Annotated in this window: 115 protein-coding genes, 2 tRNA genes and 2 pseudogenes; 59 read left to right on the top strand and 60 right to left on the bottom strand. The window is 68.6% G+C overall.

The window, feature by feature from the left end; genetic code table 11:
• Positions 1–201 precede the first annotated feature (201 nt).
• Positions 202–1,192 (bottom strand): annotated as a pseudogene (locus tag ASD47_RS06315) (IS110 family transposase).
• A 135-nt stretch (positions 1,193–1,327) separates the two neighbouring features.
• Here ASD47_RS06315 and ASD47_RS06310 point away from each other — a divergent pair.
• Together ASD47_RS06310 and ASD47_RS06305 are read left to right on the top strand one after the other, a co-directional pair.
• On the top strand, positions 1,328–1,732 hold the full coding sequence (locus ASD47_RS06310) for a hypothetical protein (RefSeq protein WP_082564492.1): 405 nt from the start codon (positions 1,328–1,330) through the stop codon (positions 1,730–1,732).
• A gap of 104 nt (positions 1,733–1,836) precedes the next feature.
• On the top strand, positions 1,837–2,508 hold the full coding sequence (locus ASD47_RS06305; protein ID WP_156402133.1) for a hypothetical protein: 672 nt from the start codon (positions 1,837–1,839) through the stop codon (positions 2,506–2,508).
• On the opposite strand, the gene ASD47_RS06300 is transcribed toward ASD47_RS06305, so the two are convergent.
• Both ASD47_RS06300 and ASD47_RS06295 read right to left on the bottom strand, forming a co-directional pair.
• Entirely contained in the window at positions 2,462–3,352 is an 891-nt protein-coding gene (locus ASD47_RS06300; protein ID WP_056753160.1) for a pirin family protein, read from the bottom strand. The two genes, ASD47_RS06305 and ASD47_RS06300, sit on opposite strands and share 47 nt — an antisense overlap.
• Positions 3,353–3,470: 118 nt before the next feature.
• Positions 3,471–3,968 carry an Lrp/AsnC family transcriptional regulator gene (locus tag ASD47_RS06295; RefSeq protein WP_029589380.1) on the bottom strand — a complete coding sequence of 166 codons (498 nt, stop codon included), beginning with the start codon at positions 3,966–3,968 and terminating at the stop codon, positions 3,471–3,473.
• A 142-nt stretch (positions 3,969–4,110) separates the two neighbouring features.
• Here ASD47_RS06295 and ASD47_RS06290 point away from each other — a divergent pair, with 142 nt between their 5' ends.
• Entirely contained in the window at positions 4,111–7,539 is a 3,429-nt protein-coding gene (locus ASD47_RS06290; RefSeq protein ID WP_056753158.1) for an indolepyruvate ferredoxin oxidoreductase family protein, read from the top strand.
• Between the two features lie 93 nt (positions 7,540–7,632).
• Here the strand turns inward: ASD47_RS06290 and ASD47_RS06285 are convergent, their stop codons facing one another.
• Positions 7,633–8,751: a hypothetical protein gene (locus ASD47_RS06285; protein WP_056753156.1), complete on the bottom strand. Its 1,119-nt coding sequence runs from the start codon at positions 8,749–8,751 to the stop codon at positions 7,633–7,635.
• Between the two features lie 143 nt (positions 8,752–8,894).
• On the opposite strand from ASD47_RS06285, the gene ASD47_RS06280 reads away from it, so the two are divergent.
• Genes ASD47_RS06280 through ASD47_RS06270 form a run of 3 tightly spaced genes read left to right on the top strand, consistent with a single transcriptional unit; the run spans position 8,895 to position 10,765 of the window.
• Positions 8,895–9,197 (top strand): hypothetical protein, encoded by a 303-nt coding sequence (locus ASD47_RS06280; RefSeq protein WP_056753153.1) that lies wholly within the window; start codon positions 8,895–8,897, stop codon positions 9,195–9,197.
• Positions 9,198–9,219: 22 nt separating this feature from the next.
• A complete protein-coding gene (locus tag ASD47_RS06275; protein ID WP_056753150.1) occupies positions 9,220–10,335 on the top strand; it encodes an NAD(P)/FAD-dependent oxidoreductase in 1,116 nt (371 codons plus the stop codon).
• Positions 10,336–10,393: 58 nt separating this feature from the next.
• A complete protein-coding gene (locus ASD47_RS06270; protein WP_056753146.1) occupies positions 10,394–10,765 on the top strand; it encodes a hypothetical protein in 372 nt (123 codons plus the stop codon).
• A 140-nt stretch (positions 10,766–10,905) separates the two neighbouring features.
• Here the strand turns inward: ASD47_RS06270 and ASD47_RS06265 are convergent, their stop codons facing one another.
• Positions 10,906–12,126, bottom strand: coding sequence for a PQQ-dependent sugar dehydrogenase (locus ASD47_RS06265; protein ID WP_056753144.1), 1,221 nt, complete (start codon positions 12,124–12,126; stop codon positions 10,906–10,908).
• Between the two features lie 142 nt (positions 12,127–12,268).
• Between ASD47_RS06265 and ASD47_RS06260 the strand changes: the two genes are divergently transcribed.
• Positions 12,269–13,336: a glycosyltransferase gene (locus ASD47_RS06260; protein WP_056753140.1), complete on the top strand. Its 1,068-nt coding sequence runs from the start codon at positions 12,269–12,271 to the stop codon at positions 13,334–13,336.
• A gap of 44 nt (positions 13,337–13,380) precedes the next feature.
• A tRNA-Met gene (locus ASD47_RS06255) sits at positions 13,381–13,457 on the top strand.
• Positions 13,458–13,500: 43 nt separating this feature from the next.
• Here the strand turns inward: ASD47_RS06255 and ASD47_RS06250 are convergent.
• Positions 13,501–14,295 (bottom strand): hypothetical protein, encoded by a 795-nt coding sequence (locus ASD47_RS06250; RefSeq protein WP_056753137.1) that lies wholly within the window; start codon positions 14,293–14,295, stop codon positions 13,501–13,503.
• A 423-nt stretch (positions 14,296–14,718) separates the two neighbouring features.
• Between ASD47_RS06250 and ASD47_RS06245 the strand changes: the two genes are divergently transcribed.
• The 4 genes from ASD47_RS06245 (at position 14,719) to ASD47_RS06230 (ending at position 17,370) form a co-directional block, all read left to right on the top strand.
• A complete protein-coding gene (locus tag ASD47_RS06245) occupies positions 14,719–15,141 on the top strand; it encodes a YciI family protein (protein WP_056753135.1) in 423 nt (140 codons plus the stop codon).
• Positions 15,138–16,403, top strand: coding sequence for an RNA polymerase sigma factor (locus ASD47_RS06240; protein ID WP_056753134.1), 1,266 nt, complete (start codon positions 15,138–15,140; stop codon positions 16,401–16,403). Before ASD47_RS06245 ends, ASD47_RS06240 begins: the two co-directional genes overlap by 4 nt.
• An 83-nt stretch (positions 16,404–16,486) precedes the next feature.
• Entirely contained in the window at positions 16,487–16,921 is a 435-nt protein-coding gene (locus ASD47_RS06235; RefSeq protein WP_056753132.1) for a nuclear transport factor 2 family protein, read from the top strand.
• 26 nt (positions 16,922–16,947) lie between these two features.
• Positions 16,948–17,370, top strand: a complete 423-nt coding sequence (locus ASD47_RS06230) for a glyoxalase/bleomycin resistance/extradiol dioxygenase family protein (RefSeq protein WP_056753129.1) — start codon at positions 16,948–16,950, stop codon at positions 17,368–17,370.
• A gap of 60 nt (positions 17,371–17,430) precedes the next feature.
• On the opposite strand, the gene ASD47_RS06225 is transcribed toward ASD47_RS06230, so the two are convergent.
• Entirely contained in the window at positions 17,431–18,327 is an 897-nt protein-coding gene (locus tag ASD47_RS06225; RefSeq protein WP_056753126.1) for a type II toxin-antitoxin system prevent-host-death family antitoxin, read from the bottom strand.
• A gap of 244 nt (positions 18,328–18,571) precedes the next feature.
• Between ASD47_RS06225 and ASD47_RS06220 the strand changes: the two genes are divergently transcribed.
• The 3 genes from ASD47_RS06220 to ASD47_RS06210 are packed head-to-tail and all read left to right on the top strand — an operon-like array spanning position 18,572 to position 21,004.
• Entirely contained in the window at positions 18,572–19,006 is a 435-nt protein-coding gene (locus tag ASD47_RS06220; protein ID WP_056753122.1) for a TadE/TadG family type IV pilus assembly protein, read from the top strand.
• Between the two features lie 5 nt (positions 19,007–19,011).
• Positions 19,012–20,682 carry a pilus assembly protein TadG-related protein gene (locus tag ASD47_RS06215; RefSeq protein ID WP_255355501.1) on the top strand — a complete coding sequence of 557 codons (1,671 nt, stop codon included), beginning with the start codon at positions 19,012–19,014 and terminating at the stop codon, positions 20,680–20,682.
• Positions 20,683–20,713: 31 nt separating this feature from the next.
• Positions 20,714–21,004, top strand: coding sequence for a hypothetical protein (locus ASD47_RS06210; protein WP_056753116.1), 291 nt, complete (start codon positions 20,714–20,716; stop codon positions 21,002–21,004).
• A gap of 3 nt (positions 21,005–21,007) precedes the next feature.
• Here ASD47_RS06210 and ASD47_RS06205 read toward each other — a convergent pair whose 3' ends face one another.
• A complete protein-coding gene (locus ASD47_RS06205; RefSeq protein ID WP_056753114.1) occupies positions 21,008–22,000 on the bottom strand; it encodes a glucokinase in 993 nt (330 codons plus the stop codon).
• A 308-nt stretch (positions 22,001–22,308) separates the two neighbouring features.
• Here ASD47_RS06205 and ASD47_RS06200 point away from each other — a divergent pair, with 308 nt between their 5' ends.
• Positions 22,309–22,554: a PilZ domain-containing protein gene (locus ASD47_RS06200; protein WP_235525783.1), complete on the top strand. Its 246-nt coding sequence runs from the start codon at positions 22,309–22,311 to the stop codon at positions 22,552–22,554.
• A gap of 135 nt (positions 22,555–22,689) precedes the next feature.
• Here ASD47_RS06200 and ASD47_RS06195 read toward each other — a convergent pair whose 3' ends face one another.
• Positions 22,690–23,130, bottom strand: coding sequence for a helix-turn-helix domain-containing protein (locus ASD47_RS06195; protein ID WP_056753111.1), 441 nt, complete (start codon positions 23,128–23,130; stop codon positions 22,690–22,692).
• A 344-nt stretch (positions 23,131–23,474) separates the two neighbouring features.
• Here ASD47_RS06195 and ASD47_RS06190 point away from each other — a divergent pair, with 344 nt between their 5' ends.
• From ASD47_RS06190 to ASD47_RS06180, 3 genes are all read left to right on the top strand, one after another.
• Entirely contained in the window at positions 23,475–23,807 is a 333-nt protein-coding gene (locus ASD47_RS06190) for an Mpo1-like protein (RefSeq protein ID WP_056753110.1), read from the top strand.
• 94 nt (positions 23,808–23,901) lie between these two features.
• Complete coding sequence (locus ASD47_RS06185) at positions 23,902–25,890, top strand: protein meaA (protein WP_056753107.1); 1,989 nt, start codon at positions 23,902–23,904, stop codon at positions 25,888–25,890.
• Positions 25,891–25,921: 31 nt separating this feature from the next.
• Positions 25,922–26,737, top strand: a complete 816-nt coding sequence (locus ASD47_RS06180; RefSeq protein ID WP_056753104.1) for a hypothetical protein — start codon at positions 25,922–25,924, stop codon at positions 26,735–26,737.
• A 14-nt stretch (positions 26,738–26,751) separates the two neighbouring features.
• Here ASD47_RS06180 and ASD47_RS06175 read toward each other — a convergent pair whose 3' ends face one another.
• On the bottom strand, positions 26,752–28,128 hold the full coding sequence (locus ASD47_RS06175) for an MFS transporter (protein ID WP_056753102.1): 1,377 nt from the start codon (positions 28,126–28,128) through the stop codon (positions 26,752–26,754).
• A gap of 92 nt (positions 28,129–28,220) precedes the next feature.
• Here ASD47_RS06175 and ASD47_RS06170 point away from each other — a divergent pair, with 92 nt between their 5' ends.
• Positions 28,221–28,946, top strand: coding sequence for an extensin family protein (locus ASD47_RS06170; protein WP_235525781.1), 726 nt, complete (start codon positions 28,221–28,223; stop codon positions 28,944–28,946).
• A 44-nt stretch (positions 28,947–28,990) separates the two neighbouring features.
• Here the strand turns inward: ASD47_RS06170 and ASD47_RS06165 are convergent, their stop codons facing one another.
• Both ASD47_RS06165 and ASD47_RS06160 read right to left on the bottom strand, forming a co-directional pair.
• Positions 28,991–29,467, bottom strand: a complete 477-nt coding sequence (locus ASD47_RS06165) for an SRPBCC family protein (RefSeq protein WP_056753099.1) — start codon at positions 29,465–29,467, stop codon at positions 28,991–28,993.
• A gap of 123 nt (positions 29,468–29,590) precedes the next feature.
• The gene (locus ASD47_RS06160; RefSeq protein ID WP_056753097.1) at positions 29,591–30,268 is read right to left on the bottom strand and encodes a GGDEF domain-containing protein; all 678 of its coding nucleotides are present in this window, start codon (positions 30,266–30,268) and stop codon (positions 29,591–29,593) included.
• Positions 30,269–30,590: 322 nt separating this feature from the next.
• Here ASD47_RS06160 and ASD47_RS06155 point away from each other — a divergent pair, with 322 nt between their 5' ends.
• Positions 30,591–31,358, top strand: a complete 768-nt coding sequence (locus ASD47_RS06155; protein ID WP_056753094.1) for an SDR family oxidoreductase — start codon at positions 30,591–30,593, stop codon at positions 31,356–31,358.
• A gap of 151 nt (positions 31,359–31,509) precedes the next feature.
• Positions 31,510–34,083, top strand: a complete 2,574-nt coding sequence (locus tag ASD47_RS06150; RefSeq protein ID WP_056753090.1) for a response regulator — start codon at positions 31,510–31,512, stop codon at positions 34,081–34,083.
• On the opposite strand, the gene ASD47_RS06145 is transcribed toward ASD47_RS06150, so the two are convergent.
• Positions 34,080–34,529, bottom strand: a complete 450-nt coding sequence (locus ASD47_RS06145) for an Rrf2 family transcriptional regulator (protein WP_056753087.1) — start codon at positions 34,527–34,529, stop codon at positions 34,080–34,082. The genes ASD47_RS06150 and ASD47_RS06145 overlap by 4 nt on opposite strands.
• A 111-nt stretch (positions 34,530–34,640) precedes the next feature.
• On the opposite strand from ASD47_RS06145, the gene ASD47_RS06140 reads away from it, so the two are divergent.
• On the top strand, positions 34,641–35,048 hold the full coding sequence (locus ASD47_RS06140; protein ID WP_056753085.1) for a group III truncated hemoglobin: 408 nt from the start codon (positions 34,641–34,643) through the stop codon (positions 35,046–35,048).
• Between the two features lie 56 nt (positions 35,049–35,104).
• Complete coding sequence (gene hmpA / locus ASD47_RS06135; protein ID WP_056753082.1) at positions 35,105–36,313, top strand: NO-inducible flavohemoprotein; 1,209 nt, start codon at positions 35,105–35,107, stop codon at positions 36,311–36,313.
• Between the two features lie 59 nt (positions 36,314–36,372).
• On the opposite strand, the gene ASD47_RS06130 is transcribed toward hmpA, so the two are convergent.
• A complete protein-coding gene (locus ASD47_RS06130; protein WP_056753078.1) occupies positions 36,373–37,524 on the bottom strand; it encodes an aminotransferase in 1,152 nt (383 codons plus the stop codon).
• A 203-nt stretch (positions 37,525–37,727) separates the two neighbouring features.
• Between ASD47_RS06130 and ASD47_RS06125 the strand changes: the two genes are divergently transcribed.
• The 3 genes from ASD47_RS06125 to ASD47_RS06115 are packed head-to-tail and all read left to right on the top strand — an operon-like array spanning position 37,728 to position 40,728.
• Positions 37,728–39,338: a transporter gene (locus tag ASD47_RS06125; protein ID WP_082564490.1), complete on the top strand. Its 1,611-nt coding sequence runs from the start codon at positions 37,728–37,730 to the stop codon at positions 39,336–39,338.
• Positions 39,338–40,411, top strand: coding sequence for an HlyD family secretion protein (locus tag ASD47_RS06120; protein WP_056753073.1), 1,074 nt, complete (start codon positions 39,338–39,340; stop codon positions 40,409–40,411). Before ASD47_RS06125 ends, ASD47_RS06120 begins: the two co-directional genes overlap by 1 nt.
• A 59-nt stretch (positions 40,412–40,470) precedes the next feature.
• Positions 40,471–40,728 (top strand): GlsB/YeaQ/YmgE family stress response membrane protein, encoded by a 258-nt coding sequence (locus ASD47_RS06115; RefSeq protein ID WP_056753071.1) that lies wholly within the window; start codon positions 40,471–40,473, stop codon positions 40,726–40,728.
• A gap of 156 nt (positions 40,729–40,884) precedes the next feature.
• Here ASD47_RS06115 and ASD47_RS06110 read toward each other — a convergent pair whose 3' ends face one another.
• The 3 genes from ASD47_RS06110 to ASD47_RS06100 form a co-directional block, all read right to left on the bottom strand.
• The gene (locus ASD47_RS06110; protein WP_235525780.1) at positions 40,885–43,278 is read right to left on the bottom strand and encodes a bifunctional diguanylate cyclase/phosphodiesterase; all 2,394 of its coding nucleotides are present in this window, start codon (positions 43,276–43,278) and stop codon (positions 40,885–40,887) included.
• A gap of 163 nt (positions 43,279–43,441) precedes the next feature.
• Positions 43,442–45,277: a translational GTPase TypA gene (gene typA / locus ASD47_RS06105; RefSeq protein ID WP_056753068.1), complete on the bottom strand. Its 1,836-nt coding sequence runs from the start codon at positions 45,275–45,277 to the stop codon at positions 43,442–43,444.
• Between the two features lie 517 nt (positions 45,278–45,794).
• The gene (locus tag ASD47_RS06100; RefSeq protein WP_056753065.1) at positions 45,795–46,715 is read right to left on the bottom strand and encodes an N-formylglutamate amidohydrolase; all 921 of its coding nucleotides are present in this window, start codon (positions 46,713–46,715) and stop codon (positions 45,795–45,797) included.
• 177 nt (positions 46,716–46,892) lie between these two features.
• On the opposite strand from ASD47_RS06100, the gene cpdR reads away from it, so the two are divergent.
• From cpdR to ASD47_RS06075, 5 genes are all read left to right on the top strand, one after another.
• Positions 46,893–47,249 carry a cell cycle two-component system response regulator CpdR gene (gene cpdR, locus ASD47_RS06095; RefSeq protein ID WP_012284930.1) on the top strand — a complete coding sequence of 119 codons (357 nt, stop codon included), beginning with the start codon at positions 46,893–46,895 and terminating at the stop codon, positions 47,247–47,249.
• A gap of 109 nt (positions 47,250–47,358) precedes the next feature.
• Positions 47,359–47,433 (top strand) — tRNA-Val (locus ASD47_RS06090).
• A 197-nt stretch (positions 47,434–47,630) separates the two neighbouring features.
• The gene (locus ASD47_RS06085) at positions 47,631–47,930 is read left to right on the top strand and encodes a hypothetical protein (protein ID WP_056753062.1); all 300 of its coding nucleotides are present in this window, start codon (positions 47,631–47,633) and stop codon (positions 47,928–47,930) included.
• A complete protein-coding gene (locus tag ASD47_RS06080; protein WP_056753059.1) occupies positions 47,917–48,312 on the top strand; it encodes a hypothetical protein in 396 nt (131 codons plus the stop codon). The genes ASD47_RS06085 and ASD47_RS06080 overlap by 14 nt, the downstream gene beginning before the upstream one ends.
• A gap of 12 nt (positions 48,313–48,324) precedes the next feature.
• Positions 48,325–48,522, top strand: a complete 198-nt coding sequence (locus ASD47_RS06075; RefSeq protein ID WP_156402132.1) for a hypothetical protein — start codon at positions 48,325–48,327, stop codon at positions 48,520–48,522.
• On the opposite strand, the gene ASD47_RS06070 is transcribed toward ASD47_RS06075, so the two are convergent.
• Positions 48,519–48,791: a hypothetical protein gene (locus ASD47_RS06070; RefSeq protein WP_056753054.1), complete on the bottom strand. Its 273-nt coding sequence runs from the start codon at positions 48,789–48,791 to the stop codon at positions 48,519–48,521. The two genes, ASD47_RS06075 and ASD47_RS06070, sit on opposite strands and share 4 nt — an antisense overlap.
• A gap of 54 nt (positions 48,792–48,845) precedes the next feature.
• On the opposite strand from ASD47_RS06070, the gene ASD47_RS06065 reads away from it, so the two are divergent.
• From ASD47_RS06065 to ASD47_RS06060, 3 genes are read left to right on the top strand one after another with little or no spacing between them, the layout of a single operon-like run.
• A complete protein-coding gene (locus ASD47_RS06065; protein WP_056753051.1) occupies positions 48,846–49,046 on the top strand; it encodes a hypothetical protein in 201 nt (66 codons plus the stop codon).
• A gap of 9 nt (positions 49,047–49,055) precedes the next feature.
• Positions 49,056–49,247 carry a hypothetical protein gene (locus ASD47_RS26515; protein ID WP_156402131.1) on the top strand — a complete coding sequence of 64 codons (192 nt, stop codon included), beginning with the start codon at positions 49,056–49,058 and terminating at the stop codon, positions 49,245–49,247.
• Positions 49,247–49,837, top strand: coding sequence for an SOS response-associated peptidase family protein (locus tag ASD47_RS06060; protein WP_056753049.1), 591 nt, complete (start codon positions 49,247–49,249; stop codon positions 49,835–49,837). The genes ASD47_RS26515 and ASD47_RS06060 overlap by 1 nt, the downstream gene beginning before the upstream one ends.
• Positions 49,838–49,846: 9 nt before the next feature.
• Here the strand turns inward: ASD47_RS06060 and ASD47_RS06055 are convergent, their stop codons facing one another.
• From ASD47_RS06055 to ASD47_RS06035, 7 genes are all read right to left on the bottom strand, one after another.
• Complete coding sequence (locus ASD47_RS06055) at positions 49,847–50,179, bottom strand: hypothetical protein (RefSeq protein WP_056753046.1); 333 nt, start codon at positions 50,177–50,179, stop codon at positions 49,847–49,849.
• 110 nt (positions 50,180–50,289) lie between these two features.
• Positions 50,290–50,478, bottom strand: a complete 189-nt coding sequence (locus tag ASD47_RS26510) for a hypothetical protein (RefSeq protein ID WP_156402130.1) — start codon at positions 50,476–50,478, stop codon at positions 50,290–50,292.
• Positions 50,479–50,509: 31 nt separating this feature from the next.
• Positions 50,510–50,908 (bottom strand): hypothetical protein, encoded by a 399-nt coding sequence (locus ASD47_RS06050; RefSeq protein WP_056753043.1) that lies wholly within the window; start codon positions 50,906–50,908, stop codon positions 50,510–50,512.
• Entirely contained in the window at positions 50,905–51,222 is a 318-nt protein-coding gene (locus tag ASD47_RS26010) for a DUF6527 family protein (RefSeq protein WP_082564488.1), read from the bottom strand. Before ASD47_RS26010 ends, ASD47_RS06050 begins: the two co-directional genes overlap by 4 nt.
• A complete protein-coding gene (locus tag ASD47_RS06045; protein WP_056753041.1) occupies positions 51,219–51,581 on the bottom strand; it encodes a tlde1 domain-containing protein in 363 nt (120 codons plus the stop codon). The genes ASD47_RS26010 and ASD47_RS06045 overlap by 4 nt, the downstream gene beginning before the upstream one ends.
• 47 nt (positions 51,582–51,628) lie before the next feature.
• A complete protein-coding gene (locus tag ASD47_RS06040; protein WP_056753038.1) occupies positions 51,629–51,952 on the bottom strand; it encodes a hypothetical protein in 324 nt (107 codons plus the stop codon).
• On the bottom strand, positions 51,949–52,419 hold the full coding sequence (locus tag ASD47_RS06035; protein WP_056753035.1) for a hypothetical protein: 471 nt from the start codon (positions 52,417–52,419) through the stop codon (positions 51,949–51,951). Before ASD47_RS06035 ends, ASD47_RS06040 begins: the two co-directional genes overlap by 4 nt.
• A gap of 128 nt (positions 52,420–52,547) precedes the next feature.
• Between ASD47_RS06035 and ASD47_RS26505 the strand changes: the two genes are divergently transcribed.
• Entirely contained in the window at positions 52,548–53,477 is a 930-nt protein-coding gene (locus ASD47_RS26505) for a hypothetical protein (protein WP_156402129.1), read from the top strand.
• A gap of 48 nt (positions 53,478–53,525) precedes the next feature.
• Here the strand turns inward: ASD47_RS26505 and ASD47_RS06030 are convergent, their stop codons facing one another.
• The 29 genes from ASD47_RS06030 to ASD47_RS05895 all read right to left on the bottom strand — a co-directional run bounded on the left by ASD47_RS06030 (position 53,526) and on the right by ASD47_RS05895 (position 82,606).
• Positions 53,526–54,884, bottom strand: coding sequence for a hypothetical protein (locus ASD47_RS06030; protein WP_056753033.1), 1,359 nt, complete (start codon positions 54,882–54,884; stop codon positions 53,526–53,528).
• A gap of 9 nt (positions 54,885–54,893) precedes the next feature.
• Positions 54,894–55,376, bottom strand: coding sequence for a hypothetical protein (locus tag ASD47_RS06025; RefSeq protein WP_056753030.1), 483 nt, complete (start codon positions 55,374–55,376; stop codon positions 54,894–54,896).
• Positions 55,377–55,431: 55 nt separating this feature from the next.
• Positions 55,432–58,254, bottom strand: coding sequence for a hypothetical protein (locus ASD47_RS06020; protein ID WP_056753028.1), 2,823 nt, complete (start codon positions 58,252–58,254; stop codon positions 55,432–55,434).
• A gap of 1 nt (position 58,255) precedes the next feature.
• Positions 58,256–58,672 carry a hypothetical protein gene (locus tag ASD47_RS06015; protein WP_056753025.1) on the bottom strand — a complete coding sequence of 139 codons (417 nt, stop codon included), beginning with the start codon at positions 58,670–58,672 and terminating at the stop codon, positions 58,256–58,258.
• Complete coding sequence (locus tag ASD47_RS06010; RefSeq protein WP_056753022.1) at positions 58,669–61,494, bottom strand: hypothetical protein; 2,826 nt, start codon at positions 61,492–61,494, stop codon at positions 58,669–58,671. Before ASD47_RS06010 ends, ASD47_RS06015 begins: the two co-directional genes overlap by 4 nt.
• Complete coding sequence (locus ASD47_RS26980) at positions 61,494–61,901, bottom strand: hypothetical protein (RefSeq protein WP_056753021.1); 408 nt, start codon at positions 61,899–61,901, stop codon at positions 61,494–61,496. Before ASD47_RS26980 ends, ASD47_RS06010 begins: the two co-directional genes overlap by 1 nt.
• Positions 61,891–62,535, bottom strand: a complete 645-nt coding sequence (locus tag ASD47_RS06000) for a hypothetical protein (protein ID WP_056753018.1) — start codon at positions 62,533–62,535, stop codon at positions 61,891–61,893. The genes ASD47_RS26980 and ASD47_RS06000 overlap by 11 nt, the downstream gene beginning before the upstream one ends.
• Positions 62,536–62,545: 10 nt before the next feature.
• Entirely contained in the window at positions 62,546–63,217 is a 672-nt protein-coding gene (locus ASD47_RS05995) for a hypothetical protein (RefSeq protein WP_056753016.1), read from the bottom strand.
• 2 nt (positions 63,218–63,219) lie between these two features.
• On the bottom strand, positions 63,220–65,760 hold the full coding sequence (locus tag ASD47_RS05990; RefSeq protein WP_056753011.1) for a phage tail length tape measure family protein: 2,541 nt from the start codon (positions 65,758–65,760) through the stop codon (positions 63,220–63,222).
• A complete protein-coding gene (locus ASD47_RS26500) occupies positions 65,757–65,930 on the bottom strand; it encodes a hypothetical protein (protein WP_156402128.1) in 174 nt (57 codons plus the stop codon). The genes ASD47_RS05990 and ASD47_RS26500 overlap by 4 nt, the downstream gene beginning before the upstream one ends.
• A gap of 38 nt (positions 65,931–65,968) precedes the next feature.
• Positions 65,969–66,445 carry a hypothetical protein gene (locus ASD47_RS05985; RefSeq protein ID WP_056753008.1) on the bottom strand — a complete coding sequence of 159 codons (477 nt, stop codon included), beginning with the start codon at positions 66,443–66,445 and terminating at the stop codon, positions 65,969–65,971.
• 51 nt (positions 66,446–66,496) lie between these two features.
• Positions 66,497–67,783, bottom strand: a complete 1,287-nt coding sequence (locus ASD47_RS05980; protein WP_056753006.1) for a phage tail tube protein — start codon at positions 67,781–67,783, stop codon at positions 66,497–66,499.
• Between the two features lie 40 nt (positions 67,784–67,823).
• Complete coding sequence (locus tag ASD47_RS05975; protein ID WP_056753003.1) at positions 67,824–68,243, bottom strand: hypothetical protein; 420 nt, start codon at positions 68,241–68,243, stop codon at positions 67,824–67,826.
• Positions 68,244–68,245: 2 nt separating this feature from the next.
• A complete protein-coding gene (locus ASD47_RS05970) occupies positions 68,246–68,878 on the bottom strand; it encodes a DUF6441 family protein (RefSeq protein ID WP_056753001.1) in 633 nt (210 codons plus the stop codon).
• The gene (locus ASD47_RS05965; RefSeq protein WP_056752998.1) at positions 68,878–69,198 is read right to left on the bottom strand and encodes a hypothetical protein; all 321 of its coding nucleotides are present in this window, start codon (positions 69,196–69,198) and stop codon (positions 68,878–68,880) included. The genes ASD47_RS05970 and ASD47_RS05965 overlap by 1 nt, the downstream gene beginning before the upstream one ends.
• A gap of 6 nt (positions 69,199–69,204) precedes the next feature.
• Positions 69,205–69,660 (bottom strand): hypothetical protein, encoded by a 456-nt coding sequence (locus tag ASD47_RS05960; protein WP_056752995.1) that lies wholly within the window; start codon positions 69,658–69,660, stop codon positions 69,205–69,207.
• A 39-nt stretch (positions 69,661–69,699) separates the two neighbouring features.
• Complete coding sequence (locus tag ASD47_RS05955) at positions 69,700–70,041, bottom strand: DUF2190 family protein (RefSeq protein WP_056752993.1); 342 nt, start codon at positions 70,039–70,041, stop codon at positions 69,700–69,702.
• A 164-nt stretch (positions 70,042–70,205) separates the two neighbouring features.
• The gene (locus ASD47_RS05950) at positions 70,206–72,242 is read right to left on the bottom strand and encodes a prohead protease/major capsid protein fusion protein (protein WP_082564486.1); all 2,037 of its coding nucleotides are present in this window, start codon (positions 72,240–72,242) and stop codon (positions 70,206–70,208) included.
• Positions 72,243–72,251: 9 nt separating this feature from the next.
• On the bottom strand, positions 72,252–73,754 hold the full coding sequence (locus ASD47_RS05945) for a phage portal protein (protein WP_056752990.1): 1,503 nt from the start codon (positions 73,752–73,754) through the stop codon (positions 72,252–72,254).
• A 3-nt stretch (positions 73,755–73,757) separates the two neighbouring features.
• Positions 73,758–73,982 carry a phage head-tail joining protein gene (locus ASD47_RS05940; RefSeq protein ID WP_056752987.1) on the bottom strand — a complete coding sequence of 75 codons (225 nt, stop codon included), beginning with the start codon at positions 73,980–73,982 and terminating at the stop codon, positions 73,758–73,760.
• The gene (locus ASD47_RS05935) at positions 73,982–76,135 is read right to left on the bottom strand and encodes a phage terminase large subunit family protein (protein ID WP_056752985.1); all 2,154 of its coding nucleotides are present in this window, start codon (positions 76,133–76,135) and stop codon (positions 73,982–73,984) included. Before ASD47_RS05935 ends, ASD47_RS05940 begins: the two co-directional genes overlap by 1 nt.
• Entirely contained in the window at positions 76,135–76,776 is a 642-nt protein-coding gene (locus ASD47_RS05930) for a hypothetical protein (protein ID WP_156402127.1), read from the bottom strand. The genes ASD47_RS05935 and ASD47_RS05930 overlap by 1 nt, the downstream gene beginning before the upstream one ends.
• A gap of 228 nt (positions 76,777–77,004) precedes the next feature.
• Positions 77,005–77,733, bottom strand: a complete 729-nt coding sequence (locus ASD47_RS05925) for a hypothetical protein (RefSeq protein ID WP_056752980.1) — start codon at positions 77,731–77,733, stop codon at positions 77,005–77,007.
• A 163-nt stretch (positions 77,734–77,896) separates the two neighbouring features.
• Positions 77,897–79,792 carry a hypothetical protein gene (locus ASD47_RS05920; RefSeq protein WP_056752977.1) on the bottom strand — a complete coding sequence of 632 codons (1,896 nt, stop codon included), beginning with the start codon at positions 79,790–79,792 and terminating at the stop codon, positions 77,897–77,899.
• Positions 79,789–80,979 carry a hypothetical protein gene (locus tag ASD47_RS05915; protein ID WP_056752974.1) on the bottom strand — a complete coding sequence of 397 codons (1,191 nt, stop codon included), beginning with the start codon at positions 80,977–80,979 and terminating at the stop codon, positions 79,789–79,791. The genes ASD47_RS05920 and ASD47_RS05915 overlap by 4 nt, the downstream gene beginning before the upstream one ends.
• Positions 80,976–81,248, bottom strand: coding sequence for a hypothetical protein (locus tag ASD47_RS05910; RefSeq protein ID WP_056752972.1), 273 nt, complete (start codon positions 81,246–81,248; stop codon positions 80,976–80,978). The genes ASD47_RS05915 and ASD47_RS05910 overlap by 4 nt, the downstream gene beginning before the upstream one ends.
• Positions 81,245–81,988, bottom strand: a complete 744-nt coding sequence (locus tag ASD47_RS05905; RefSeq protein ID WP_235525777.1) for a hypothetical protein — start codon at positions 81,986–81,988, stop codon at positions 81,245–81,247. The genes ASD47_RS05910 and ASD47_RS05905 overlap by 4 nt, the downstream gene beginning before the upstream one ends.
• Position 81,989: 1 nt before the next feature.
• The gene (locus ASD47_RS05900; protein WP_056752966.1) at positions 81,990–82,343 is read right to left on the bottom strand and encodes a hypothetical protein; all 354 of its coding nucleotides are present in this window, start codon (positions 82,341–82,343) and stop codon (positions 81,990–81,992) included.
• Complete coding sequence (locus ASD47_RS05895) at positions 82,340–82,606, bottom strand: hypothetical protein (protein WP_156402126.1); 267 nt, start codon at positions 82,604–82,606, stop codon at positions 82,340–82,342. Before ASD47_RS05895 ends, ASD47_RS05900 begins: the two co-directional genes overlap by 4 nt.
• Before the next feature lie 84 nt (positions 82,607–82,690).
• On the opposite strand from ASD47_RS05895, the gene ASD47_RS05890 reads away from it, so the two are divergent.
• Positions 82,691–83,506 (top strand): LexA family transcriptional regulator, encoded by an 816-nt coding sequence (locus tag ASD47_RS05890; protein ID WP_082564485.1) that lies wholly within the window; start codon positions 82,691–82,693, stop codon positions 83,504–83,506.
• Here ASD47_RS05890 and ASD47_RS05885 read toward each other — a convergent pair.
• Entirely contained in the window at positions 83,503–83,793 is a 291-nt protein-coding gene (locus ASD47_RS05885) for a hypothetical protein (RefSeq protein WP_156402125.1), read from the bottom strand. The two genes, ASD47_RS05890 and ASD47_RS05885, sit on opposite strands and share 4 nt — an antisense overlap.
• Positions 83,794–84,143: 350 nt before the next feature.
• Between ASD47_RS05885 and ASD47_RS27450 the strand changes: the two are divergent.
• From ASD47_RS27450 to ASD47_RS05820, 13 genes and pseudogenes are all read left to right on the top strand, one after another.
• A pseudogene (locus ASD47_RS27450) lies at positions 84,144–84,332 on the top strand (helix-turn-helix domain-containing protein); the annotation flags it as partial.
• A gap of 296 nt (positions 84,333–84,628) precedes the next feature.
• Positions 84,629–84,967, top strand: a complete 339-nt coding sequence (locus ASD47_RS05875) for a hypothetical protein (RefSeq protein ID WP_056752956.1) — start codon at positions 84,629–84,631, stop codon at positions 84,965–84,967.
• A gap of 76 nt (positions 84,968–85,043) precedes the next feature.
• Positions 85,044–85,547, top strand: coding sequence for a hypothetical protein (locus tag ASD47_RS05870; protein ID WP_056752954.1), 504 nt, complete (start codon positions 85,044–85,046; stop codon positions 85,545–85,547).
• Complete coding sequence (locus ASD47_RS05865; protein WP_056752951.1) at positions 85,544–87,856, top strand: ParB N-terminal domain-containing protein; 2,313 nt, start codon at positions 85,544–85,546, stop codon at positions 87,854–87,856. Before ASD47_RS05870 ends, ASD47_RS05865 begins: the two co-directional genes overlap by 4 nt.
• 104 nt (positions 87,857–87,960) lie before the next feature.
• Positions 87,961–88,287, top strand: coding sequence for a hypothetical protein (locus ASD47_RS05860; RefSeq protein ID WP_235525773.1), 327 nt, complete (start codon positions 87,961–87,963; stop codon positions 88,285–88,287).
• Positions 88,287–88,652 (top strand): hypothetical protein, encoded by a 366-nt coding sequence (locus tag ASD47_RS05855; RefSeq protein ID WP_162251623.1) that lies wholly within the window; start codon positions 88,287–88,289, stop codon positions 88,650–88,652. Before ASD47_RS05860 ends, ASD47_RS05855 begins: the two co-directional genes overlap by 1 nt.
• Positions 88,649–89,260 carry a hypothetical protein gene (locus ASD47_RS05850; protein ID WP_056752945.1) on the top strand — a complete coding sequence of 204 codons (612 nt, stop codon included), beginning with the start codon at positions 88,649–88,651 and terminating at the stop codon, positions 89,258–89,260. The genes ASD47_RS05855 and ASD47_RS05850 overlap by 4 nt, the downstream gene beginning before the upstream one ends.
• A 325-nt stretch (positions 89,261–89,585) precedes the next feature.
• Positions 89,586–89,843, top strand: a complete 258-nt coding sequence (locus ASD47_RS05845; protein WP_056752943.1) for a hypothetical protein — start codon at positions 89,586–89,588, stop codon at positions 89,841–89,843.
• Between the two features lie 2 nt (positions 89,844–89,845).
• Positions 89,846–90,076 carry a hypothetical protein gene (locus tag ASD47_RS05840; RefSeq protein WP_056752941.1) on the top strand — a complete coding sequence of 77 codons (231 nt, stop codon included), beginning with the start codon at positions 89,846–89,848 and terminating at the stop codon, positions 90,074–90,076.
• Positions 90,076–90,690 (top strand): hypothetical protein, encoded by a 615-nt coding sequence (locus ASD47_RS27225; protein WP_200945230.1) that lies wholly within the window; start codon positions 90,076–90,078, stop codon positions 90,688–90,690. The genes ASD47_RS05840 and ASD47_RS27225 overlap by 1 nt, the downstream gene beginning before the upstream one ends.
• Positions 90,687–90,968 carry a hypothetical protein gene (locus ASD47_RS05830; RefSeq protein WP_200945229.1) on the top strand — a complete coding sequence of 94 codons (282 nt, stop codon included), beginning with the start codon at positions 90,687–90,689 and terminating at the stop codon, positions 90,966–90,968. Before ASD47_RS27225 ends, ASD47_RS05830 begins: the two co-directional genes overlap by 4 nt.
• Positions 90,961–91,458 carry a hypothetical protein gene (locus ASD47_RS05825; protein ID WP_056752938.1) on the top strand — a complete coding sequence of 166 codons (498 nt, stop codon included), beginning with the start codon at positions 90,961–90,963 and terminating at the stop codon, positions 91,456–91,458. Before ASD47_RS05830 ends, ASD47_RS05825 begins: the two co-directional genes overlap by 8 nt.
• 244 nt (positions 91,459–91,702) lie before the next feature.
• Positions 91,703–92,959 carry a tyrosine-type recombinase/integrase gene (locus ASD47_RS05820; protein ID WP_056752936.1) on the top strand — a complete coding sequence of 419 codons (1,257 nt, stop codon included), beginning with the start codon at positions 91,703–91,705 and terminating at the stop codon, positions 92,957–92,959.
• A gap of 324 nt (positions 92,960–93,283) precedes the next feature.
• Here ASD47_RS05820 and ASD47_RS05815 read toward each other — a convergent pair whose 3' ends face one another.
• Positions 93,284–93,907, bottom strand: coding sequence for a class I SAM-dependent methyltransferase (locus ASD47_RS05815; RefSeq protein ID WP_235525771.1), 624 nt, complete (start codon positions 93,905–93,907; stop codon positions 93,284–93,286).
• A 468-nt stretch (positions 93,908–94,375) separates the two neighbouring features.
• Here ASD47_RS05815 and ASD47_RS28020 point away from each other — a divergent pair, with 468 nt between their 5' ends.
• Complete coding sequence (locus tag ASD47_RS28020) at positions 94,376–95,590, top strand: OmpA family protein (RefSeq protein WP_056752932.1); 1,215 nt, start codon at positions 94,376–94,378, stop codon at positions 95,588–95,590.
• Between the two features lie 268 nt (positions 95,591–95,858).
• Here the strand turns inward: ASD47_RS28020 and mnmD are convergent, their stop codons facing one another.
• From mnmD to motA, 3 genes are all read right to left on the bottom strand, one after another.
• Complete coding sequence (mnmD, locus tag ASD47_RS05800) at positions 95,859–97,643, bottom strand: tRNA (5-methylaminomethyl-2-thiouridine)(34)-methyltransferase MnmD (RefSeq protein WP_056752925.1); 1,785 nt, start codon at positions 97,641–97,643, stop codon at positions 95,859–95,861.
• 86 nt (positions 97,644–97,729) lie between these two features.
• Positions 97,730–98,050, bottom strand: a complete 321-nt coding sequence (locus ASD47_RS05795; protein WP_056752922.1) for a hypothetical protein — start codon at positions 98,048–98,050, stop codon at positions 97,730–97,732.
• Positions 98,051–98,185: 135 nt separating this feature from the next.
• Positions 98,186–99,055: a flagellar motor stator protein MotA gene (motA, locus tag ASD47_RS05790; protein ID WP_056752920.1), complete on the bottom strand. Its 870-nt coding sequence runs from the start codon at positions 99,053–99,055 to the stop codon at positions 98,186–98,188.
• A gap of 163 nt (positions 99,056–99,218) precedes the next feature.
• Between motA and ASD47_RS05785 the strand changes: the two genes are divergently transcribed.
• Together ASD47_RS05785 and ASD47_RS05780 are read left to right on the top strand one after the other, a co-directional pair.
• Positions 99,219–100,547 (top strand): MFS transporter, encoded by a 1,329-nt coding sequence (locus ASD47_RS05785; protein WP_056752917.1) that lies wholly within the window; start codon positions 99,219–99,221, stop codon positions 100,545–100,547.
• A gap of 85 nt (positions 100,548–100,632) precedes the next feature.
• Complete coding sequence (locus ASD47_RS05780; RefSeq protein ID WP_056752914.1) at positions 100,633–101,070, top strand: hypothetical protein; 438 nt, start codon at positions 100,633–100,635, stop codon at positions 101,068–101,070.
• Here ASD47_RS05780 and ASD47_RS05775 read toward each other — a convergent pair.
• Positions 101,067–102,356, bottom strand: coding sequence for a lytic murein transglycosylase (locus ASD47_RS05775; protein ID WP_056752911.1), 1,290 nt, complete (start codon positions 102,354–102,356; stop codon positions 101,067–101,069). The two genes, ASD47_RS05780 and ASD47_RS05775, sit on opposite strands and share 4 nt — an antisense overlap.
• A gap of 151 nt (positions 102,357–102,507) precedes the next feature.
• Here ASD47_RS05775 and ASD47_RS05770 point away from each other — a divergent pair, with 151 nt between their 5' ends.
• From ASD47_RS05770 to ASD47_RS05745, 6 genes are all read left to right on the top strand, one after another.
• Complete coding sequence (locus ASD47_RS05770) at positions 102,508–102,903, top strand: hypothetical protein (RefSeq protein ID WP_056752907.1); 396 nt, start codon at positions 102,508–102,510, stop codon at positions 102,901–102,903.
• 162 nt (positions 102,904–103,065) lie between these two features.
• Positions 103,066–103,191 carry a type B 50S ribosomal protein L36 gene (gene ykgO / locus ASD47_RS05765; RefSeq protein WP_018061125.1) on the top strand — a complete coding sequence of 42 codons (126 nt, stop codon included), beginning with the start codon at positions 103,066–103,068 and terminating at the stop codon, positions 103,189–103,191.
• Positions 103,191–103,808 (top strand): HAD-IA family hydrolase, encoded by a 618-nt coding sequence (locus tag ASD47_RS05760; RefSeq protein ID WP_056752905.1) that lies wholly within the window; start codon positions 103,191–103,193, stop codon positions 103,806–103,808. The genes ykgO and ASD47_RS05760 overlap by 1 nt, the downstream gene beginning before the upstream one ends.
• 141 nt (positions 103,809–103,949) lie before the next feature.
• On the top strand, positions 103,950–104,819 hold the full coding sequence (locus ASD47_RS05755) for an NAD(P)-dependent oxidoreductase (protein WP_056752903.1): 870 nt from the start codon (positions 103,950–103,952) through the stop codon (positions 104,817–104,819).
• Positions 104,820–104,913: 94 nt separating this feature from the next.
• Positions 104,914–105,183 carry a DUF2312 domain-containing protein gene (locus tag ASD47_RS05750; protein ID WP_018112952.1) on the top strand — a complete coding sequence of 90 codons (270 nt, stop codon included), beginning with the start codon at positions 104,914–104,916 and terminating at the stop codon, positions 105,181–105,183.
• Positions 105,184–105,280: 97 nt separating this feature from the next.
• Positions 105,281–105,619: a hypothetical protein gene (locus tag ASD47_RS05745; RefSeq protein ID WP_056752900.1), complete on the top strand. Its 339-nt coding sequence runs from the start codon at positions 105,281–105,283 to the stop codon at positions 105,617–105,619.
• The last annotated feature ends 142 nt before the right edge of the window (positions 105,620–105,761 follow it).

The following is a 105,761-nucleotide window of genomic DNA, read 5'->3' as shown; positions in this document are numbered from 1 at the left end:
CAGGTGCTTCCGTGTGTCCGGCCTGTTGATGCGGCTGTTCACACGCCGCTGGCCTGTATGGAGATCGCGGATCGGGTCCAGACCGCTCAGGCGCGCTCGAGGCGCTCGGACATTTCACTGGTTTTCCCGACCCCGTCTTCTGACCGTTGCGCCATACCTCTCGTCTGACCTTCGCCTCCCCGACGCCTCAGGCCCTGGCGGTTAGGCCGCCATGGCCGGAGCTCTGTAGGTTCCTCCGTGCGCCATCAGCGCCCAGACGATCCTCGCCATCTTGTTGGCCAACGCGATGGTGACCAGCATCCGTGGCTTTCGGGCCAGCATGCTCTCCAGCCATGGATTGGCAGGTGCGCGATCGCGGCCCGATACCCTGGCCGCGGAGCTGGCGCCCAGGATCAGCAGCCGTCGCAGACTGCGCTCGCCCATCTTGCTGGTTCGTCCCAGTCGCTCCTTGCCGCCGCTGGAATGCTGCCGTGGCGTGAGGCCGACCCAGGCGGCGAAGTCACGCCCGCGCTTGAAAGTGCTGGCGGCCGGCGCCAGCGCCACCAGCGCGGTGGCGACGACCGGCCCAACGCCAGGGATGGTCATCAGCCGTTTGGCGACCGGATCGCGCTTGGCCCGCGCGGCGATCTCAGCATCCAGCTGAGCGATCTGGCCCTGCAGGGCTTGCAGGCTCTCGGTGATGATGGCCAGCACCGGCCGCGCCTCGGCGGGGCCTGGCAGCGTGCGCCGCGCCTTGCCGGACCACGAAGCCGAACTCGGCCAGATGCCCCCGCAGCGCATTGATCAGCTGGGTGCGCTGCCTGACCAGCAGATCGCGGGTGCGAAACACCACGGCCGAGCCTTGGGCCTGCGCGCTCTTGGGCGTGACGAACCGCATCGTCGGTCGCTGCGCCGCCTCGCAGATGGCTTCTGCGTCGGCCATGTCGTTCTTCTGCCGCTTCACGAACGGCTTCACATAGGCCGGTGGGATCAGGCGGATCTCATGGCCCAAAGCGCCGATCTCACGGGCCCAGTAATGGGCGCTGGCGCAGGCCTCCATCGCCACCAGGCAGCGTGGCTGGCCGGCGAAGAACGCAAGAAGCTGGTCTCGTCGCAACTTCTTGCGGAAAACCACGCCGCCSGCCCGATCAGCGCCATGCGCCTGAAAGACCGACTTGGCCAAGTCGAGCCCGATTGTGATAACTTCTTCCACGGACGCCTCCTTTGCAGTGGTGTTCTCAACACCTCCACTTTGGCACATCGATGCCGTCGGGGGGCGTCCACCCCATCGCGTGATAACTTCTTCCACGGACGCCTCCTTTGCAGTGGTGTTCTCAACACCTCCACTTTGGCACATCGATGCCGTCGGGGGGCGTCCACCCCATCGCTCGCATCGATTGAAGAGCTTGGCCCGGACATCGGCTTCGCGGAGGCCGAGGCCGCCGCCCTGTACGGCCGCGACTATCGCAAGGCGCTGGCCAGCGACGACGGCTTCCAGCGGCTGGACGCGGTGGAGCGGCTGGCCCGCGCCCGCGCGGCGCTGTCGGTCCAGGAGGTTGCGGCGATGGACATGGCCGCCGGCCGGGGCCACGCCCTGGCCGAGATCGTCCGACTAACCGGTCGCGAGACGGCTTTCGTCGAGGCCCTGGTCCTGGCCGCCTGCGCCAAGCTGGCGGCGCACTACGAGGCCGTGGGCGACGCCGACGACGAGGTCGGGCCAGGGCCGCTGAGGCTGCCGGGGCCGTTCCTCTAGCAGGCGAAGACTTCGGCCTTAGGTCGCGCCGCTGCAAGCTTGAGCTTAGGCGCCGCGCAATTTTGGCTAAGGTTCGGTCGTTTCGAGGGGGATGAGAGATGATCATGAAACGTGGTGTCGAGGTGGCGCTGACGATTGGCCTGTTCGGGGTAAGCGCTTGTTCGGGGCGTACGGAGGACAGGCTTCCTGCTCCAGTCAGGGCGGTGGTCGAGCTCACCAAGACCACGAGGGCGGACTACGTCGTCTACAACTGGAATCGGATCGAGCAGACAGGCGGGCCGGTCGAGGAATGGTCTGCGGAGTTCCATTCCGGAACCCTGCACCGGGTCGAGACGCCGCGCGACCGTTGGATCGCCGATTGCGCAACCGGCTCCGGAACAGGCTTGTCACTCGCCACGGGCGAGAAGGTCGTCGGTTCCAAGGTGGCGTTGGCGGCCTGCGGGGTGAACACCAACAAATCCTTTGTCGCGAGCGAATGGCGGGGCGTCGTGAGCACCGCGTTTGGCCCAGCACAACGAATACGCCTGATCGATGCGCACAACGTCAGGACCTACGACGTCATGCAGGACGGCGCGATCGTTCGCACCACTTATGAATTGGTCAACGGTTCACCGTGGTCCCTGACCTATGCCGTCGCGGTCGAGCATGAAAAGCCCGACCCGGCCATGTTCGACGCCGCGTCGCTGGCGCGCAGCTACGTTCCGGACCGCTTCAAAATGGCCCCTGCCCCTAAGACATCGGCTGGGCCGGCGGCGGAGGCTCGGGCAGGGGGGTGAATTCCTGGTCGTCCAGGTCGGGCAGCTTCATGCGCTGGGCCCGCCAGTCGGCCTTGGCCTGCTCGATGCGCGCCTTGGACGAATGGACGAAATTCCACTCGATGAAGCGCGGCCCCACCGGTTCGCCGCCCAGCAGCATGACGGTGGAGGGCTCCAGGGCCTCGAAGGTGATCGTCTCACCCGGCTTGAACACCGCCATCTGGCCGGCGTGCAGCACCTGGCCGGCGGCCTCGACCTTGCCGACCGCGACATAGGCGGCGCGCTCGGGATACTCCGCCGGCAGGCCCGCCTTGGCCCCGGCCGCCAGTTCCCAGTGCACGTAGAACAGCGGCGAGAACACCGGCACCTTGGCCGACGCGCCGAACGCCTTGCCGGCCACCAGGGCGGCCTTCAGCCCGCCGTCCCCATAGACCGGCATCTCGTCGCGCGGATGGTGGGAGAAGCTGGGGGCGATCTCCTCCTGGCCGTCGGGCAGGGCCACCCAGGCCTGGATGCCGTGCATGGCGCCGCCGTGCTCGCGCAGGTGCTCGAAGCGTTCGGAATGGGTGATGCCGCTGCCGGCGGTCATCCAGTTGACCTCGCCGGGCCGGATCTCGACCTGCGAGCCGACGCTGTCGCGGTGGGTGATCTCGCCCTCGAACAGGTAGGTCAGGGTCGACAGGCCGATGTGCGGATGCGGGCGCACGTCGACGTTGCGCGGGAAACCGGGCTCGAACGCGACGGGGCCCATATGGTCGAAGAAGGTGAAGGGCCCCACCATCCGCCGGCTGTGGAACGGCAGCACGCGGCCGACCTCGAAACCGCCGAGGTCCTTGCGGCGCTGGTCGATGACGAGGTCGATCATGGGGGCGGGCTCCAAAGCGGTGGAGCCAGCATTGTGGCGGGACGCAAGCGCCGATTCTAGAAGGAAACGACGGCGCGCGGGACGGGGACAGGCGCATGCGCCTGTCCCCGGCCGCGATCTACCCCAGCGGGCTCACATACGGGCTGACCAGGCCCAGCGGCACGGCCGTGGAGTTCTTGACGCCGCGGATGACGATCCGGCTCTCGATATTGCTGACCAGGCCCAGCGACAGCAGCTTGTCGCGCAGGAACTCGTCGAAGGCGCGCATATCGCGGGTGACGATTCGCAGCTCGTAGTCGGCCGCGCCGGTCACGGTGGCGCACTGCACCACCTCGGCCCACTTGGCCACCGCCTGCTCGAAGACCTCGAGGTTTTCCTTGGTCGGCAGCGACAGCTTGGCGGTGCAATAGACCTCGAAGCCCAGGCCCAGCTTCTCGCGGTCCAGGATCGTGACGCGGCGCTGGATGACGCCCGCGTCCTCCAGCCGCTTGATCCGGCGCCAGCACGGGCTGGACGACAGGCCGACTCGCTCGGCGATCTCGGCGACGGACAGTCCGGCGTCGTGTTGGATGAGATCCAGGATCTTGGCATCCACGGCGTCGAGTTGTTCGGACAAGAATTCCTCCCCCCAGAGGGTGATTGGCGCGCTGATCGTGCGCAAAGCGGCCTTGGGACGGGCACACCTTGGGCAAACAATTTCCCCGTTTCTATAAGATATTGCTGAGCGGGCGAGAAGACCCGGGAGGAATTTTTTTGCTATGCGGCACTCGGAAGTCACGCTCGACGACAAATATCTGCTCGAAGATGGTCGTGCGTTCATCACCGGCGTGCAGGCGCTGATCCGCGTTCTCCTCGACCGAAAGCGCCTGGACACCCGGGCCGGGCTCAACACGGCGGGCTTCCTTTCCGGCTATCGCGGCTCGCCCCTGGGGGGGCTGGACCAGCAGGCCGCCCGCCTGTCCAAGCTGCTCACGGCCCATGACGTCGTCTTCAAGGAAGGCCTGAACGAGGACCTGGCCGCGACGGCGGTCTGGGGCAGCCAGCAGGCCAACCTGTTCCCGGGCGCGACCCACGACGGCGTCTTCGGCATGTGGTATGGCAAGGCGCCGGGCGTGGATCGCACTGGCGATGTCTTCAAGCACGCCAATTTCGCCGGCAGCTTCCCGACCGGCGGCGTGCTGGCCGTGGCCGGCGACGACCACGCCTGCAAGAGCTCGACCCTGCCGTCGCAGTCGGAGTTCGCCTTCCAGGACTTCGAGATGCCCGTGCTGTCGCCGGCCGATGTGCAGGAGGTGCTCGACTACGGCCTGCTGGGCATTTCCATGTCGCGGTTCAGCGGCCTGTGGACCGGCATGATCGCCCTGGCCGACACCATGGACTCGGGCGTGACCATCGACGTCTCCCTGAACCGCCACCGGCTGGTGATCCCCGACTTCCCGATGCCGCCCGGCGGCCTGGGCATCCGGCTGAAGGACCAGCCGATGGAGAAGGAGCGCCGACTTCGCCTGCACAAGATCCCCGCCGCCCTGGCCTTCGCCCGGGCCAACGGGATCGACCGCGTGGTGCTGGGCGCCTCGCACGTGCGGGTCGGCAAGGCGCGTCTGGGCATCGTCTGCCAGGGCCAGGCCTACAAGGATGTGCTGGAAGCCTTCACCGCGATGGGGATGACCCTGCAGGAGGCCGCCGACCTGGGCGTGTCGATCTACAAGGTCGGCATGCCCTGGCCGTTGGAGCCCTTGGGCGTGCGCGCCTTCGCCGCCGGCCTCGAGACCTTGATGGTGATCGAGCACAAGCGCGGCCTGATCGAGCCCCAGGCCCGGGCCGCCCTCTATGACCTGCCGGCCCACGCCCGCCCCCGGATCATCGGCAAGCTGGACGAGCACGGCCATCCGCTGCTGTCGGAACTGGGCTCGCTGTCGGTGGCCGAAATCGCCCTGGCCATCTACGACCGCCTGCCGCCCGGCCCGCACATGGAACGGGCCCAGGCCTATCTGAACCGCGTCTCGGCCGCCGGCGTCGCCGCCGTCAGCCTGGCCGCCGACCAGGCCCGCAAGCCATTCTTCTGCTCGGGCTGCCCGCACAACACCTCGACCAAGCTGCCGGAGGGCAGCCGCGCCCTGGCCGGCATCGGCTGCCACTACATGGCCGGCTTCAACGATCCGATGACCGACCTGAACACCCACATGGGCGGCGAGGGCCTGACCTGGGTGGGGGCCGCGCCGTTCACCACCGAGAAGCACGTCTTCCAGAACCTGGGCGACGGCACCTACAACCACTCCGGTTCGCTCGCGATTCGGGCCGCCGTCGCGGCCGGGGCCAACATCACCTACAAGCTGCTGTTCAACGACGCCGTGGCCATGACCGGTGGTCAGCGGGCCGAGAGCGGCTTCACCCCGGCCCAGATCACCCGCCAGCTGGCCAGCGAGGGCGTAGCCCGGACCGTGATCGTGGTCGACGAGCTGGAACGCTACCAGGGCGTCACCGACCTGGCGCCCGGCGTCGACGTCTTCCCGCGCTCGGAACTGATGAGCGTGCAGAAGATGCTGCGCGACACCCCCGGCACGACGGTGCTGCTTTACGACCAGACCTGCGCCACCGAAAAGCGCCGCCGCCGCAAGCGCGGGACCATGGCCAAGGCCACCAAGCGGGTGTTCATCAACCCGCTGGTCTGCGAGGGCTGCGGCGATTGCTCGATCAAGTCCAACTGCGTGTCGGTGGAGCCGCTGAACACCGAGTTCGGCCGCAAGCGCAAGATCAACCAGTCCAGCTGCAACCAGGATTACAGCTGCGTCGACGGCTTCTGCCCGTCGTTCATCACCCTGGAAGGGGCCGAGAGCGCCAAGGCCAAGAAGGCCCCGGCCCTGACGGTCGACTCCACGCCCCTGCCGGTGTTCGACGACTTCCACGGCGTGCGCCGGATCATCTTCACCGGCGTGGGCGGCACGGGGGTGACCACCGTGGCCTCGATCCTGGCCATGGCCGCCCACGTCGACGGCCGGGCCGGCAGCGTGGTCGACATGACGGGCCTGGCCCAGAAGGGCGGCTCGGTGTTCAGCCACGTCAAGATCGGCGAGACCGAGGAGACGGTGGTCGGTGGCCGGGTGCCCGCCGCCAGCGCCGACGTGTTGATCGCCTGCGACATGCTGGTGGCCGCCTCGCCGGAAGGTCTGTCGCTGTACGCCAAGGACCGCACGGCCGCCTTCGGCAACAGCGACTTCGCTCCCACGGCCGACTTCGTCACTAGCCGCGACGTCCGCTTCGACAGCGGGGCCATGGCCCGGCGGATCAAGGGCGCCACCAAGAGCTTCGACGCCTGCCCGGCCCAGCACCTAGCCGAGACCCAGTTCGGCGACGCCATCTTCGCCAACATGATCATGGTCGGCTTCGCCTGGCAGCGCGGGGTGATCCCGCTGTCCAGCCGCGCGGTCTACCGGGCCATCAAGCTGAACGGCGTCGACTATGAGTCCAACCTGGCCGCCTTCGAGCTGGGCCGCCGCGTGGCGCACGATCCAGCTTCGATGGGGCCGCGCGACGCGGACGTGCCGACGCCGGAAACCATGCCGCTGGCCGAGCTGATCGCCAAGCGCACCGCCGACCTTGTCGCCTACCAGAACGAGGCCTACGCCAAGCGCTACGCGGCCAAGATCGAGAAGGTCGCCCTGGCCGAGGCGGCGAACGGCGGCGGGGAGATCCTGACCCGCGCGGCGGCGGTGAACCTCTACAAGCTGATGGCCTACAAGGACGAGTACGAGGTGGCCCGGCTCTATACCGATGGACGCTTCGCGGCCGAACTGGCCGGGACCTTCAAGGGCGGCAAGGCCAAGGTCTGGCTGGCCCCGCCGATCCTCGCCCCCAAGGACAAGGAAGGCCGGCCGCGCAAGATGGCGTTCGGCGGCTGGATGCTTGACCTCGCCTTCCCGGTCATGGCGAAGCTGAAAGGTCTGCGCGGCGGACCGCTGGATGTGTTCGGCAAGACCGAGGAGCGGCGCATGGAGCGCGGCCTGATCACCGACTACGAGACCACGCTGGACCGCCTGGCCGGCGGCCTGACGCCCGAGCGCCTGCCGTTGGCGGCCCGCATCGCCGCGATCCCGCAAGAGATCCGCGGCTACGGCCACGTCAAGGACGCCTCGGTGGTCAAGGCCAAGGCCCAGGCCGCGACCCTCTGGAGCCAGTGGGAAGGGTAGGAGCCGGGGACACGCCCTTGCGGCGCGTCCCCAAAAGTCTACGCCGCGCCTGAGGAGGGGACACGCCGCAAGGGCGTGTCCCCGTCCGTGAGTTTACCGCTGCACCGTCCCGTCCGCGCGGTCAGGCTTGATCCCCGTGGCGCGGATGTTGGTCACCGACTGCAGGATGCCGAACCAGAACGGCGAGCCGAGCGAGACGGCCAGGCCGGTGATCGCCAGGCCCAGCAGGGTCAGCAAGATCTTCGCCGTCGCGCTCCAGCCGTTGCGATAGGGCGTCTTGCAGGCGGAGGCCGGCCGTTTGCTGGGCGGTAGGGACGACAACGGCTCGTGGACCAGGGCGCAGAGGCCTTCCTGGCTCCAGCCGATCGGCAGCGGCAGGTCCTGGGCCAGGTCGGCGGCGCTCTGGCCTCCGTCGCAGGCGCATTCGGGCGCGGTGGCTTCGTCGCCCTCGGCCGAGGCTGCTGGCGTCGGCGCCGGCGTCGGCGCGGGCGCGGCCAGATTGGCCTCGACGTCGCGCGCCTCGGTGGCGCCCTGGACCGATTGCGAGGCCTGGGCCACCAGGCCGGCCCGCGCCACCGGATCGCGCCACAGGTTGTCGATCAGCTGCAGCGAATTGACGTTGAAGGCCACCGCCACGGCGAAGCCGGCCCAGAAGGTCAGCCGGTGGATCCAGCGCTTGTAGGTGCCGCTGGTGCGGTCCATCGCCCGGTCGAACCAGGTGGCGACGTTCTGCTGGAACACGTCCAGCTTGCCCTCGGCGTCGTCGAGCATCGGCAGCAGGGCGGCCTTCAGGGGCTCGTTGTTCTCGATGCCGGCGACAGCGGTCTTCAGCTGGGCGAAGCTGAGATGGGCTGTTTCGGAAGGCTTCAGCGTCTCGGTCAGGGCCACGGCGAAGGTCTTGCCCGGGATGTACGAGGGGGCGTTCTTCAGCAGCGCCCCGCGCTTGGTGCCGTGGTCCTCGGCCAGGTTGTGCGACTTCAGGGCGTTGATCAGCGGGTGGTTCCACACCGCGCACATCTGGGGCGACCAGTCGCCGGACCGGGTTTCCGACCCGTCGCCGCCCAGCAGGCTCTGCACCCGCTGGAGCAGGAATTCGCTGCGCTTGTTGAGGAAGCTGGAGATGTATTCGTTCAGCGCCGTGACGAACAGGCTGACCAGTAGGTAGACGAAGATCAGCCCGATCGCGACATCGAGCGCGGCGCCGAAGTTCATGATGCCCTTCCCTGGGACGCCGGCCTGACGACCGCCGCGCCCTCAACCTTGTCGGGTAAGGTTTCACAGCTCGCGAAAAAGGGCAATGAAGGCCGCCGACCACTCCATCTGGCGCCGGCCACGAGGCGTGATAGGTTGGGCGTATGAACAAGCCGCCGCCGCCCGCCTCCAGCGTCGTGACCTTGTCGCCCGACGACGCCGCCGATCTGCTGGCGCGGGTTCGGCGTGGCGAGTTCGCCTCGCTGGACGAGGCGGTGGCGGCGGAACTCGCGGAACTGAACTACCGCCGGGCCGCCGAGATCATGGGCGGATCCGACAAGCTTGAGCGCTTCCTCGACGAGCTTGAGGCCGAAGCGATCGATCCCAAGGACTATGTCGACGCGGAAGATTTCTTCGCCGACCTCCGCGCGACCGTGAAGCAGCGCCTGGATACGCCACGCGGGTGAAGCGGCGACCGGTGATTTCCAGATGACCCAAGAGTTCGATTTCGACGCCGTCGTGGTCGGCGCCGGCGCCGTCGGCCTGGCCTGCGGCTACGCCCTGTCCCAGCAAGGCCTGGTCGTGGCCGTGCTGGAGCGCGAAGACCACATCGGCCAGGGCGTGTCGTCGCGCAATTCCGAGGTGATCCACGGCGGGCTCTACTATCCGACCGGTTCGCTGAAGGCGCGGCTCTGCGTCCAGGGCCGGCGGCGGCTGTATGCGTTCCTCGACAAGCATCACATCGACTACAAGAAGTGCGGCAAGCTGGTGGTGGCCACCAGCCAGAGCGAGATCCCGCGACTGGAGGCGATCTACGACCAGGCCCTGGCCAACGAGGTCGAGGGCATGGACCACCTGACCGGCGACCAGGCCCGGGCGCTGGAGCCGGGGCTGAACGCTCACGCCGCGCTGCTGTCGCCGGAAAGCGGCGTGTTCGCCAGCCACGACTATATGCTGGCCCTGCAGGGCGAGATCGAGGCGGCTGGCGGGGCCGTGGTGGTCAAGACCCCGTTCGAGGGCGCGACGCCGCGGGCCGGCGGCGGCTTCACCGTGCGGATCGGCGGGGCCGAGCCCGCCAGCCTGGCGTGCCGCCTGCTGGTCACCGCGCCCGGCCTGTCGGCCCAGGCCGTGGCCGCGACCATCGAGGGCTTCCCCGCCGACCAGATCCCCGCCGCCCACTATGGAAAGGGCGTCTATTTCCGGCTGGCGGCCAAGGCGCCGTTCCAGAGGCTGATTTACCCGCCGCCGATCCATGGCGCCCTGGGCACCCACTATCGCAATGACCTGGGCGGCCAGGCCGTGTTCGGGCCGGACCTGGACTATGTCCCGGCCCCCGACTATTCGGTCGACCCCGCCCGGGCTGCGGCCTTCGCCGACTATATCCGCAAGTTCTGGCCCGACCTGCCCGCCGACCGGCTGGTTCCCGACTATGCCGGGGTGCGGCCCAAGCTGCACGGCCCTGGCGAGCCGCAACCCGACTTCCAGCTGCGCGGCGCCGACAGCCACGGCCTGGAGGGCCTGATGGCGCTGTTCGGCATCGAGAGCCCGGGCCTGACCAGCTCGCTGGCGATCGGCGAGGAGGTGGCGCGGCGCCTGACCGCGTAAGGCTTTGCCACCAACTGGCGTCTCGGGCGTTGCCGTCTTGGGTTTTCAGGAGGGCGCCATGCTGGACGACTTCATCGACAGACTGATCTCGCGGCTGATGGCCGGGGCGGGCCTGATCATGGCCGCCGCAATCGCCGCCGTGGCCGGGGCGATGGCGGTGTTCGCCTTCCTGGCCCAGTGGGTCGGCTCGGCCTGGGCCTACGCCATCGTCGCGATCGTGGCCGCGGTGGTGGTGGCCGTCTGGTCGGTCCTGCACAAGCAGCACCTGGCCAAGACCCGCCAGCCGCCTTTGGACCAGCGCGTGCTGACCATGATGCAGGCCCATCCGACCGCCTCATTCATGGCCGGCATGGCCGCCGCCACCCTGCTGAAGGGCAAGCCCTCGCTGGCGGCGACGCTGTGGGAGGCGAGGAAGGGCAAACCGAAGTAGGGCGGGTTGGCTCACCCACTTGCCCCCACCTGACCGCTGCGCGGTCTGTCCGCCCCCAGAGGGGGCGGAGCCTTCGCGCTTTAGGCTCTTCCCCTATGGGGGAAGACGGCCGAAGGCCCGTAGGGGGCAAGTTCCGAGGGCTATCCCTTCTTCGGCGTCAGCTTCAGCACCCGCCCGTCATCCTCGTCGGTCACCAGGTACAGCGCCCCGTCCGGGCCGACTTTCACGTCGCGGATGCGGACGTTCAACTCCGACAACAGGCGCTCCTCGCCGACCACCTGGTGGTCCTTGACGGTCAGCCGCACCAGGTAGCCCTTGAGGCCGCCAACGAACAGACTGCCCTTCCAGGCGGGAAACAGGCTTCCGTCATAGAAGGCCAGACCGGAGGGCGCGATCACCGGGTCCCAGTAGTAGATCGGCTGCTCCATGCCCGCGTGCTGGGTGATCCCCTCGCCGATCGGCTTGCCCGAATATTCCTCGCCATAGGTGATGGTCGGCCAGCCGTAGTCCTTGCCGGCCTTGGGGGTGTTGATCTCGTCGCCGCCCTTGGCGCCATGTTCGACGGTCCACAGCTCGCCGGTCCAGGGATTGATCGTCGCGCCCTGGACGTTGCGGTGCCCCTTGGACCAGATCTCAGGCTTGGCCTGCGGATTGCCGACATAGGGGTTGTCGGCCGGGATCGAGCCGTCGGGCCGGATGCGGACGACCTTGCCCAGGGCCGCATCCAGGTTCTGGGCCTGCATCCGGCCTGGAAGGAAAGAGCGCTCGCCGGTGGTGACGAACAGCGCCCCGTCGCGGGCGAAGGCCAGGCGGCCGCCGAAGTGCAGGGCCGAGTCCATGGTTGGCAGCTGCCGCCAGATCACCTGGACGTTCTCCAGCCGAGGCGCCGCGCCCAGCACCAGCTTGCCGCGCGCCGCGGTCGTGCCGTTGCCGCCGTCGCGGGGCTCGGCATAGGTCCAGTAGATCAAGCCATTCTTGGCGTAGTCGGGGTCCAGCGCCACGTCCAGCAGGCCGCCCTGACCCTCGGCGAACACCGCCGGCAGGCCGGCGACGGCGGGCGACAGCTTGCCGTCGGCACCGAGGATCCGCAGGCGGCCGGCCCGCTCGGTGACCAGCTTGGCGCCGTCCGGCAGGAAGGCCAGGCTCCAGGGATGGTCGAGGCCCGCGGTCAGGGTCTCGACCTGGTAGGCCACGCCCAGCTTCTCCTCCGGCGCCCGGGTCTGCTGCGGGAAGGCCGGCTTCTGGTCGGGGGCGTTGGGCGGGCCGGTCTCGACCGGCGGGTTCGGCAGGGCCTGCACCGTGTTGGCGGGGCCGCACGCCGACAGGACCAGCGCGGCGAGGGCGAGATGGCGAAGACGCATAGGGAACTGTCCGATTGGGGAGGGGCGACGCCGACGTTGTCATTCCGGGGCCGGGTTGTCATCCCGGACCAGCGTGTGGCGCGCCGTTGACTCAAGCCTGTCCCCCCACCAAGGTCCGGCCTCGCCACAGACGGAGCCCGCCTTGACCGCCATCCTGCACGCCATGCTGGGCAAGGGTTTGGGCGGCCTGGAGCAGGTGTTCCTCGACTATCAACCGATCCTGGAGGCCTACGCCGCCGCGGATGGCGGCGCGGCGACGGGGGTGGTGCGGACCGGGGGCAAGGTCGCCGCCCAGCAGGCCGGCCGCGTCCCGCCGCTGACCACCATGCCGGCCTATACCGACTGGGACCCGCTGACCCTGGGCGCGGCCCGCGGGATCGTCCAGACCGCCGCGCCCGACCTGATCCTCAGCCACGGCCAGAGACCGGCCAGGCTGATGGCCAGGGTCGCCCCGCCCGGAGCCGTGCTGGCGGTCTGCGTGCACAAGCCGGCCTTCGACGTCGAGACGTCCAGTCCGCACTTCGCCCGCACCCACTATGTCTGCGTCGGCCGGCACTTGGCCGAGCTGGCGGTCGAGCGCGGCGTCCCGGCCCAGCGGGTGCACCTGGTGCCCAACGCCGTGAAGCCGCCAGCCGTCCAGGCCGCGCCGTTCGGCCAGGCCGGCCGCCCGCCGCGCATCGTCGCCGCCGGCCGCCTGCATCCCAAGAAGGGGTTCGACGTGCTGGTCGCCGCCCTGGCCCTGCTGCGCGACCAGGACCAGGCCTTCGACTGCGAGATCGCCGGCGAGGGCGACGAGCGCCCCAGGCTGGAGGGACTGATCGCCCAGCAGGGCCTGCAGGATCGCGTGCGCCTGGTCGGCTGGCGCGGCGATGTCCCGGCCTTCCTGGCCACGGGCGACGTCTTCGCCTTCCCATCCTACCAGGAAGGGTTCCCGCTGGTGCTGCTGGAGGCCATGGCCGTCGGCCTGCCGGCCGTGTCGAGCGCCATCCCGGGGCCCGTGGAGATGATCCAGGACGGCGTCGACGGCGCCCTGGTCGCGCCCGGCGACCCCGCCGCCCTGGCGCGCGCCCTGGCCAGCCTGGTCGCCGCGCCGGAAAAGGCCGTCGCCCTGGGCGCCGCCGCCCGCGCCAAGGTGCTGGCCGATTACGGCCCGACCAGCCTGAAGCGGCGTCTGGACGCGGTGCTCGATCGGATGCTCGGACGGGCTTGAAGCCGCCCCCGCTTTGCGCTTATAAGCCCGCCTCCGCTTCGTGCGGCTGGGTAGCTCAGATGGTTAGAGCGGTGGATTCATAACCCACAGGTCGGCGGTTCGATCCCGCCCCCAGCCACCACGCGGTTTCCGGCCGAGACGCCGGACTTACCGTTCTTCCGAACCTAGCTCACCGGCTGCTGCAGGCCGTACCACTGCTCGACCTTCGCGACCATTTCCGCTGACAGGCCATGGCCCTTGGCGTCGAAGTCGGCGGCTTCGAACCTTTGGTTGCCGCCGCCTTCGATCCGGGCGGCGGCGGCGACGAGCAGGTCGCTTCCGACGCGCTTGTCATGCCGGCCATAGACCATCAGGCCGGGCTTGGCGGCGATCGACGGCGTGCCGGGCTGGCAACGGCTGTTGGACTGCCAGCGGAACTCGTCCAGGCGCGACAGGTCGGTGACCGGGGAAATCGCCGCCCAGCCGTCGACGGTCGGGTCCTGGGCGGCGAGCATGGCGTGATAGCCGCCGTAGCTGATCCCCACCGTGTATTCCTTCGCCGCGCCATAGCGCTGGGAAATGTTTCGTTCGAAGGCGGAAAACCAGGCGCTGAACGCCTGGCAGTAGGCCGCGCCGCCGTCGGCGTAGAAGGCTTGTCGAGCCCTCGGCAGGCGAACGACCACCACCTGCGATCCGTCCTCCTGCAAGGCGTCGACCAGGGCTTGGCGGTCCGGGCTCTGCCAATAGCCGTCCAGGCCGGGCAGGCCATGGAAGAGGTAGACGCGCTTGCCGAAGTTCCGGCCGATCACGCGGTCCGCCTGGGCGAAGGTCGGGACGACGGGCTTGGCGGGCAGGGCGGCCGCGCTCTCGGCCAGCCGCCAGATATGCGAGGTGGCGGCGCGTCGTTGCACGGTCGGAAGGACCATGGCCAGGCCAAAGGACAGCACGCCCGTGAGGGCGATGAGATAGCGCTTCTTCATTCCTGGAGTCCCCCGACCCGCCGTGACTTTTATGATTTTCGGCGAACTCTCGCCGCAAGCGTTACTGTGGTTCGAACTACCTCTTAGGGAGATCGCCGTGAAGGTCCATGCGACCGCTCGTCGCGGCTGCATTCCCTTCGACGGCTCGACCTACGGGACGCGGTTTTCGCCGATCCCGGCTGTTATGGCTAGCGCATAGCTTAATCTCGACAATTCGATTCGCCTATGTCGCGAGTAATCCGATCTGGCGATTGGGGAAACTTCCGGAGTCCTGGAGCTTCGCGACCTGCCTCCACGCAGGTCGCAGCGAGACGAGATGGCCGTCCTGCGGCCGGCGACGTTCGCCACGGTGCTTTTTTCGACGGGACGCTGTCGGATCGGCCCGCCTCCGATCGTCCTCGGTACGATCAAGGCGCCCATCCCATGCTCTACGCCATTCTCTGCTACAATTTCGAGGACGTGGTCGGCGCCTGGAGTCCGGCCGAGGACGCCGCGGTGATGGCCCGGCTGGGCGCGGTCGAGGCCGGCCTGACCGCCGCCGAGCGGATGGGCGCGGTGGCCCGGCTATTGCCGACCACCGCCGCCGTCACCCTGCGCAAGGGCCGCGATCTGCTCGTGATCGACGGTCCGTTCGCCGAGACCAAGGAGCAGCTGCTGGGCTTCTACGTCGTCGATTGCGCCGACCTGGAGGCGGCCATCGCCGTGGCCCGCGACCTGGCCGTGGCCAATCCGGACCGGGGCGCCTATGAAATCCGGCCGCTGGCCGTCTATCGTCCGGGAAGCCTGGACGGCGCGCCGCGCCAGGTTGGCGGGCGCAAAGCCCATGTCAGGGGAGCCGGGGCATGACCATCGCCAATATCGACGCGGCTTGGATCGACGCCGCCCTGACCGCCGCGCGGCCTCAGGCCGTGGCGGCCCTGCTGCGCTATTTCCGCGACCTGGACACCGCCGAGGAGGCGTTCCAGGACGCCTGCCTGCGGGCCCTGAAGGCCTGGCCCAAGAACGGCCCGCCGCGCGACCCGACCGCTTGGCTGATCCTGGTCGGCCGCAACGCCGCCCTGGACGGGGTGCGCAAGCAGAGCAAGTCGTCGCCCCTTCCGCCCGAGGAGTTGATCTCCGACCTGGAGGACGCCGAGGCGACCCTGGTCGACCGGCTGGACGGGGAGCACTATCGCGACGACGTGCTGCGGCTGCTGTTCATCTGCTGTCACCCGGACCTGCCGGCCACCCAGCAGGTGGCCGTGGCCCTGCGCATCGTCTCAGGTCTCTCGGTGCGCCAGATCGCCCGCGCCTTCCTGGTCGGCGAGTCGGCGATGGAGCAGCGGATCACCCGCGCCAAGGCCCGGATCGGGGCGGCCGACGTGCCGTTCGGCGCGCCCGGCGTCGAGGAGCGGGCCGAGCGCCTGAACGCCGTGGCGGCCATGGTCTACCTGGTGTTCAACGAGGGTTATTCGGCCGGCGGCCAGGAGCTGCTGACCCGCGGCGCGCTGTGCGACGAGGCCATCCGCCTGGCCCGCCTGCTGCTGCGGCTGTTCCCCGGCGAGCCGGAGATCATGGGCCTGACCGCCCTGCTGCTGCTGCAGCACGCCCGGGCGCCGGCCCGGTTCGACGCCGACGGGGCGGTGGTGCTGCTGGAGGACCAGGATCGCGGCCTATGGAACGGGCGGATGATCGCCGAGGGCCTGGCCCTGATCGACAAGGCCGTGCGCCATCGCCGGCCCGGGTCCTACCTGGTCCAGGCCGCCATCGCCGCCGAACACGACCGCGCCGAGCGTCCCGAGGACACCAACTGGGCGCGGATCGACCTGCTGTACGGCGACCTGGAGCAGCTGGCGCCGTCGCCGGTGGTGACCCTGAACCGGGCCGTGGCGGTGGCGAAGGTCGCCGGACCCGAAGCGGCCCTGGAGATGATCGAACCCCTGGCTCCCAAGCTGTCGGGCTATTTCCACTTCTTCGGCCTGCGCGGCGGGCTGTTGCTGCAGCTGGGGCGGAAGGACGAGGCGCGCGTCGCCTTCGACCAGGCCATCGCCCTGGCCAACACCGCCGCCGAGGCCGCCCACATCCGCCTGCACCTGGACCGGCTGATGAAGGAGTCCGTCGGCGGCTGATTTCCGCGAAAAAGTTCGCGGGCCGTGTCGGGACGGCGACGCGCCGTTCGTCCTCTGGTCGAACCGATGAACGGGAGACCGCCATGACCCCCGCCGACAATGACGAAGCCGCAATCCGCCTCGCGATCGAGGCGTGGACCCGGGGACTGCACGACAAGGACGTCCGGGGGACGACCGCTGTCCTCGCCGACGACTTCGTGCGCTATTCACTGGCCCCGCCGCTGCGCTCGACGGGGCCGAACCCCGTCGGCCTCCAGGCCTGGTTCGACACCTGGTCCGGCCCAATCGGCTACGACTTGGCCGCGCTGGACATCGCGGCGGCGGGCGACGTGGCCTTCGCCCACGGCCTGGCCCACTTGACCGGGACGAAGACGGACGGCGCAGTCACCGACCTGTGGTTTCGCTACACCCTGGGCCTGCGCCAGCGCGGCGAGGCCTGGAAGATCGTCCATGCCCACGAGTCCGTACCGTTCCTGATGGACGGCAGCTTCAAGGCCGCCATCGACCTGAAGCCCTGACTTCAACTAGCGAAGAGAGAACGACCATGACCGACGCCCAACACCAGATGCCCCCGCTGCCCGCCGTCTCCGGCGGCATCGTGCCCTACCTGTCGCCGAGTAACGCCAGCGAGGCGGCCGATTTCTATATCAAGGCCTTCGGCGCCCAGGACCTGTACCGCATCCCGCCCGACGAGCAGGGCCGGACCATGCACATCCACCTGCTGATCAACGGCAATTCCCTGATGCTCAGCGACTTCTATCCCGAGCACGGTTATCCGCCGGAAAAGCCGGGCGCCTTTACCCTGCATCTGCAGGTCGACGACGTGGACACCTGGTTCGAGCGCGCCGCGGCGGCCGGCTGCGAGGTTGTCCTGCCGGTGCAGCTGATGTTCTGGGGCGACCGCTACGGCCAGGTTCGCGACCCCTACGGCTTCCTGTGGTCGATCGCCACCACGCCCAGGGCCTGAAACCCGGCCTTGCCGCCCTGAAAGCCGAAGTCGAGAAATAGGGGCGATCCTGGCGGGGGCTCAGACCTCCGCCAGGATCAGCACCATCACCCCGTCGGCCGCCCCGTCGTGCAGGATGGGGGCCAGGGACAGCTCGACCGGGCGCTCTTCCCCTGCCCGGACCAGCAAGGCGGTCTCGACGCGGACGGCCGGGCCGCCCTGCAGGACTTTCTCCAGCGCCTGGCTCAAGGCGCGACGATCGGACGGGCGGACGATGTCGGTCAGCCGGCAGTCCAGCAGCTCGGCGCCGGAAAACCCCGTCAGGCGTAGGAAGTCCTCGTCCATCTCGGCCAGCACGCCGCGGATGTTCAGCCGCGCCACGGCCAGGCGGGGTTGGGCGGCCGTCGCCGTTTGCATGGCCCGGGCGTGACGCAGACGACCGCGCAGGCTGTGCTCCTCGGTGCGGTTGGCGAACAGGGCCGCGACGCCGCCCGGATAGGGGAAGACGCGCACGCCATAGCAGCGGCCTGGCTGGACCGTGGAATCGGCCTCGAACTCGACCGCTTCGCCGGTGCGCAGCACCCGGCGCATCTGCTCGGCGATCACCGCCTGGGTGGGCCGGGGGAACAGGTCGCTCCAACTGGCCCCGACCAGCTGGCCGGCGCTGCGCCCGGCCAGGGCCTCGAACACGGGATTGACCTTGGTGACGCGCAGTGTCGGATCCAGCGCGATGAAGCCCTCGGCCATCTGCTCGAGCAGGGCTTCGCGACTGGTTTCGGCGACATGGTCTTCCAGGCTTCCGCTCGCCGTCGGCAGATTGTTCCAGCTGGCGTAGCGGTCCGCCGACAGCAGCACCACGCGCGGACGGCCGTGGTGGGTGATGATGACCGGGCCGGTCAAGGCGACGTCCTGCCACTGGCCGAAATTCCGGCTGACTTCGCCGGCGGTGGCGTGCGTGGCGGGAGAGTCGTTGGTCATGGCCGCTCCACAAAATACGGAGAATCAATCATCTCCGTCTTGCCCGTGAATCCGCTTGGCCGAGATGCTCTAGTCCTTGTCAAGCTACCATCGTGGCAGTTGAGCGACAATTGATCGCGACATCCTTCAGGCGAGACAGGCTGTCGCCGTAAAATACGTATTTTACGGACTACTCAGATAAACTTGGCCGCATCCACGCCTGGGCGATCCTGCTTGCGCAATCTTCGCAAGAAGGACTCGAGCGATGCGGCAGACCAATCAGGCGATCATAACAGACCGACGCTTCCGGCGCGATCAAAGCGGCGCGACAGCGGTGGAGTTCGCCTTCCTGGCCCCGGTGCTGATCTTCATGCTGATGGGCATCACCGGCTATGGCGGCTATTTCTGGATGTCGCATTCGGTCCAGCAGTTGGCCAATGACGCCGCGCGGGCGGCGATCCCGGGATCCACCGCCGCCGAGCGGGCCAGCCTGGCCAAGGCGGCCGTCGCCGCCAGCGCCGGCGACGCCGAGTTGGTCCCGGCCAAGCTGTCGACCGAGGTGATCGACCGTGACGGACGGCTGACCGTGGCGGTGTCCTACGACGCGGCCCAGTCCTTCGCCTTCGCGGTGCGCGGGGTGACTCCCATGCCGTCGGACCAGATTCGCCGCCGGGCCTCGGTGCAGCTGGGAGGCTATTGAGGCCGATGCGAGCTTTGCCAAGAGCGGGCTTCCGGCGGGACCGGCGGGGCGGGGTCGCGGTGATCACCGCCATGTCCCTGACGCTGATCCTGGCCCTGGCGGCCCTGGCGGTCGACATGGGCTGGGTCTATCTGCAGAGCCGCCGGCTGCAAGGCGTCGCCGATCTGGCGGCGATCACGGCGGCCAACGACATCGGCCGCGCCCAGGTCGCCGCCCAGGCGACCGTGACGGCCAACGGCGACGGCTGGCGCACGCCGCCGCAGACGACGGTGACGCTGGGACGCTATACGGGCGACGCCGCCGTCCCGGTGAAGGCGCGCTTCCAGGCAACCGCGCAGGATCCCGACGCGGTCAAGGTCTCGGTCGCCAGCGAGGCCGAGCTCTTCTTCGGAGCGGCGCTGCTGGACCGCCCGTCCGTGCCGATCCGCCGCGAGGCCACCGCCGCCCGCGCCGACTTGGCCAGCTTTTCGATCGGCTCGCGCCTGGCCAGTCTGAAGGGCGGCCTGGCCAACGCGCTGCTCGGCGACCTGACCGGCAGCCAGGTCAATCTGTCGGTGATGGACTATGACGCGCTGGCCCAGGCTGACGTCAGTCTGTTCAGCTATCTCGACGCGGTTTCCACCCGGCTGGACCTGAAGGGGCCGACCTACGATCAGGTGCTGCAGGCCGACCTGACGACCGGCAAGGCGCTGCAGGCCCTGGCTGACACGCTGTCGGCCAGCGGAGAGAGTCAGGCCGCTTCGGCGACTCGGACGCTGGCCCTGGCGGCCGGCGACCGCACGCCGGCCCATCTGGACGCTCTGGCGTCGCTGGGACCCTATGGCGGCCAGGACCACGTGTCCGGCGGCTCCGCGGCCACGGTGGCTCTGAGCGCCATGGACCTGGCCCAGGCGCTCCTGCAGGCCGGCGCGGGCGATCGCCAGCTGAAGCTGGACCTCGGCGCCACCGTCCCGGGCCTGGCTGACACAGACGTCTGGCTGGCGATCGGCGAGCCGATGAACAACGCGCCCTACATGACCGTCACCCAGGACAAGACTGTGGTCGTGCGCACCAGCCAGGCGCGGATCTATGTCGACGCCAAGCTGCTCGGATCAGGTCTGTTGGGCGGCCTGGCCCAGGTGCATCTACCCGTGCTGGTCGAACTGGCGTCAGGCGAGGCGCGGCTCAAGGAGATCGACTGCGGGCGCAAGGCCGCCACCCTGGAGGTCAAGCCCAGCATCGGGTCGCTGAAGATCGGCGACATCGACCTGGCGGCGCTGGACGACTTCAAACGGCCGCTGACCGTCAATCGCGCCAAGCTGGTCAAGGCGCCCCTGTTCGGGGTGAGCGGCAAGTCCGACGTGGCGCTGGGCGGCGCGTCCTGGCAGGCGGTGTCGTTCACCGCCGCCGAGGTGAAGACCGGCGCCGTCAAGACCGTGAAGACCAACGACACCCTGGCCGCGGCGAGCGCCTCGCTGCTGACCAATCTGAACCTGGATGTCGATTTCGTCAGTCTGATCCACCTGGGCCTCGGGGAGGCGGCCATTCTGGCGGCGCTGAAACCGCAGCTGGAGGCGGCGACGACGCCGCTGGACGGGGTGATCACCTCCCTGACCGAGCTTCTGGGTCTCGGCGTCGGTGAAGCCGACGTGCGGGTCAACGGCCTCAGATGCGGCGTCGCCGCCCTGGTCGCCTGATGGATGCGATACCTATGATCGGAGCGAAACGATGAGCGCCCTTGACTGGCCCGGCCTTGAATCGCTGGAGTTCGACGCCCCCCAGCGCGCCTTCGGCCGCAAAGGGGACGCACCCGCCCAGCTGCCGGAGAATCCGCTGCTGCACGCCCCGGCGCCGCCGCTGGACATCAGAGCCCGGCTGCACGCGATCTGCGCCCTTTACGCGCACGCCCGCACACCCGCCCAGCGCCTGGCCCTACTGGAACAGCTGGAGGACATGGCCCTGGAGGCCGCCCACCTGCTGGCCGTGGACCTGCTGCGCAATGGCTGGCGGCCGGATTGAGGCTCAGCAGTCCAGGAACTTCACGTCCGAGGCCGCGTAGCGCATGTCGCTGGGGCTGAACAGGCTGGACAGGCCCAGCAGGGCGGGGCGGCCGGGCATGCTGAACACCGGCACCTCGGCCAGATAAGGGCTCATCCGCCCCTTGGTCCTGTAACGGCGGACAAAGGCCTCGCGGTCCAACAAGCCGCCGATGGCCTCCAGCAGGGGGCTGTTGAGAAACACCCCGCCCCGGGCGGCGAAAACCAGGGTCATGTCGCCGGCGAAACCGCCCAGCAGGCCGCTGAAGATCGAGATCGCCTCGCGCGCCTGGGCGTCGCCGGCCCGGGCTAGCTCAATGATAACGTTGTCATTTTCTGGCGCGACAAGAGGATCCCCATCGCCGACCAGGGCGCAGTGGATGTCGCTGAGGCCTTCCTTGGACAGCAGGCGCTCGGCCGAGACCTCGCCGTGACGGGCGCGGACGGCCGAGAAGATCGGGGCCTCCCGGGCCTCGACCGGACAGAAATCCATGTGGCCGCCCTCGCTGGGCACGGCCAGCCAGCCGTCGCCGCGAAGCGGAGCCAGGCCCGCCACGCCCAGGCCGATGTCGGGACCGAGCACGGCGATGGCGGCGTTGCGAGCGGCCTTGCCGGGATGGATCACGCCGAGCGCCGCCTCGGCGACCTTGGGGGCCCCCATGGCGCAGGCGGTGAAGTCGTTGACCAGATAGACCCGGGGCGTGCGCAGCACGTGGCGCAGCCAGGTCAGGGACACGGTCAGGCCGGTGCTGGTCAGGGTCACCGCGCCGTCGATCTCCGGACCGGCGGCGGCGACCGCCGCGCCCACCAGCACGTCCGCGTCGAGCTCGGCCAGCACGGACTTGAGGCCGGCCTCCAGCTCCAGCGAAGTGGAGCCGGGCAGGACGCGGTGCTCGCCCGGTGCGTCGCCGGGACGGGCCAGGGCGACGATCAGGTCGCGACCCGTCACATCGGCCAAGAGCGCCACGCCGTGGGTCATCGGGTCATCCCTTTCGCTTCCTCGATCGCCGGTCTTCGCCGGCCGCGGGATCCTTAGCGTCGAGTGGGTTACCGGCTAAATAACCGTGCTCGCCCAAGGTTCCTGCCTTCCAGGGAATAGCCCCGGCCGCGGACATGGTCATCGGCAAATAAACTCTTCCATTGCACCGCCGCTTAACGTCGTCGCGCGTTGTTACGGTTATGTCCAAGTTTGGTTCTGGCGGAGCTCTCGACCGGCGCGCCGGTCCTCGCACTATGATGCAAAACCCCGGGAAGGTGCTGTGCGGCGTCTTCGCGTGGGATTGCATCGTGCGGGATCAGTCGGACACCGGCCTGCGGATCCAGATGCTGTCCAGCGCCACGCCTCCAGGCGGCTTTCAGCTGGTCGACCTGGCCACGGGCTACGCCCACGACGTGCGCGTGATCTGGCAGAAGGACCGCGAACTGGGTCTGAGGATCATCAGGAGCCACGATTTGCGCGGCCTGGCCCCGGCCGCCCTGCAGACGGCCAAGCGTATCTGGCAGGCCGGCCAGGGGCGGGTCTCGGCCAGCTAGCTGTTCCGCAGCGCCGGGGCGATCGGACCCGGACCCGGGCCCATGCGCGGGCTGCTGAGCGTAGAATGCGATCGGGCCCCGGCGAGTGATCGCCGGGGCCCGAACGAACGGGTTACTGGTAGTCTCGTCGCCGGATCAGGCGGCGGCGCTCTCGGCGCGGTGGGCTTCTTCAGCCATCGCGCGGACCAGGTCGAGAACCTGGCGGCGAACCCGGCCGCGACCGATCTTCGGGAACACCTCGGCCAGCTCCAGGCCCTCGGGCGTGGTCAGGAATTCTTGCACGATGCGCTCGGCCTGTTGGCCGATCTCGTCGCCGTCCGAACCATCCATCGGGTCGGCCAGGCCGTCGAAGAAGAACGACACCGGGACCTGCAAGGTCTTGGCGATCTCATAGAGCTTGGACGCGCTGACGCGGTTGGCGCCACGCTCGTACTTCTGCACCTGCTGGAAAGTCAGGCCCAACGAGTCGGCCAGCTGTTCCTGGCTGACGCCCAGCAGCTTGCGACGCATCCGAACACGGCCACCGACGTGGAGATCGACGGGGTTAGGGCGTCGGCCCTCGGTTTCTTCGCTCAAGTTTCGCCTCCAAAGGTTGTCCAGTCACCATGCCACGTCCACGGCGTTCGTGGAACGCTGCGGCGGCGAAGCGCGGCGTTAGGTCGCTGAGGTTTAGCTTGTTAACCCTCAGCTTGCGCTAACGAAACGGACGTACGCGCCCAGATCGCGGCGATTTCCGGGCGAAATTATTTCGGCCACGCTTCAAGTTCCTACGCCGAGTCGCTCCGGGGACGGAGCAGAATCACCGCCTACTCGCGTGTTAAGCGCGTTAACGATACCAGCTCGCGCGAAGAGAATCGGCCAGGCCTAAGGACCAGCTCGACAGTCTTGCCACCGCGCCCCGTTGGGCGGAACATCGGCCCATGGCCGCGCATGACCGGAACGCCGAAGACAATGAAGGGCGCTACCGCACCTTCGCGGCGTTCTATCCGTTCTACCTGACCGAACACCTCAACCGCACCAGCCGGCGGCTGCACGTGGTCGGCACGACCCTGGTCATCGCGGCTGCGATCTGTGGTTTCCTGATCGATTGGCGGTTCTTCGTCGCCGCGCCGCTGGTGGGCTACGGCTTCGCCTGGCTCGGGCATTTCGTGTTCGAGAAGAACCGCCCGGCCACCTTCAAGTATCCGCTCTACAGTCTGGCGGGCGACTTTCGGTTGTGGTTCGAGGTGGTGACGGGCAAGCGGCCGTTCTGAGATCCGGCCGCTTCGTTCGCTTTTGCGATGTTGCGCTGCAACAAGCCCCGGTTCATGATCGTTGGTAATAAGAACGACAGGACGGAAGCGCAGGATGACCTCCAAGCCGTTCCAGCACGCGCCCGATGCGCCCTGGATCTTCCGCACCTATGCGGGACATTCCACGGCCGAGAAATCCAACGCCCTGTACCGGGCCAACCTGGCCAGGGGCCAGACGGGCCTGTCCGTCGCCTTCGACCTGCCCACCCAGACCGGCTACGACGCCGACCATGTCCTGGCGCGGGGCGAAGTCGGCAAGGTCGGGGTGCCGATCGCCCACCTCGGCGACATGCGGACGCTGTTCGACCAGATCCCGCTGGAGCAGTCCAACACCTCGATGACCATCAACGCCCCGGCGGCCTGGCTGCTGGCGCTGTACGTGGCGCTGGCCGACGAGCAGGGGGCCGACCGCAAGCTCTTGCAGGGCACCACCCAGAACGACCTGATCAAGGAGTATCTGAGCCGCGGCACCTACATCTTCCCGCCGGAGTCCAGCCTGAGGCTGATCGGCGACATGATCGCCTGGTGCTACCGCGAGGTTCCCAGGTGGAACCCGATGAACGTCTGCAGCTACCACCTGCAGGAAGCGGGGGCGACGCCGGAGCAGGAACTGGCCTTCGCCCTGGCCACCGCCATCAGCGTGCTCGACACCGTCAAGGCCGGCGGCCAAGTGCCCGAGCAGGACTTCGAGATCGTCGCCTCGCGGATCAGCTTCTTCGTCAACGCCGGCGTGCGGTTCGTCACCGAGCTGTGCAAGATGCGCAGCTTTACGCGCCTGTGGGACCAAATCCTGCTGGAGCGCTACGGCGTTCAGGATCCGAAGGCCCGCCGCTTCCGCTACGGCGTGCAGGTCAACAGCCTGGGCCTGACCGAGCAGCAGCCCGAGAACAACGTCTACCGTATCTTGATCGAGGCGCTGGCCGTCACCCTCAGCAAGGACGCCCGCTGCCGGGCTCTGCAACTGCCGGCCTGGAACGAGGCGCTGGGCTTGCCGCGCCCGTTCGACCAGCAGTGGTCGCTGCGCCTGCAGCAGGTGCTGGCCTACGAGACCGACCTGCTGGAATACGAGGACCTGTTCGACGGCAGCCACGTGATCGAGGCCAAGGTCGCCGAGCTGTCGAAGGGCGCGCTGGCGCAACTGGCCCTGATCGACGGGATGGGCGGGGCCCCCAGCGCCATCGACTACATGAAGGCGCAGCTGGTGGCCTCCAACGCCCAGCGGGTGCGCGCGGTCGAGACCGGTGTTCTGACCGTGGTCGGGGTCAATCGGTGGACCGACAGCGAGGCCTCGCCGCTGGCCGCCGCCGGCAAGGCGATCGAGACGGTCGACCCGCTGCTGGAGGCCGGCGTCGTCGAGCGGCTGAAGGCCTGGCGCGCGGCCCGCGACCCGGTCGCCGCCGAAGCGGCCCTGGCGGACCTGAAGGCCGCGGCCGCCGGTGGCCGCAATATCATGGAACCCTCGATTTCCGCCGCCAAGGCCGGGGTCACCACCGGCGAGTGGGCCGGGACCCTGCGCACGGTGTTCGGCGAATATCGCGGCCCCACCGGCGTGGCGGTGGTCGTCTCGACCGGCGAGGCGGAGGATGTCGAGGCGGTGAAGGCCGAGGTCGAGCGGGTGTCCCAGATGCTAGGCCGCACCCTGACCTACCTGGTCGGCAAGCCGGGCCTGGACGGCCACTCCAACGGCGCCGAACAGATCGCCACCCGGGCCCGGGCCTGCGGCATGCAGGTGATCTATGACGGCATCCGCTCGACGCCGGAAGAGATCGTCCGCCGCGCCAAGGAGGGCCGCGCCCACGTGGTCGGTTTGTCGATCCTGTCGGGCTCGCATCTGGACCTCGTGCAGGACGTCGTCCGCCTGATGCGCGCCGAGGGCCTGGACCATGTCCCGGTGGTGGTCGGCGGCATCATCCCCGACGCCGACGCCCTGATCCTCAAGCAGATGGGCGTGGCGCGGATCTATACGCCCAAGGACTTCAGGATCACGCAGATCATGAGCGACGTGGTGCGGCTGGTGGAAGCGGCGGCGCTGGCGGAAACTTGAGCGGTTGAGACTTCGTGCTACCCTGACGCGCATGAACCCTCTGGCCAAGGTGACCGACGGCGCCGACGCATCCGCGCTCATGCGCGCGGGCGCGTTCAGCTTCTTCCAGGCGGCGCCCTGGATCGCGCTTTATTTCGGGATCCATTTCGTCGGAGGCGGCGGTCTCGTCGCGGTCTTCGCGATCGTCGCCGCCATTCTCGCCAAGGGGCTGTTCGCCAGGCTGCCGGATCGTGAGCATCAGCCGGGGCCGGGCATATGGCTGCCGACGGGCAAGGAGCTTTGGCGGCGTCGGCTGGCCGGCGCCGCGCATCTGGCCGGCATGGTCGTCGCGCTGACCCTAGCGGTCGTGGCGAACCTTCGGCGGGAGCCCGTTTGGGAACTGGTCTATCTGCTCTGCACCGCAACCGGGTTCGGCGTTCAGGCCGTCCTGACCGCGAAGGCGGCGGTGACGCGGGCCGACGAGGTCGAACTGAAAATAGACACCCATGGCCTTTATGCGCGACAGCTGGGCGGGACCCTGGCGTGGAGCGAGATCCGTGAGGTTCTCCCGCGTCGACGAGGCGAGAAGATGCTTCTGCGCCTGGCCGTCGGTCCCAATACCCTGTCGCTGGTACCGGAGGAACGACGTCTCCGTGGCGGGGTCGTCGATCTGAGGCTGGCCGATGTCTGCGTCACCCGAGAAGCAGCGCTGACGGCCATGGCGCGGCATCTGTCTTCGGAACGCACACCGGCCGACGTGTTCGTCCAGCCGATAGAAGGCGTCTACGTCGACAAGCCCGTCGACGCGGACGGAGTCGCGGGTCCTGTTCTTGTGGGCGTGATTGTCGCGGGTGTGGCGACGAGTTGAGGGCGAAGGCGTCTCTACTCCCGCCCCAACCGCCAAGCCGCCGCCAGGCCGACAAGCGCCAGTGGCACAAAGGCGCAGAACAGCCACAGCCCATGCGTCAGGCCGTTGGCGGGCTCGACGCCGTGCGCGAAGCCCAGGGCGTTGGCCAGGGCCCCCGCCGCGGCCGCGCCGGTGGCGCCGCCGATCAGCTGGGTGGTGGGCACGGCGGCCGAGGCCAGGGGCTGTTCCTCGGGCGGGGCGCCGCCGATCACGCGCTTGGCCAGGAACGCCCAGCAGACGCCGAAGCCGCTGCCCAGCAGCACCATCGACAGGGTGATCCCGAGCAGGCCGCCGTGCACCATCTCATAGGCGCCCCACGCCACACCGGCCGCGATGACCACGGCGCCGACGCGGATCGCCAGGCCCTCGTGCCTGGCCTTCAGCCCGGCGACGACGAACGACAAGGCCGTCCAGCCCGCCGCGATGCCGCCGATCACATAGCCGCTCAGCAGCGGGTCGGCGCCGTGCAGCACCTGGATGAAGGTGGGGCCATAGACCGAGAAGCCCACCGTTGCGGCCTCGCAGAAGAAGATCACCGCCAGGCCCAGCCCCGTCGCCGTGGCCAGGTCGCCGGCCGCGCGGGGCAGCAGGCGGTCGCTGGTGCGGGCGTTGACCGCCAGCATGGCGGCCATGGCCAGGGTCCCCAACACCGCGCACAGCGTCGCCGTCAGTCCGCCGGGCACGACGCCCGCGGCGGCGATCAGGGTCACGCCCACCGTCAGCAGGGCCAGCTGCCGCCCGGGGATGCGCCCGTCCTCCGGCGCCTTGGGGGCGGCGGGAACCATGACCAGCACCGCGCCGACGAAGATCACCGCCTGGACCACGAAGAACCAGAAGGCTCCACGCCAGAAGCCGGCCTGCGCGAACAGCCCGCCGCACAGCGGGCCCAGCAAGGTGGCCGCGCCCCAGACCCCGGCGATCGCGCCATAGACGCGCGGCCACAGGCTTTCGGGAAACATGGCGCTGATCGCCACGTAGCACAGCGACACGATCGCCCCCGCGCCCAGGCCCTGGACCAGCCGTCCGGCCACGAAGGTCAGGAACTCCGGCGCCAGGGCCCCCATGGCGCAGCCGAGCGCGTAGACCACGCCGGCCAGGGCGGTGGCGCGTCGCAGGCCGAAGCGGATCGACAGCTTGCCCGCGCAGGCCCCCGCCAGGATCGAGCCCAGCAGGAAGGCGGCGATCGACCAGCCGAAATACTGCCAGCCGCCGATCTCGCGCGCGACGCTGGGCATGATCGTCACCGTCACCAGGGTGTCGGCGGCGTTCAGCCAGATGCCCAGGCACAGCAGGGCGAAGCGCGGGGCCAGTTCGGCGTTCAGCAGGCCGCGCCAGCTGTTCGAGGGGGTCATGAGGGTCTCCAGCGCGGCGGTAATGACCGTTCGCGCCCGACAAGCCAAGCCTTGCGGCTGAACTTCGTGGTCGCCCCGCCGTTGGGTGAAGCGTGAAACTGGCGATCCCCGAACCCTCGCCCGGCGTCCGGTCGCTGGCCGAGGCGGCCGGGTTCCTGCTGGACCTGCTGCTGGCCGGCCTGTTGGTCTTCGCCCTGGTCGACCGCCTGGCGCCGCCGCAGGACCTGCCGTGGAAGCCGTTCTCGCTGGATCAGCCGATCGGCCTCGCCACGGCCGGCAAGCTGGCGCGGATCGGCGCCGACCCGGCCGCCTGCCGCGCCGCCCTGCGCGAGGGCGGGGTGCGGTTCGTGAAGAGCGAGACGCGCGAGACCGGCTTCTGCTCGACACGAAACACCGTGCGAGCCGTCGGCCGCCTGGCGCCCGCCGCGCCGGTCATGACCTGTCCGCTGGCCCTGGACTACGCCTTGTGGGAGCGCCAGGTGCTGGCTCCGGCGGCGCGGGATATCCTGCACAGCCGGCTGACGCGGGTGGACCACTACGGAACCTATGCCTGCCGCACGATCTACGGCCGGCCCGGCGAGCGGCCCAGCGCCCATGCCCGCGCCGCAGCGCTGGACGTGGCCGGCTTCCGCTTCGCCGACGGGCGACGGGCCACGGTGGCGGCCGACTTCCGCGCCGACAGCGCCGAGGGGCTTTTCGTCCAGGCGGCGCGCCGCGGCGCCTGCCGGGTGTTCGGGACCGTCCTTGGCCCAGACTACAACGCCGCCCACCGCGACCATTTTCACCTGGAAGAGAGCGGCTGGAACAAGTGCTCATGACGAAGGGATGGGGACAGGCGCATGCGCCTGTCCCCGCTCATGGCTCAGAACGTCTTGGCCACCTCGGCCAGCTGGTCGGCGACGACGCCCCAGCCTTGGTGGAAACCCATCTGCTCGTGGGCCTGGCGGTCCTCGACCGTCCAATGGCGGGCGGTGGCGGTATAGCGGGTCGTGCCGTCGCCCAGGTCCTCGAACTCGATGATCGCCACCATGAACGGCTTTTCCGACGGTACCCAGGCCTCGACGAAGGCGTCGGTGAACACCAGGCGGCGGTTTTCGACCACCTCAAGATAGACCCCGCGATTGGGCATTTCCTGGCCTTCGGGCCCGCGCATGACGATCAGGCTGGCGCCGCCGGGGCGCACGTCGGTCTCGGCGTGCGAAACGGTCCAGGGCTTGGGGCAGAACCATTCGTGCATGCGCTCGGGCGTGGTCCAGCACTTGAACAGCTTGTCGGCCGGGACGTCGATGATCCGGGTCAGGACGAGTTCGCGATCGGCGATGGAAGAGGGGGTGGTCATGGCGTTTGTCTCCAGGGTTTCGGTTGGTTGCCCCGAGGACGGCCCCATGGGCGTCGATCCGACATCGCCGGAGAAATTTTGTCGGCGCGGACGCCGCGTCGGCGAAAGTCTCGCCGCCAGGGATCAGGCTTGGCCCGTCCCTCGCCGATGGGAGCAGGATTCCGCCGCCGGACCGCACTTGGCGCGCTGGAGGGCGGCGTCGACATGGTGGACGAGGACGCCGGGACGCAGCTCGGTGTTCGCGCTGGTCGCCACGCCGACCGCCGCCCCGCCGATCCTGAGCGCCAGGTCATCGATCTCGAACGGTGCTTCCAGGGCGCGGACCAGCCGCTGGGCGGGATATCTGGCGGCCTTGGCGCAATCGAGGCGGGGCATTACGACCGCGAACTCGTCGCCGCCCAGGCGCGCGACCATCTCGTCCTCCCGCGCGACCGATCTCAGGCGTTCGGCGACCATGCGCAGCAGCCGATCGCCGACCGCGCGGCCATGGGTCTCGTTGATCGGCGTGAACCGCTTCAGGTCAATGAGCAGCAGGCCGGTGACCTCGTCGCCGGTCTTGCGCGTCTGCAAGGACTGGCCCAGGAATTCCAGCATCCGATCGCGATTGGCCAGGCCGGTCAGCGGGTCTCGCGTCTCCATCTGGGCAAGGCGCTGCTCGGCCGCTTGCCGCCGAGCCGACTCGGTGCGCAGTTCGAAGGCCTTGAGGATCGCGAGCCCGGCCAGGACGACGACCGCCAGCAGCGAGACCGCGGCGTCAATTCGCCAGCCCGCGAGATCGCGGCTGAAGGCTCTCTCGACCATTCCGAACTCGATGCAAACTTCGAGGGTTAGAAAACTGGCGCAGATCAGGACGCTCGCCGTCTGAAGGCGATTAAAGAAATCGTTCTTATCTAAAGTCCTTGTCATGGCGATCATTTACCATTGTCGCGAAGGCGCGGCGGTGTGGATAATGAATATCCGTCTGTATTCAACATTACATGGCGTGTCGGTAGCGACCAGTATGGTGCAGCAATAGGTCGCAGAGCGCGTTTCGGGCCTTGTCGACGAGCGGCGCGCAGCTTGACGTGCGCGTGTGGCGACAGCACTGTGTCGAAAATTCAAACAAATGTTTTAGGAGCGCGCCATGACCACCCTCTTCGATCTCGCCGGCAAGGTGGCGATCATCACCGGCAGCTCGCGCGGCATCGGCAAGGCCATCGCCCAGCGCCTGGCCGAGCACGGCGCCAAGGTGGTGATCTCCTCGCGCAAGGCCGGGCCCTGCGACGAGGTGGCGGCCGAGATCAACACCCGGCATGGCGAAGGGACAGCGATCGCGGTCCCGGCCAACATCGCCTCCAAGGACGACCTGCAGCGCCTGGTCGACGAGACGCGGCGGGCGTTCGGCAAGGTCGACATCTGCGTCTGCAACGCCGCGTCCAACCCCTATTATGGCCCGCTGTCCGGCATCGCCGACGACCAGTTCCGCAAGATCCTGGACAACAACATCATCAGCAATCACTGGCTGATCGGCATGGTCGCGCCGGAGATGCGCGCGCGGAAGGACGGCGCGATCATCATCGTCAGCTCGATCGGCGGCCTGCGCGGCAACGCCGTCATCGGGGCCTACAACATCTCCAAGGCCGCCGACTTCCAGCTTGCCCGCAACCTGGCCCACGAGTTCGGCCCCGACAACGTGCGGGTCAACTGCATCGCGCCGGGCCTGATCAAGACCGACTTCGCCAAGGCGCTGTGGGACGATCCCGAGACCCTGGAGCGCTCGACCCGGGGCGTGCCGCTGCGCCGGATCGGCGAGCCCGACGAACTGGCCGGGGCGGCGGTCTACCTGGCTTCGAAGGCGGGCAGCTTCATGACCGGACAGGCCCTGGTGGTGGACGGCGGCGCCACCATCTAGACGGTGGCGCGGAGTCGGCTTCACGACCTAAAACGGGGAATATCATTCCCCCGCGCCGCTTTTTTGCGACGCAACGTCGCGCCGGGCCGATCTTAACTTTGAATACAGGCCCTTTCTCGTAGCGTACCCATGTTCACCGGGAAACCACGGCTTGCGGCGCTACGTCCTGTTCCTCGCGGCGATCGCAACCCTGTTGGCGGGCCCCTGCGGCCCGGCCCTCGCTCGGTCGCCGCAGTCGGCCAAGCTGGATGCGCTCTATCGCGAGATCCGGCGCGACGAGATCCAGCCGCCGGCGCGCGAGAACGACGACATCGAGCGGGTCGGGCGCCGGGCGCTCAGGCAGCACGGCGACAAGCGTCTCTACGGCCTGTGGTCGGTGCTCTATGCCTACAAGAGCAACCAGGTCCAGCCGCAGTTCGATGAGTGGTCCCACCGCGTGCGCCGCTTGGCCGAGGAAGACCACGACGCCGAACTGGCGACGCTGGTGGACCTGCTGCAGATGGCTTACCGCCATGAGTCCGGCGGCTTTCGCACCTTCACCGAGGCCGACTGGACCCGGTTTCTGGACCGTTCGGGGCCGAATATCCGGTTGATGGCCGCGGTCGAGCGCATCCGCAGCCTGGGCCGATCGGGGCAGTGGGCCGACGCCTCGCGCCTGGCCGCCGAAGCCACGGGCCAGCTGGAGCGCCGCGGCGCCATCGCCCGGCCCCTGCTGGCCGAGACGCACCAGGTCCACTCTTACACCCTGTCCTACATCGGCGATAAGGAAGGCGCGCTGGACCATATGAGCCAGGCGGCCCGCCTGGACGAGGGCAACGCCTTCTACATGCGCAAGGTCGAGCGCATGTACGACATCGCCTACACCGCCGCCGAGGTGGGCGAGCTGGACGCCGCCGAGCACTTCGCCGGCGTGCACCACAACATGACCCAGGCGGCCGGCGACCCGGACCTCAAGACCTGGGACCGCTATCTGTGCGCCCGCATCGCCAGCGACCGGCACGCCCCGGGCCGGGTGCTGCGCTGCCTGGCCGACGGCGACTTCGAGATCGCCCATCCGACCAATCGCCTGACCGGCCTCAGCCTGCGCCTGCGCGCCCAGGCCCGCGCCGAGCTGGGCGACGCGGCCGCCGCCAGGACTGACCTGGAAGCGCTGCGCGCCGTGTCGGTCGACAGGCTGGAGCGCGATCCCCAGGCCGAGCTGTTGCTCAGCGCCTATATCGCCCTGGCCGAACATCGCGGCGAGGAGGCCTTCCGCCTGCTGGACCAGTGGCGTCGGCAAGATCACGAGAAGACCCAGGCCGCCCTGTCGCGCAACGGCGCCCAGATGGCTTCGGCCCTGGAGACCGAACTGAAGTCCAAGCGCGACGAAAGCAAGCGCCTGACCGCCGAGGTCGAGCTGAACCGCCGTCTGGCCCACGCCTCGATCGTCATCGCCATGCTGCTGGGCGTGCTGGTGCTGGGCGGGGTGGCCTGGGGCGTCTATCTGCGCCGGGCTTCCGAGCGGCTGAAGGAGGCTCGCGGCCGGGCCGAGACGGCCAACGAGGCCAAGTCCGCCTTCCTGGCGGTGATGAGTCACGAGCTGCGCACGCCGCTGAACGGCATGCTGGGCATGGCCCAGGCCTTGCGGACCGAGAGCCTCGACGCCCGCCAGCGCGAGCAGGTCGAGCTGATGATCGACAGTGGCGACACCCTGCTGGTGCTGCTCAACGACATCCTGGACCTGTCGAAGATCGAGGCCGGCAAGCTGGAGATCTCCCCTACGGCCGGCGACCTGGTCGGGGTCTGCGCCCGCCTGGTCGGCGGCTATCAGCCCACGGCCCGCGAGAAAGGGGTCGAGCTGGTCTTCACCGTGGCCGGCGAGCCGCCGCCGATGCTGCTGTTTGACGCTGTGCGCGTGCGCCAGTGCCTGGCCAACCTGCTGTCCAACGCCCTGAAGTTCACGGTGGTGGGCCGCGTCGACGTGACCCTGGCTTGGCGGCCCGACCCGCAGACCGGGCGCACGGCGGTGAGCCTGACGGTGCGGGACACCGGCATCGGCATGAGCCCAGCCACCCTGTCCAAGCTGTTCGGCGCCTTCACCCAGGCCGACGCCTCGACCACCCGCACCTTCGGCGGCACGGGCCTGGGCCTGAACATCACCCGCCGCCTGGCCGAGCTGATGGACGGCGAGATCGTCGTCGACAGCCGCGAGGGGCGGGGCTCGGTCTTCACGCTCGGCTTCCAGGTCGACGTCGCCTCCAGCTCGGCGATGGACGGCGCGGCCCCGGCCTTCGGCGCCGCCAACGAGGATGAACCCACGCGCTCGCCCCTGCAGGGCCGCCGCGTGCTGGTCGTCGACGACCACCCGGTCAACCGTCGGGTCATCAAGCTGTTCCTGGCCCCGTTCGACTGCGACCTGGTCGAGGTCGAGAACGGTCGCGAGGCCCTGGACGCGCTCGAGGCCGAGATCTTCGATCTGGTGCTGATGGACGTCAACATGCCGGTGATGGACGGGCTGGAGGCCACCCGCCGCCTGCGCCGCGATCCGCGCTGGGCCGGCCTGCCGGTCATCGCCCTGACCGCCGACGTCATGCGCACCCAGATCGACACCTGCCTCGAGGCCGGCATGGACGCTCATATCGCCAAGCCGATCGACCTGCGTGACCTGCTGTCGGTGCTGGTCCAGGTGCTGGACAAGCGCGGCGCCGCATCCGCGGACAGGGCCGAGGTGGAAGCGACGATCTAGCTGGCGGCGGGCAGCTCGGCGGCGTCGGTGATGCCGAACAGCGTCCGCATCTGATGGCGCTGGTCCAGCAGGTCTTCCAGCGTGTACTTGTCGAGCACGGCGATGAAGGCGGCCGTCGCCTCGTTCAGCGCGCGGGGCAGGGTGCAGGCCGGGGCGATCACGCAGGCCGTGCAGTCCACCAGCTTGAAGCCGTCCTCGGTCTGGCGCACCACCTGGCCGACGACGATCTGGTCGGCGGGGCGCGCCAGGGCTATGCCGCCGCCCCGGCCGCGCACGGTGCGCACGAAGCCGGCCTTGCCCAGGTCCTGCACCACCTTCATCAGGTGGTTCTGCGAAATCTTGTAGAGCGCGGCGATCTCGCCGATCGAGGCCAGGCCGTCGTCGCCGCGCGCGGCCAGGTGCAGCAGCACCCGCATCGCGTAATCGGTGTAGCGCGTCAGGCGCATCGGCGCTCCGGGCGTCGCCCCTAAGGGTGACTACGTAAAACTGGTATTATCATTGCATGTTTTAGGGCGGACTTATAGATGCATTTTTTACGCATCAATTAGGCCTTCGCCATGGACCCGAGCCAAGCCGCCGAGATCGAAGCCGCCCTGCCGGCCCTGCTGGACCGGTTCTATGCCCGGGTGCGGGCCGACGCCGCGCTGGGGCCGGTGTTCAACGACGCGGTGGAGGACTGGGACCGGCACCTGGCCACCCTCGCCGACTTCTGGTCGTCGGTGATGCTGACCACCGGCCGCTACAAGGGCGATCCGATGCAGGCCCACATGCGGCACGGCCATCGCATCCCTTCGGAGATGTTCGGCCGCTGGCTGGCGCTGTGGAACCAGACGACCGCCGAAATGATGTCGCCCGAGGTCGCCGCGGCCATGCAGGCCAAGGCCGCCCGCATCGCCCAGAGCCTGGACCTGGCTATCCACTTTCGCCTGCCCAAGGCGGAGTCCTCCCGACCCGCGGCGTCCTAGCGACGCCCGAACCGATCAAACCCAGACCTCGATCAAACCAGACAAGGAGTAAGACAATGGCGGCTGCGCTGAGCGCGGAAACGATCGCGCGCGTCAAGGCCACGGTTCCGGCCCTGGCCGAACACGGCGAGGCGATCACCCTGGCGATGTACGCCCGGCTGTTCCAGGACGCGCATATCAAGGCGCTGTTCAACCACGCCAACCAGAGCAGCGGCGCCCAGCCCAAGGCCCTGGCCGGCGCGGTGCTGGCCTACGCCCAGAACATCGACAATCTGGGCGTCGTGCTGCCGGTGGTCGAGCGCATCGCCCAGAAGCATGTCGGCTACCACATCCTGGCCGAGCACTATCCGTTCGTGGCCGAGGCCCTGCTGGGCGCGATCAAGGCGGTGCTGGGCGAGGCGGCGACCGACGAGATCCTGGCCGCCTGGGGCGAGGCCTACTGGTTCCTGGCCGACATCCTGATCGACCGCGAGGCGGCGATCCGCGCCGGGATCGAGGCCGCCGACGGCGGCTGGACCGGCTGGCGCGACTTCGTGGTCGCCGAGAAGGTCCGCGAGAGCGCGGTGATCACCTCGTTCGTGCTGCGGCCCAAGGACGGCGGGCGGGTGATCGCGCACAAGCCTGGCCAGTACCTGACCTTCCGCTTCAACCTGCCGGGCGCGCCGGGTGAAAAGCGCAACTATTCGATCTCCGCCGGTCCGAACGGCGAAAGCTACCGCATCTCGGTCAAGCGCGAGGACCTGGGCGCGGCCTCGCGGTTCCTGCACGACCAGATCCAGGTCGGCGACGTGCTTTCCGCCACCCCGCCGGCCGGCGACTTCTTCCTGGCCGACCAGCCCGCCCGGCCGGTGGTGCTGCTCAGCGGCGGCGTCGGCCTGACGCCGATGGTCAGCATGCTTGAGCACATCGCCCAGGCCCATCCGGAACTGGAGGCCCACTTCGTGCATGGCGCGCTGAACAGCGATGTCCACGCGCTGGACGGCCATGTCCGCACCCTGGCCAAGGACCACGGCGGCGTCACGGTCACCACCTTCTACAGCGCGCCGCTGGCGGGCGACCAAGCGGGCCGGACGCACGACGTCGACGGCTTCATCTCGATCGACTGGCTGAAAGCCAACACGCCGTTCGCTCAGGCCGATTTCTACCTGTGTGGCCCGACGCTGTTCCTGAAGGTCTTCGTCCAGGGTCTGGCCGCCGCGGGCGTGCCGGCTGACCGCATCCACTACGAGGTGTTTGGCCCGACGGCGGAGGCGATCGCGGCCTAAGGGCGGTCGAGCCGATAAGATCCTCCCCCACTGGGGGAGGGTCTAGGCGGTGCGATCTTCTACTCCCGCGCCCTCGCCAGCCGCGCCACCGCCTCGTCCAGCGTCTCGTCCGCCTTGGCGAAGCACAGGCGCAGGATGTGGCGCACAGGATCCTCGGCATAGAAGGCCGAGACGGGAATGCTGGCCACGCCGTGATCGCGCACCGCGCGCAGGGCGAAGGTCCGGTCGTCCTCGTCGATCCCTGAGGCGTTCAGGTCGACGTTCAGGAAATAGGTGCCGCCGCTGTCGAGCACCACGAAGCCGGCGTCGCGCAACCCCGCCGCCAGCCGATCGCGCGAGCGCTGCAGGCCCGCGGGCATAGCCTCGAACCAGTCACCGGGTTCGCCGAGACCGAACGCCACCGCCTCCTGCAGGTTGGGCGGGGTGGTGAAGGTCAGGAACTGGTGGGCGCCGGCCAGGGCCCGGGTCAGGTCGGGGGCGGCGCAGAGGAAGCCGACTTTCCAGCCGGTCATGCCGAACATCTTGCCCGCCGAGCCGATTTTCACCGTGCGTTCGCGCATGCCGGGATAGCCGATCAAGGGCCGATGCTTTCGGCCGTCGAACACCACGGCCTCCCAGACCTCGTCGCAGACGGCGATCGCATCGTGCCGGACGCAGAACTCGGCCAGCAGGGCCAGGTCCTCGTCGGGCGTCACGACGCCGGCCGGATTGAGCGGGGTGTTCAGCACCACCATCCGCGTCCGGTCGCTGAACGCGGCCTCCAGCATGGCGCGGTCGAACCGCCAGTGCGGCGGCGCCAGGCGCACCAGCTTGGGCACGCCGCCGGCCCGCTTCACCATCGGCAGGTAGGCGTCGTACAGCGGCTGGAACAGCACCACCTCGTCGCCAGGCGAGATCAGGCTGAGGAAGGCCGCCGCCAGGGCCTCGGTCGCGCCGGAGGTGACGACGATCTCGTCTTCCCAATCCAGGTCCAGGCCCTGGGTACGCGCGTAGTGCGCCGCCACCGCCTGGCGCAAGGCGGGCAGGCCGCGCATCGGCGGATACTGGTTCGTGCCGCTGATCAGCGCCTCGCCGGCCTTGCGGCGCAAGGCCATCGGTCCGGCGTCGTCGGGGAAGCCCTGGCCCAGGTTGATCGCCCCGGTCTGGCGCGCCAGACCGCTCATCTCCTCGAAGATGGTGGTGGGCAGGTCGGCATAGACCGGATGAACCATGGCGTGTGCGCTCCTCGAGGCCTTGCCTAGCATGGGTTGCGCGATCGCGGATTTCTTCAAGTCCTATCGCTGGGCTTGGCCTAGGTTCGGGGAACGGATGCAGCGAAAGCCCTAGCTGGACCGTTGGAGCCAAAGCCCGTTCTGTCCGCTCCTTTCGGCGAGTTGCGTGGCGGAAAGGAATGGATCATGGAGCCGAACGCCCTTTGACCGACAGCGCCGTCCCCGCTCCGCCGCCTTCGCCGCCCTGGACCTGGTCGCACGGGCTGGCCTACGGCGCGGTGTCGATGCTGCTGGGCCTGACCCAGGGGCTGGGCGCCAACCTGATCAACAACAACCTGCCCTGGATCCAGGGCTCGCTCGGCGCCTACACCAACGAGTCGGCCTGGCTGTCGATCGCCTACACCGCCGCCAACGCCACGATCGGCCTGCTGGCGGTCAAGTTCCGTTTCCAGTACGGGCTGCGGCTGTTCGCCGACATCGGCCTGGGGCTGTTCATCGTGGTCGGCCTGGCCCACCTGCTGAGCAACGACCTGCGCTCGGCCATCGCCGTGCGCGCCGCCGCCGGCATGGCGGCGTCGGCTCTGTCGACCCTGACCCTGCTCTACATGGTCGAGGCCGCGCCGCCGGAGCGGCGGATCGTCGGCATCGCCCTGGGCATCGGCTGGGCCCAACTGGCCCTGCCGCTGTCGCGGCTGGTGTCGTCCGACCTGCTCGACACCGGCCAGTGGCACGGGCTGTACCTGGCCGAGATCGGGCTCAGCATCGTCTGTCTCTCGGCCGTCAACCTGCTGCGCCTGCCGCCGATCCCGCGCGTGCAGATGTTCGAGTGGCGCGACTTTCTGACATTCGCCCTGTTCGCGCCGGGGATCGCCCTGCTGTGCGTGGTGCTGGGGCAGGGGCGCTATGCGTGGTGGTTCGACACGGCCTGGATCGGCTGGTGCCTGGTGGCGGCCATCGTGCTGCTGGTCGCCTCGGCCCTGGTCGAGTTGCATCGCAAAAAGCCGCTGATCCACCTGCGCTGGCTGACCAGCGCCGATCTGCTGCGCCTGCTGGTCATCATCCTGCTGTTCCGCGTCGTGCTGTCCGAGCAGGGGGTGGGCGCGTTCGGCCTGCTGCAGACCCTGGGCATGAACAACGACCAGATGGCCGGACTGTCGTGGGTGATGTTCTTCGCCACCCTGGCCGGCATGGTCATCGTCGCCTTCACGATCAATCCCGAGCACGTCAGCACCCCGGCCCTGATCGCCCTGCTGATGGTCGCCGTCGCCGCCTGGCTGGACAGCCGGTCGACCAGCCTGACCCGCCCCGAGCAGATGTATCTGAGCCAGGGGATGATGGCCTTCGCCGGCGCCCTGTTCCTGCCCGCCGCCCTGCTGGCCGGGTTCCCACGCGCCATCCGGATGGGCCAGGAGTACATCGTCAGCTTCATCGTGCTGTTCTCGACCGGACAGGTGATCGGGGCCCTGGGCGGCTCGGCCTTCCTCGGCACGCTGATGACCATCCGCGAGCGGGTGCATTCCGACGCCATCGTCAGCCGGCTGAGCCTGACCGATCCGCAGGTGGCCCTGCGCGTCAGGCAACTGTCCGGTTCGTACGCCGGGGTGCTGACCGATCCGAGCTTGCGGAGCGGCGAGGGCGGGGCCCTGCTGGCCCAGCAGGCGACGCGCGAGGCCACGGTGCTGGCCTATGACGACGTGTTCGCCACGGTGGCCGTGATGGCGCTGATGGTCTTCGCCTACCTGTTGTTCCTGCGCGTCCGGAGCGACCTGCGCCAGCGGCGCGCGGCCCGCCTGACGCCCGTGGAGGCCGCCTGATGTCCGATTCCCAAGCCCCGCAGCCCGTTCCGCCTCCGCCCAAGCGCCTGTGGTCTCGGGCGGCCGTTCCGGTGATCGTCGCCGGGATCGGCGGCGTGCTGCTGGTGCTGTACGCCTGGAAGCTGCCGCCGTTCACGGGCGCGGTGCAGAGCACCGAGAACGCCTATGTCCGCGGCTATGTCACCCTGCTGGCCCCCAAGGTCGATGGCTATGTGACGGCCGTGGCGGTCAAGGACTTCCAGCCCGTGAAGGCCGGTCAGGCGCTGGTCCAGATCGACGACCGCATCTATCGCCAGAGGCTGGCCCAGGCCGAAGCCAGCGTGCAGTCGGCCCAGGCGGCGCTCGACGCCAACCTCCAGGCTCAGACCAGCAACGCCGCCCAGATCCGCCTCGCCGAGGCCCAGGCCAGCAGCAGCCAGGCCGCCCTGGCCAAGGCCGAGGTCGACATCCGTCGGGCCGAGCCGCTGCTGGCCCAGGGCTGGCTGGCCCCCAGCCAGCGCGACGTGCTGCGGGTGGCCCAGCGCCAGGCCACGGCCAGCGTCGCCCAGGCCCAGGCCAACATCGACATCGCCCGCCAGGCCCTGGCCACGACCAAGGTCAACCGCGAGGGGCTGGAGGCGACGCTCGCCAACGCCCGCGCCGCCGTCGAGCTGGCCCGCATCGACCTGGCCAACACCACCATCCGCGCGCCCGAGGACGGGGCGGTGGGCGAGGTCGGGGTCAAGCTGGGCCAGTACGTCGCCGTGGGGACCCAGCTGATGGGCATCGTGCCGCGCCAGACCTGGGTGACCGCCAATTTCAAGGAAACCCAGACGGCCCGCATCCGCGTCGGCCAGCCGGCGGTGGTCCAGGTCGACGGGCTGGACGGGCTGAAGCTGCGCGGCCATGTCGAGCGGCTGGGCCCGGCCACCGGCTCGGAGTTCGCGGTGATCAAGCCCGACAACGCCACGGGCAATTTCACCAAGGTGGTCCAGCGCCTGCCGACCCGCATCGCCCTGGATCCCGGCCAGGACGCCGTCGCCCGCCTGCGTCCGGGGATGAGCGTGGTGGCCCGGGTCGACACCGCGCGCTAGCAACCAACCGCGTTCTCGGGCATTTTCCCTAACAACCTTGGCTGTCAGGAAACAACGACATGAACGGTGTGGGCTTCATCGGTGCGATCATCATCGGCATCTTCGCCGGCTGGATCGCCGAAAAGATCATGGGCCGCAACCACGGCCTGATCACCAACCTGATCGTCGGCCTGGTCGGCGCGCTGATCGGCGCGTTCCTGGCCAGCATGCTGGGCATCCACTTCATGGGCTGGATCGGCAGCCTGATCATCTCGACGATCGGCGCGATCGTGCTGCTGTTCCTGCTCGGCCTGTTCAAGGGCCGCAACCGGGTTTGATCTCTTAGCCTTCTCCCCTTGCGGGAAAAGGTGGCGGCGCAGCCGCCGGAGTGAAAGGTCTCTCAGGAGCAAAAGCCGTGATCGGCCGGAAGGCCGGTCGCGGCTTTGTCATTCTCCGACCTTTCATCCGACCTCGCTCCGGAGGAGGGAAGGAGCTCAGCTTACCGCCGCCTGGGCGACGTCGTCCCCCGTCGGCCCGCGCCGCAGCTGCTGCGCCATGTTCTCCAGCAGGTAGCCGGGAATGTCGGCGATCGGCATGGGCCGGCCGAACAGATAGCCCTGGAAGTGGTCGCAGCGCATGTCCTCCAGGATCGAGGCCTGCTCGGCCGTCTCCACCCCCTCGGCCGTGACCTCCAGGTTCAGGGTGCGGCCCAGCAGGGTGATGGTGCGCAGGATGTCGGCGATGGCGGGATTACCCGACATCTCGGCCACGAAGGTGCGGTCGATCTTGATCTTGTCGAACGGGAACCGCCACAGATAGGCCAGGCTGGAATAGCCGGTGCCGAAGTCGTCCATGGCGATGCGCACGCCCAGGTCCTTGAGCGCCCGAAGTTGGTCCAGCGTGCCGGCCGTGTCGCGCAGCAGCAGGCCCTCGGTGATCTCCAGCTCCAGCCGAGAGGGCTCCAGACCCGATACGCGCAGGGCCGTCCGCACCTGGTCGACCAGGTCGCCGGCGGCGAACTGGTTGGGCGACAGGTTCACCGCCACCTTCAGCGGCGCGGGCCAGGCGGCGGCCTGGCGGCAGGCCTCGTGCAGCACCCACTCGCCGATCTTGCAGATCAGGCCCCACTGTTCGGCGCATTCGATGAAGTCGTCGGGCCCGACCAGGCCGCGGCGTGGATGCTGCCAGCGCAGCAGGGCCTCGAAGCCGGTGATCTCGTGACCCTTGGCGCCGATCAGCGGCTGGAAGAACAGCTTCAGCTCGTCATTGCGCAGGGCCGAGCGCAGGTCGATCTCCAGCGCCCGGCGTTCCTGGGCCCAAACATCCATGGTCGCCTCGAAGAAACGGTAGGCCCCGCGCCCGTCGCCCTTGGCGCGGTAGAGGGCCAGGTCGGCGTTCTTCAGCAGGGTGTCGGCGTCGTCGGCGTCGGCGGGGGCGACGGCGATGCCGACGCTGGCGCCGATCGACACGTGGTGGTCGTTCAAGGCGTAGGGCAGGGCCAGGGCGTCGACGATGGCCTGGGCCAGGGCTCCCAGTGCTGACGGCTCAAGATCGCCTTGGACGACCACCGCGAACTCGTCGCCGCCCAGGCGGGTGACGATTCCGGCCTCACCCACGCAGGCGCGCAGGCGGCCGGCCGCCTCGACCAGCAGGGCGTCGCCGATCGGGTGGCCCAGGCTGTCGTTGACGCCCTTGAAGTGGTCCAGGTCCAGGCACAGGACCGCGCAGCCGGCCGTTCGTCCCTTGGCGTCCCAGGCGCCGCTCAGGGCCTGCAAGAACGACAGGCGGTTGGGCAGGCCGGTCAGTACGTCGTAGTGGGCCAGGCGGGTGATGCGTTCCTGGTCCTTGCGGGCCTGGGTGACGTCGGCGCCGACGCCGCGGAAGCCGGCGAACACCCCGTCCAGGTCGTGGATCGGCTTTGCCGTCAGCGCCCACCAGTGGACCTCGCCGGCGACCGTGACCGACACCACCACGTCGCGGAAGGCCTTCTGGTCGGCCAGCAGGCCCGCGAGGGTGGCGGCCAGGCCTTCGGGCGCCTCGGCCATCCTGGCGTCCAGCCCGCCGACCACCCGGCCGAGCAGGTCGTCACGGGAAACCCCCGCCGCCTCGGCCATGCGTTCGGAGACATAGGTCAGGGCGCCGGCCGCGTCGACTTCCCACAGCCAGTCGCTGGAGCCTTCCTCGAAGTCGCTGAGCAGCAGGCTGACGACCTGCTTCTGGCGTTCCAACTCGTCGCCGGCCACCAGGCGGTCGACGAACACCTTGGCGTGCGACAGGCAGGACAGGCCCACGACCAGGTAGCAAAAGATCAGAAGCCCGGCCAAGGCCAGCAGGATGGGGTCATGGCTGGTCAGCAGCACTAGCAGCGAACCGACGACCAGCGGCGTGGTGTAGGCCAGGGCGGCCATCGGCAGGGTCAGCAGGGCGAAGCTGCCGGTGCCGATCATGCCCGCCGTCAGGGCGACGATCAGCATGCTCATCTGGGTGCCGGCGTCGCGCAGGGCCACGTAGGGCAGCACGCCCCACAGGGCGCCCAGCAGGCCGGTCTGCATCGCCACGCGACGCGCGCCGCGGGCCGAGACGGTGTTCTTGGCGCTCTTGCGGCGGCGGGCGGACAGCCAGCCGTAGAGGCCCAGAACGGCGTAGGCGGTGACCACGCCGGCCCAGACCAGCAGGGTGAGCCGGTGCGGACCGCCCAGGCCGGCCAGGAACACCAGTTGGGCGTTGACGATATTGGCGACCATCATCACCGGCGTCAGGCGCTGGATGCTGGCCAGTTGTTCGAAACGGACGCGGCCGGCCATGGCCTCGGGCACGGCGGGCAGGTGGCGCGACACCAGGGCGGCGACGCGCGCGAAGGTTCCCGAAAGAGCGGAAGTCTGGCGCACGGCGCGATCCTGCAATCCCAGGACGCCCCGCATCCCGCTCGGGCAACCTAACGACGCTTCCTGAAACGCCGGTTAACCGTAGGCGCCGTGAGCACGAAAAAGCCCGCCATCCCAAGGAGATGGCGGGCCTTCGATCGTTCGTCCCGGACGCTCCGGGCGCCGGCTATTCTTCCTTGACGCGACGCTTGCGGAACGACGGGTTCAGGATCTGCTTGCGCAGGCGGATGTTCTTCGGGGTGACCTCGACCAGCTCGTCTTCCTCGATATAGGCGATGGCCTGTTCGAGGGTCATGCGGCGCGGCGGGGTCAGGCGGATCGACTCGTCCTTGCCCGAAGCGCGAACGTTGGTCAGCTGCTTGGCCTTCATCGGATTGACGTCGAGGTCGTCCTGGCGGGCGTTCTCGCCGATGATCATGCCCAGATAGGTCTTCTCGCCGGCGCCGACGAACATGGTGCCGCGCTCTTCCAGGTTCCACAGCGCGTAGGCCGCGGTTTCACCGTCCGAGTTGCTGATCAGCACGCCCTTGCGCTGCTGGTCGATCGGGCCCTTGTAGGGCTCGTAGTGGCTGAACACGCGGTTCAGCACGCCCGAGCCGCGGGTGTCGGTCAGAAACTCGCCCTGATAGCCGATCAGCGAGCGCGAGGGGGCGACCAGCTGGATGCGGGTCTTGCCCGCGCCCGACGGGCCCATGTCCTTCAGCTCGGCTTTGCGCAGCGACAGCTTCTCGATGACGATGCCCGAATATTCGTCGTCGACGTCGATCATGACGTCTTCCATCGGCTCCAGGCGCTTGCCGGTTTCCGGGTCGGTCTGGAACACCACGCGCGGACGGCTGATCGACACTTCGAAGCCTTCGCGGCGCATGTTCTCGATCAGCACGCCCAGCTGCAGTTCGCCGCGGCCCGACACCTCATAGGCGTCGCCTTCGCTGGTCTCGGTGACCTTGATGGCCACGTTCGATTCGGCTTCCTTCAGCAGGCGGTCGCGGATCACGCGGCTCTGGACCTTGTCGCCTTCGCGGCCGGCCAGCGGGCTGTCGTTGACCGAGACGGTCATCGAGATGGTCGGCGGATCGATCGGTTGGGCCGGCAGGGCTTCGGTGACTTCCAGCGCGCACAGGGTGTCGGCCACGGTGGCCTTGGACATGCCGGCGATGGCGACGATGTCACCGGCCTCGGCGCCTTCGTCGACCGGCGAACGCTTCAGACCGCGGAAGGCCAGCACCTTGGTGATGCGGCCGCGCTCGATTTCCTTGCCGTCGCGGTCCAGGGCGTGGATGGCCATGCCGGGGACGGCCTTGCCGCTCTCGATCCGGCCGGTCAGCAGGCGGCCCAGGAACGGGTCGGATTCGATCAGCACGTTCAGGATCTGGAACGGCTCGTCCTTCTTGGCGATCTGCTTGGGTTCCGGCACGTGGCGGACGATCAGGTCGAACAGCGGGGCCAGGTTGTCGTTGGGCACATTCATGTCCAGCGTCGCCCAGCCGGCGCGGCCCGAGGCGTAGATGTGCGGGAAGTCCAGCTGCTCGTCCGTGGCGCCGATGGCGGCGAACAGGTCGAAGGCGGCGTTGTGGACCTTGTCCGGATCGGCGTGGGCGCGGTCGACCTTATTGATGCAGAGGATCGGGCGCAGGCCCATCTTCAGCGCCTTGGTCAGCACGAACTTGGTCTGCGGCATGACGCCTTCTTCGGCGTCGACCAGCAGGACGCAGCCGTCCACCATGCCCAGGATCCGCTCGACCTCGCCGCCGAAGTCGGCGTGGCCAGGGGTGTCGATGATGTTGATGCGGGTCTCGCCCGCTTCACCGTTCCACAGGACGCTGGTGCACTTGGCCAGGATGGTGATCCCGCGCTCGCGCTCCTGGTCGTTGGAGTCCATGGCGCGCTCGGTGGTCGCCTCGTTGGCGCGGAACACGCCCGACTGGGCCAGCAGCTGATCGACGAGGGTGGTCTTGCCATGATCGACGTGCGCGATGATGGCGATGTTTCGCATGGACATGGAGAAGGCGAACTTTCGGGAGGAACAGATGGGGTTTGACGCTGCGCGCGTCAGGCGCGCGGCTTTTACGCGACTGCGCGACGATTATCCACCCCACCCCTGCGCGACAGATCGGACTGGAAACCGGTGTCAGCGCAAAACCCCTTAAATTTATTGGGTTTGCGAAAGTTGCGGACGGTTGTCGTTTCTTTGGCAACTAATTGTGCAGTGCAGCATAGATCCGGAAATCAGCCAAGCTTGGAGAGCGGCGTTCTCTGGCCCTTGTGTTACAAAGGGTTTCAGTCGGTGAGCGCGAAAAAAAGACAGCGATGTCTGTCGATTTTGCTTGATGCATTTCGCAGTGCACCCTATAAGCAACCTGTGAGGCGGCGCTGCCGCCTCTGCCCTTCCTGGGCGTTTCCTCCCTAATGAACTGCCCGGCTTTCGAGCCGGGCTTTTTTTTGCCCGTAACCTGGGCGAACCCAAGGCGAATGGCCGCGCTCGGCGCATTTTCCCGAAAAACGCGAAACGTGAGGGTTCAGAGCAGCTCGGTCCAGTCGGTCTGGACCAGGCGCGCGGTCACCGACTCGATATCCGTCTTCAGCCGCGCCAGGCCCTCCGCCGGCTCGCGGGTCGTCTCATTCATATAGAGCGCGCGATTGATCTCGACCTGGATGGCGTGGGTCCGCCGCGACGGGCGGCCGTAGTGCTCGGTGGTGTAGCCGCCGGCGTAGGGCGCGTTGCGGGCCACGCGATAGCCCAGGCCCTCCAGGGTCTTTTCCATCAGCGCGGTCAGTCCGGGACCGCAGGCCGCGCCGAAGCGATCGCCCAGCACGATGTCGCACGGCCCGCCGCCGCGGGCCCGGTGACCCCGCGCCGCCGCAGCCGGCATCGAGTGCCAGTCGACCAGGATCGCCAGGCCATGGGCGCCGCGCGCCTGGGCCAGCAGGCGGTCCAGCGCGTCGTGATAGGGGCGGTGGGCGGTCTCGATGCGGGCCTTGGCCTCGGCGAAGGTCAGCTTGCGGGCATAGATCGGACGACCCTCGCCGGCCACCCGGGCGATGGCCCCCAGCCCCGCCGCCACCCGCGCCGTGCGGGCCTGGGCGAAGTCGGGCAGGGCGTCCTCGAACATCGTGGGATCCAGCTCCCAGGCGTCACGGTTGAGGTCGATATAGGCCCGGGCCAGGCGGGCGCGGATCACGCAGACCCCAAGCGCGGGGGCGCCCCCGATCAGGTCGTCGACGAAGGCGTCTTCCGAGCCGCGCAGGTCCTGGGCGGCCAGCCGGGCGGCGGCCATCATGTCGGGCGGATAGAGGCGTCCCGAGTGCGGCGAGGCGAACACCAGCGGCGTGGGCGGCGGCTCGCCCTCCGCGCGGGCGCGCATCACCTCGAACGCCGGCGAGAAGCCTTGCTCCGCCGTCTCCGGCGTCTCCGAAGCGATCGGCTCCCATGCGGTCATGGGCTTATTGTCGCGGCCTGGCGGTTCCGGGTCAAACGCTGAGGGGCCGCGGTATAAGGAAGCGGGGCGTGGGCCTGGCTTTAGCTGTGGACAGCGAGAGCCCGGTTCATTCCCGATTTACCGTCCTTCACTAGATTCTCACTTTCAAATCCCGCCTGTCGCCTGGAAACTGACCGCATGGCCCGCATCCTCCTCGCCGAAGACGACGACTCCCTCCGCGGGTTCCTCGCCCGGGCCCTCGAGCGCGCCGGCTTCGAGGTCACGGCCTGCGCCGACGGCGAAGAGGCCGTCCAGCACCTGGACACGCCCTGGGACCTGCTGCTGACCGACATCGTCATGCCTGGCATGGACGGCATCGAGGTGGCCCGCCAGGCCGCCGCTCGCGACCCGTCCCTGCGCATTATGTTCATCACCGGCTTCGCCGCCGTCGCCCTGTCTGCGCAGGATCGCGCCCCGGCCGGGGCCAAGGTGCTGTCCAAGCCCGTGCACCTGCGCGACCTCGTCTCCGAGGTCGAGAAGATGATGGCCGCCTAATTTTTTGGGGACCCGCCGAAAGGCGGGTTGCGCGACGGCCAAGCCGCCGCTATACCCCCACACCTTCCCGCCCGGGACGCTTTTCGAAGCGCTTCCAGGCCGCTTTGGCGGACGCGTAGCTCAGCGGGAGAGCACTACGTTGACATCGTAGGGGTCACAGGTTCAATCCCTGTCGCGTCCACCATTCCTTTTTCTCTTAGATAATCAACGCCTTAAGCCTTCCGGGCGCGATCCTAATTCGCCTCGCGCGACGCGTTGGATCCCAGAATGGTTCCCGGAATGCATGCGGCGAAAGCGACCGTTTGCGAGCGGCGCTCGCATCGGGCGTTGACTCTTCTGTTCGTCAAGATGAGAACATTAGCGGAACATCGAGAGCCGCTAATGTCACCCCCACGTGCCCCTCAGCGCGCGATCCAGCGCGCGCCTAAGCCGCCCCGCGTCTATCAGCGCGGCGTGAAGAAGCTGACACGGGTCAAGTTTCAGGACCAAACCCTGCACTTCACCTTTCCCCAGAGCACCGGCGGAAGCCGCAGGTCAGCGAACGGCTTCGTCGCTCTGGACCAGGTCCCAGCCTTCGAGGGCGATTCGGCCTGGTTCGAGATGGAACTGGTCGAGGGCCACCCCTGGAATTATTGGCGAGCGATGCGGCAGGTGGAGGCGCCGGGCGATGCCCGAGCCTAGCGCCAGCGACCGCCAGAAGGCGGCCCAGTTGCCGCCCGACGTCGCGGCGATGCGGCTGGTCGACTGTCTCGAGCTCGGTCACGACATCCGGATCAGCTGTCAGTATTGCGGCATGGCGCGCAGCTGGGGGCGGCGCGAGATGCTGAGCACAAAGCTCCGGCTACGGCTCGCCTGGCCCCTCGCCCGCGTACAGCGCGCCGTCGTCTGTCCCGTCCGGGGGTGCGGGGGACCGATGCCGATCATGCGATTGATGAAGGGCGGCTATCAGGACGGGTTCGATCGCGCGGACGCCGGTCGGCGCCAGGCCTGGCTGGTCGAGACCCTGCTGGACGCCGGGATCCTGCCGGCCGACGCAGGCGTCGCCTCCTCGGCCGAGCGGTGATCGATGGCCGACATGGATCCTCGCACCGGTCGGCTGGCGTCGCTGCAGATCTGGTGCGCCTGCGGCTACAGCGTGACCTGGCCGCGGGCCGTGATCGTCGCGAAGGCTGGGGCGTGGAAGCGCCCCAGCGAACTTCGCATGGCGGTCAGATGCTCGGCCTGCGGCGCGAAAGGGCCGCCCAAGGTGCGGATCAGCGGCTCCTACCGCTAGGGCGCGGGCGTGACCGCCTCGAATTCGCCGACGTCGCGCGTGAGATCGGATCGTCCGACAACCCTGCTCTCGAACTCCCGCGAGACCAGGATACGCACGCCGCGATAGCGGATGCCGCGGCCGATCGTCGTCATCTCGGTCTTCAGGATGTTGCCGACATAGTGGTCGGGGTGCAGGAAGATCGCGCCCGGGAGTTGGTTCTCGTCGCCGGTCTCAGCCGCCTCGGCGACCATGGCGTCTATAATCTGATCGATCTCAGGAAAGGTCATGGCGGCGGCATAGCTGAGTCGGATCGCTCTCGCGCCGCGTCACGTTGCCCGACCATGCTTACACCGCACGGATACACGTTCACCGTTACCGCCCGGGGCCAGAAATGGCGCGGGACCTGGGCCGTCGAGGGCAAGGATGTCTGTGTCTCCAGCGCCTTCGGCTCGGCCCGGGTTCCCAAGGGGCGCAAGAAGCCGACGGCTGTCGCCGAGGAGGCGCTCAAGGGCCTGGTCGACGACTGGGCGGCACGCCGCTAGGGTCGCCGCATGAGTGAGACGACAACCCCGAAGCCGAACCGCGCGCCCGATGCGGAAGACCATGGCGAGGGCGCGCCGCCTGAAGCTGTCAGGGCCAGGGCTGAGGCCGCCTACCATGCCGAGCTGTCCTTCGACGCCCTGGGAGATCCTGAACACGCCCCAATGGGCTGGTGGCATCTGAAGCTCTGGGACGGCCCCTGATGTGCAACCTCTACAGCCTCAAGACTGGCGACCTGTTCGCGACCTGGAACAAGGTTCTGAAACTTCCGGTCGTTTGGGACGGCCAGGCCTCGAACTTCGAGCCGCGCCCCGAGATCAAGATGACCGAGAGGGCGCCGATCGTGCGCTACGTCGCCGGCCAGGCCGTGGTCTCGATGATGCAATGGGCGTGGAGAGCCCCCACAGGGAAGCCGGTGTTCAACTACGTCTCGGAGAGCCGAGACTTCTCCAAGAGCGACCGCGTCCTGATCCCGGCGGACGCCTTCTATGAGTTCACCGCGCCCCAGCCGGGCCAGAAGCGCAAGACGCGCTGGAAGTTCACGATGGTCGACAATCCGCTCTTTTGGATCGCCGGCATCGTCAAGAGCGGCTGCTGGACCATGCTGACCACGGCGCCGGGGCCGGACATCGCGCCCTACCACGATCGCCAGATCGTGCTTCTGTCGGCCGAGCAAGGGCGCGATTGGCTGGACCTGGCCCGGCCTCAGGAGGAAATGCTCGCGCCGGCCGCCGCCGGCACGCTCAACGTGGAGCGGGACTTTCCTCCGGAGCCGGCGGACCTGTTCAGCTAGACCACGCCCCTACGGGAGCCCGACGCGGATCGCCAGTTCACGGGCGATGTCGGCCAAGTTCGATGGCCGCTCTTGCCTCTTGAACGCGGCTCGGTAGGCACGCGCCAGATCGGGGCGGCGCTTCAGCGCCGCGAGGATCTCGGCCTCGGTGAAAAGGCAAACAGCGGGAGCCTTGCGGCTGCGCGCCTCGACCCGATTGTATGCGACACGGTTTGCCGGCTCTCGGTTCCATTTGGCCCACGCCCAGAGGTCTTCATTGCTGACCGGGATGGTGCTCAATTTTCGGAACCAGGCCTTCGCCTCGACGGCCGCCTTGCGGCCAGTGCTCTGCTGATCAGGCATCGCGCTCTCTCGCTGCTGCGTGGGCAGCCTAGCGCAGAAGGCCAGAACGCGAAAAGCCCGCCGACCTCTCGGCCGACGGGCTTTCAGTTCGAGGCGAGCTCGGTTCGCGTCTATCCTGGAGCGGGCGGACAGTCCCGGTGCGGGACCTCGAGGCGTCGCCACCCCTGCCGAGCCCAGCGCGGCCAGGCCGTTTCATGCCACTCCAGCCAGGCCGATCCCAGCTTCTCGCCGAGCACCGCGACGATCGCCGCGTAGAGCGCGGCCTGGTCGACGCCGGCGGGCGGCAGAGGCTCGGCCACCAGCGGCGCGCAGACGGCCGCCGGCGGCGGGTCAGGAGCCGGGGGAATAGGCGTCCCGGGCCCAGGCCTCCCGGTAGTCTCGCACGCCGTCAGGAGCAGGGCGCTGGCCAGCAGCAGGGGCAGGCGTGTCGTTCGCATGGCGGATCGCGCGGCCCACGGCCACGCCCTTCTGGAAAGAGGATGAGATGTCGGCCGCGCAGGTCGAATTGGCGGCGCCGGCGTCGTCGGCCTCGCTACGCGCTCGATCGACGACGCGGCCGTCGCGGATCCGGATCGCCAGGTTCAGGTCGCCGATCGCGTGCTCGTAGTCCTTGGCGGCCAGCCTCCAGGTGACCTCGTCGGCCTTCAGCTGGTCGACGCGCCAGGTCTGGACGCCCAGGGCGGCGACTAGCGCCGCGCCGGCGACGCCAACGATCAGGAGGGCGTTCATGCGTCACCGGGGAAGGGCGGTAGGTCAACCGTTTGGCCGGCCAGGCTGTGGGTGCAGTCGTTGAGGAATTGGATCCGGCCATCGGTGACGTAGGAGTGACAGATCGCTGGCGGCGCCCCATCAACGCCGGCGTCGTCGCCGTTGTAGGTGACGAGAACAGATGGCGTGAAAGTCGGGCGATCGGCGTTGCCGTTGTAGCTCCAGCGCGGCCGGTTGCCCGTGCCGACCCGAAGACGGTGTGAACACGCGCAACCTGGACACCAGAAGGCGACGCCCGACCCGGCCTGACGAAGAACGGGGGAGAGCGCGCTCACGTCACGACCTCGAGCTCGCGGTCGCCGCTCTTCCAGATCTGCTCGCGCACGACCCGGGGCAGGATGATGCAGCCATGCGAGGCCGTGCCCGGGTTGGCGACGCTGTCGCCGTGGATCCGGAACGCCGAGCGCCCCAGGGCGGCGTGGCCGATCGGCTCCAGCTTCAGGGCGTAGGGTCCGACGTTGGCGCTGTCGTATCGCTCGGTGATCCGCCAGCGCCCGGCCGGGATCGGACCCAGGCCGACGGCCGCTTGCAGCGCGGGATTGTTCTTGCCACGCCCGAAGCCGGAATAGCCTCGCGACACGACCCGGCCGGCGCGCGACAGCTCGCCGGCGCTCTGGTCCCATTTCCAGGACATGGTTCTCTCCTCGGTGATTTAGGGCAGGGGTGCGAGCGGCGCTCGCATCAGTCGCGGACGACGGACGGATCCGCGGGCGGCGACGCCGGCAGGGGCGAGCTTGCGCCGGCCAGCTGGGCCAGCGCGCCGGTGGCGGTGCGGCTGGTCTCGGCCGCCGTCTCGGCCGCGTGCTTGGCGCCCACATTGTTGCCCCAGCGGAATGCGCCGTAGGCGACGGGCACGCCGAGGATCGCGGTCGCAAGGCTCGAGAGCACCGGAAGGATGCTGTCCTTCAGATCCTTCACAAGGAAGAAGCCGATGATCATGCCGGTGACCATCAGCATCGACCCGACGACGACGACGGCGTCGAGGGTTTCGTAGTCGCGTTTCATCCTGGGTCTCCCATGGGTTTCAAGTGGCCGTCGGCGGTCACCTCGAGGGCGTCGAAGGTGAGGGGTTCAGGATCGCGCCAGCCGTGCTCGAGCAGGATCCGGCGGTAGGCGCCGACCTTGGCCTCGAGTTCGCGGATGCGGGCGTCGCGCAGCGAGATCTCAGCCTCCTTGCTGGCGATCATCCGGGCGTGCTCCCGGCGCGCCTCGGCCAACTCGAGCCGCAGCTTGTCGACCTCGGCCGTCCAGTGGTCGACTTCCTCGCGAAGGGTCTGGATGATCTCGGCGGCCGCTTCGCGCGCCAGTCTGGCCAGGTCGAGCTTGGCGACCTGGCGGGCGGCAGCCGCGGCGACGGCGTCCGTGCGCTTTTTGGCCCGGGCGTCGATCCACATCTTGACCAGCGCCCCGATCGCGGCCGCGACGCCGGCGGCCTGGGTCCAGTACTTCTCGATCGCCGTGGGAAGTTCCACTGCACGCTCCTACCCTCCTGGCCGCGAGGACCTGGTCGCTGTGGTGATCTGGATAAATCGGGAGTTGCCGATGGGCGCGCGGATCGCCTATCGGGATAGCTGCGCCGCATCGGCGCGAGGGGGTACTAATGGCTGACGCAGCACAGGTGGATGATAACGACTTCACGCCGACGTATTCGGGGCTGAAGAAAGCAGCCCTCGTAACGGCCGCGCTCCTGCTGATTTTCTCATTGCCGGCAGTTTCTATAAAATCCGAATTCTCTCTTCTTGGAATACCAGTGAATGGATTCAATGGTAACTTTCTAAGATTTGGCCTGTTTGTAACGTCAGTGCTTTATACATCACACTTCACATTAGTGTGGTTCATGGATGGGTGGGCGTATGCAAGACGAACTAAGGCAAATGCGGGTACGCTTGCCGCTAGAATTTCCCAGCAGTTAGACGAAATATCGGATCTAGAAACATTGGCCACCGAGCAAGTTGCTTTGCTTGGCAAGGCTGTCGAAGGTGCCGGATCATCGCCCACTTACGAGTGGAAGCTGGTGCAAAACGCTTTCGGCGAAAGCGTCATCGCTGACGCGGAGCGGCTTGCCGAGGGCGCGTTTTCGCTCGACATGCTGTTCAATCACGAGACTGATGATCTCATTAGACGGCTGAACGTAGAGCGGCTGCCGAATATAGAGGAAGTAGGCCGGTACGGACCATTGATAGTCGATGTGGCCCGAGATCTTGTTCGCCGAGCGCAGTATCAGGCGACAGTAAGAGGGGATACCGAACCGCTATTTCTAAATCGTCCTCTCGTGGACAAGCTGACTGAGTCCAGCGCCCAACTCGATGGCCTTACTTCACGGTTGAGGCATTTGGCCGAACAAATGAAGCAGGTGAAGTTGGAACTGTTTTTCGTCGACGCCATGCCAAGAATAAGAGTTCTTCTGGACTTCTGTCCGGTAGCGCTTCTATCGGCAGTCGCATGGCTGCATTTCGTCGGCGACACTTGGTTCAGCTTATGGCCAGACGCCGCCAGCGTGCTTACCGGATTGCACGTGATTGGCAGTTGACCTCCGGGTCTCTGGCAACGCGTGAGCGCCAGAGACCAGCATCAAGCGCTATTCAGCCGCGAGAACCGTAAGCTTCTCAACCAAGCTCCCGCCGATCCGTCGGCCCAGCCAAGCCTTGCCGGCATCGTTGTAGTGGGTGTTGTCCGCGTTCATATAGATCGACAGGTTGGTCCCGGCCGGCGGGCTGCGCCACCAGTTCTCACCGGCCGGAGAGTTGTCGAGCCAGATGAAGCGAGGATCGCCATTGGCGACCGCCAGGAAGGCTGCCTTGAGAGCATCGTGCCTGGACTGCGGGGCGGTGTAGTTCGTCGAGGCGGACGGCCCCATCCCCCAGATGATCGCCGACGCGCAGGCGGTCGAGCTGGCAAGTGCGCTGTAGGCGGCCTGGGCCGCCGCCGCCACGGCCGCGTCGGTATAGGCGGCGTTGTCGTTGACCGATGCCGGCATGCCGCAGATGTCCATCGTCCCGATGCGAGAGGCGTCGGCTTCACCGGCCGCGATCCGCTGGCCGAACGTGCCATCCGTACCCGTGAAGGCGATAAAGCCCGTCCCGCCCCGAGAGCTGGAGACCACGAACCGCGTTCCCATGGCCTCCCCGATAAAGTCGGGAATGGAAAGCTTCACGCGGTTCGTACCGGTGGCGCCGGTCGGGCCGCCGTAGCTGTCCCAGAGGACGAACGAACGGGGCTCGTTCGGGAATTCTGGCCGCCAGACCGAATAGCTCGAACCGACGTTGATCCCGCGGAACCGGAAGTCCGATTCCGAGTACAGCTCGACGAGGCGGTCGCCGGCCGAACCGAAATCCCACTTGTAGTAGGCGGACGAGGTCGACGTGATGTCGCTGTCGATGGCCGTCGCCCGGGCGCGGATGCCGGTGGCGTAGTCGGTCGCATAGACGACGACCCTGTTCCCTCCCGAGACAATCGTTCCGGGGATCATGACGATGTCGAAGCTGGGGGCGTTCGTCCGGAAGTACAGGGCCTGGCCGGGCGAACCGCGGCGAGCGCCGGTCCCGAGGTTCTCAAGGACGTTCTGACCCTTGTACTGAGACGGCGTGATCGGATCCAAGATGATCTGGCCGATGGCCCCGATCACCGTGCGGTCGCCGGCATTGTACTGCCCCGAGCCAAACGCCGGCCCGTTGCCCGTGACGATCGTCGAGTTGGCCCCCGCCGTGCCTGCCGAGAACGTCGCTGGGGAAGCCATCACCGCAGTGATCGGACCGAGGTTCGAAGTGCGGGCCGCGCGGACGATTTTCCGCGCCTTGGCTTGGGCGCCGGTTTGCAGCGCGATCGCCCTGACCCCGAGGCCACGGGCGACGACGTCGACGCCCTGCGCATGGCTGAGCTGCGGCAGCGCGGCCAGCGCCGCGATGAGGACGCCGAAGCGCCGAAGCATGGTCTTCATGGAAGCCCCCTATTGCGAGATACGGATGGTCGCGGTGCCGGCCGTGAGCGCGGCGACCTCGACGCGGAACTGCACGTCGGCTTCGGTCTCGACCCAGGCCTGTTCGGAGATGTTGCCGGTCCACACCGCGTACGGTTGGCCGGCGACGGTCAGCGGCAACCAGGTCGCGCCGCTGTCGAACGATCGCGTCAAACGCGCAGACACACCGCTGGCGTTGCCCGTGATGCTGACGTTGATCGGGCGACCAGCGACTGCCGGCAGCGCCGAAGTGTTGCCCGGCGCCGTGAGACTCGCCGTCACGGGAGGGACGCCGCTGGCCCCATAGGCCGGCGCGGGCGTGGTCGCCTTGCCCGTGACCGGGTCGATCAGCGAGACAGCCGTGTAGGTCGACGGCGTCCTCCCGGTCCCGACGCTCATCTGCTGAGCGACGGCCGGCACGGCGGAACAGGCGAGGGCGCATGCGAGCGCCGCTCGCACGAGGGCAAGCTTCATGGTTGGTCTCCAGGTGGGAGGCCGCGGCGGAGGCCGGGCCAGGATCGACGGCCGCCTAGGCAGCCATCAGGAACGCCAGGTCTTCCTCGGTGCGGACGTCGATTTCACCGTTGGCCGACTTGAGCAGCAGGAAGTCCAGGTACTGGCGATAACCGTCCTGGACGTTGCCGCCGACGCCGGTTTCCTGGTGATAGGCGATCCAGGCCACGCCCTTGTGGTCGATCGCCTGCTGAGCATGCTGGATCAAACGATCGCCGTTGTTCGTACCGGTGTAGCTGGCGCCGTTGAGGGCCCGGATCATGTACGGATCACTCCAGGGCAGCGTTTCGCCATAGACGAAGGGCGGCTTGGAGACGTCCGAGTTGCCGCCCAGGAAGGCGCGCACGGATCGGAAATGGGTCCGGAAGGACTCGAAGACCGCCAGGTCCGCTGGGCCCACGCCGCTGAACCAGGATCCGTGGCCCGTGCCGTAGCCGAGGCCCAGGCTCTTTTGCCAATTGCGCAGCTTTCCGAACCAGCCGATCCGCTCATTGTGGCTCATGGCGTCAACGATGGCCGCCGTTTCGGTGTCCCAGGCCTGGGACGCGATCTGGAACTCAAGCACGTCGTGCGCCTGGATCAGGTGCTGGTGCGTCATATACGTGCTGGAGCTGACGCCGATGCTCAGGGCGATCGGGCTGGGATGGAACATGCCGCGGAAGCCGCGCTTGACCAGCTCCGGCGCCGAAACCGTGTACTGGGTCAGATAGCCATCGTCGAAATCGATGATCGCCACGCCCTTGGTCAGCGGGTTCTTGACGAGGTTGAGCGAGCCGAACCGCAGGCTCATCGTCGCGCCATTCGTGGCGCGGACGACGTAGCGACCCCAGGTGAGCCCGGAAAGGTTGGCGCCGCCGCTGACGGCCGAGAACGCCGAAAGAGCAACAGCCCCAGGCTGCCAGCGCCCCAGACCGTTGGACGAGGTCAGCAGCCCCTTGAACCAGGAAGTCGCATCTCCGACCGGCAGCTCGTGATAGTTGCTCGGAACAGTGCCGACACCGGGCGCGGCCAAGCTGGGCGATCCGCCAGAGAACAGCTGGATTGAGAACCGGTCCATGTTGGCGGCGACATTGCTGACCGACCGGAACATGAACTGCAGGATCATGCCGTTCGCGTTGATCGGATAGCTCGTCGCGGCGGCGCAAGGAATGTACTGCAGCGGGCCAGATCCGGTCGTGGTCAGTTGCAGCGCGGTCGATCCGTAGGGCGACTGGGCGTCCGCTACGTCGGCCAGTCCCGTAATCCCAGCCCCGCCGTTATAGACGTCGGCCTTGGTCGCCAGATGGGCGATGCAGCGCTTGCCCTTCGATCGAGGCACAATCATTTCGATCTTGCCGCCGACCAGCGGGGCTTTGCGATCCAGGACGGTCGGATCCAGGGATTCCGGGCTGCCCAGGACCGCGCCGGCGAACAGCGGCGTGCCGACCACGCTTTCCATGTCGGCCTCGATCTCGGCGACCCGTCCCTGCAGGTCCAGGATCGCGGCCGCGGTCGGGGCGAAATACTGCTGCTGGATCCGGAACCGCGCCTGCAGGCGGTTCCCGACGTTGGCCGCCGGCACATCGCGCGGGGTCGCGAAGGCGTTGACGTCCCACCAGCCAGCGCCGTCAGCGGTGGCGCTGGTGGCCGCCATGATTCCTTCGGCGTGGATCCCCAGATACTCGCCTTGCGCCACGACGATATTGCCGAAGTGGGCCGGGGTGAAGTTCGCCTCGCCCGCCGTTGTCACCGGCAGGTCGATCAGCAGGTTGCGGTGCAGCTTGCCGTCGCTCTCGATCGACCATTTGGCCAGCTGCAGCGTACCCGGGGCGACGCAAAACACGTCCAGGGTCAGCAGCGGCCCGGTATGTTCGCAAGGATCCGCCCAGATATACATCCCACCAGAGACGCCAGCGCCGGTGACCAGAGCGCCGGGATTGCCGATCGTCTGGACCACATTGGCCCATTGCTGGTCCGCCTGGTCCTCCAGGAGGGCGGTTCTGTTCGCCAGGTCGGCCGCGAGGGTCTGGACGGCCAGGAAATCGGGGCCGTTGACCACCTGGGGATGCTGGGCGAATTCGGCGCCGTACTCGAGGCGAATGGTCGTCTGAAGGGCCGGCATTGCCCGCCAGTCGTCCAGCGCCGCATTGATCTGGCGCCAGCCCGGTCCATCGACCGGAAGGCTCGCCGAGGCCGTGAACATGCCGTCGCCGGCCAGACCGATCAGGTCGCCGGCGTTGAAGTTCATCAAGCCGAAGTCGGTCGGCGAGAACTCCTTGTGACCATCGCCCAGGTCGGTGACCGTGATCGTCGCCGTTTGCACGCGGCGGATCTGGGTCTGATTGCTGCTGACCTCATAACGACCGATGACCAGGTCGCCAACATCGACGAGGTCGACCTTCAGCTTGCTCAGCTGGCCGTAGTGAGCAACCGGCTCGGCCTGGATGTACATCGCGTCGGAGACCGGAGCTCCCTCGATCGGATCACCGCTGCGGCCAATCACCTGGATGACGTCGGCTCGCAGCGATTCGAAGACCGCGGGATCCAGCATCGCCAGCGAGATCGTCGAGCCGAACAAGAAGCCGGTATGCTCCCAGGGCCCGGCTCCGCTGATCCCGGTCTTAACGTAGATCCCGTTGTTGGCCGGGGTTGCGTCGCCGTAGACCACGGCCGGCGTACCGGGATCGGGAACCAGGTCCAGGTCGAGCAAGGCCTTGTCCAGCCACCAGCGGCCGCCGGCCATGGTGATCAACGACACCAGGTTCTGCAGGTTGGTCAGCGAGCCTGACCAGTTGTCGGTCAGGCGGCCGAACCGCACCACCAGTTCGGCGAAACTGGCCTCTTCGACAGGCGTGGGCATGTCAGAGCTCCGGCGGGGTCGGCGGCGTTGGGTTCAGCGGATCGGTCTCGGAGGCTGGCCAGCGGAGCAGGGCCTGGCGGTAATCCAGAAGCGCTTGCTGCTGCTCGGCCGAGAGCGGATCCCATCGTTCGGGGTTCGTGCGAATGGCGTCGAAATTGTCGGCCAGCAGGGCGTCACGAAGCACCTTCAGGCGCTTGCGAGCCGGCGCTAGTCGCAGAGCGGCCAACAGTTCGGGATCTCGCGGAACGACTTGGTCATCTACGATCTCGTGGGTGAAATTCCAATCTTCGCGGAACTCGGACACCGCTTTGAACGGCCGCCCCAAGCCCTGCAGGAGCTCTTCCGTCGCCTCAACGCATTCGACGATCGGGCCGCTGTTGGAGCCGGGCGAGGCCGGCGCGAAGAACACGACGATCATTTGAGAAACCACCTGACGCGGAAGTTTTGCCGGTCGTAGCCGTCGTCGGGCTTGGTCATGACCGTCATCGAGACCGTGCAGGACCCAGCCGAGCAGGCGGCGCCGCCGAAGGTGCTCAGCTGCTGCATGGCCAGAGCGCCCGGCTGGTTGTTCACCGCCACCTGGGTCCCGTTGATGAACAGCTTGATCGCCGAAGAGTGGTAGGACGGGCCGTTGCCGCCGCCGTCGAGGAAGTTGCAGTTGCCGTCGACCTCGACATCCGCCGCATACGGTAGGGTGAAGACGTAGGTGAATTCCTCGACGTCGGCCCCCGTGCCAGCGGTGTAGGTCGACTTCGCCCCGCGGATGCGGTTGGTGACCGTATTGTCCGCCAGCTTCGGCGTCGTCAGCGTGCCGGTGATCGTCAGATTGCCGTCGATCGCCACGTCGGCGACGAACTTCACCTTGCCAGCGACCGTGTCGACGTAGACGACCTTGCGCTCGACGCCGTCAGTCCCGACCACGCCCCACTCGTCGGCGACGAAGTAGATCGAGACAATCCGGCCATCGTTCATGATGACCTGTCCGCCGACATGGCCATCGGCATTGATCGACAGCACGGCCTTGCCGACGCCTTCGCCGTCGATCGACTTCAGCTCGGTGATGAAGGTGTTGTTGCCGTTGGCGGTGTTCTGGACCTGCTCGATCAGCTCGACCGTGTCGCCCCGGAAGACGACAGCGCGCAGCACCTCCTCGGCCGTGGCGATCTTGGTCTGATCGACATCGTCCAGGACGTCGTCGCGCGGCCGACCGGCGATCGTGGCGGTGTCGGCCGAGGTGTGATTGCCGGTAACGTCGGCCCCATCCTCCGGACGCTGGCCATTGTCGTCGCCGACCCCGCTCCAGGGAACGGTCGTCGCGCCGCCGGCAGTCGACTTGCCGGTGATGACCGTCGTCCAGTCAGACCCGACGACTTCGCGCGAGGGATCGGCCAGGGGAATGACCCGGGCCTCGAGCGTCGCCGAGGCGGCTACGCCGTTGGTCGTGACCAGGAAGCCGGCGTCGATCGTCTCGCGCGTGGTGGCCGAGGTCGGGGCGGCGTCGGCCTCGCCCAGGACCCGCACCTCGACCCGCACGCCCAGCACGGCCGGATCCACCGGCGTCGACCACACCGCCCGGATCGCCGGGACCTTGGAGCCGTCGTCGCCCATCAGGTTGACCGTGAACACCTCGACGCCGGCGAGCGCCAACGGCGCGGGCCTGGCCGTCTCGGGCGGCGGCGGCGTCCCGGGTACGATCTCGTCCGTGGCCGCCGTCCAGCCATAGGCCGACGACGCCACTTCGCGCAGGGCCAGGGTGCGCCGCCAGTTGGGCGCGCGCGACCAAGCCTCGACCCGGTAGACCACGCGGCCGCCGTGGTGGTAGCGATCCGAGGTCCAGCCGATCCAGTCGCCTTCCTCGAGGCCTGAGAATCGCGGCGGCAACGGAATGGTCGCGCGGCGTTCCATGCGCGACAGGCGGCGCTCCATCTCGGCGCAACGCTGGCCCTGCGTCCCCGAGGTCACGAAATCCAGGGACAGCGGCGTCTCGGCCGGGCCGCGATCGTCTTGGATGTCGGCGATCGACCGGCGGATCGGCGCGGCGTGGTCGCTCCAGTTCTGCGCCGGCTCGATATAGCGGCCGACCACGCTGTTGACCCGCTGAGGAGCCGGCAGGAAGCGATCGAAGACCACCTTCTCGCCGACGACCAGGTCGGCGTCGGTGATCTCGACGACGGTGCTCTTGGCCTGGCCGGGCTCGATCTCGACCCCGCCCTCGCGCTGGACGATGACGCCGCCCATGGCCGCGGCGAACCGCTGTTCGGTCTGGTCGTGGGTCTCGTCGGCGCGGATGACCGCCGCGATCCTATAGCGGCGCTCGGTTCCGCCGGCCTTCAGGGCGACCAGCTCGTCGCAGACGTTCGCTGGGGCGAAGACGTTCTCCGGCGGCGCCTCGATGTCGCTCAGGCCACGGCCGACCAGGAGCATTTCGGGCTGGTCGACCTGGTCGCGAGCGTAGACGCCACGGACCCAGTTGTACCGGCAGACATAGGCGTTGTCGTCGTATTCCCAGGTCGACGGATCGTTCCAGCGATGGCTCCCAACACCACCCGGCAGCGAGCCGTCCTTGCGCGGGTCGTAGCAGCGCTTGCCCCGAAACACCCACTTGAACGACGGCCGCCCCTGCGACCAGACCTTGTCGTTGGCCTTGTAGGCGGCCCAGACCTTGGTGGTGCCGCGTAGGCGGTCCTCGGACGCCATGCCGGCCGCGCCGGCGAACCGGGCCGGAGGGGGCACGTCGTTCGAGCCGTTGATGAACTCGATATCCAGGCAGCCGCTGAAACCCGTCTGCAGGCCGTTGGCGGAATAGGGATAGTAGTCCGAGCCGATGAAGTAGCCTTCCAGAGCGTCGATCGGGTGATCGGCCAGGGCGATCTCCAGGACCTCCCAGTCGGTGTTGAACTCGCCGCCGAAGTTGGCGGCCGTCACCAAGGACCCGCCGCTGCAGACGCGGCCAAACACCGCTTCGCGCGGATTTTCCCCGACGCTGAGCGTGGTGACGCTGGCCTGGCGCTCCTGCTGTTTCTGCTTGGGACCCGTCAGCTTGGATAGGGCAAAGGCGCTGGCCAGCTGCAGGGCCGTGGTGATCACGAAGGTCGCGACCGTGGCGGCGGCCCCGGTCAGGCCTATCGCCGTCACGATGGCGGCGCTGATCGGGTCGGCATGGGCGATCGCCGGCGCCGTCAGCAAGGCCAACGCGCTGGCGGTCGCCGCCAGCCAACGCCGCAGGGCGCGACCGGCCATCACAGGGCGCTCCAGGCGCGCAGCATGGCGGCGCGCGGCAAGCGGACCAGACCGGTCGGGCCCGGGCCCACCAGGGTCGCCCCCTCGATGACCATCACAGCCTGGCCGGTGGCGGTCTCGACCAGGCCGCCGTCGCCGCGGGCGGCCTGCGCCAGAGGCACGGACGTCAGGACGCCGTCCACGGCGGCCTGCAGGCCGCCCAGGCCCTTGAGCACGCGCAGGGCGCCGCGCTGAGACGTCCAATTCGGCAGGGCCGCCAGGCGGTCGACGCCCGTTTGCGCCAGGATCGCCGCGCCGAAGAAGCTGATGCAGTCGTTGGCGCGCTTGCCCCATGCGAACGGCGCTCGCATACGCGCCTCAATCAGGTCGACCAGGGCGGCGTAGTCGCGCACGAACTCACTCGACATGACCGGCGAGCCCCGTGTTCTGGTAGAAGTTCGAGACCAGGGCGTTGGGCAGGGCCGAGGCCGCCCGTTGCGGCGGCTTGCCGCCCCAGTTCAGGGTGATCTCGCCGGCGTAGGACACGGCCTTGAAGCCGCCGTCCGTGCCGACCACCAGGCGCTGATCGGCGTCGGTGCGCATCCGGCCCGAGCTCCGGCTCAGGCCTCGCACGGCGCCCTCGATGGCGGCCGTGACGGTCGAGGCGCCGCCGATCTGGTCCTCGACCGTCAGGCGGTCGACCTGGCCACGCTGGACAACCCGGGCCGACAGCAAGGTCGAGCCCGTCTGGTTGAACAGCAGTTCCCACAGCACGGCCGCAGCGCCGCGGACGGTCAGGGTGTCGACCAGGGCCAGGGCGTCGGGATCCACGCCCGACAGCGACAGCGTCGCGCCCTGCTCGGCTCCGCCCAGCTGGCCGCCGGCGACCGACACCAGGCCGCGATCGCCAATGCCAACATAGGTGTCGCCGCTCAGGATCAGCGGTCCATGGCCGCCCCAGACGCACCAGGGGCCGGTCGTCAGGGCCAGCTTGACGGCGCCCACGGCCAAGGCCGTGCCGTCGTCCAGGGCGGCCTGGGCGGCTTCGGGATAGACGAACATTTGGAGGACCTCAGGCCAGAAGCTGCTGCAGGGCCTTGATCGAGCCGCTGAGCGCCTGTTGGCGCGTTTTGCCGCCCAGCTTGGTTTCGCCGGGGATCAGCTTCATCAGGCAGTCGGGACGGTCGAGCGTGGCGTCCGCCCCTGTCGGGACCAGGGTCGGCAGCGGCGGCTCGACGCTCACCAGCAGCACGCCCGAACCGTTGGCGACCCCCGGTTCGACCACGCGGACGAGGGCGCGACGCTGGGCGCCCGTCGTCGTCCACTTGAACCCGACATAGTCGCCCCAGCCAAGCGCCAGGCCGACGGGCTGGCCCTGCAGGGTCAGGACGTCACGGGTGCCGTTCACCGACCAACTGGTCGCCACGCCGTCGAAGGCGCCGCCGCCGGCGCGGACCATGCCGGCGAAGCCGTTCGGGCAGGACAGCGGCAGCGGGCGGTGCTGCTCGGCGGCGAAGAAGGTGCGGCCGGGGCCCCGCTGAGCCGAGATCCAGGCGCGCCATTCGTCCGCGCGCAGCTGGCCCGAGGTCGGCAGGCTCCACTCGGCCTCCCAGAGCGGGAAGCCGGCGGCGATCGAGCCCAGGCGGCCGCCGGCTTCCGGCGACAGGTAGTCGACGCGCTGGATCTCGAACGATTCTTGCGTGACGCCGGCCGAGGGCATGGCGCGCGGAAAGACCAGGGCCATGGTCAGCCGACCCGGATCTGGCGACGGGACATGCCGTCGTTCACGGCGCCAACGACGTTCTCGTGGAAGCCGGCCTTCATAGCCGCCAGTTCAGCGCGCAGCGCCGCCACTTCCGCGGCGTCGCCGCCCGTGACCGTCAGGACCGGGGCGAAATGCGCCGAGACCGTGACGCCACCGGCCGCGACGGGGCGATCGTTGGCGGCCTGGACCATGGCCATTGAGGCGGCGTGAGTTTTTATCTGGTCGCCGGCCCGGAGCTTCCGCAGCTCAGGACCATCCTCGCCGACCCAGGCGTAGCCTTCCAGGGCGCTTTCGGTCCCCTTGGCGTAACCGGCGGCCGCCAGCTTGGCGTTGTTGCCGGCCAGCATGCTGGCGGCCGCCGCCAGGGCGTCGCCATTGCCGCCGCCCCCGCCGCCACCGGTCAGCAGCGAGGTGCCGAGCGACACGACCTTGGACCAGAACCCGCCGCCACCACTGTCTTTCTTGCCGAACGCGCTGTTGGTGATGCTGTCGGCCAGGGCGTTGGCGGCGGTGTACTTCAGTCGGTCGGCGAAGGTTGCCAGGAAGTCGCCGCCAGTGAAGCCGGCCACCAGGCCGTCGTGGAACGATTGGCCCGTGCTGACACGGAAGTCCTCGAGGAACGCGTTTTTGGCGTTGAACGGAATGAAGCCCTCGCCAGGCTCAGCCAGGTTCATGCGCTGGGACGACGAAAGGAATTGATCCTTGGCGAGAGCCGCGTCCGACATGCCCTTCTTCAGGCCTTCGAACTCGGCCTTCATCTCCGCCGCAACCTGGGCCTCGGCGCGACCCAGCGCGATCGCCCAAGGCAGGCGATCGCGCATGGCCTGGGTGATCAGCTCCTGGATCCGAAGCTGACGCTCGGCGTAATCGATCGCCGACGGGTCATTCGAAGCCTTCGCGACCTCCAGTTGGCCGCGCAAGGCCTGGGTCTTGAGGTCCTGGTTCTGGCGGTCGATCTCGGCCTGCTCTCGCGCCTCTTTTGCGTCGTCACGGGCCTCCCTGCGCGCGGCGGCAGCGGCAGCGCGTTGGGCTTTGCTCAGAGCGGAGGCCTGCTGGGCGGCCGTCTTGTAACCGGCCGACAGCGCCTCGATCTGGTCGTCGAGCTCCTTCAGCGCGGCCTTGCTGTCCGGATCGTTGACACCGAGAGCGCGAAGCTTTTGACGATCGGCCACGAGGCCGGCCAGTTTGGCGGCTTCAGGATTGTACTTGTCGATCAGGTCCTGGCGGTCGGTGCTCCGCTGGCTCAGCCCGCCGGTGCGCAGCCGGTCCATGCTGGCGACGTAGTTCTTGTACAGGTTGGCAAGCTGACCTTCATAGAATTTCTTCGCAGCGAGCGTCGTTGCGTCCGCGCCGCCGCGGGCGATCTGAGCGTTGGCGATCGCGAGGCCTGTCCGGGCGCGAGTGGTCTGCTCCGCCTCAGAACCGCCGGTGACCAGCCGATCGATGTAGTGACCGACCTCGTCGAAGGCGTTGGATGCGGCGGTGCTGAGCCCCTTGAAGGCGTGCGCCCAGCCCGTCGTCGCGTCCGAAGCGCTTAGAAGCGAGTTCTGCAGCTTGTCGACCAGCAGCGCCTGGGCCTCGGCCTCCTGGCCTGACCGCGCCAGGTTCTCGATATGGCGCTGCTCGCTTGCGTCGAGGAAATGCAGTTTGGCGTTGAGATCGCCCGCGCCCTTCACAGGGTCGGCGAAGGCCGCCCCCAGTTCCTTGGTCGCGCCGGCGGCGTCCTGCCCGGTCACCAGGGCGTAGCGCTGCGTCACGCCGATCAGATCGCTCATCACCCCGCCGCCGATGCGGCCGGTGTTGGCATAGGCGGCCGCCATGTCGCGCGCCGACTTCACCGAGATGTCGCCCGCCTGGGCGCCAACCTGGGCCTGGGCCATAAGCTGGTCGGCGCTGAGACCAGCGGCGGCGCCCAGGCCGCGCGCTGCAACTTCCAGCTTGAGTGTCGAGGCCTCGTAAGCGGCCTGGGCGGCGGCGGCGGCAATCACCGCGCCAGTCGTGGCCACGACGGCCGCGCCGACGGCGATCATGCTGGCCGACGCCTTGAAGCCGCTGGTCGCGACGGCGTCCAGGATCTGGGGGAGCTGCTGGCCGGCAATCATGCCGGGGCTCTGGCCGCCGATCGCGCTGGTGAAGACATCAGCGCCCTGCCGCGACAGGTTAATCAGGCCGGCCCGCTGCTGGCGGGACATCTTTTTACCGCCGACCTCGTCGGCCGACAGGAAATCGCTAGCCTTGGCTGCGTTCGGCGAACCGGCGCGGACGCCGAGGGCGGCGTTGAACTTCGCCTGCTGTTCCTCGGCGGTCTGAAAGTCGCGAGCGGCCTGGGCCATTTTCTTGAACCGCGCCATCTGGGCGTCGGTGTAGCCGCCGAGGTTCTGCACCGAGCGCGTGGCGCCGTCAAAACCGGCCGAGATCGCGTCGCCCGAGGCCTTGCCGGCCTTGCCGACTTCGCCCAGGTCGCGCTTGACCTCTTCCTTGCCTTCGGTTTTCAGCCGGTAACCGACCTGGCGCGTCGTCATGAGGGCGGTCTCCAGGCATAGAGCACGTAGGGCTCAAGGTCGGGGAAGAGCTCGAGCACCAGGGCGGTGTCGGCTCGGCGGGCGGTGGCGGCGGCGAGGACGGCCGATAGGTCCAGCGCATAGGCGCCGTTCATGCCGACGCGGACCTGGCGCTCGCTGGCCAGGAACACGGACCAGACGTCCTCGCCGGCGGGCGTGCGACAGGCGTTCAGGGTTTGCGGGCAGGTTTCGCAGGGCGTCTCGCACGCGGCGCAGAAGTCGCGGCCGCCCCAGGGCGCGCCGAGCTCGTCGTCGGCGCTCCCGCCGGCCCAGCGCCAGCGAGCGAGAGCGCGGATCCGTTTTTTTCCGCATCCAGCGCTAGCCCGGGCAGGACGTAGAGACGGTCGACTTGCCGGAACACCTGGGAGTCCTGGGTGACCATGAGCTCGACCAGAGCCTTGGACAGCGGCAGGGCGACGCCCTTGGCGTCACCGACACCTTCCCAACGGACGGCCGCCCAGCTGGCGACGCCAGCCGTGAACGCGACGTTGGCGTCGGGATCCTCGGCCCCGGCCACGAGGGCCCGTTGCAGGGCCAGTTGGCCGGCGACGGCCGCGCCGCTGGCCCAGGGGCGAAAGAACAGTTTGCCGCCATGCGGCAGCTCGATCGGGATCAGGTCCCGCGGGGCGTCGTCAACGACATACATGCAAGATCTCGCGGAGAGGCGGGATGCGAGCGCCGCTCGCATCCCTGGGGCTTAGGCGTAGCTGGCGACGTCGTTGACCAGCGTGACGATCAGGACGTCGCCGGCGGCGTTGCGGTGCGCCTGGCCAGGGAACGTCCCCTGGACGCCGCCAGGCCCGGTCACGGGCAGTTGCGGCTTGGGCAGGCGCAGCTGGGGGACGCGGAAGGTCAGCCGGGCGTCGGGTCCGGCCCGCCAGCCGAAGGCGATGTCGACGGGCGTGCGGCCGGTGGCCAGGTCGAGCAGCGACATGTCGGCGAACCGGCTGACGATCTCCGGCGTCACGGCGACCATGCCGGGATCGACGCCGTCGATCCGGCCGTCGGCGCGGATCACCTCGGCCTTGTCCAGGCCGTTGCTGACGTTCATCGCGCCGCTGACGATGTTGCCTAGCGGCACGCCCTCGCGCTCGATGAAGCCGGTGAATTGCGAGAACCGGGTCAGGACCAGTTCGGCCAGCGTGCCGGCGGCGCTGGTCGTGGTGCGCGGCTTTTCCCCCTGGGCGATGATGTTGAACGTGGCGTTCAAGTTGCCCGACCGCTGCATGGGGACGGCCAGGGTGTTGTACATCGCCCCGTAGTTCATCGCGAAGGTCGGCACGTCGGGCATGCCGATCTCGATCGCCGCGTCAGGCAGGATCAGCGCGCCGGCCTTGAAGACGTGGTTGTAGGGCCCGGCGGCCGAACCGCCAGCCAGGGTCGCGCCCGAGACCGTGACGTTGGACGCCGGCGAGCTCCCGGCCGCGATCGTCATGGCGTTCCCACCCGTCCCGACCGCGTCGTAGGTCACGGTCACGGCGGCGGCGTCCAGGTCGGTCGAATAGGACGCAACCGCCACGCCGGCCACGGCGCTGCGATTGAGGGCCCAGACGGTGTTTCGGACCGTCTCGGCGACCGTGGCCCCGATCAGGATGTCATTGGCGCCGGGGGCGCTGGCCTTGAAGGTGAACGCCTGGCCGCCGATCGTGATCGTGCTGTTGACGGTCGGCTGCAGGGCGAAGGTCAGTTTGCCGGTGGCGGCGACGCCCTGGGTCGTCTGAGGCGCGCCCAGTAGCAGCTTCAGGTGCAGGCCGAACAGACGCTGATCGACGGGCACGGTGATCGAGCCATCGTTGACGATGACGTCCAGATCCGGCTCGAGCGGGTTGCGGCCGTAGCCCAGGACGTCGCTCTCGACCAGGCCCTGGGTCTCGCCCAGCGCGATCTGAGAGAACGGGATCTTGGTGAAACCCGAGCCGGGCACACCGCCGTAGAACGAGGGAAAGGCGATCGCCACTTGGGCGTTCGCGCCACGAGCGCGCATGGGACGTCTCCTAGGAAAATCGGGCCGCGGCCCAGGGGTGTCAGTCGAGGGTGGTGTAGACGGCGATCAGGCCGATCTCGGCCCAGATCACCTCCGGCGCGCCGAGGGTTTCGGCGTCGTCCGTGACCGGCTCTTCGGCCTCGAGCCACTCGGCCAGGCCGCCCAGCTGGCGGTTGGCGCGGACAGCGGCGCGCAAGGCGGTGTTGGCGGCGTCCAACCAGGTCACCGCGTCGGCGCCCGCCGGCGGGGCCAGTTCCAGCGAGATCCGATGGTTGTAGGTCTTGCTCAACGGCGACATCAGCACGTCCGGTTCTCCCGGGTCGCCGTCGCGCATGTTGACCACGCCGCCGGCGGTCAGCCCGTCCGCCTTGGGCGCGTTGCGGCGCATGTCCGCATTGGGAAGCGCGGTTTCCACCAGCAGCTCGACGGCGGCCAGGACCTGGGCGCGGGTGCTGGCCATCGTTATCTCCAGTGCTTTGTCAGAAGGCCCGGCATGCGGTCGGCCGCGCGCTCGGCGATCTGGGCCCCGGTCAGGCGCTTGCGGACCTGCACCCAGGGCGTGAGGGTGAACATGAACACCAGCTGCGACTGGCGGCCGCCGCGCAGCCGGCCCTTGGTGGCGGCCTTGAAACCCTTGCCGCTCCGGCCCGCCACGGCGTTGATCCAGGCGGTCCAGGTCCCCGGCTTGTGACCCCGGCGGATGATCAGGTCCTGGTTGAAGGCGAGCTCGACGTCGAGCGGCGTCATGCGCTTGCCGCGACCCTTGAGCGGCACGTTCTTGGACGGCAGCGCCAGATAGCGGCGGCCGCCGGTCGGGCGGATCATCGCGCCGTTCTCGTAGACCTCGATCAGCTTCGGCGACTTGGTCCAGACCCAGCCGGCCGGATCCAGGCTGTTGCGGCCGCCTTCGGGATAGACTTTCGAGCGCCAGGTCAGGGCCAGGCGCCGACCCAGGCCGGCGGCGACGACATCCTCGCGCAGGTCGTTCTTGAGAAGCGCCGTGCCCTCGACCATGGCGGCCGTGGCGATGTCGGCCAGGTCATCCTCGAGCTCGGTCGTCGCTGGCGCGAAGTCGACCTCAGCGCTGACGCGCATCAGAGGCGAACCGCTTCGCAGATCCACTCCAGGCCGAAGCGCTCCAGCTTGGGCTTGGCGATAAGGCTGAAGGCCTCCGCCGTTTCGACCGTCACGACCTGGTCGCCCTTGCTGGGCGCGCTGACCTCGGATCTCCGGACGCGCAGGACGATCGTGTCGACCTGCACGCGGCTGCGTCCGAGCTGCAGGTCCTGCTCGGCCTCCTCGCGCTTGATGCGCACAGGATCGGAGCCATCGCCCGGCGTCCAAGCCGCGTCCTCGCCATAACTGGCGTAGACGGCGGCCAGGAGCCGGGCTCTGCGGTCAGCGACCGGGCTCATGCGCGATCAGATACCCGACAGCTCGACGATCGAGTCGCCGCCCGCCTCGACCTCGGCTTCCGAGGCGAACCGGGCGCGGCCGGCAGCGCGAAGCGCCTCGGCTTCGTCCTCGGGAACGCTCAGCAGCGCGCCGATCGCGACCATCTCATGGCCCGGCTGGGCCCAGACGACGGCGACGCGACCTTTCTTCGGATGCTCGGCGTCATCCAGATTGGTCGGCGCGTTCGGATCCGCGCCAGCCGCCAGGCCGACGGCGGCGCCGTCCGGCTCGGCATGGGCCGGGGCGGGCGCAACCTGGTCGGCCGGCAGCGGATGCGGAGCCGGGTCCGACTTGACGACGGGATCGGCGGCCGGCGCGGTGTCGGACGGCTTGTCCGCCGGCTTGGCGTGACCCTGATCTCTGTTGGCGGCCAACACGGCCAAGCAGGCGCCGAGCGCCAGATGGGAAACAAACGAGCGCATGACGCTCTCCTCTCTTTGGGGTTAGGAAGAAGCCGCGGCCTAGGCCGGCTGGCGGATGACGATGCGGCCGACCGTGTCGGTCGTGGCGGCCGCAGCGGTGGCCTTGCCGACCTTGGTGTTGCCCGAGGCCGTCTTGGTCAGGCGCTTGTTCGTGACGTCGAAGTAGATGTCGTCGCCGAACGCCCAGGCCTGGCCCGAGCCCGCGCCTTCCTTGGCGTGGTCGAACTCGCCGGCGATCTTCCCGGCCGCTACGTCGCCAGCGATGTTGCTGGTCACCGGGATAAGGAACAGCGCGCCGATCAGGAGGCCGACGCCGGACGTGCAGCCGCCGCTGGGAACGGTGAAGTTGACGACTTCACCCTCGGAAATCTGGGTCTTCATGGTTTCAGGTCCTTTGCTGGAGGGTGCCGGGGGTGCGTCTCCGGCGAAGACGTCGGGAGCCGTCGCCCTAGGGCGGCCGGCGGCTCCGGAGATCTTCGCGAAAGACGAAGGGCCGCCCTTTCGGAGCGGCCCTTCGTAAGGTGCGGGGAAGTCTGGAGGCTGGCCTAGAGGCCCGCGTTCATGCCCAGGCCCTTGGCGTCGATCGCCTTCACGGCGAAGTCCAGCCGGGCCTTGTACTCGATCCCGTCGACTTCGAAGCCGACACGCTCGTCGAGGAACACGCCGTCGTCGCCCTCGAGGTAGGCGTATTCGATGGTGTCGACCTGCGAGTTGTCCGCCGCATAGAACCACGGCACGGCGCCGGACGAACGCGACAGGCGCGCCTCGACGACCACGTTGAACGCGTTCTCGTAGACGTTGGTCGTGCCCGGCGTGGCGCCCGCTTTCTGCGAAACGGGCGAGCCGCGCAGCTTCAGGGCCGCGACCTTGTCCTTGGGCGCGACGATCATCCAGGCCGGGGTCGCCGAGATCGGGCGGCCCTCGATTCCCACCTGAGCGGCCATCGCCTGTTCGGCGTCCGACCAGCTGTCTTCCGAGATCGCCGCGCCGGTGCGCAGGTTGCCGTGGGTGGCGTGGAACAGGGCCACGCCATCGCCCATGTTCGGGTTGGCGATCAGCGGCGCATAGGCGGCGTCGCTTTCGAAGTCGGCGGCCGCTCGGCCCCACATCGAGGGGATGCGGGTGAAGGCGTCGACGTCGTCGTTGATGATCGTCTGGCGGGTGATCGCGAAGCGCCGGCCGTAGGTGGCCAGGGCATAGACTTCCTTGGCTTCGCCGATCGTGCCCATCTTGAACGCCCCGCCCTCGGGAACCAGCAGGAAGGACGGCGCGCCGCCCAGCTGTAGGCGCGTGACCTGGCGGAAGTCGGGGACGGTCGCCCGACGCTGCCACGCCTTGAACGTCTGGGGAACGGCCTCGTAGCCCGCGCGCAGGGTGCGGTTGGAGACGTTCGACAGGACGTTCGGGAAATCGGACGTGGAGTGCTGGCGCAGGGCCAGGTCGGCGATCTCCCGGCGACCCAGCCCGGACACCTTCTCGCCGTTCCGCTCGAGGTTCCGACGGGTCATCTCCAGCAGGGACATGCCGCGATACTCGCGCCCGGCCTCGTGCAGCTCGTTGGCCGGGTTGTGGCGGTGCAACAGGGCAGACGCCATGGCCATGCGGGCGGTGTCGCGCTCGTCGACCGTGACGCGGGCCGCGCCCATCGCCGGCGTCAGCGGCGTGCGGGCCCGCTGCTGATCGGCCGCCGAGCGCATGAGCGCCTGGCGGGCCGCGTCCGGCGACAGGGTCGTGGCCCAGGTCCGCACCTGGTCGCCCTCGACGCCGAAGCTCCGGGCGAAGTCGACGAAGTCCAGGACCTCGCCGGCGTTCATGCGAACGGCGCTCGCATCGACGGGCGCGGCGGCGGGAGCCGCCGGCGCAGCGGGGGCCGGAGTCGAAGCCGGAGCGGCGGGCGCGGCTCGGGTTTCGGCGGCGGGGGCAGGAGCCGCCGGGTCGGCGGTGATCGTGGGGGCAACTTCCGGCGGCATGGCGCGGATCTCCGTTTCTATGATGCAGGGATGAAGGTCGTCCGCCGAACGCATCCCTGCGTCAGGATCGGCGGGAACGGGCGTGAGGGAGGCTTCGGTGAGCTCCCAGCTGGTGACGAGGAAAATCGGCACGCCGCCTTCCTCGCCGGAACGGATCATCTTGAGCGGCCGATAGCCGATGCTCACCCCGCGCAGGTTGCCGGCGGCGACGCGGGCTTCGGCTTCTCGGCCGCGCGGGGTCTCCTGGTCGAAGCGGACCGGCGTCACCAGCTGGCCGCGTTCAATCCGCGCGCCGATGACGACGCCGAGCTGATCGGAGATCGACCAGCGGTTATGGCTGTCCAGGAGCGGAACCTGATCGGCGTCGATCCGCGTGGTGACCAACGCCTCGGCGCTCATGTCGAGCTCTTCGAGGTAAGGGCCATCCCAGTCCCAGCGCAGGACGCGGGTTCCGGTCGCGGCGATCAGGTCGACGGTGTGGGCTTCGGCGTTGTAACTCGACGGGGCGGCTGCTCGCCGCTGGGTCGGCAAGCGCGTTTCTCGGCGCGTCACGGCGCGGGGAGGAGGAGCCGCCGGGTCGGCGGTGATCGTGGGGGCAACTTCCGGCGGCATAGCGTTCTCCTAGTCTTCCGCGGAGGCGCCCTTGGGCGCGATGTATCCAGCCGGCGGCTGCAGGCCGCCTGAGCCGTCGACGCGACGAGCATCGGTGTCGAAGACCAGGCCGGCCTTGTCGGTCGTGTCCTGCCAGGCCTTGATCTCGGCGGCGTGCTCAACGGGGTCGATCCCGCGCTCGGAAAGCGCCTTGGGCACGGACTTCAAACCGGCCCGGATCTCAGCCTTCTCTCCAGCGGTGTCCTTGATCGGATCGGTCACGCGCCGGATCGGCGGCGCGTACTTGGCCTTGACCTCAAGGAACCTTCTGTCGCCGATCTCCAGGGCCAGCCGGCGCATCCGGCGCTTGACGGCCTTGGCGACCATCAGCGGGATGATTACGTTCTGTTGGCGCACGTCGAGCAGCTGCAGCTCGCCCAGACGCGCGGCGCGGAGGCTCGTATAGCTGCTGTCGGTGACGTCACCGGTAACCAGGTGATAGGGCGAAAGCGCCGCCGTCGCGGCCGCGACCTGCTGCTTGATGAACCCGGTCGTATCGCCGCCCGCGGGCGGGTTGACCGCCGTCGCAGTCTCGCCAGCCCGCGCCCGAAGGATCATTCCAGGCCTGACCGTGTCGGGCAGCTTGTCGCCGGCCGCTGAAGCCGACGCAGCCGCTCCCTCTTCAAATGGACCCGTCGGGGTCCCCGTGTCCGGTGGGGACAGAACCAACGCCAGGCAGGCCGCGATTTTTTCCTTGAGCATCCGCGCCTGCTCGGTGTCGGCGATGTCGCGGAAGTCCATGGCGTAAGGCGCAAACCACGAGATCCCGCGTGATTGGCTCGCCCGCCGCTGTCGGAAGACATGGTCGACGTCTTCCACCGAATGGAAGACCGACCGGCCCCACATGCCGCCGGCGTCGCCGGGATGATAGGGGAACAGCCAGTAGCCGACCCGATGGTTGCGGGCGTTGTACTGGACGCCCTGGACGATGCGGTCGCCGTTAGACAGGTCCTCGTTCTTGCCCTCGTCGAGGTAGTCTCCCTCGAGGATCCGGATGAACCCGTCAGGGCCCGTATCGTCCGGCTCCCAGGCGACCAGCATGTCGCCGCCCTCGGCCATGCCGCTGAACACCAGTTCCTGGGCGCCGTAGAAGTCCTGCCAGCCATCGACAGGGCTCTCGGCCCACTCGTCCCATTTCTCCTGGGCCTTTTTCTGAACGGCCTCGACAGGATGGACGAGCCGCACGGCGATACCGTCGCCGATCGTGGCCGCGACCATGTGTTCGAGGGCGTTCGCCGCATACTTCGTGTTGCGGACGAGCTCACGGACGCCGTTCCGCGTGCCCTTGAGGCCCTGCTTGATCTCACGATCGGCGCTGCCGTTCGTCCGTTTCCAGTTCTGCGTGCGGCGACCGTGCCCGGCGGCGTCATACTGCCGCTGCAGCTGTAGGGCGGCGCGCTCGGCCTCGCGGCGGCGCACCAGGTTCGGCGCGAAGGGTTCGATGACCCGGTCGATCAGCTGGCCGAGTTGCATGGCCTATTCCCGATCGAAGGCGACGGCGGAGAAGCCGAACGATGACGCGGGGCGGCCGGCCACGCCCGAGGCGGCGTCCCGAAGCCCTTCGAAGTAGGTGAGGCGGTTCCGGATGTCGGCGAACGACTGGTAGGTCACCCGTTCGCCATTGCTCTCGATCGTCAGCTCGCCAGTCGCCAGCGCGCCGCGCAGCGCCGTGATCTCGGTGGCGTAGTCGGGTGCGGGCATCAGAGGCTCCAGTCCGAAGTGTCGATCCACGAGTCGGCGGCGGCCGGCTCGGCGGGGGCAGGGTCGGCCGCCGCCCGGGGGGACGAGGCGGCGGCCGGTTCGGACGCCGCCAAGGGCGTAACGGCGTCCGGAACGGGGCGATTGGCCAGGGCGATCAGGTCGCCCTGCAGAGGGTCTAGGCTGGCGTAGCGGTCGGCCTGCAGGGCCAGCCATTCGGCGTCGCTACGGCTGTCCAGCGCCATCGCCTCGGCGGCGGCGCGGTTGTAGACGCGACAGTCGAGCCAGTGGTTTTCGCGGCCGCTTTCGACACGCCACACCCGACGCGCCTGGCCGTTCTTGGTTTCGGTGACCACACTTTCCGAGGTCAGCATGTCGAAGTAGTCGGCGCCGGCGTCCCGCCCGAAGTGGATGCGCCCGCGCACCGGCTCCGGGCGGCCACCCTTGGCGGCTTCCTCGGCCGCGGCGATCGACGTCCGCAGATGACCGTAGAAGCTGAACTTCGCGCCGAACGTTCCGACCAGGTAGGCGTCGTCGCCCGCGAGCTTGCGCCGCTTGCGGCGGTTGTTCTTTCCGACCTCGAACGCGATCGCCTGGCCGCGGCCCAGGATCGGCAGCGTCCAGCCTGGCCGACCGAAGACCGGCAGCCGCTTGGGCGAGCGACGGCAGAAGGCCTTGGCGGCTTCGGTGTTGTAGCCCGCGTCGACGCAGATCTGGTCGTAACCGTACTGGCGGCCGCCGGGCAGAGTGAACTTGCGGGTCGCCACCTCCTCGAGGCGGGCCCAAGCCCCCTGGCCGGCGACGTCCGTCGCACCGGGCAGGAACCCGTGATCGAGCTCCCAATTCTCCAGACCGGCGGCCCAGCCCAGGCCTTCGTAGTAGATCCCGTCGCCCTGGACGTCGACGCCGAGCGTGAAGACGCAGGGGCCCCAGGGCAGTTGACCCTTGCCCCAGTCCTGCTCGCGCAGCACTTCCAGCTTCTCCGCCGGCGGCGCGTCGCCCTTGAGGACGAATTCCTCGCCCAGCTGCAGGTTGGTCCAGCCCCGCAGCTTGTCGACGTCGCCCAGGGCCGCCACGAACAGCGTGCAGAGGTCCGCCCAGCTGATAAACGCCGAGATGATCCCGGTGATATGATAGCCGGGGTTCAGCGATCCCACGTCGCGCGCCCGCCAGCGCTGGAATTCCTCTTCGTCCATCCACCGGGGCGGACGGCCGTCCTCGAGCTCAACGGTCGCGCACCAGCCGTCCTCAAGGGACATGGTTTCCTTTTCCCAGTGCGCGATCGGCACGCCGCAACAGGGCGCGATCAGCTCCGCCAGGTCGGGGCGGCCGTCAGGCCACTTCAGATCCGTGAAGACCGGGTCGAAGCGGGAGCCACAATGGCGGCACTTCAGGTAGTACCGCCGCCGATCGCTGCCGGCGTAAGCGCGCCCGATCTTCGAGGCGCCCTTGTTTGTCGGCGTACTGATCTTCAGCCGCTTGGCCATGCCCTGGCGAGTGAAGACCGTCAGGCGCGTGGTGACCATGATCTCCGGCGAACCCTGGTTGTCCAGGTCGTCGGGGAACTGGTCGAGATCGTCCTCGATCACGTAGCGGATCGAGTGCTGGCGCAGCGTCGCGGCCGAGTTGGCCCCGGCGATCAGCATCCAACCGCCCTTGCGAAACCGCACCCGGTTGGCCGTGGTGCCGTTCCCGTCGCGGGACCGCTTGGGCATGATCGCTCCGCCCTTGGCCGGGTTCAGCCGGGGCGTCGCCTCGACCATCGGCCAGAACTTCTCCGCCAGCCAATCCTTGGCCGCCGAGATCGTGGGACCGACGTACATCATCGGGCCGGGCGCGACGTCGGCGATGCAGCCGATCATGTTCTCGCCGGTCACCGAGCCGCCCGACTGGCCGCATTTGATGATGATCACTTCGGGCGCGGGCAGATGCGGCGAGCAGTCCCGTTGCGGCTCCTTCAGGTACGGGGCGCGCTTCGGATCGTAGGGCCCAGGGTGCGGGGCGTCGTCGCCGAAGTGGCGGAAGACCGCCCACTCGTCGACGCCGATGCGCGGCGGCGGACGCAGCCCCCGGGCGAAGGCGGTGTCGATGCGAGCGGCGTTCGCATCCAGGATTTTCGCCGCATGGGGCGAGGGCGTCTGAAACGGCGCGTTCATCAGCCCTCCAGTTCTAGATCAGCCTCCTCCTCGTCCGGAACGACCGCCGCGAGCACGACGTCGACGGCCCGCTCGACCTGGGCCTCGGCTTCCAGTTCGCCGGCGACCTTGTCGAACATGCTGTCGAGCTCGCCGCCCAGCAGGGCGATGATCGTCCGCGGATCCGTCTCGGCGGCGATCCGCTCCGCCAGCTTGCGAACGACGCCGTGCGTGCGCTCCCGCACGACACGCCCCATCTCGCCGGCCCGTCGCTCGTATTCCGGCAGGGAGACCAGTTGGCCGAGCAGCTGGCCGTTTTCGATCTGCCGCCGGGTGATCCGTTCGCGGGCCTCGTCGAGCCGGATCTGTTCCAGGGCGTTGAGCCGCTGGGGAGGGCGCTCCGGTGAAGCTCCGCCCCCTTCCCCCGAAGACGAGGGCGATTGTTCGGCGGCCGCCTGGTCGGCCTTGCGGGGTCGGCCGCGTGTCGTGTCGACCGACGCCCGGATCAGCAGTGCCGAGCGCTCGGCGTCGACCAATTGCTTGCCCGGACGTTCTGGATCCGGGGCCAGGAGGATCAGGCCCTTCTTGTTCCAGTTCGAAACCGCCGACGGCCCGACGTTCATGTGGGCGGCGAACTCGCCCTTGGTCATCAAGGAGGGCATGAATTCACGGCCTTCATAATGAATTTCAGCCCGTAACTAACGGAACGTCGCGCTCAGCCGCACCGCATAGGGGCGGGGGTGGCGGGGAAGGACCCGAGCCGATGGGGTCGAGGCTCGCAAACCCTTGTGGCGTAAGGGGTTGCGCGTGGTCGCGGCCAACAGAAAGCCCGCCTCGACAGGGTCGGGCGGGCTTCGGTGCGCAGTTCAACGCTTGGTTCTTTTCATGAATTAACGGGCCCCGATTCGCAAGCCCCCATTGCCGTGAAGCGCAGCCAGGGCGATCCGAAGGGCGAGCTGCAGGGCCTGCAGGTTGGACCGCTTGACGTTGCCGCCGCTGCCCAGGGAGCGGATGGGCTGACCTTCGCCGGCTACGACCCGGAGCACCGACAGGGCGCGGCCCGTGCGATCAGCCGCGGCGACGGCGGTCTCGACGCCGGTCAGGCGCACACCGGCGTAGGCGCGGAAGAGGCCGGCGGCCACGGCGCCATGGCTGCTGTCGCGGATCGACCGAGGGCGGTCCTCCAGCTGGGAGCCCAGGCCCGCGCCCTTCCCCGCCTGTTCGAACAGCAGGCGATAGGCCAGGCCCACCCGCTCGTCGGTCTCGGTGAGAGCGCCGCTCTCAACCAGGGACCGCAGGCCATCACGGCTCTTGATCCGCTTGGCCCCGGCGTCGTTGTAGCTCTCGACCTTCTCGCCCCGGCGCATGGCCTGGTCGACGGCGGCGACGACGGCCGAGCCGAGCTCCTGCTGCACGCCCTTGATCAGCTGATAGCTCTCGCGCTGGGCCTCGGCCCGGGCAGCCTTGCCGACATATAGCTGCTGGTTGAGGCGGTAGGCACGGCTTAGCCGCGAGCGCTGGTCCTCTGTCAGGCCAAACTGCATGGCGTTGCGCAGCAGATAGACGGCCGCGCCTTCGTCCGGAGCCCGCTCGACGAACGGCGTGACGTCGCGTCCCACCGTGTCACACCCGGCGTCCCACTTCTTTCTTTTGATTTTCTTAGATAAATTAGAAGGTGTGACGGATGGGACGGGTGTGACGGATACACTCGTCCCCGCGCCCGCTCGCTCCTGCGGGGGTATGGGGGGCGTCCCAGGCGTCACACCCGTCACGGGCGGCGGATTACTCTTGCCACTCAATGTCTTGCTCCGGGACGCTAGGTGTGACGGGACGGGACGACTGGGACGCCAGGCGGTCCAACAAGGGGGTGAGGGGGATCGCCAAGCCGCGCTGCTGCACGCCCGCGCCATAGCGCAGCTGCTTGGTCGGCCAGGTCTGGTAGTCCGGCCCGAGGGCGTCGAGGTAGGACAGGGCGCGTCGCCAATCCTGCCACTTGGTCGGGGAGAAGATCTTCTCGAGCACCGGGTGATGGTTGGAGACGATCAGCCACGGGCCTGTTCGGCCGTCGGGACCGACGTCCTCGTAGAACAGCATGCCATGGGCCTTGAGTGGCCCGATGTACTCGCGGTCGCCGGCCGCCAGGCGGTCGACCATGATCCCGATCGTCAAGCGCCGGTCATTGCGGAACTGGTCGGTCGATGCGGCCATCAGATGGGCGAAGGCGTCGGCCCCCGGATTGGTCACGACCTCGATCGACTCGCGCTGGGCCAGCAGGGGCCGCCAGAACCGCGCTTGGGCATCCGCCATCTCGGGGGTGAGGGGTTCGTCGTGCAGGAGCAGCCTTCGGCCGGCGGCCAGCATGGCGATCAGGTCGGCGGTGCGCGGGCTCTCCTTGGCGCGCTGCAGGGCCGCCTTGACCATGGCGACGTCGGATCTGTAGCGCCGTGCGCCCAGCAGGATCCTGGCGAGCAGCTTTGGGGCCAGGGCTTCGGCCTTGGCCTGGATCATGGCCAGGTCGTCGTCGGACGCCAGATCCTGGCCTTCCTTGGCCGCCAGGGGCAGCAGGCGGACCTCGACGATGCGCGATCCGTCGGCCGGGCCCAGCTTGGGCGGCAGGATGGCGGCCAGCATCACCGAGCCGACCGCCGTCTGGGTGGCGACGTTGCCGTCCTGGCCGACCTGCTTGCGCACGCCGCCGTCACCGGTCGACATCCGCCGAAGCACGCCCAGGGCCTGCTCGACGACGCCCGCGCCGCCATGGGCGTTCGCGCCGCCTTCGGCCTCATCGATCAGCACCGGCCGGGCCATGCCCGACAGATCCGAGCGGAACCCGGCTTCGGAGAAGCTGTCGATCACCGGGCCGGCCAAGGCCGACATCAGGGCGTGCACCAGGTGCACCAGGGTCGTTTTGCCCGATCCCTGCAGGGCGTTGAGCATCAGGTGGCCGCGGAACGGCGCCACCGCGCCCAGCAGCGCGCCGACCAGCCATCCGGCCATTACGTCGGCCCCGGAGAGGCCGTCGATCCCGATGGGCTCGAAATGCCAGCTGTCGAACTGGCGGCGGATCCACGCCCCGTCCTCGACAGTGCAGGGCTTCCCAGGCTTGGGCCCGGAGGCCGCCAGCCTGTAGAGCGGGCCCGAGCGCACGCGCATCATTTCGGCGATCGAGCGCTTGTCGACCTTACGGCCGCTGGCGAAGCTCCAGACCTCGTCGCCCCGGTGCAGCATCACAGCGCCGGCCTCGCCGGGCCAGACGCCCAGCGAACGAATCGGGCGCGAGCTGTCCCAGAAACCCGCCTCGCGACACTTGCGGACGAACCAGATCGCGCAGGGCTCGCGCTGAAACTTGTCGGCCCGGTCGCGCCAATAGGTCAGGAAGCTGGCCCCGGCCTGACAGGCGAATATGTCGGTGCGGAGCATCGCCCCGACCTTGCTGGCCACTTCGCTGCGCAGCTCGCCCTCAGGCATGGCGAACCACACCTTGGCGCCGGCGAAGCCGAGCGGGATCACCGGACTCTCGGAAACGTCGGGGTTGGGAAAGCCCTTGAGCAGGCTCTCGGTGCCTTCGGGCGCGTCTTCCATGCCCGCCAAGGCGATGGGCTCGTAGCTGGCCGGTTCGGCAGGCGGCGCGCCGCCATCGTCGTCTTCCAGGCCGGTTTCGTCGATATCGTCAGTCATACGCTCACCCCCAGGCGCGCCTGGTCGGCCAGGACCAGGCGGCGCAACTCGTCGTTCCAATCACTGTTGACGGGCGGCAGGGCGGCGCGGACGCGCTCCGCCCCGGCCGCCGCCCATTGCTGGCGCGCCAGGCGGCCGCACAGCGCCGCCCGGGCCTCGCCCTCGAGCAGCATGGCCGTCTTTCGGCCCCGCCCGTTCCGAGCCCAGACCTTGAGGGCCTTCATGTCGCGATCGACCCCGACCACGACTTCCGGCCACGGCTGGTCTTCGGGCGCACGCCAGGTGAAGGCCGGCTGCTCCAGGGCGGCCTGGGGGTCGTTCAGGTCCAGACAGCTGTCGCTGTCGACCCGAACGCCGCCCTGAAGTCGGTTCAAGGACAAGGCCGCCGCCGCCCGGGCGCGACGGCCTTGCAACTGGGCCAGTGAGGCGAGAGACAGCACGGTCTCGACGCCTTCGCCCGTCATGAGGGGCGTTCCGTCCAGGCCCTCGCCCGAAGGGCCGATCAGCCAGGCCCCGCCGGGGCGGCCGTTCAACGTCTGGGGACCGATCATCCGCTTGCCCAGCGTCTTGTCGCGGCCGGATCCGTCGCGCAGAAGATAGGTGGCGTGCACGCCGCCGGTCGGCCCTTCCTCGGTCACGGGACGCACCAGCAGGGCCGGGGCCCGGACCCAAGTTTCGCGCTTCGGATCCCAGCTATGTCGCGCGGCGGGGTGATAGCGCATGGCCGGCGCCGCCCGGGCGACAACCGCCGGGTGGATACAGCGCGACAGCAGGTACTTCTCGGCCAGCGAGCCCAGGACCGCCGTCGACGAGTCCCACATCTGTTGCGCCATCTTCAGCTTGCGGGCCGCGTCGTCGTCGACGTCAGCCTCGGTGATCACCGGGCGCGGGGCGCGCTCGACCACCTCCAGGCCCAGCAGCCGCCGCGCCGCATCGACCGGCGTCCCGCCCTCGAGCAGCTGCTCGAGCTCGATCACGTCGCCGCGCTTGTCGCAGCTCCAACACTTGAACCGCCCATCGCCGGGATAGACGGCAAAGGGCCTGGAGCCCGATTTCTTTCCGCAGGACTGCAGAGGGCAGATCCCACGCTTCTGGACCTTGCCGCCGTACAGCTTCACGCCCGTCTGCTCGACGCGCTCCTCGATCGACACCCGATCCCGGGCTTCCTCGAACAGATTGTCGATCATGGGCGCGCCTCGGTGCGAGCGCCGCTCGCATCGGCTCCAGCCAGGTCCTCGCCGGCGGGCAGCAGGCGATAGCGCGCAGGCGTCCCGCGCTCCCGCTCGGTGCGAGGCAGGCGCTGGGCCAGGTTCATGGCGACCAGGGTCGGCCAGAGCGCGCCGTGGACCGCGTCGCTTTCGGCCGTCGCGCCCTCCGGTCGCCGCGCCAGCGCCTGTAGGGCGGCGAAACGAGCGGGGGTCAGCGGGATCAGGTTGTAGGTCTTGGGCTTTTTCATGCCGCTCTCCGGCCGCCAAAGCGCTCGGCGTCGTCGGCCCTGGTCAGGCGGTCCTTCGTGCCGGGCGGGATCAGGATCGACAGCCAGCCACCGGCGGCGCGGTTGGCGGCGATCAGGCCGCCGAACGGCGAGCTCGCCTCGGCCTCCGGCGTCATCCACACGAACAGGGCATAGGCCGTGGCGGTCGACAGCTCTGGATCCCAGCTGCCCAGCTGCATGCCCACGCGCTCACAGAACGTCGCCTTGACGCTCAGCCGGCACATCAGGTCGTGGCGGCCCTCGCTCTCCTCGAACGGCAGCCTGCAGAGCAGCGCCACGCCACGGCGCACGCGGCGCAGACCGATCTCGGCGAAGGCCTGAGCCAGCACGAACGGCGGGTTGGTGATGATCCAGTCGGCCGGCTCCAGCGCCGGGTCGTCGGGATCCAGTTCGTGCGTGGTCGGCGCGAAGAAGTCCTGCACCCAGCCATAGCCGTAGGGATGCACGTCGCTGGCCTGCACCCGGAACCGCTCGGCCAGGGCGCTGGCCATATGCCCCTCGCCGCAGGCGGGCTCCCAGACGCGCCGGGCTCGACGGTCGAACCGGCGCACGACCTCGCCGCACGCCCGCGCCGCCCAGAGGGGCGTGGGGTAGAACTCCAGGGCCCGCATCAGCGCGGTATGGTCGTCGTCCTGCTCGACCAGGCGAGGCGCGCGGCGCTCGACGACGGAACGGTTGGCCACGGGGCCGGCGCGCGTCATGTCAGTCATCCAGGTCCGCGCGCGGCCGGGCGCTGCAGCGGCCCAGCACGTCGACCAGCCGGATCGAGGCCGACACCAGCTCCTCGACATGCTGGCGGCGCACCGCCGGCGTCGCGTCGTTGTCGACCAGGCGGCTCAGCAGGAACAGGAAGGTTCGCCCGTCCTCCCAGGCGGGGAACGGCAAGCGCTCGGCCACTAGGCCGCGGGCCTGGCCTCGGGCGGCGCTCATGCGAACGTCCAGGCTGGGCTGGGCGTGGTCGGCGTCGACGATGAAGCTGGCGTCGTAGTCGCGGGCCAGGTCGGCGGCTTCGCGCGCCAGGGCGGTCCACAGTTCAACGCGATGGGCCAGGCTCATGCCGTGGCCCCTTCCGCGTCTACGTCCGCATTTGGCGGATCGAAGTCCTCTCGTGTGACTTCGCCTTGCGTGAAGGCCTCGATCCTGCCGAGCAGGGCCTCGTCGGGGGTCTTGCGCCCCGGGTCGTCAAAGGGGAGACAGACCTGACGAATGTGCTCGTATGACCGTCCAAGCGGCGCCTCGACGTCACGAAACCGCAAGCCGCGCTCCCACAGGAAGAGCGCGAGTTTGGGGCGTTTGATGGGGGAGGGCGGGGTGTCCAAGGTCGATGTCCCGATTTGCATCGACCATAGGAGCTCAACTGTTTCGTTGATTTTGTCAACGACATGCTTGAGAACAACTAAACCATGCTGTCGCTCGCTGCCAAATCCCCCTCAACGCATCCTTGGCCCATGGCCAAGCAACCTGTTGAGGATAATCCAGCCAAGCTCCTGGGCCGCGCTCTCATGCTCCTGCGCAAGGAGAAGGGGCTCACCCAGCCGCAGGCCGGCGAAGCATTCGGCGCCGCGCCGGGCATATCGGCCCAAGCGTGGAGCCAGTACGAAGCGGGCAGCAGGCCGGGCATTCACCGGCCCGAGGTGCAGCGCAAGCTTGTGGCGGCGCTCGGCGCCACGCTGGAGGACCTCCAGCGCCATCTGTACGGCCTCGACCGTTCAGGTCAGGACGCCCCGCCGGCAAGCGCCAAGATCCTGCAGTTTAGGCCGCAGGAAGTTCTGGGCGGCCTCATGATCCGCGATCGCGTCCAGGCCGGCGCTTTCCTGGCGGCGGACGACCTCTCACAGGAAGAGCCGCGCCCCTACCCTCATCCTCGTGACGGGCGGTATCCGCACGCCGACCAATGGCTGTCGACGGTCGTCGGCGATTCCGTGAACCTGCTCGGGATCTTCGATGGTGACCTGGTCCATTGCGTTTCGGCGGTCGACATCGGCTATCGGCCGAGGACGGGCGATATCGTCGAAGTCGAGCGCCTGCGCTTCGGCGGGCAGATGCGAGAGCTCACGATCAAGCAGGTTGAGGTAACGCCCGACGGGCCGTTGCTCTGGCCCCGATCGTCGAACGATCGGTGGCGAGACCCTGTCCGCCTGACCGAGAGCCTGGACGAAGGCGAGCAGTTCGAGGTCCGGATCCGCGGCCTCGTCGTCGGCTCGGTTCGGCGCTACTAGCCTAGGTACGCCTCGGACGGCACGGCGGACGGCGCTTGCGTCGGCGTGACAGGATCCGCCGTCGTCTCACCCGACGCCGCACGCTGCAGGTCAATCAGCCGCAACTCGATCAAGTAGAACAGACGGCTCCAAAACCCGACGCCGACGAAGCCGGCGCCGAACAGCGCTGCGCCCAGCCCGAAGTCTGACGCTCCCCCAGCCGAGGCGAATACGCCTAGCGCGATCAGGGCGCCGCCCAGCACGAACAACCAGGTTCCTCGACCAATGCGAGGCGGTGCGACCTTCATGGAATGCTCCTCCGACGCCGCATGGTGAACCGTCCACGCCGGATTGGCCATCAACCGAGAGATTGAGATCAACGAGATCGTTTAGTTTTGACGTTGACAACATCAACTAAACAGTTTCGTTTAGTCCTCAACCCCGCGCCGATCCGCGTCGCTCGCTCGCGTCGCTTCGGAGGGTCCGACCGGCGGTCGCGCTTGAGCATGGGCGCGATCGTGACAGGGGATCGGCGCGGGGCTGAGGAGACGCCCCGATGTCGTCCACCCGGACCCAATTCAGCAACCCGCCGGCCGCTCGGCCGTCCGTCGACGCCGATCAGCCGAGGACCCCCAACCGCGTCGACCTGCATGTCGGCATGCGGATCCGGATGCGGCGCAAGATGTTGGGCGTCAGCCAAGAAGCCCTTGCCGACGAACTGGGCCTGACGTTCCAGCAGGTCCAGAAGTACGAGCGCGGGGCCAACCGGGTCAGCGCCTCCAAACTCTACGACACCGCCCGGGCGCTCTCGACCACGGTCGCCTGGTTCTTCGAGGGCCTGGCCGACACCGCTGGCGAGGGCGACGTTCCGACGGGTCCCGATCCGATGCTGGTCATGATGGGCGCGCCCTATGGCGCTCAGATCGCCGGGGACTTCGGCCGCCTGTCAAACCTGGATCGATCGATCGTGGCCGGCCTGGTCCGGCGCTTCGCCGACGGCGCCGGCGACCTGCCGACCGCCGCTGTCGACGCGGGCCTTAGCGGGGCCGAGTTGGCCGAGCCGTTCCTCTCGCTCCTGCAGGCGCGCAACGACGTTCGAGCGGCCGAGCCGTCGGACGTCAACGATCCGAGGCGCGTCGCGTAATGGCCACGCCCGCCCAGAACGCCCAGGACGAGCGCGTCGCCGACGTCCTCATGGCCATGGAAGGCCAGCCGATCGACACGATCCGCTGCGCCCCGATCGTTGTCCTGTCGCAGGACGCCCCGCTCCCGATCGTCGGCCTGCACGCGGCGGGCCGGCACTTCACGCTCAGCCTCGAGGAGGCGCGCTGCGTCGCCACCGCCGTGCGCATGGAGGACGCCTCGCCCGGCGCCCAGGCCCTGGCCGCCTCGATCGGCATGGCGGCCACGATGACCGAACTGCTCTGGCTGCGCGCCCACTGCCAGGTCCTGCGCCTCCGCCTCGAGGACGCGACGCGATGAGCGCCGGCGACACCCTGCGGTCCTGGTCGCTGGTCCTGGTCGGCGTCGCGGCCGTGATCCTCGAGCGCGTGCTGTCATGACCGTGATCAGCTTCGCCGACGCCGTCGACCGCCTGAGCGTCCTGGGCGGCGAGATCGTCGAGGTCCGGGGCGGCAAGACCGACCTGGCCGGGCCGGCTCCAGAAGCGGCGGTGTTCCGGCCGGGCGAGATCGTCAAGCTGGTCTATCGCGCCTTCGAGGGTCGCCCGGAAATCCGCTCCGTCATGTACGGCCCGACCCCGCACGAGGTCGGCCGGGCCCTCTGCCGAACGCTGGGCCGCACGCCCGGCGAGTTGATCGGCGTCGCGGCCGACCCCCGCAATTACGAGCTCACCTGGGTCTGCGCCGCGATCGGCGTCGCGCCGGGCGAGCGCCTGGCCCGCGTCGACGGCCTGTCCCCGACCTGGCTGAACCTGGGTCTGGGCCGGCGGCCCGTGCACCGGGTCGACCTTCGCAAGTTCAAGCCGGCCGCCCCGACGCCTCAGACCGACGCGCGCCTGGACAACCCCTTCAACGACATCACCGGAGACGACGACCAATGACGTCGCAACACCAGCTGAGCGCCGCCATCCTTTCGGCCGAGCCCATCCTTCGCCTGCTGCAGGATCCTGGCGTCGTCATGACGGCGGGGGAGATCGCCAAGGCGCTCGGCAAGGACGCCTCCAACATCCGCAAGGACACCAAGGCCTATGCCGAGGCCGACTTGCTCACTGTCGAGGCCCTGGGCCAGGCCAGCGTCTATTCGCTGGCCCAAGGCGGCCGCGACGCGCTGGCGGCCCTGGATCGCGCCGCTGGCCAAGGCGGCGGGGCCGCGGTCTGGCCCCATGCCAAGATCGCGCGCAACCCGGCCAATCCCCGCAAGACGTTCCTGCCCGAGAAGATCGCCGAGATCGCCGAGAGCATCGTCGAGGTTGGCGGCCTGCTGCACAACCTGGTGCTTCGCCCGGCCGATGCGAACGGCGTTCGCATGCTGCATGACGGCGAATGCCGGTGGCGGGCGTGCGAGCTGCTGATCGGCCAGGACCGCCTGCCGCCGGCGCTGGCCGAGGGCCTGCCCTTCACCGAGCGCGAGGGGACCGAGGAAGAAGCCCTCTTCGTCGCCCTGATCGCCAACGCCCAGCGCGGCGACCTGTCGCCCTGGGAAGATGCGCAGGGCCTGGCGGCCTACAAGGCCCTGACCGGTCTGTCGGCCCGGGCGGTGGCCTTCAAGCTCGGGCGCGCCATCGAGGGCAGCGAGCGCGGCGTCAAGGACGTCCAGCAGAAGATCAAGGCCGTCGAGGAAGCGACGCCGGCCAACGTCGCCCTGCATGAGAGCGGGGTGTGGACCTGGGAGCAGCTGCGCGAGAGCGTTCAGACGGAGAAAGCTTCGCAGGCCGCAACGACGGAAGCCGAAGCCTCGGGCCAAGTCGAGCTCGAGCAAGCGATTTCCGCCGCTGCCGATGACGACGAAGAACCGACCGAACACATGGCGTTGATGCTGGTGGAGGTCGCAGCGGCCATTCGGGCCAAGCCGTTCAGTCACCCCCTCGCAGTCGGCCGGTCGACCCGGGTCACCGAGATCCCGACCGTCAACGATAACTGTCACCCCGCTGAAAAGGCCCTGCTGCAAGGCGGCTATATCACCTTCAACTACTTCAACGGCGGCTCCGCCGTGTCGCTGCTATCTCGCGGCGAGAAGTTTGTCGCCCGCATGATCTATGCGGGCGACGACGGGCTCCGCTTCGCTCGCACCGACGCGCTGCATGACGATGAAGAGCACGACCGCCTACAGGAAGCCGGTGAGTACTGGACCTATTGGCTGAACCTGCCGAAGCCGCCATCGGCCGGGCCGGCGCCGACCGTTCGCGCCGAGCATGCCCTGATCCTCCTTGAGATCCACGACGCGTTCAAGCGTCAGCCCGGCGGCTACATGGGCGACAACTACCAGGGCGTGCCCATGCGGTTCAACGCCCCGCCCGGCGTCATCGCGAACCTACGGTCTGAGGATCTGATCACCGGCGGTGATCCCGAAAAGCCCAGCAGCGACGGATCCACGCGGATCAAGATCACGAACCGCGCCGAGCGCGCGCTCATGGGCCAGTGGAAGGCCGAAGTCCTGACCAGCCAGCCGGTCAGGACGAAGGTCATCGGCGAACTGCGCGAGGCCCTTCTGGGCCGAGAGACAGCCGACAAATGCCGGAACGCCAAGGCCTATGCGACGGAATGGCTGAACGCGCCGTTTCCGGTCTCGCCCGCGGCCCAGGCCTTGCTCGACCGGAAGGCCCAATCGGAACGCGATCGCGCGGCGCACGAGGCCAAGGAGAAGGCGCGCCTCGAGCTCGCCGAGCGCCGCCTCGTCGAGCTCGAGGCGGCGGCTCCCGGAATGGAGCTCCCGAAGCTCGGCGCGAAGATCCGGCAGATGCTCGAGGAGGCCAAGGCGGCGGCGCCATGGACGGCCGTCGCCGACAGCTGGAATTTCGCACGGACCGCCAGCGGGACGGAAATAACCGTCCGGGCCAGCCGCAGCGCAAGGCTCGCCGTTCTGGCGCTTAACGCCGTTACCGGCTGCTGGCCGGAAGCGGACGAAGCGCCTGTCACACCCATGGCCTTCGAGGCATGGATCGCCGAGACCCTGACCGAAGAGTACGGCGTCGCCGACGCCGTCGTTGCCTCTGTCCAAGCCGTGCAGGCGCTCAAGCGCTACGAGCAGGATAGCGGCTGCGCGTTCGGCGACGACGGCTTCGAGTGGGACCGGGAAACCGCGCGCCAGATCGCCAACGACTGGGCCGAAGACTTCATCGAAGACGGCCAGGTCGTGCGAGCGCCGCTCGCATCGGAGGGCGTGTCCGCCACCGACATGGCCGACGCCTGACCATGGCCATCACCTCTCCCGCCTTCGCAACCCCGGTCGGTCGCGCCCCCGCGCCAACTGCAACCTTCATCGAGGCCGCCATGGCCTATGCACGGAGCCCCCGCATGCCTAATCCCGACGTCCGCTTCGCCCTGGTGCGGGAGCCGACCAACCCCCTGGCCTTGCCGGTGGCCTATCCGATGCTGTCGGAACTGGCCCGGGCCATCCACGTCGACCGCGCCGGCGCGCCGATCGAACTGCAGGACGCCGTCCCGCTCAACATCCGCGACTGGGGCGAGGTCCTGGGCGTGGCGATCTGGACGCTCGGCGAGGGCGGCGACCGCCACCGCTACATCGGCTTGGCCTGGTTGGACGGCGGCGGCCGCCGGCAACTCGAGGCGGCGCTGAAGGCCCGGCACTCGACGGCGCCGACCATCGGGAGGGCGGCGTGATGCCGACGACCCAAGTATGGACACGCGCCGGGTACGTCACGATGACGCTCGACGAACACGCCGCCTATCGGGAGCAGCTGGTCAAGGCCGCCGAGCGACGTAAGGCGACCCTCAAGCACCGCCTGCGCCTGGCGCGGCGCGCGTTCAAGACGGCTTGCGCCGTCGTCACCGTGGGCTTCGGCCTCCTCATGATCGCCTGCACGGCGTCGGACTTCTTCGCCGGCGTCAGCACGCTCATCGGCGCCGCCCTCGGCATGGCCTGGGCCGTCGCCGGCGTCGTCTGCGGGGTCGAGACCTTCCGCGGACCCATCGCGCTGATCGGGCGCGCCAACGACATCGACATGGCCCAGGAGCGCGACCAGTGACCAGCAAGAGCGACAACGAAACCCCCGACGCGGCCGTCGACATGGCGGCGGCCGCGGTCTTCCAGATCTGCGTCGAGGCAGGGCTGGATCCCGTCAGCCGCGTCGACATGGGGCCGAGCCAGTTGATGGTCTTTGATGGGGCCGGAGAGAAGGTCGAAGTCCGAGTCCTTCTGGCCGAGCGCCAGTATTGGCGGGAGCACCAGGCCTGTGAGATCGGCGCGTTGCTGCACGCCCTGGACCATAGGAAGGCGCCTAAGGCCTTCCTGATCGAGCGCCTGGCCAACGCGTATACCGGCCTTAAGGACGCCATGGCCGGTGAGTTCTTCGAACACTGCGAAGGCTGCGGCCGCCAGATTTGGCCTGACGAGGCTCAGTTTCCCTACAGCGACGTGTCGGCCCACGCCGACTGTGACGGGACGGGAGCGATCAAGGTCGGCGACCAAATCCCCGTGGATCCCGACGCAATCGACGAGGACCTGCTGGAACCCGGAGAAGAGAAGCCGACGCACGTCACCGCCTTCGCCAGAGGTCCGCTGTTCAGCGACGAGCAGTTGCGCGAGCGCCTGGCCTCAGCCCACGCCACGCTCGCCAAGGCGGGGAGGGTCTGATGTCGAAAGCAGACTACGTGCGTTCGCAGGGGCAAAGCCGAGACCATCACTGCCACTGGCCAGGGTGCAATCGTCAGGTCCCGCCAGCCATGTGGGGGTGTCGCCAGCACTGGTATCGCCTCCCGGCCGAACTGCGGCACCGGATCTGGCGCGCGTATCAGCCTGGTCAGGAGATTAGCGGACGCCCGAGCCCCGACTACGTCGAGGTCGCCCGTGAGGTGCAGGCTTGGATCGCAGCTCAACAAGGCAGCCCGGATCTCTTTGGCGAGGGCGGCGGTCCCGCCGGCGTGATGACACCGGAAGACGGCATGCGGACGGTGAAGCGATGAGCGATCCAATCGATCCCGCCTTTCTGGCGAGCATGAACCGCGTCGCCGCCGCCCTCGACGACGTTTTCAACGGCTCGCCCACGCCCGGCCGGCAGAAGACCGTGGGCTTCGCCCTGTTCACCTACGTCCTGGGCCAGACCGAGGGCGGCCGCGTCAACTTCATCGCCAATTCCAACCGCGAGGACACGATCGCCGCGGTCAAGGAATGGCTGGCCAGGGCCGAGGGCCGCATGGCGCCCGGAGGAAAGGCCTGACCATGCCCGCCATCCACAAACTCGAAAGCCTGCAGCACTTTCCCGCCCAGGGGACCTTTCTCGGCGCCCGGGTGCAGGTCTGCTTCAACTACGACCTCAGCGCCCTCTACGGCGGTGTCGTCGTTCGCGAGGATACTGTCGAGCCCGGCTTGATGATCATCAGGCTCGACAGCGGCGAGCACGTCACCAGCCTCGAATGCCAATGGTCAATGGCCCAGGCGGGGAGGGCCTGATGTTCCAGAACCAGAAAACGCACGACGAGGAACTGCTGGAACGCGTCAGCGCGATGGTGAGCGGCGACGCTCTCTGGTGTGAGGCGTCGGTGACTGCGCTGATCGACAGCCACCGCGACATGGTCGAGCTGCTATCCGATCTGGGTACCTGGCATATCGCGGCAGAGCGTCACCGCCAATTGACGGGAGAGGGCTACGATCCGGCCCGGGACGACGGTTACGTCGGCAGCCAGTTGGCGGCGGCGGCCTGGTGCTACCTCGGGCAGATCTTCGACTCGGACGTGAGCGCGCCCTTCGAGTGGCCCTGGGATGCCAAGCACTGGAAGCCGGGCGTTCCCACGCGCAACCTCGAAAAGGCCGGGGCGCTGATCGCTGCCGAGATCACCCGCCGTAAGCGCGCCTATGACACCTTCCTCGTCCTGGTCGTCGAGGCCTGCGTCGCTGGTGGCGCGGAGCGAGACTACGCGACGGCCGAGGTCGCCCAGTGCGTTCCAGACTTCCTCAAGGAGGAGGGGATCGAGGTCGGACATCCCGATCACGATTGGGGCGTCAGCGGCGCGGCGGCCTACGCCGACGAACTGGTCCTGCGTCATCTGGAGCGCAGCGACAAATGACCTTCGGCTACTTCGAACCCAAGACCCTGCCGCTCGAGGAGGGCTTCACGCCCTACGCGAATGCCGAAGCGGAGATCGACTACGACGCCGCCATGCGGTTGCCGGAAGGGATGACGTGCGGCGACTGCGCTCATTGCCGCAAGTGCTGCGCGATGTTCGGCCACGTGCCTACGGACACGTCCTGCGACTTCTACCCCAGCCGCTTCCGCCGAGCCGACCGGCCTGCGGCGACCGACCCGGGCCGCGCGGCGATCGAGGACGGTGGCGACCATGGATGACGCCGGCACTTACAAGCGCCCAGACGGCACGACGTTCGAGGTTCGCGACCCGTACTATCCGGCAGGCTGCGACAAATGCGGCTGGAGCGGGTCCAGCGAGGACTGCGGAACTGACAGTTGGGGCGATGACAGCGACGTTTACTGCCCGAAGTGTTACGCCGGCGGCGCTGATAGCGGCAGGGTGGCCAGCACATCCGCCTTGGTCATCAAGGCGGACAGCCCGCACGAACAGATCGAGGTAGCGCGGCAGGTCGCTGCGTTGTCGATCGAGGACCTGGGTGATCTCGTAGATTTCGCCAACAAGGTGCAAGCCTGGTCCCTCCGGGGGACGAGAAGAACGCCGCGTTTCGGATCGTTCGCTCAGGCGGCGGCTGCCCTCAATGTGACGGTCGAGCAGATCGCCCTGGCCGTCGAGGCTCACTACTGGATGTTCGCCAACGATCCGAGCGCGCCGATCGGCGAGCGCCAGATCGAGCACGAAGGCGAGTGATGGCCGGACGTCGCGACCCCTTGGCGCGCGCCCAGCAGCGCCCCAGGCCCGACCAATGGGACGCCGACGAGGTCATGACCCTGGCGGAGTACGCCGCCGTGTTCTGGCCGGCCGGGCCGGTCACCGTGTCGTCGCTGCGCACCGAGATCGCGAAGGGCCGATTGACCCCCGCCCGAGTCCGAGGGCTATTGTGGATCACTCCCGCGAGCGTCCGCGCGCTCTTCCAACCCGAGCCCGCAAGAGCATGTCCCGACGTTCGAAAGGCCCCCGCCTCCACCTCCGCGCCGGCCGGATCCACGCCCGCACCGGCAAGCCGATCCCCGACATCTATTACATTCGAGACGGACAGGTTGAGATCAGCACAGGCTGCGGTCCAGATGGCCTCGCTGGCCCTGATGGGGCCGAAGCGCAGCTCGCCGCCTACATCCTCCAAAAGTCGGCGGTTCGGGCCCAGGAAGAAGAAGCTGTCGATGATCGCCAGCGCCGAGGTGATCCAGCTAAGGTCCTGATCGCCGAGGTCCTGGCCCTCTATCTCACCGAGAAGGCGCCCAAGCTCGCCGACCCCAAGGCCACAAACGTCCGCGTACAGGCATTGATGAAGTTCTTCGGCGCCGACACCTTGGCCGACGTCCGGCGGTCGACCTGCCAGGCCTACGTCGCCGAACGCATCACCCAGCCGCTCAAGCAGGCCAAGTACGGCGAGGCGCTGGACAAACGCGTCAGCGACCAGGGGGCCCGGCGCGAGCTGGAGGACCTGTCGGCCGCCATCCACTATTGGAACGGCGAATATCCGCTCAGCAACCGACCCAAGGTCTGGCTCCCCGATAAGCCCGAAAGCCCGCGCGACGCCCTGACGCGCGATCAGGTCGCGGCCCTGCTGATGGCCGCGCGCGGCTATCGCCTCGAGCTCGACGCCGCCGGCAAGCGCGCCTGGCGATATCTGGGCGGCAGCGTGCGGGCCAACCGCGCCCATCTTCGCCGGTTCGTGGTGATGGGCGTCTATTCCGGCAGCAGGCCGACCGTGACCATGAAGCTGCTTTGGGCGGAATCGCCGGTGCAGGCGTGGATCGATCTCGACGCCGGCATGATCTGGCGCCGCGGAAAGCGGGAGAAAGATCACAAGACCAAGCGCCGGCCAGTCGTGAAGATCACCGGCCGCCTGCTGGCGCACATGCGCCGATGGAAGATGCTCGACGACAGGAAGGCCGCCAAGCTCCTCGAGGAGGAGAACCTGGAGATGGCCAACACGGTCCTGCACCACGGCGGCGCGCCGATCGACAGCGTCCGGACGGGCTTCGAGGCGATCGTCGCCGACGCCGGCCTATCTGCCGACATCACGCCGCACTGGCTGCGACACACCTGCTGCACCTGGTTGATGGAAGCCGACTGCCCGGCCTGGGAGGCCGCCGGCTTCACCGGCATGACCATGAAGACGCTCGAGGACAACTACGGCCATCATCGGCCGAGCCACAACGCGCGGGCTCGGAAGGCCCTCAGCTGATCGCCTGGTTCCCAGTAATTTCCCAGAATGGCCACGAAAAGCCGTGAACAAAACAGGGAACCAACGAACGCTGATCCCTGCAACAGCAAGGGTTTGCGCGAAGAGCACTACGTTGACATCGTAGGGGTCACAGGTTCAATCCCTGTCGCGTCCACCATTCCTTTTCTTCCCTTGAATTCAGAACCCCGGGTCGGTTCAGCACGCTGCGGCTCCGCGGCGGCCTTCCGTGACCTGGGTCAGCCTGGTCCGGCCTTCGTCGATCACCCGGAAAGTCGCCACCGAAAGGACGACCGAACGCGCCGCGCGATATCGAGGTCGGACGCCTTATGTCCGCAATCCGTCGTCCAAGCGGATCGCGGTCAGGGACTTGGTCAGCAGGGCGAATCTCTCGCGCTCGATGCGGGCGTCCGGGAACAGCAACTTCATGTCGCCGAAGGTTGGAAGCCGTGGGTGCTCGTCGAGGCGCTCGTAAGCGTCGTGAAGCGAGCCCGACTTCCGCCCGCCACGCAGGTTGAAGTTCATCAGCATCCAGGCCTGGAGCGGCAACGGCAGCCAGTGAAAGAAGGGGCGGCGGTAGTGAGGTTCCATCGGGAACCAGAAGTAGGGGGCCTGAACGTAGAAGCTTTTGCCGACGCGGCGGACCTCGGCGGCGTATTTGCGCTGGGCCCGCCAGCTGACGTGGCCGGTGGGATCTTCCACGTGCTCGATCACCGAGTTCGAGACGACGACGTCAAAATAGTTGTCGGCGTAGTCCAGCGCGCATGCGTTTCCGACGACATAGGTGAAAATCTCGTCGTCGGAGCCCAAGCACCGGGCCTCCAGGTTGAGAACGGTGATTCTGACGTCCAGCCCGTCGAGCGACGGAATGATGGGACGCCAAAAATTCGCTGTTCCTCCGACGTCCAGTACGCGGAGGGCGCGGCCGCCGGGTTTGACGGCCTTCAGCAAGGGAAGCAAATGCCTTCTCGTTCGCCGCAGCCGCGCGAACGCCGACACACTGTCGAAAATTGCCATGCCCCCGACTAAACCCACAGCTCCTCGTCGTCGTAATGCAATCACGTAAACCGACGAGCATCAACGATAGTCGTTGTAATGGGATCGCGACAAGGTTGAGGCGGCGGCGTTGAACGGGTTTGAGCGAAGGCCCTCTTGGGGGCCCCGACCTAAGCCCAACGGCCGAGTCTGGCGGCTGTCGCCGGGGCGTCCGCCTGACGGCCATGCTGGCGCCTCACGACGCAACGTCTCGATGGGGTGCGCCAAAGATTCGGTTCTCCGGTTCCTGGCCGTTGCGTCGTTTTTCCGACGAAATGGTCGAAATGTGGCGCCTTGGCCACACCTGATTTTACGACTGGCGCGTTTGTCGTGCTGAGGTCGCTCCCAGACCGACCTCAAGACATTCACGTAGAGGGTTACACCATGAAAATCCGGTTGCTGGCTGGTGTCGCGACGCTTGCGCTCTGCGCCGCGTCAGGCGCCTCCGCCCAAAGCGCATTGAGCGGATGGTACGTCGCCGGCGACGTCGGGTACCATACGACCGACGGCGTCAAGGCTTCGTCGTCCACAGGGGCTTCGGACTGGACGTTCTCCGCCAAGGACGACTGGGCCGCTTTTGGCCGTCTCGGCTACAAGCTGACCCCGAACTGGCGTGTCGAGGCTGAATACGGCTATCGCTCGGGCGACATCGAAAGCGTCCGTGGTTCGGCTGCTGATCCCCAGCCGATCGGCCTCTGCACCGCCGGCGTCGAGCGCACCGCCGCGGCCCCGGCCTGCGGCAAGCCGAACGGCGACCTGAAGGCCACGACCCTGATGGCCAACGTCATCTATGACTTCATGCCCGATTCCAGCTGGCGTCCGTTCATCGGCGCCGGCGTCGGTACGGCCTGGGTCCACAACAAGGTCTACGGCCAGCTGTCGGGCGTTCCGGCCGGCGCCGCCCAGTTCCAGAACACCAGCTTCGACGACGTCGACCAAGCCCTGGCCTATCAGGGCATCCTGGGCATCGCCTGGGACTTCGCGCCGAACTGGTCGCTGGACCTAACCGGCCGCTATCTGCAGACCGACGACCTGCAGTGGGGTTCGGTGACGACCAATGTCGGCGGCCCGGGTCACTTCGGCGCGGTGACCGACGTCGGCACCTACGAAGGCAAGTACAAGGACACCTCGCTGACGCTGGGCGTTCGCTACACCTTCGGCTCGCCGCCGCCCCCGCCGCCGCCTCCGCCCCCGCCGCCTCCGCCGCCCCCGCCGCCGGAACCCCCGCCCCCGCCGCCCCCGCCGCCAGCGGCTCCGGCCTACGAGGCGCGTGAGTTCGTGGTCTACTTCCCGTTCGATCAGTACGTGCTGACGCCGGAAGCCCAGTCCGTGGTCTCGCAAGCGGCTGACTACGCCAAGGGCGGCAATGCGACGAAGATCACCGTGGTCGGCCACACCGACACCTCGGGCTCTCCGAAGTACAACGCCAAGCTCTCCGAGCGCCGCGCCAAGGCCGTGGCCGACGCTCTGGTCGGCGCCGGCGTCCAAGCCACCACCCTGGCGGTGGACTGGAAGGGCGAAAGCGAACCGGCCGTCGCCACCGGCGATGGCGTGAAGGAACCGCTGAACCGCCGTTCCACGATCTCGATCAACTTCTAAAGATCGCGATCACGACGAAGATGGAGGGCCCGGCGGCGACGCCGGGCCCTTTGTCCATTCCGCTCCAGGTGCAATGGGGGCGGCGCGGGGCGATCACCCTCAAAAAGAAAGACGCCCCCGACGGTATCGGGAGCGCCATCATCCGGAAGCCCGAGAGGGCGTCGGGCCCCGGTCAGGCCGACATTCTGCGGCGTCGGCTCTCGTGGCGAACGTCCACCGGCGAGGCGCGCCGGCCTTCTCCCGTGGGCCTGATCATACCGCTCCAGGTTTAGGCGCGCGATGAAAATCGCGCGGGCTCCAGCAGGTCCGAAAGGGCGTTCGGCAGGGGGGACGGGACGTCGAGGATCCGCGCCGCCAAGTGTTCGGCCAAAAGGGGCGCCAGGCAGAAACCGCGCCCGCCCAGGCCGCCCAGGACGAACAGGCCGTCGGGTGCGTCCGGGACCGCGCCGGCCAGCGGCAGGTGGTCGGCCGTCGTGGCGCGCACGGCGGCGCGGCCCCGCAGCGGCGCGTCGGACAAGCGGGCGGCCAGGCCGGGGAGCCCCTTGGCCAGGGCCTGCAGGTTGCGGCGGTCGTCCGCCTCGCGGACGTCGGTCCCGAGGTCGCCGCGATCGTGGGTGGCCCCGAACAGCACGCCGTCGCGGGTGGGAACCGCATAGGCCCCGAAGGCGGCGGCGGAAGGGGCGGGTTGATCGGTCCAGGTCGCCTGGCCGCGCACGGGGCGGATCGGGGCGGCGGGCCACAGCCGGGCCTGGCCCGCGCCGCCGGCCAGCACCACGGCGTCCGCCTCGGCCAGCAGGCGGTCGTCCGGACCGTACAGCCGCCAGACCTCATCCTCGCGCGCCACCCGGGCGACCCGCGCGGGGGTGGCCGGACCCCGCCAGGCCTGGATCACGCGGGCGGGTTCCACCACCAGGGCGTCGGCCATGTCCAGGACGCCGGCGGCGACGGGTTCGCCCAGCTGGGCGGCGACATCGTCCGCGTCGCGCAGGACCATGACGCCCGGCTCGAACAGGTCTTGGACCGCGACGGCGGCGTGGCGTTCGGGGTCGCGCAGGGCGACCGCCAGCTTCAGCACGCCGCGCGCGATCACCGCCTCGGGCAGGCTGGCATAGACGGTGACGGCGCGGGCGAAGGCTTGGGCGGCCAAGGCGGCGCGCGGACCGCCGCCCGCGTCTAGAGCCGGGGTGACCAGGGCGGCGGGGTTGCCCGAGGCGGGCGCCTCGCCGTCGTCGAACACCGTGACCTCCAGGCCTTCGGCCCGTGCGGCGCGGGCCATCGCGGCGCCCGCGATCCCGCCGCCGATCACCGCCAGGCGGCGTGGACGCGGCGCGACGCGCGGCTGGCCGGGCGTCACCGCCTCCAGCCGCTCCTTCTTCCGGCCAAATCCCGGGCGCTTGTCGACCTGGAAGCCGGCGGCGGCCAGGCCGCGCCGCACGGCGCCGGCGACGGTGAAGGTGGCGGCGCGAGCACCCGGGGCGCTGCGGGCGGCCACGGCGGCCAGGACCTCTTCGCGCCACATGGCCGGGTTCAAGGCCGGCGAGAAACCGTCCAGGAACCAGGCGTCGGCCGCGCCGTCCCAGGCGGCCAGGGCCTCCTCGACGTCCATCACCGCCAGGTCGAGGGTGGCGTCGAAGCCGGGCAGGTCGACGCGGTGAAAGCCGCGCGCCCGGCCCGGCCAATGGTCGAGCAGCACGCCGGCCGCCTCGCCCAGCTCGGGCCAGACCGCCAGGGCCCGAGCCGCCTCGTCGCGGGTGATCGGGTGGGCCTCGATCGAAAAGACGTGCAGGCGCTGGCCTTCCGCCCGTTCGCGCCGCCACAGGTCCAGCAGGGCGGCGATGTTCAGGCCCGTGCCGAACCCCAGCTCGCCGACCACGAAGCGGTCGCGGCCCCGCCAGGCGGCAGGGAGATCACAACCGGCCAGGAACACCGCGCGGGTCTCGGCCAGGCCGTCGGCGCTGGAGAAGTAGACGTCGCCATAAAGCGCCGACTGCGGCAGGCCGTCGTCGCGCCAGACGAGGGGCGAGGCGGGAGAAGGGGCGGCGGGATCGCTCATCCGCCGCTTATAGGGCCGCGAGCGCCCATAAAAGAAGGGCCGCCCTCGCGGACGGCCCTTCCGATCGCGGTGAGGCGAACCGGCTTCTAGTGAGCGGCCGGCTCGGCCTTCTTTTCGGGCGTCGTGGCGGCCGGAGCGGGGGCCGTGCCGGGCGCTTCGGCGGCGGTCGTCGCGTCCTGGGCGGCCGGCGCGGCGGCGGCGTCGGCGGCCGCCTTGTTGGCGTCGGCGGCGGCGACGGCGGCGTTCGAAGCCGCGTCCGTGGCCGTGCTGGCCGAAGCGGCGGCGTCCTGAGCGGCCTTCGTCGAGGCGTCGGCCGACTCGTCGGCCTTCTTGCCGCACGCGGCCAGCGACAGGGCCGAGACGGCCATGCCGGCGATCAGGATCGAGCGGAGAATCTTGGTGGTCATAGGGACTTCCCTTGCGACTGCTTGTCTGGCGACGACGGCCCGGCTGGGCCGTGTCGCCCGGTCACAGAACATCAGTTCCATGGCAGGGGCAAGACAATTGTTCACGGATCCGTGATCGTCCCGTGATCGGGCGCGTCAGGCCTCGTTCGGGATCGCCTGCAGGGCTTCTTCCAGCTCCAGGAAGCTGGGCTGGGCCTCGCTCGGCACGTTGCCGCGGCCGATCTCGACGCTGATCTGGGCGGCGTTGCCGTGCAGGTGGGCGACCAGGACCGACTGGATGATCTTGTAGAACGCGCCTTCCTCGTCGACCACGGCGGTCAGGCGGGTGGCGAACGGGGCGACCAGGCCATAGGCCAGGAACACGCCGAGGAAGGTGCCCACCAGGGCGCCGCCGATCATCGCGCCCAGCACGGCCGGCGGCTCGGTGATCGAACCCATGGTCTTGATGACGCCCAGCACGGCGGCGACGATGCCCAGGGCGGGCAGGGCGTCGGCCAGGCTCTGCAGGGCGTGGGCCGGGGCCAGGCCCTCGTGATGGTGCTTTTCCAGCTGCTTCTCCATCGCATCCTCGACCTGGTGGGGATCTTCCAGGTTCATGGTCATCATCCGCAGGGTGTCGCAGATGAAGTCGACGGCGAAGTGGTCCTTGGTGATCTTCGGATAGCGCTGGAAGATCGAGCTGTCGTTGGGCTTTTCGATGTGGCTTTCCAGGGCGATGACGCCCTTGGACTTCATCGTCTTGGTCAGCAGGAACAGCAGGCTCAACAGGTCGCGATAGTCCGAGGTCTTCCACTTGGGACCCTTGAAGATCTTGCCGAAGCCGCCGCCGGTGGCCTTGATGACGGTCATCGAGTTCGAGATCAGGAACGAGGCGATGCCCGCGCCCAGAATGCACATCAACTCGTGCGGCGCGGCTTCGATGATCACGTCCATCTTGCCACCCGACATGATGAAGCTGCCGAACACGAGGCCGAACAGCAGGACAATGCCGATGATCTGGAACATGACGTGGAAGGCCCCGGGTAACTTGCGCCGTGATCATCGCCGTTAATGCTTAATCCAAGGTGAGCGGGGGTTTGCGGCGCTGTTGCGCCATTCGCCGCACCCGCCTAACAGGTGTTTGACGCCATAGGCCGGACCAACCAGCCACGCGCGTCGGAGGGGAAGCATGAGCGCCGCCAGCCCGGATGTCCGCCTGGACGACAAGGCCAAGGGCCGGGCCTTCGCCATCTTGTTCGCCGTTCTGCTGTCCAGCGCCGCCGGCAACACCGCCCTGCAGACGGTGCTGCCGGCCATCGGCCGCCAGGTGGGCATTCCCGACGTACTGATCAGCTCGATCTTCTCGCTGTCGGCCTTGCTGTGGGGCGTGATGTCGCCGGTCTGGGCGCGGATGTCCGACAAGCGCGGCCGCAAGCCGATGGTGATCCTGGGCATGGCGGGCTTCGCGGTGTCGATGCTAGGCTTCGGCTTCTTCATCCTGATGGGACTGAAGGGCCTGATGGCGCCGCTGGCGGTGTTCGCCGGGGCGGCCCTGTCGCGGGGGATCTTCGGCCTGGTCGGCAGCGCCTCCAACCCCGCGGCCCAGGCCTATGTCGCCGACCGCACGGCGCCGGCCGACCGCACCAACGCCCTGGCCACCATGGCCTCGGCCAGCGGCCTGGGCACGATCCTGGGGCCCGCCGTCGCGCCGTTCCTGGTCTTCCCGCTGCTGGCCCTGTCGGGACCGATGTTCTCGTTCGCGCTGATCGCCGGCGTGGTGCTGGTCCTGGTGCTGCGCGGCCTGCCCGAGCGTCCCGAGGAGATCCCCGACCGCGAGGCCGGCGTGTCGGCCAAGCCCCGGGCCCGGGTGCGCTGGAACGACCGGCGGATCATGCCCTTCGTCCTCTACGGCTTCCTGCTGGCCAGCGCCCAGACGGTGAACCAGCAGACCCTGGGCTTCATGGTCATCGACAAGCTGAACATTACCCCGGCCAAGGCGGCGGCCTTCGCCGGGGTGGCGATGATGGCCGGCGCCGTGGCCAGCCTGCTGGCCCAATGGGGCCTGATCCGCATGTTGCGGCTGGCGCCGCGCCAATTGCTGTGGCTGGGCGCGGGCTGCGCGGCCCTGGGCAACCTGATCGTCGCCTTCTCGCCCGACTACCATACCCTGGTGGTCGGCTTCGCCCTGTGCAGCCTGGGCTACGGCTTCGCCCGGCCCGGCTTCACGGCCGGCGCCTCGCTGTCGGTGGGACACGAGGAGCAGGGGGCGGTGGCCGGGGCGATCAGCGCCATCAACGGCGCCTCGGTGATCATCGCCCCGGTGCTGGGCGTGGCGCTCTACAAGTGGGCCCATCCGTCGCCCTATCTGATGAACATGGCTTTGCTGGCCGGCCTGGTAGCCTACGCCCTGATCGATCCCGTCATGCGCCGGGTCGGCGACGCCTCGGCTCCCCGCGAAGCCCGTGACGAGGCGCAGGTGGTGGACGCCAGTTCGATCGACGCCACGGGGCCGCACTGAGCATCTCCGCCTGTTCCAAGCCTGAAACAGTCGCGCAACGAACGGCGCGCAGCCTCCGCGAGGTGTCGCTTCAGGGAGATCGACCGTGGGTTCCAAGCTATTCATCCTGGCCTGCACGGCGGGCTTGGCCGTCGCCGTCGCCGCCGGCGCATCAGCCCAGCCGCATCTGCCGGCTTCCGGTTATCAAAGGTTGCACGTGGACAAGGCCGTGGTCGGCAGCACGCCGGTCCGGGTCTGGGCCAACGCCGCCATTAACCCCGACTGCTCGGCCCAGACGCCAGACGCCACCCTGACCATCCTGGAACAGCCGGCCCATGGCGCGGCGGTGGTCAAGGACGAACCCTATTACGCGGCCTTCCCGCCGGCCAATCCGCGCTCGGCCTGCAACGACCGCAAGGTGCCGGGCCACCAGGCCTTCTACACCGCCGCCGCGGGCTATACCGGTCACGACAGGATGGTGCTGCAGGGCTCCAGTCCCGACGGCGCGGTCCGCCGGATCGCGGTGGACATCACCGTCCGCTAGCTGATCCCGGCCTGGGCCTTCAGCCGGGCGACCATGTCGGACGACAGGTAGCCGTCGGCGGGCAGCTTGCGGTCGGCCTGCCAGGCGCGTAGGGCCTTGCGGGTGCCGGCCCCGACCACGCCGTCGGCCGGGCCAGGGTCAAAGCCCAAACGACCAAGAGCGATCTGGGCGGCCATGCGGTCGGCCAGGCTCAGCGGCGTCTCGACCGGCCAGGCGGCGACCAGCGGCCCGCCTCCGGCGAACCGGTCGGCCAGCAGGCCGATGCCCAGAGCGTAGGACGTGGAGTTGTTGTAGGTGCGGATCGCGAAGTGGTTGGGCAGGGCCAGGAAGGCGGGTCCCGACCAACCGGCGGGCAGGATCAGGCCGGCGGGTGAGGCGGCGTCGGCCGCCGTCCAGGGCAGGCCGTCGGCCCGCTTGACGCCCTTGGCCTCCCACCACGACGGAACCTCGCGCGGCCCCTCGGCCAGGCCGTAGTCGAAGCCGGCCGGCAGGATTACTTCCTTGGCCCAGCCTACGCCGGGCTTCCAGCCGCCCTTCTTCAGCAGGTTGGCGGCCGAGGCCAGGCTGTCGCTGTCGCTGCCCCAGATGTCGCGCCGGCCGTCACCGTCGAAGTCGACGGCGGTCGACAGGTAGTTGGACGGCAAGAACTGGGTCTGGCCCATGGCCCCGGCCCACGAGCCCTTGAGCTGGGCGCGGGTGTCCTCGCCCGAGGCGATGATCTTCAGGGCGGCGATCAGTTCGCCCTCGGCCCAGGTCCGGCGCCGGCCGTCGGCGGCCAAGCTGGCCATCGAGCGCACGACGTCGAAATTGCCCTGGATCTTGCCGAACGCCGATTCCATGGCCCAGACGGCCAGCAGGATGTCGCGCGGCACGCCGTAGCGGGCCTCGATGGCCGGCAGGAAGGTCAGGCTCTGGCGCTTGTCGCGGCCGACCGCCACCCGGTCGTCGCTGATCACGCCCTTGATGTAGTCGCCGACCGGCTTGGAGAACTCCGGCTGCCGGCCGTCCAGCGAGATCACCTTGGGATCGGGCGTCACCCCGTCCAGCTCGCGATCCAGAAGTTGCTGGGGCAGGCCGGCGGCCAAGGCCTTCTGCTTGAAGGCGGCCAGCCAGGCGTCGAAGCCCACGGCCTGGCCGGAGGCGGCCGGGTCGGCGCTGGGGGCGGCGGGGGCGGGGGGCGGCACGCGCGGCGGCGGGGGCGGGGCGACCGACGGGGCCAGCGGCGCATTGGTCGAGGTGTCGGCGCAACCGGCCAGCAGCAGAACGAGGAAAACGCGTCTATCCATGAGGGCAGGCTACCGGGGTTCGTGACGGGGCTGCAATCACAAGGGCGACAGAGCGGTTAAGGTTGCGCCCGGGCGGTCCGAAATGCATATCGCTTAGCGCGAGTATCTGTTAAATTCTCTCGATAAGGGAATTTTGATCGGCAGGAAACCCATGCCCATCGCCGCCAGAACCGCCGTGAAGATCGCGATCGCGTTGAGCTTGCTGGTCCCGGGCGCGGCCGGCGCAAGCCTGACGGTGATTCCCGGCCTGACGGTGCAAAACCGGTGCGGCAAGTCGATCATCTTCGTCGCCCGCTACCAGGATGTCCGTCGAAACTGGACCACCCTGTCGGAGATCGGCCTGAACGGCGGCGACACCAAGCAGCATGTCGCCGGCATGAGCAGTCCGGTGCTATACTATTACGCCGAGAGCATGGACGGCGGTAAAACCCGCTGGGCGGGGGACCAGAACGTCAGGGTCGACGGCAAGGTGTATCCGATGAAGCGCGAGACCCTGGCCTTGAACACCGCGCTGAACAGCTACCGGCTGACCCTGACCTGCAGGTGACCTCCGGGGCGGCCCGTCAATCGGCGATCGGTGCGGCTTGGCGCGCGCTCCGCATTGACTCCCGCGCCTGTCCTGCTTATACGCACGCCTCCGAAAACATCCCGGATGTTCCTTTCGCCCTCATGGCGGCCGCGAACCTCTCCGCTGAGTATAGAGACGGTCATGAAGGTTCGTAGCTCGCTGAAGTCGCTGAAGTCGCGTCACCGCGACTGCAAGATGGTCCGCCGCAAGGGCGTCATCTACATCATCAACAAGACCGACCCGCGCTTCAAAGCCAAGCAAGGCTAATGACGCCCGCACGGCCTCCCAGGGCGCTGCTCTGGGACGTCGGCAACGTCATCGTGCGCTGGAATCCGCGCACGCTCTACGCGAAGATCTTCAAGGAACCGGCCGATCTCGACCGGTTCCTTTCGCATGTCGGGACCCTGGACTGGCACGCGGCGACGGACCGCGGCGTGACCTTCGCCGACAACATCGCCGCCCGCAGCGCCCAGTATCCGCACCACGCCGAGCATCTGGCCGCCTGGTGGGACCGCTGGGACGAAATGTTCTCCGGAACGATCTCCGAGACCGAATCCATCATCGAGGACCTGGCCGCGCGCGGCGTCCCGCAGTTCGGCCTGACCAACATGTCCCACGAGACCTGGGACGGCGTGCGGGCCATGAGCCCAGCCTTCCGGCATTTCCGCGACACGGTGGTCTCGGGCCATGAACGGGTGATCAAGCCCGAGGCGCGGATCTACGAGATCGTACTGGAACGCACGGGCCTGGAAGCGGCCGACCTGCTGTTCGTCGACGACAGCGCCGCCAATATCGCCGCCGCCGACGCCCTCGGGTTTCACACTTACCACTTCACGGATCCGGCGGCTCTGCGGCGGGTGGTCGAGCGCCACGGCTTGCTCTAGGCGCGCCGGCGCCTAAGTAGCCCTCATCCTGAGCTTGTCGAAGGACGAGGGCGCCTGGCGCGGTGCGTCCGCCTCGTCCTTCGACAAGCTCAGGATGAAGCGGAGCGTCGGCTTCGCGCAGAGCCTTTTTGGAGTCGCCCCATGCATATCGGTTTCATCGGCCTGGGGGCCATGGGCAAGGCCATGGTCGAGACCCTGCTGGAGAAGGGTCATGCCGTGACGGTGTGGAACCGCTCGCCGGGCCCCGCCGCCGAACTGGCGGCCCGGGGCGCCAAGGTCGCCGCCGCCATTGATGACGCCTTGCAGGCCGACATCGTCCTGTCGATCCTGGCCCATGACCAGGCGATCCGCGATGTCCTGCTGGAAGCCCTGCCGAGGGCCCGGCAAGGCCTAGTCCACGTCAATCTCGCCACTATCTCGACCGCCTTCGCGCGCGAGCTGGCCGACCGCCACGCCGCGCTGGGCCTGGGCTATGTGGCCGCGCCGGTGTTCGGCCGGCCGCCGGTGGCGCGGGCGGGCGGGCTGAACGTGCTGGCGGCCGGCACGCCCGACGCCGTCGCCGCGGCCATGCCCGCGCTGGAGGCCCTGGCCGCCAAGGTCTGGCCGATGGGCGAGGATCCCGTCCGCGCCAACGCCGTCAAGATCGCCGGCAACCTGATGATCGTCGCCGCCGTCGAGGCCATGGGCGAGGCCACGGCCCTGGGCGCGGCCCATGGCGTGCCGGCCGGTGATCTGCTGGACGTGCTGACCAGCACGATCTTCGCCGCCCCGGTCTACAAGATCTATGGCGCCATGATCGCCGAGGGCCGCTACCACCCGCCCGGCTTCGCCGCTGACCTGGCGCTGAAGGACGTGCGCCTGGCCCAAGCCGCTGGCGACGAGAAGGGCCTGGCCCTGCCGCTGGCCGACCTGGTCGAGAGCGGGCTCGAGGCGCTGCTGGCGGGCGAGGGCGAAACGCCCGACCTGGCCGGCCTGGCTGAAGTCTCGCGCGGACGCGTGGAAGGACGCTGAAGAAAAAAGAGCGGGGAATCGGCCTTCCACTGGCGGCCCGTTGCCATTAGGTTCCGCGCCTTCCGTTTCCCCGCCTTTTCGCGAGACCTCTGCCATGGCCGACGACGCCGCCCCGCACGCCGATGTGCTCAACTCCACCGCCCAGGGCCAGCTGAAGAGCATCATCGACCGGGTCGAGCGCCTGGAAGTCGAGAAGACCGAGATCGCCGAGCAGATCAAGGAAGTCTACGCCGAGGCCAAGGGCAACGGCTTCGACGTCAAGATCCTGCGCAAGGTGGTCCGCCTGCGCAAGACCGACCGCGCCAAGCGCCAGGAAGAGGATGCGATCCTGGACCTGTACCTGTCGGCCATCGGCGAGATCTGATGACCGGCTGGGGACGCTCGCATGCGAGCGTCCCCGATCGTTAAACCTGCCGTTTTTCCGCGTGCGTCCCGCCGCCGACGCCCGCTAGTCTGCGGCCATGCGCGCCAAGAAGCCGCCCGATCCCAGAGCCCAGGCCCGCAAGGCCGCTCTCAACGCGCTCAAGCGCGCCCAGCGCACGGCCGACAAGGCCGGGATCCAGTTGTCAGAATGGGAAGGCGAGTTCCTGGGCTCGGTCGCCCAGCGCATCGAGACCTACGGCCGCGCGTTCGGCGATCCCGAAAAGGGCGGCGCCGGCCAGGCCATGTCGGTCAACCAGACCATCAAGCTCAAGGAGATCGCCGCCAAGGCCAAGGGCGAGCGCAAGCCGATGTCCCGCGGCAAGGGCTTCGGGCGGCGCGGACGGGTGAAGGTCGAGGCGGTGGAAGGCGACGAATGATCCCTCTCCCTTTGCGGGAGAGGGGGGCCTCGCGGAGCGAGGTCGGGTGAGCAACCATGTTGATCAGGCGTGGCGAACCCAGGGCTGCTGTCGCTTGAGGACGAGGTTTGCGGCTTCGACGAGTTTTCGCATGACGGCGACG

The sequence above is a fragment of the Caulobacter sp. Root1472 genome, from assembly GCF_001426985.1.
GTDB lineage: Bacteria > Pseudomonadota > Alphaproteobacteria > Caulobacterales > Caulobacteraceae > Caulobacter > Caulobacter rhizosphaerae.
This window is presented reverse-complemented; position numbering and strand designations above follow the sequence as displayed.

Bases quoted from the DNA above. Each gene is read 5' to 3' on its own strand.
- ASD47_RS06305 (WP_156402133.1), top strand. From the start codon at position 1,837: ATGAAACGTGGTGTCGAGGTGGCGCTGACGATTGGCCTGTTCGGGGTA.
- ASD47_RS06300 (WP_056753160.1), bottom strand. From the start codon at position 3,352: ATGATCGACCTCGTCATCGACCAGCGCCGCAAGGACCTCGGCGGTTTC.
- ASD47_RS06290 (WP_056753158.1), top strand. From the start codon at position 4,111: ATGCGGCACTCGGAAGTCACGCTCGACGACAAATATCTGCTCGAAGAT.
- ASD47_RS06285 (WP_056753156.1), bottom strand. From the start codon at position 8,751: ATGAACTTCGGCGCCGCGCTCGATGTCGCGATCGGGCTGATCTTCGTC.
- ASD47_RS06280 (WP_056753153.1), top strand. From the start codon at position 8,895: ATGAACAAGCCGCCGCCGCCCGCCTCCAGCGTCGTGACCTTGTCGCCC.
- ASD47_RS06275 (WP_056753150.1), top strand. From the start codon at position 9,220: ATGACCCAAGAGTTCGATTTCGACGCCGTCGTGGTCGGCGCCGGCGCC.
- ASD47_RS06270 (WP_056753146.1), top strand. From the start codon at position 10,394: ATGCTGGACGACTTCATCGACAGACTGATCTCGCGGCTGATGGCCGGG.
- ASD47_RS06265 (WP_056753144.1), bottom strand. From the start codon at position 12,126: ATGCGTCTTCGCCATCTCGCCCTCGCCGCGCTGGTCCTGTCGGCGTGC.
- ASD47_RS06250 (WP_056753137.1), bottom strand. From the start codon at position 14,295: ATGAAGAAGCGCTATCTCATCGCCCTCACGGGCGTGCTGTCCTTTGGC.
- ASD47_RS06245 (WP_056753135.1), top strand. From the start codon at position 14,719: ATGCTCTACGCCATTCTCTGCTACAATTTCGAGGACGTGGTCGGCGCC.
- ASD47_RS06240 (WP_056753134.1), top strand. From the start codon at position 15,138: ATGACCATCGCCAATATCGACGCGGCTTGGATCGACGCCGCCCTGACC.
- ASD47_RS06235 (WP_056753132.1), top strand. From the start codon at position 16,487: ATGACCCCCGCCGACAATGACGAAGCCGCAATCCGCCTCGCGATCGAG.
- ASD47_RS06230 (WP_056753129.1), top strand. From the start codon at position 16,948: ATGACCGACGCCCAACACCAGATGCCCCCGCTGCCCGCCGTCTCCGGC.
- ASD47_RS06225 (WP_056753126.1), bottom strand. From the start codon at position 18,327: ATGACCAACGACTCTCCCGCCACGCACGCCACCGCCGGCGAAGTCAGC.
- ASD47_RS06220 (WP_056753122.1), top strand. From the start codon at position 18,572: ATGCGGCAGACCAATCAGGCGATCATAACAGACCGACGCTTCCGGCGC.
- ASD47_RS06215 (WP_255355501.1), top strand. From the start codon at position 19,012: ATGCGAGCTTTGCCAAGAGCGGGCTTCCGGCGGGACCGGCGGGGCGGG.
- ASD47_RS06210 (WP_056753116.1), top strand. From the start codon at position 20,714: ATGAGCGCCCTTGACTGGCCCGGCCTTGAATCGCTGGAGTTCGACGCC.
- ASD47_RS06205 (WP_056753114.1), bottom strand. From the start codon at position 22,000: ATGACCCACGGCGTGGCGCTCTTGGCCGATGTGACGGGTCGCGACCTG.
- ASD47_RS06190 (WP_056753110.1), top strand. From the start codon at position 23,475: ATGGCCGCGCATGACCGGAACGCCGAAGACAATGAAGGGCGCTACCGC.
- ASD47_RS06185 (WP_056753107.1), top strand. From the start codon at position 23,902: ATGACCTCCAAGCCGTTCCAGCACGCGCCCGATGCGCCCTGGATCTTC.
- ASD47_RS06180 (WP_056753104.1), top strand. From the start codon at position 25,922: ATGAACCCTCTGGCCAAGGTGACCGACGGCGCCGACGCATCCGCGCTC.
- ASD47_RS06175 (WP_056753102.1), bottom strand. From the start codon at position 28,128: ATGACCCCCTCGAACAGCTGGCGCGGCCTGCTGAACGCCGAACTGGCC.
- ASD47_RS06165 (WP_056753099.1), bottom strand. From the start codon at position 29,467: ATGACCACCCCCTCTTCCATCGCCGATCGCGAACTCGTCCTGACCCGG.
- ASD47_RS06160 (WP_056753097.1), bottom strand. From the start codon at position 30,268: ATGGTCGAGAGAGCCTTCAGCCGCGATCTCGCGGGCTGGCGAATTGAC.
- ASD47_RS06155 (WP_056753094.1), top strand. From the start codon at position 30,591: ATGACCACCCTCTTCGATCTCGCCGGCAAGGTGGCGATCATCACCGGC.
- ASD47_RS06145 (WP_056753087.1), bottom strand. From the start codon at position 34,529: ATGCGCCTGACGCGCTACACCGATTACGCGATGCGGGTGCTGCTGCAC.
- ASD47_RS06140 (WP_056753085.1), top strand. From the start codon at position 34,641: ATGGACCCGAGCCAAGCCGCCGAGATCGAAGCCGCCCTGCCGGCCCTG.
- hmpA (WP_056753082.1), top strand. From the start codon at position 35,105: ATGGCGGCTGCGCTGAGCGCGGAAACGATCGCGCGCGTCAAGGCCACG.
- ASD47_RS06130 (WP_056753078.1), bottom strand. From the start codon at position 37,524: ATGGTTCATCCGGTCTATGCCGACCTGCCCACCACCATCTTCGAGGAG.
- ASD47_RS06120 (WP_056753073.1), top strand. From the start codon at position 39,338: ATGTCCGATTCCCAAGCCCCGCAGCCCGTTCCGCCTCCGCCCAAGCGC.
- ASD47_RS06115 (WP_056753071.1), top strand. From the start codon at position 40,471: ATGAACGGTGTGGGCTTCATCGGTGCGATCATCATCGGCATCTTCGCC.
- typA (WP_056753068.1), bottom strand. From the start codon at position 45,277: ATGTCCATGCGAAACATCGCCATCATCGCGCACGTCGATCATGGCAAG.
- ASD47_RS06100 (WP_056753065.1), bottom strand. From the start codon at position 46,715: ATGACCGCATGGGAGCCGATCGCTTCGGAGACGCCGGAGACGGCGGAG.
- cpdR (WP_012284930.1), top strand. From the start codon at position 46,893: ATGGCCCGCATCCTCCTCGCCGAAGACGACGACTCCCTCCGCGGGTTC.
- ASD47_RS06085 (WP_056753062.1), top strand. From the start codon at position 47,631: ATGTCACCCCCACGTGCCCCTCAGCGCGCGATCCAGCGCGCGCCTAAG.
- ASD47_RS06080 (WP_056753059.1), top strand. From the start codon at position 47,917: ATGCCCGAGCCTAGCGCCAGCGACCGCCAGAAGGCGGCCCAGTTGCCG.
- ASD47_RS06075 (WP_156402132.1), top strand. From the start codon at position 48,325: ATGGATCCTCGCACCGGTCGGCTGGCGTCGCTGCAGATCTGGTGCGCC.
- ASD47_RS06070 (WP_056753054.1), bottom strand. From the start codon at position 48,791: ATGACCTTTCCTGAGATCGATCAGATTATAGACGCCATGGTCGCCGAG.
- ASD47_RS06065 (WP_056753051.1), top strand. From the start codon at position 48,846: ATGCTTACACCGCACGGATACACGTTCACCGTTACCGCCCGGGGCCAG.
- ASD47_RS26515 (WP_156402131.1), top strand. From the start codon at position 49,056: ATGAGTGAGACGACAACCCCGAAGCCGAACCGCGCGCCCGATGCGGAA.
- ASD47_RS06060 (WP_056753049.1), top strand. From the start codon at position 49,247: ATGTGCAACCTCTACAGCCTCAAGACTGGCGACCTGTTCGCGACCTGG.
- ASD47_RS06055 (WP_056753046.1), bottom strand. From the start codon at position 50,179: ATGCCTGATCAGCAGAGCACTGGCCGCAAGGCGGCCGTCGAGGCGAAG.
- ASD47_RS06050 (WP_056753043.1), bottom strand. From the start codon at position 50,908: ATGAACGCCCTCCTGATCGTTGGCGTCGCCGGCGCGGCGCTAGTCGCC.
- ASD47_RS06045 (WP_056753041.1), bottom strand. From the start codon at position 51,581: ATGTCCTGGAAATGGGACCAGAGCGCCGGCGAGCTGTCGCGCGCCGGC.
- ASD47_RS06040 (WP_056753038.1), bottom strand. From the start codon at position 51,952: ATGAAACGCGACTACGAAACCCTCGACGCCGTCGTCGTCGTCGGGTCG.
- ASD47_RS26505 (WP_156402129.1), top strand. From the start codon at position 52,548: ATGGCTGACGCAGCACAGGTGGATGATAACGACTTCACGCCGACGTAT.
- ASD47_RS06030 (WP_056753033.1), bottom strand. From the start codon at position 54,884: ATGAAGACCATGCTTCGGCGCTTCGGCGTCCTCATCGCGGCGCTGGCC.
- ASD47_RS06025 (WP_056753030.1), bottom strand. From the start codon at position 55,376: ATGAAGCTTGCCCTCGTGCGAGCGGCGCTCGCATGCGCCCTCGCCTGT.
- ASD47_RS06020 (WP_056753028.1), bottom strand. From the start codon at position 58,254: ATGCCCACGCCTGTCGAAGAGGCCAGTTTCGCCGAACTGGTGGTGCGG.
- ASD47_RS06015 (WP_056753025.1), bottom strand. From the start codon at position 58,672: ATGATCGTCGTGTTCTTCGCGCCGGCCTCGCCCGGCTCCAACAGCGGC.
- ASD47_RS06010 (WP_056753022.1), bottom strand. From the start codon at position 61,494: ATGGCCGGTCGCGCCCTGCGGCGTTGGCTGGCGGCGACCGCCAGCGCG.
- ASD47_RS26980 (WP_056753021.1), bottom strand. From the start codon at position 61,901: ATGTCGAGTGAGTTCGTGCGCGACTACGCCGCCCTGGTCGACCTGATT.
- ASD47_RS06000 (WP_056753018.1), bottom strand. From the start codon at position 62,535: ATGTTCGTCTATCCCGAAGCCGCCCAGGCCGCCCTGGACGACGGCACG.
- ASD47_RS05995 (WP_056753016.1), bottom strand. From the start codon at position 63,217: ATGGCCCTGGTCTTTCCGCGCGCCATGCCCTCGGCCGGCGTCACGCAA.
- ASD47_RS05990 (WP_056753011.1), bottom strand. From the start codon at position 65,760: ATGACGACGCGCCAGGTCGGTTACCGGCTGAAAACCGAAGGCAAGGAA.
- ASD47_RS05985 (WP_056753008.1), bottom strand. From the start codon at position 66,445: ATGTATGTCGTTGACGACGCCCCGCGGGACCTGATCCCGATCGAGCTG.
- ASD47_RS05980 (WP_056753006.1), bottom strand. From the start codon at position 67,783: ATGCGCGCTCGTGGCGCGAACGCCCAAGTGGCGATCGCCTTTCCCTCG.
- ASD47_RS05975 (WP_056753003.1), bottom strand. From the start codon at position 68,243: ATGGCCAGCACCCGCGCCCAGGTCCTGGCCGCCGTCGAGCTGCTGGTG.
- ASD47_RS05970 (WP_056753001.1), bottom strand. From the start codon at position 68,878: ATGCGCGTCAGCGCTGAGGTCGACTTCGCGCCAGCGACGACCGAGCTC.
- ASD47_RS05965 (WP_056752998.1), bottom strand. From the start codon at position 69,198: ATGAGCCCGGTCGCTGACCGCAGAGCCCGGCTCCTGGCCGCCGTCTAC.
- ASD47_RS05960 (WP_056752995.1), bottom strand. From the start codon at position 69,660: ATGCGCTCGTTTGTTTCCCATCTGGCGCTCGGCGCCTGCTTGGCCGTG.
- ASD47_RS05955 (WP_056752993.1), bottom strand. From the start codon at position 70,041: ATGAAGACCCAGATTTCCGAGGGTGAAGTCGTCAACTTCACCGTTCCC.
- ASD47_RS05950 (WP_082564486.1), bottom strand. From the start codon at position 72,242: ATGCCGCCGGAAGTTGCCCCCACGATCACCGCCGACCCGGCGGCTCCT.
- ASD47_RS05945 (WP_056752990.1), bottom strand. From the start codon at position 73,754: ATGCAACTCGGCCAGCTGATCGACCGGGTCATCGAACCCTTCGCGCCG.
- ASD47_RS05940 (WP_056752987.1), bottom strand. From the start codon at position 73,982: ATGCCCGCACCCGACTACGCCACCGAGATCACGGCGCTGCGCGGCGCG.
- ASD47_RS05935 (WP_056752985.1), bottom strand. From the start codon at position 76,135: ATGAACGCGCCGTTTCAGACGCCCTCGCCCCATGCGGCGAAAATCCTG.
- ASD47_RS05930 (WP_156402127.1), bottom strand. From the start codon at position 76,776: ATGCCCTCCTTGATGACCAAGGGCGAGTTCGCCGCCCACATGAACGTC.
- ASD47_RS05920 (WP_056752977.1), bottom strand. From the start codon at position 79,792: ATGACTGACGATATCGACGAAACCGGCCTGGAAGACGACGATGGCGGC.
- ASD47_RS05915 (WP_056752974.1), bottom strand. From the start codon at position 80,979: ATGATCGACAATCTGTTCGAGGAAGCCCGGGATCGGGTGTCGATCGAG.
- ASD47_RS05910 (WP_056752972.1), bottom strand. From the start codon at position 81,248: ATGAAAAAGCCCAAGACCTACAACCTGATCCCGCTGACCCCCGCTCGT.
- ASD47_RS05905 (WP_235525777.1), bottom strand. From the start codon at position 81,988: ATGACGCGCGCCGGCCCCGTGGCCAACCGTTCCGTCGTCGAGCGCCGC.
- ASD47_RS05900 (WP_056752966.1), bottom strand. From the start codon at position 82,343: ATGAGCCTGGCCCATCGCGTTGAACTGTGGACCGCCCTGGCGCGCGAA.
- ASD47_RS05890 (WP_082564485.1), top strand. From the start codon at position 82,691: ATGCTGTCGCTCGCTGCCAAATCCCCCTCAACGCATCCTTGGCCCATG.
- ASD47_RS05885 (WP_156402125.1), bottom strand. From the start codon at position 83,793: ATGAAGGTCGCACCGCCTCGCATTGGTCGAGGAACCTGGTTGTTCGTG.
- ASD47_RS05875 (WP_056752956.1), top strand. From the start codon at position 84,629: ATGGCCACGCCCGCCCAGAACGCCCAGGACGAGCGCGTCGCCGACGTC.
- ASD47_RS05870 (WP_056752954.1), top strand. From the start codon at position 85,044: ATGACCGTGATCAGCTTCGCCGACGCCGTCGACCGCCTGAGCGTCCTG.
- ASD47_RS05865 (WP_056752951.1), top strand. From the start codon at position 85,544: ATGACGTCGCAACACCAGCTGAGCGCCGCCATCCTTTCGGCCGAGCCC.
- ASD47_RS05860 (WP_235525773.1), top strand. From the start codon at position 87,961: ATGCCTAATCCCGACGTCCGCTTCGCCCTGGTGCGGGAGCCGACCAAC.
- ASD47_RS05855 (WP_162251623.1), top strand. From the start codon at position 88,287: ATGCCGACGACCCAAGTATGGACACGCGCCGGGTACGTCACGATGACG.
- ASD47_RS05845 (WP_056752943.1), top strand. From the start codon at position 89,586: ATGAGCGATCCAATCGATCCCGCCTTTCTGGCGAGCATGAACCGCGTC.
- ASD47_RS05840 (WP_056752941.1), top strand. From the start codon at position 89,846: ATGCCCGCCATCCACAAACTCGAAAGCCTGCAGCACTTTCCCGCCCAG.
- ASD47_RS27225 (WP_200945230.1), top strand. From the start codon at position 90,076: ATGTTCCAGAACCAGAAAACGCACGACGAGGAACTGCTGGAACGCGTC.
- ASD47_RS05830 (WP_200945229.1), top strand. From the start codon at position 90,687: ATGACCTTCGGCTACTTCGAACCCAAGACCCTGCCGCTCGAGGAGGGC.
- ASD47_RS05825 (WP_056752938.1), top strand. From the start codon at position 90,961: ATGGATGACGCCGGCACTTACAAGCGCCCAGACGGCACGACGTTCGAG.
- ASD47_RS05820 (WP_056752936.1), top strand. From the start codon at position 91,703: ATGTCCCGACGTTCGAAAGGCCCCCGCCTCCACCTCCGCGCCGGCCGG.
- ASD47_RS28020 (WP_056752932.1), top strand. From the start codon at position 94,376: ATGAAAATCCGGTTGCTGGCTGGTGTCGCGACGCTTGCGCTCTGCGCC.
- mnmD (WP_056752925.1), bottom strand. From the start codon at position 97,643: ATGAGCGATCCCGCCGCCCCTTCTCCCGCCTCGCCCCTCGTCTGGCGC.
- ASD47_RS05795 (WP_056752922.1), bottom strand. From the start codon at position 98,050: ATGACCACCAAGATTCTCCGCTCGATCCTGATCGCCGGCATGGCCGTC.
- motA (WP_056752920.1), bottom strand. From the start codon at position 99,055: ATGTTCCAGATCATCGGCATTGTCCTGCTGTTCGGCCTCGTGTTCGGC.
- ASD47_RS05785 (WP_056752917.1), top strand. From the start codon at position 99,219: ATGAGCGCCGCCAGCCCGGATGTCCGCCTGGACGACAAGGCCAAGGGC.
- ASD47_RS05775 (WP_056752911.1), bottom strand. From the start codon at position 102,356: ATGGATAGACGCGTTTTCCTCGTTCTGCTGCTGGCCGGTTGCGCCGAC.
- ASD47_RS05770 (WP_056752907.1), top strand. From the start codon at position 102,508: ATGCCCATCGCCGCCAGAACCGCCGTGAAGATCGCGATCGCGTTGAGC.
- ykgO (WP_018061125.1), top strand. From the start codon at position 103,066: ATGAAGGTTCGTAGCTCGCTGAAGTCGCTGAAGTCGCGTCACCGCGAC.
- ASD47_RS05760 (WP_056752905.1), top strand. From the start codon at position 103,191: ATGACGCCCGCACGGCCTCCCAGGGCGCTGCTCTGGGACGTCGGCAAC.
- ASD47_RS05755 (WP_056752903.1), top strand. From the start codon at position 103,950: ATGCATATCGGTTTCATCGGCCTGGGGGCCATGGGCAAGGCCATGGTC.
- ASD47_RS05750 (WP_018112952.1), top strand. From the start codon at position 104,914: ATGGCCGACGACGCCGCCCCGCACGCCGATGTGCTCAACTCCACCGCC.
- ASD47_RS05745 (WP_056752900.1), top strand. From the start codon at position 105,281: ATGCGCGCCAAGAAGCCGCCCGATCCCAGAGCCCAGGCCCGCAAGGCC.